Origin of the sequence: Rhizobium sp. Leaf371 (genome assembly GCF_001424045.1) — a bacterium.
GTDB lineage: Bacteria > Pseudomonadota > Alphaproteobacteria > Rhizobiales > Rhizobiaceae > Ferranicluibacter.
In genome coordinates this window covers 343594-455037 of sequence record NZ_LMQB01000023.1, presented here as the reverse complement: position 1 = coordinate 455037, position 111444 = coordinate 343594, and the positions used below count along the sequence as shown (strand labels likewise).

Here is a 111444-nt window from a genome sequence, read left to right as displayed (position 1 = left end):
TCGCATTTTGCCCTGCGACGGCTCTGTTTTTCCTCCGATGTCGCTACATATGGCAGCCTATGCCGCGACGATCGCTGTCATCGCGTGGACGATAGTGTGTCATCAGGGGAGAATTCGCGTGCGTCTCAAGTCTACACTCATCGCGGCGGCAGCCGCTGTCCTGTCATTTTCCGCAGCTCAGGCCCAGGTCGTCGTGTCCTCCAAGATCGACACCGAAGGCGGCGTGCTCGGCAACATCATCCTGTCGGTCCTGAACGCCAACGGCATCAAGACGACAGATCGCGTGCAACTCGGTGCAACGCCGGTCGTGCGCAAGGCGATCACCGCCGGCGAGATCGACATCTATCCGGAATATACGGGCAATGCCGCGTTCTTCTTCGAGAAGGCCGAAGACCCCGCCTGGAAGGATGCCGCCAAGGCTTATGAAGAGGCCAAGAAGCTCGACTACGACGCCAACAAGATCGTCTGGCTGACGCCGTCGCCCGCCAACAACACCTGGGCCGTCGCCATCCGCAAGGATCTGGCCGACCAGTCCAAGGTCAAGACCTTCTCCGACTTCGGCAAATACGTGACCGATGGCGGCACGGTGAAGCTCGCGGCCTCCTCGGAGTTCGTGAACTCGGCCGCCGCCCTGCCGGCCTTCCAGACCACCTACGGCTTTACGCTGAAGCCCGACCAGTTGATCACGCTGTCGGGCGGCGATACCGCAGCCACCATCGCCGCTGCCGCCAACCAGACGAACGGCGCCAATGCCGCCATGGTCTACGGCACCGACGGCGGCATCGCACCCTCCGGCCTCGTGGTCCTGGAAGACGACAAGGGCGTCCAGCCGGTCTACCAGCCGGCGCCGATCATCCGCGAAGCCGTGCTGAAGGAAAATCCGCAGATCGAAACGCTTCTGAAGCCCGTCTTCGAAAAGCTCGATCTCGTCACCCTTCAGGACCTGAACGGTCGCGTGCAGGTCGGCGGCGAGCCGGCCAAGGCCGTGGCCGAAGACTTCCTGAAGAAGAACGGTTTCTTGAAGTAAGCAGACGGGCCGGGAGGCATGCCGCCCGGCCCTTTTCACGTCCGCCATCGACGGTTGCGGCAAACGTCTTCCAGGAGGCTCGCCCCTATCGCCGGCAAGACACCGTCACGTTCCGGCACGCAACGGTCGCGCGGCACGGGGCTTGCCTTCGGAACATCAGGAGAGGCATGCGCATCCGCTTCGACAAGCTCGGCGTCCTGATCGCCATCCTCCTTTGCCTCGGCACGCTTCTGGCGCCGTTCGCGACCTTCCGTGCCAACCGGATCGTCCCCGGCGGTCCGCGTTCCATCCTCGAATCCCTGCCGTCTGGCTACGGGACCGCGCTCCTGATCGCCCTCGGCGTGGCGGCTGTGGTGACCATCCTCAGGACGCCGGCCGCCGCACGGCTGGCGGTTGCCGCGATCGGTCTTCTCGCGCTGATGCTTTTGATCGGCACGGCCGGACGCTTCCTGACGCCGGAGGGCAACACCTATGCGCGGGTCTCCCCGGCATCCGGCTTCTGGACGCTCCTCTTCGCCTTCCTGCTGCTTGCCGCCGATGCCATCACGCGCATGAAGCCGAAGCCTGCCGTCCGGGTGCTGCTGCTCGGCGTGACGCTCGGTGCCCTTGCCGCTATCCTTGCCTCCGGCCGATGGGATTCGCTCTCGCTTCTCAAGGAATATTCCGGCCGGGCGGATGTCTTCTGGACCGAGGCGGGCAAGCATGTGACGCTCGCGATCGGCTCGCTCCTTGCCTCCGTCATCGTCGGCCTGCCGCTCGGCATCCTCTGTCACCGCGTGCGGCCGCTGCGGGCCGGCGTGCTGAACGTTCTCAACCTCATCCAGACGATCCCGTCGATCGCGCTCTTCGGCCTCCTCATCGCGCCGCTCGGCTGGATCGCGGTGAACGTTCCCGGCGCCTCTGCGATCGGCGTGCGCGGCATCGGCGCGGCGCCTGCCTTCGTCGCGCTGTTTCTCTATTCGCTGCTCCCCGTCGTTGCCAACACGGTGGTCGGGCTTGCGGGCGTCCCCCGCGAGGCGAACGAGGCCGCGCGCGGGCTCGGCATGACGGGCGCGCAGCGCCTGCTGCGGGTCGAGTTCCCCCTCGCTCTTCCGGTCATTCTCACCGGCATCCGGATCGTTCTCGTCCAGAACATCGGTCTTGCGACCATTGCGGCGCTGATCGGTGGCGGCGGTTTCGGCGTGTTCGTCTTTCAAGGCATCGGCCAGACCGCCATGGATCTCGTGCTGCTCGGCGCCGTGCCGACCGTGCTTCTGGCCTTCGCCGCGGCCATCATCCTCGACGCCCTCATCGAAATCAACGCGCCGCTCAACCGCGCAGGCAGGACAGCATGATCGAGATCGACGGCATCACCAAGCGCTACGGCGACGACACCGTCGTCGACACTGTCACGATGACCATCCAGCCGCGAACCGTCACCGTCATCGTCGGCACCTCCGGCTCCGGCAAGACGACGCTCCTGCGCATGATCAACCGTCTCGTCGAGCCGACCGCGGGGACGATCCGCCTCGACGGCGAGGACAACCGCTCCGTTCCCGGCTTCGAGCTCCGCCGGCGCATCGGCTACGCCATCCAGGGCCACGGCCTCTTCCCACATCGCACGGTGGCCGAGAATATCGCGACCGTGCCGGTGCTGCTCGGTTGGGACGCGGCGCGCATCAAGGCCAAGGTGGCCGAATTGCTGGCGCTGTTCCAGCTCGATCCCGAAACCTTTGCCGACCGCTTTCCGCATGAACTGTCCGGCGGTCAGCAGCAGCGTGTCGGCGTGGCGCGGGCGCTCGCGGCAGAGCCCAACGTGCTCCTGATGGACGAGCCCTTCGGCGCGCTCGACCCGATCATCCGCGCCAAGGCGCAGGAGGATCTGCTGGCGATCCAGCGACTGCTGGGCACCACGATCATTCTCGTCACGCACGATATGGAGGAAGCCTTCCATCTCGCAGATCGGATCGCCGTCATGGACAAGGGCAAACTCGTGCAGTACGGCCCGCCCGCCGAACTGGTCGAGCGCCCGGCGACCGATTTCGTCGAAACCCTGATCGGCGCGACCGAACGCCCGTTCCGAATGCTGTCGATCGATACCGCGGGCGCCGCCGCAGAGCCCGGCGAAGCGCAAGGCACGGCAATCGCCGCCACGACAACCCAGCGGGACGCGCTGGCCGAACTTCTCTGGAGCGGGCGGGACGCCGCCCCCGTTGCGGACGCCGATGGCCGGCCGATCGGACGCATCACGCTGGATGGGCTCGTTCAGCGTGCCGCGAGGCGCCGATGACCGCGTCTCACGCAACGGCCGGACACACGGCCAAGACCGCCCGGATCAGAGGGTGGATACCGCTGGGTCTGCGGGCTCTGCTGCTCGTCGCCCTTCTCGCCTTCCTGATCGCTCCGATGCTGTTCGAGCCGATCCTGAAGCCGCTGGTGCAGGACAACGCGCCTGCGATCTACAACCAGGGCAGCCTGTTGACGCTGACGCTCCTGCATCTGCGCATCGTCGCCATTGCGACGACGGCCGCCATTCTGGTGGCGGTGACGCTGGCAATTCTCGTGACGCGGCCGTTCGGCGCGGAGTTTCTGCCCTTGTCGCGCAGCCTCGTGAATGTCGGGCAGACCTTCCCGCCTGTGGCCGTTCTCGCCCTTTCCGTGCCGGCACTGGGTTTCGGGGAAAAACCGACGCTGGTGGCGCTTTTCCTCTACGGCCTGCTGCCGATCTTCGAAAACACGCTGACGGCGCTGACCACCCTGCCGCCTGCCGTGATGGAAGCCGCGCGCGGGGCAGGGATGACCGACCGGCAGCGTCTCTTCCGGGTGGAGCTTCCCTTGGCCGCCCCTGTCATCCTTGCGGGGATCAGACTGTCGATCACGGTAAGCCTGGCCACCGCGACCATCGGCTCGACGGTTGCGGCAAGGACGCTCGGAGAGGTGATCATCGCCGGGCTCCAGTCCAACAATCTCGCCTTCATCCTGCAGGGCGGCCTTATCGTCGGAGCGCTTGCCGTTCTGATCTATGACGGACTTTCGGCCCTGGAAGCCCGCCTGCGCCGGCGCGCCGGGATCTGACCGGCAGCCAGGCCCGGACTGCAGACTTGACTGCAGACTTGACTGCAGGCGGGGGGGCGGCGGCTTGAGCGTCGATCAGTGCGCGCGCTGACGCTGAAGGCTGGACTCCGAGAAGACGAGCCCATCGAACGTGCTGTCGTTTTCCTGCAGGACCGAGCGCAAGGCGAGGTCGAGGCAGTGGACGGCATTTCCCAGATTGAGATCGATCGCGTTTTGCCGGGCGAAGACGATCAGGCGGGCGAGGGCCCGGATTTCCTGAGGGTCTCGTTCGGTGTGCGTGAGGTCTACGGGTTCCGCAATCGGGTTGCTGAGTGTCATGTTCCAAGCCATTCGGTTGTCTTGAGGCGAGTGTAGCGACAGCCCCGGAAAACCGCGCGTGACACAGGCGTGACATAGGGTGCGTGACGTATGACGCTTCAGACGGAGGCTCTTCAAAACATTAGAGGTTTCGGATTCTCAACGCTGGATGAGCTCTTCCCAGAGTGTCGTTTGCTGAAAGACCCAACCGGGCTTCTCGCGTGATCGCGCGCTGGAAGAGGCCGCGAGCGCCTGAATCAGCAGGAGGGCGTCTTCCCGTTTCCGGTTGCAGGCATCGGCCTTCAGTTTCGCTTCGAGTGTCCGGCGCGTGTCCTCGTCCGGCAGATCGACCCTCTTCAGGATGCTGCGCCAGGTCCGGTCCTTGAAATGCAGCCCTCGCGCCGCCGCCTCGATCCGGTCGCAGAGATCCGGCGTGAGGCCGGTCCGCAGATCGGGCTGCGCGAGCGTTGCGAGGATATTGACCAGCGGCTCGCTCAGGCTTGCCCATCCAAGCTCCGCCGGCGCATGCAGCTGCGCGACATCGGCGTCATCCACCAGCACGCCATCGGCATAGGACTGCGCGATGGTGCCGATGCCGACCATTCCGAACACACGGCACTCGGCAGCCCGCAGCGCACCCATGCTCGCGGCACCGAACACCGCGACACCCGCGGACAGGGCATAGAGGATCTCCTTGTGCCAGACGGGCGCGGTATATTCGAACCCGCCATCCACCAGCCCGATCGCGGCGGCACCGTCGCGCACCGCGCGATAGACATCGCCCTGGATAGCCGGTGGCCGGATGTCGAGGCCCGCCGCGATCCGGGCCGCATCCGGCAACGTCGGCCCGACGAACAGAACTTTCCGACCGGTATCATCGTTTCCGGGGGACGTCATTGCGTGAGCGCCTGGCGCAGCGCGCGCGTCCCGTATCGCTGCCGACGCTTGCCCTCGGGGTTTTCAAGCGCAGGCGCGAGGACCTTGGCGACGGCGAAGGGAAGGTCCGGCCGGGAAAGCCGCGCCGCGATCATCAGGCCTGCCCCGCCTGCGTGGAGGGCATCGATCAGCGCCGCGCCGGACGAGGCGGGGAGGGTGGACGGGGTCCACGCGCGGGGCTCGGCCAGCATGGCCTGCCGCGTGCTGTCGGCGAGCGGCCTGTCATAGTCCTCGGGAAAAACGTCGTCGCGCGCACCGCTGATATAGGTCAGGCGCGACTGGGCGCTTTCGGTGATGGCCCGGAGGGCCGCCTGCCGCGGGACAGGGTGCGTGCCCGCGCCGAACGTCACGTCCACATGCTTCAGCGCTCCCGCAAGGCGGCTCGCCTCGGGACCGAGATAGGCGGAGAAGCAGGGAATGCCGAGATCGCTCGTGGCGTCGAACAGGCGCAGCACAAGCCCGGCCGCCGCGATCTGCCCTTCGAGCGCGCGGATGACGGGGCAGTCGAAATCGGATGGCGATACGCATGTCGCAAGGCGCGCGCCGAGAGCGCGCAACTGCCAGAGCGCATGGGCGTCGCGCTCCACGCGCTCCATCAGGCCATGAAAGATCGCCTCGTCCAGCGTATTGCCGGAGGCGAGCCCGTCGGAGGACTGCCAGTAGCGGCCATTCCGGATCGTGCGGTCGAGGGTGACGGCCTGCAAGGGCAGGAGGACGGGTTCGCCGGTGAGAAGATCCCGTCCCTCCACCCAGTCCGTCTCGTCGTCCGGGGCAAGCGGCTCGTGGCCCGATGCCACCAGTCCGGACAGCGGATGAAATGCCTGTCCGCGGGCCTTCAACGCCGCCAGGCTTGCGGTGAGCACCGCGACGGCGGGGTCGCACGCGACGGCCCGTTCGAGCGCTTCCATGACGGCCGAAGTCCGCGCGTCCGCGTCGGTTGCGCCCTTGCCCTGCGCCACGACGATGGATCTGGCATTGGGCGTATAGGCGCACCAGACAGGAATGCCGATCCGATCGAGCCCCGTGTGGCGGGCAACACGTGTGATGCCGAAGGCCGGAAGTAGAGGTGCAACGCGGTCGAAGGTCTCGGCCGCGGTGCAGGTCCGGTCGAAGGTCGTAAGGCGCAACGGTGTCAGTCGAAGAGACCGGAGAAAGCCTTGTCGGCCGGCGCGAGGGCGACGGCGAAATCGACGCCGCGAATGAAGGGCGCGCGGCTTGCGCGCAATTCGCCGGCCCGGCCATCGGTGTCTTCGAGCGGCTTCACTGTACCTGCCTCGACATCGGCGACATAGATCTGGCTATCCCCGGGGAAGCCGAAAACGACGGTTTTGGACATGCGATCCTCCTTTATGACAAAAATGACAAGGACAACCTTCTGCGATTTCCGGTTGTGATTGCCGATACGGGTAGGGCAGGTCGCGCAAACGAATCTGCCGCTAATATCCTGCCCGTGAAAGGCCTTCGCGGTAAAGCTCTTTCTGCCATGTTTCGCGGATGGGTAGAACGGCCAGCCAGCGGTCGAGATCGAAATGGGGGTTGGTCTCGCGGTCCTTGCGCCGGTAGCGGCGTGCTGACGCCATGTCGCCGAGCATGGCGAACGCGGCCGCTCTCAGCCGATCGGCCGAGGATTGATTGGTCATTCGGCCGATATAGTCGATGGCATCCTGGTATCGGCCGACGAAGTAGCTCGCACCAGCCGCGCTCCAGAAGTAATCGTCCGGGCTCAAGGGATTGAGGTCGATCGCCCGCTGGATCTTGCGCAGCCCCTCGTCGGGACGCGAGGCATGGACGAGCGAGTCGGCATAGCTGTAGATCGCGTCCGCATAATGGGGGCTCAGGGCCTCCGCACGTGCCAGAGCCTCGAGGCTTTCATCGAGATCGCCGAGATAGAGCTTGGCGACGCCCAGTTCCTTGTAGCCTGCGGCACTGGACGGGTCCTGCTGGATGGCAAGCCGCGCATGCTCTTCGGCCTTGTGCAGAAGGCCCTTGTCGCCGCGCGCCGTCAGCACCCATTCCAGCGAATAGGTGCGCGCCAGCCCGATGAAGCTCGGCGCGAAATCCCGTCTGTACTGAAGCGCCTCGCGAAAGCCGCGTCGTGCGCCGCGAATCGACGGGAGGGAAATGGTCTTCGTCTGGCGCGCGCCGGAGAGATAAGCCCGGTAGGCATCCGGATGATGCTCGTATTCGACCAGCGGATCGTAGTTGCGCTGCAGCTCCGTCGCGATGCTGTCGGCGATGATCTTGGCGATCACCCGCCTGTGCGAGGAAAACGGCGTGTCGAGCGAGAAGCGCTCCGCCCAGATGACCCGATCGAGCGGAACGAAGATGATCTGGACCAGAAGGCCTTCCGCACAAAGCGTGGTATCCACGAGATAGGAGATGGCATGCGTTTCCAGCATGGCGATCCGGTCATTGCTCTCCTGGATGCGCTTGGCGGTGTGCGGCGCGACGATCGAGATATTGCGCAGCGTGCACAGGCTGATGGCGATATCGTCGATCAGGGCTGCAACGGTGCCGGTGAGGGTCCGCGATGCTCCGAGGCGCAGGGCCGGCGGCAGCAGCGCCAGCCGCGGCAGCGACGCCGTCACGGTCAGCGCAAGCGAGGCCCGGGGCACGACCTGCGCATAGACGGGCAGGGGCGGATCGGAAGCAGCGCTCCCGGGCGCGGTCGAACGCCCCCCGGCGAACGGCAGGACCTTCGCCTCGGCGCTCGGGAAGCCCCTCTGCTGCGCCGACGGCGCGTTTTCCTCCAGCAGAGCCCGTACGGGTTCGTCGTGGACATTGCGTTCCAAGAGCAGGAAAGCCGCCTCCCGCAGGATCACGGTGTCCGGCAAGGCGGTGACCTCGCCGGCGACGGCAAACAGCCGCTCCCGCAGGCAGTGATACTGCACATCCATCTGCATCTCGCCCCAGCGCCGCAGGAAGCCGTCCGGCAGCTTGCCGAAGAGAAAGCGCTCCCGCAGCAGGGCCAGCATGGTTTCGAGCGAGGTATCGTCGCGGCGGAAGCAGGCGGCATCCACGACCAGTCGCTGCCCGTCGTCGCCAAGCGTGATGGAGGTCTCGCCGATGTCGAGGATCACGCTGTGATAGGCGAGTTGCGCCTTCCGGATGCGCGACACCATCTTGCGCAGATTGATGTGCTGCGCCTCACGGTCGGCTTCCGGCCAGAGCATGGCGGAGGCCTCGTCCCGCCGAAGCGCGGGGCGTTCGCCCAGGCGCAGGATGCAGACGAGCAGCAGGGCCTTTTGCGGAAAGGCGAGATCCTCGCCACTCCGGGTCTTCAGGGCCAGATTGCCGAATGTCTGCAGCCGCAGCGGACACATCAGGAGGGGTTGGCGGAAGCCTGCGCGACGGAAGCATCCGCCGGCTGCCGGGCGGACGTCTCTTCGCCCTGTGCCAGCGAGGTGACTAGGGCAACCACCGTCTTGCGAATGTCCGGGCTCTTGATGGACGAGAACGCCTTGTTCAGCGAGAGGCCTTCGCGCGTCGAGAGGAAAGCGTTGACGGCATCGAAGTCGGCGGCTTCCGGACGGGTCTGGTCGCTCGGATTGTCCTGGAAGAAGTAGCTGATCGGAACGCTCAGAATGTCGGCGGCGGCCTGCAGCCGGCTCGCGCCCATCCGGTTCACGCCCTTTTCGTACTTCTGGATCTGTTGGAAGGTGATGCCGAGGCGGTCGCCCAGCGCCGTCTGGCTCATCCCGAGGATAAGCCGGCGCGCACGAACACGACCTCCAACGTACACATCGATCGCATGGGGGGCTTTCGCGTTCATAGTCGCTCCTGCAGAAATACCGGCTGAATTCTCGTTGCGCGAGAATGTATGATTTTACAGAAAGAGCAATGAATTTCCTGCCGGATTGCAAGCAGCGGTCTCATGGCGCTTCTGGTTAGCAACCGATAACGTTTTCCAAACGCTTTTGCTACTCCTGTTGCTGAGAAAGAAGATCGTTATGTTCGAGGGTTGACAGTGACTTCGGCGAGCAATGTCAGAACCGTACGAAGCGTTCGGCATCCTCGAGGCGGCGGGACGGCGCTATCGGCGGTCTGGCTTTGGTAAGCGCGAAGGAGGATTTTTAAAAGGGTTAAAATTTGGTCAACTCGACCTGCTTATTTTGACCGGTATGCCCTGACTGCATAGCTGCACTGCAATATGAGAGCTTTCGGTTCTTCCGAAATTGCGTATGATCCTCTCATCGAACAGCGCACCTCCTCCCGCGCTCTTCGAGTTTCAGGGCTCCGATCCTCCTCCCCGGACCCCTGTAGGAATAGCGGCACTCCTCCTCCCAGCCGCTGTTCGGTTCTTTTGGAAAGCCTGCCGCACCTCCTCCCGCGGCAGGCTTTTCAGTTTCTGGAGGAGACGTCCCCGCATCTTTTTGCCGTCCGGAGCGTTGGCTGCCTGTTATCCGTCAGAAGGAGAAGGCAATGTCCAAGCGCGAATTGATCGATACCGGAACCGACAAGCGCTATGTGCGCCGCGATGAGAAGGGCCAGTTCATGGAAAGCGTGGATGTCGGCCGCTCGCTGTCGGCCGACGCCCGTCATGATGCCAAGACGAAAGCGCAACCCGGCGAAGGCGACAAGGGTGACCGGAAAGGTCACTGACGTCCTCCCATGCGGATCGCGACCTATAACGTCAACGGCATCAACGGCCGGCTCGACATTCTGCTTCGCTGGCTGAAGGAGAGCCGGCCCGATATCGTCTGCCTGCAGGAACTGAAGGCGCCGCAGGCGAAGTTTCCGAGAAAAGCGCTGGAGAAGGCGGGCTATGGCGCCGTCTGGCATGGGCAGAAAGCTTGGAACGGTGTTGCGATTCTGGAGCGGGATGCGATGCCAATTCTCACGCGCCGCGGCCTTCCCGGTGTGGAGGACGACGCGAGCCGCTATATCGAAGCCATCGCCGGCGGCATGATCGTCGGTGCGCTCTACGCCCCCAACGGCAATCCCTATCCGGGGCCGAAGTTTGCGCGAAAGCTCGACTGGTTCAAGGCCCTGACCGCCTATGGCGAGACGCTGCTGGCGTTCGGCATGCCCGCAGCCCTCGTCGGCGACTTCAACGTCATGCCGACGGACCTCGACGTCTATAATCCCGCCCGCTGGACCGACGATGCGCTCTTCCGCCCCGAGATCCGCAAAGCCTATCGCACGCTCGTCGATACCGGCTGGACCGACGCCGTCCGCGCGCTGCATCCCGACGAACAGATCTTCACCTTCTGGAAATATCTCCGCAACGCCTTTGCGCGCGACGCCGGCCTGCGCATCGACCATTGCCTCCTCAGTCCCGATCTCACCCCCCATCTCACCGCCTGCGGCGTCGACCGCCATGTCCGGGGATGGGAGAAAACCAGCGATCATGCGCCGGTCTGGATCGAACTGTCGTTGTGAAAAACGCAAGCTGATCGGAACGGAGCCTGCGGGAGAATTGAACTTCAAGGAGATTTGGTGGAGCTAAGCGGGATCGAACCGCTGACCTCTTGCATGCCATGCAAGCGCTCTCCCAGCTGAGCTATAGCCCCATAAAGGGTCCGGCAAGGCCGGTTCCGGGTACCGCCGGGCGCTTCGTCCCGGGCAGGTGCGGCTTATTACGTCCGCTTCCCGGAGATGGCAAGCCATAAAATCGATGGCATCGACATTTTGTTGAATTCGCGATGAAAACGCCTTGGTGGCGGCCAAAGAGCGGGGCGCGCCCAAACGAAAAGGCCTGCCTCTCGCGGGAAAGGCAGGCCTTCAGTAGAGGGAATGCGAAAGCGGATCAGACTTCGTCGTCGTCGTCGTTGACGCCGATCAGGTCGGACAGGCCGTCATTGTCGTCGTCTTCGTCTTCCTCGAGGAAGGTGTCGTCGTCGTCATTGTCGATCTCGACTTCGTCATCGCCCAGATCGGGGATGTCGTCGCCGTTCGCGCCCTCGTCGGCCTCTTCCAGGGAGACGAGTTCGACTTCCGGGTTCTCGGTGTCGACTTCCGCCACATCCTCTTCTTCCGCAGCCTTTTCCATGACCTTGGCGACGGACGTCTCTTCGAAGAAAGAGAGCGGGTAGGACTTGCCGGTGTACGGAGACACGATCGGGTCCTTGTTCAGGTCGTAGAACTTGCGGCCCGTTTCCGGGTCGATGCGCTTGGTTCCGAGTTCCGCTTTTGCCACTGTCGATGCCTCTTGAACGGCCGGACGAACCGGCGTCAGCCGGAATGCCGGCGGTAAACCTAAGATGAATTAGCCGGTCCCCTTAATCGGAAGGGCGCAGACTGTCAAAGCCAAAACGTGTGCGCGGACTGTTTCCCTGTCTGGAAGCGCACTGCCGGGCGCTTCTTGAGAGCCGGCGGATGCTCCGCTGGAAAAATCGTCCCGAAACGCCATCTTGCCAAAATGCAGGTTGTGGGGAATGAGACGTCCACGTCATCGGGAGACGGCATTGCCTGCCGCGATCATCGTGGTATCTCCCGGAGAGACGCATCCGGTGAAGCCTCTTATAGTCTAGGTGAAGCATGACGTTTATTATTGCCATCGACGGACCGGCTGCTGCGGGCAAGGGCACGCTGTCGCGTCGGCTCGCCGAAACCTACGGGTTTCACCACCTGGATACGGGGCTGACCTACCGCGCAACCGCGAAGGCGCTGCTCGATGCCGGTCTGCCCTTCGATGACGAGAGCCTTGCCGAAGCCATGGCGTTGAAGGTCGATCTCGCCGGGCTCGACCGTTCGGTGCTGTCCTCGCATGCGATCGGAGAAGCCGCGTCGAAGATCGCGGTCATGCCGGCGGTCCGGCGCGCGCTGGTTGAGGCGCAGAAGGCATTCTCGGCGCAGGCCCCGGGCACCGTGCTCGACGGGCGCGATATCGGAACGGTCGTCTGCCCGCAGGCCCAGGTGAAGCTATTCGTCACGGCCTCGCCCGAAGTGCGGGCCCGGCGCCGCTTCGACGAGATGACGGCGCACGGCGCACCGGCCGATTATCTCGCCGTCCTCGCCGATATCATCAGGCGGGACGAGCGCGACATGGGCCGCGCCGACAGCCCCTTGCGCCCGGCGTCAGACGCGCACTTGATCGATACCTCGGAAATGGGTATAGAGGCGGCGTTTTCAGCGGCGAAGTCAGTGATCGACGCCGCGTTAGCACACTAGCAGTCCGAACCGACCGTCCCCGCGCCGGAATTGTTCCCGATACGATGCCCTATGGGATCATCGGGAGCGGAGGGTCATCGGATATGATCAACGCAAACCCCCGGCGCCCGTGCCAATGGCACGACCAGGAGTATTCATGTCTGAAGCACAACCCACCCGCGACGATTTCGCAGCGTTGCTGCAGGAATCCTTCGCCCAGCAGGATCTGGCCGAAGGCTACGTCACAAAGGGTGTGATCACGGCCATCGAGAAGGACGTCGCCATCGTCGACGTCGGCCTCAAGGTCGAAGGCCGCGTCGCCCTGAAGGAATTCGGCGCGAAGGCCAAGGACGGCACGCTGAAGGTCGGCGATGAAGTCGAAGTCTATGTCGAGCGCATCGAAAACGCTCTGGGCGAAGCCGTTCTGTCGCGCGAGAAGGCTCGCCGCGAAGAAAGCTGGATGCGCCTGGAAGTGAAGTTCGAAGCCGGCGAACGCGTCGAAGGCGTCATCTTCAACCAGGTCAAGGGCGGTTTCACCGTCGATCTGGATGGTGCCGTTGCCTTCCTGCCGCGCAGCCAGGTCGATATCCGCCCGATCCGCGACGTCACCCCGCTGATGCACAACCCGCAGCCCTTCGAAATCCTCAAGATGGACAAGCGTCGCGGCAACATCGTGGTTTCGCGCCGGACCGTTCTGGAAGAATCCCGTGCCGAACAGCGTTCTGAAATCGTTCAGAACCTCGAAGAAGGCCAGGTCGTTGACGGCGTCGTCAAGAACATCACCGATTACGGTGCGTTCGTCGATCTCGGCGGCATCGACGGTCTGCTGCACGTGACGGACATGGCATGGCGCCGCGTCAACCATCCGTCCGAGATCCTGAACATCGGCCAGCAGGTCAAGGTTCAGATCATCCGCATCAACCAGGAAACCCACCGCATCTCGCTCGGCATGAAGCAGCTCGAGTCGGATCCGTGGGATGGCATCGGTGCGAAGTACCCGGTCGGCAAGAAGATCTCCGGTACCGTCACCAACATCACCGACTACGGTGCATTCGTCGAGCTGGAGCCGGGCATCGAAGGCCTGATCCACATCTCGGAAATGTCCTGGACCAAGAAGAACGTCCATCCCGGCAAGATCCTGTCCACGACGCAGGAAGTCGACGTTGTCGTTCTCGAAGTCGATCCGACCAAGCGCCGCATCTCGCTCGGCCTCAAGCAGACGCTCGAGAACCCGTGGCAGGCCTTCGCGCACAGCCATCCGGCTGGCACGGAAGTTGAAGGCGAAGTCAAGAACAAGACCGAATTCGGCCTGTTCATCGGCCTCGACGGCGACGTCGACGGCATGGTGCACCTGTCGGATCTCGACTGGAACCGTCCGGGCGAGCAGGTCATCGAGGAATACAACAAGGGCGACATGGTCAAGGCCGTCGTTCTCGATGTGGACGTCGACAAGGAGCGCATCTCGCTCGGCATCAAGCAGCTCGGCAAGGACTCGGTCGGCGAAGCCGCGACGTCCGGCGAACTGCGCAAGAACGCCGTCGTCTCGTGCGAAGTCACTGCCGTCAACGACGGTGGCCTCGAAGTTCGTCTCGTCAACCACGAGGACATCACCTCGTTCATCCGTCGTGCCGACCTGTCGCGCGACCGTGACGAGCAGCGTCCTGAGCGTTTCTCGGTCGGCCAGACCGTAGACGCCCGCGTCACGAACTTCTCCAAGAAGGACCGCAAGGTCATGCTTTCGATCAAGGCGCTGGAAATCGCTGAAGAAAAGGAAGCCGTCGCACAGTTCGGTTCGTCCGACTCGGGCGCATCGCTCGGCGACATCCTGGGCGCCGCCCTCAAGAACCGCGGCGGCAACGAGTAATCGTGGTCCGGTTCGACGGTCTGTCGGACAGCGTTTGAAACGAAAAGGCCCGCGGCGAGACATCGCCGCGGGCCTTTTCCTTTGTGGACTGTGTGTACCCTGCTCTGCGTTCGCTTGGTGCAGGATCAGGCGAGATCCGACAGGCGCTGGTAAAGATCGTAGGCATCATGGCGCGCGCCGTCGGCCGCCTCGGTAGTCTCTGGGTGCCCGGCTTCTGCCTGCCCGGCCTCCGCCTGCCCGGCCTCCGCCTGCCCGGCACCTGCTTGCCCGGCACCTGCTTGCAGAGCGGATCGAGGCGAAGCCTCGGCAGGCTCCGCTTCTTCCTCATCCCACGAAGAGCCGTCATCGTTCTCTCGGCTCTCGTCCTCTCCGCTCTGGGCGAAGCCGGCTTCGTCTTGCCCGCGATGGCGGCGCGGTTCGTCGTCTTCGATCTCGGTGCTGCCGGCTTCGGGGGCGTTGAGATAGGGCACGAAGGGGAAGCCGACCGCCTCCCGGAGGATGCTGGCCTCCAGTCCGCGCGGCGGGAGCGGCACGGCAACGACGTCTTCGCTTTGTGTCATCTGTGCAAGACCCAAGGTGGCACGGTCTTCGTCCATGACCGTCAGCAGATCCGCCTCGATGCTCGGGTGGCTTTGCGGGCGGGCGTTGGCAGACTCCGCCGACGGGTTTGCAGGGCCGCGTGCCTCCTGCGGCAGAAGCGCCTCGGATGTCTCGCCGAGGCTTCCCGACAGCATGTAGAACAGCGTCTCCCACTCATCGAGCTGTCCGATGGTATTGGCGACCTCGCGCAGGCCCGATGTCATCAGGGCGATTTCCACCTGGGGCAGAAGCGGCTCGAGCCGGCGCGCAGAGGGCTCCCCACTATCAGGCTCGCGGTGCGCGAGCGCGACGTCGCCCGACCTGCCGGGGCGCTGCGACGGCTGAAGGCCGCGGTCAGCCGGCGATACAGACACCGCATCGAGGGATGAGAGAGGCGCTGCAAGCGGGCGGGCCTGAAAGGTGATCGTCTCGGAAGGAGAGCGGGCGGCTCCCGGAAGCGATTCGCTCCCGGATCGTTCGGGGGCAGCCCGTTCGGGAGAAGATTGCGCGGGCAGGGGCTGAACCAGGGGCGCTGGAGCGCGCGGCGCCGGGGCATGATCGGGTGCTGTCCCCATCGAGGGCCGGCCGGCCAGTCGTCGTTCGGGGTGGTCCTCTTGGGAGAAGAGCGGATCGTTTCTGACGCCGCCGGTCGCCGCTTCGCCACCCGCTGTCGCACGCGTGACAGGGCTTGCAAGGGCGGTGGCGCCAGATCCAACGGAGACCTTGCCAGGCGTGGTCATCGCGGGCGTCCGTTCCGCAGGCCGACGCACGTCGTGCGGTTCGCCATATCGGTCCCCGCGGACGTCCCCCTCTCCTTCGCTCGGACCGCTTGCAACGTGGGCACCGGCCCCGACCCCGTCCCCGGCCCCGTCTGACGCGTCCGTACCGGCGTCTCGCGGCACGACAGGATCTGGTGGACCGTCAGAGAGGGTATCGAGCGCCTGTCCTCTGGCGATGGCCACAGCCTGCGCCAGCGCCTGTGCGTCTGACGCGAGGAAAGCGGTCGCGCTTCGCAAGGTCGGCACAGGGTCTTCCGCGGTCTGTATCGGACGGCCTGTGCTCTCCGGCGCGGGTGCCGCGGCGGCGGAACGTGCATCGGACGCCGGGTCCGGCCTTGCGAGCGGAGGCGTCGTTGCTTCCGGAGAAAAGGCCTGTCCGAGCGCCTGCTGCAGATGCGGCGCATTGGGCGCGACGCCCGGAGCCTGCGAGAAGGCCATGCGGGTCGGAAGCGGCGCCTGGATGGTCGGCTGGCGAAAAGCCGGCCGGTCGTCCTCGTCCGGAAAGAGGGCGGAGACGGCATCGGGATGCCAGAGGCCGTCGCGCGTCAGCGGCATGTCGATCCGCAGATCGATGGTCAGTGCCGGGCGCAGCGTTTCCACCAGCATTTTCAACGCGGCCAGAAGCGGCTGCTGGTTGAGCTGTTTTTCGATCAGCGCCCGCGCGGCAGGCGGCAGGACATCCATGTGGCCGGCCAGGCGGCGGGTGAAGTCGCGCAGGCTCTCCTGCGGCTGCGGCGGAAAATCGACGATCCGGGCCAGGGCTTCCGTCAGGCGGGCCAGCGCGACGCGCGTTGCCGGATCCGCATTCGGCATATCGCGCAGGACGATTTCGATGACGTGCAGGATGGCGTCGAACCGCTTCGTCGCCACCGAGGGAAGCACCTGCCGGTCCTTGGCCGTACCGCCATCGGTCAGCGCGGCTGCGGCACTCCGGGAGATGGCGGTCGATGTCTGCATGGCAGTCTCCGTCCATGTCCGGCCTCGGCCGGGTGCGATTGATGAGAAACGAACGCAGGGAGCGGGTGCCCTGCCGGCCGGCGGGTTCAGGCGCGCCAGGCGAAACCGGCGTCATGATGTCGATGGGCGCGTCATGCGCATGCCCGCCAGAATACACCTGGAGGCAGCATATGCCGGGGAAAGAGCCGGCGAGGCATGAATGTCTCCAGATTAGCGCAATATGGTTACGATATCGTTAGCGAAATGCGGATGCGTATCGCGCGATGGACGGAAGGCTGAACGACATGAACTGGGACAATCTCATCCTCAACACCGACAGCTACAAGCTCAGCCATTTCCTGCAATATCCGCCGGAGACGACGGCGATCTCCTCCTACATCGAGACGCGTGGCGGGACCGATCTCATCGATGTCGTGTTCTTCGGTCTCCAGATTTTCCTGAAGGACGTCCTGAGCCGGCCCGTGACGATGAGCGACGTGGCGGAGGCCGAGGACATCGTAAAGGCCCACGGCCTGCCGTTCGATCGTGCCGGCTGGACGCATATCGTCAACGCGCATGGCGGATACCTGCCGCTGCGGATCGAGGCGCTGCCGGAGGGCACGCTGACGCGCCGCGGCATACCGCTGGTTCAGGTCGTCAACACGGACCCCGCCTGCTGGTGGCTGACATCGCATATCGAAACGGCGCTGCTGCGCGCCGTCTGGTACCCGTCAGCGGTGGCCAGCAACGTCCGCAAGGTCAAGCTGGCTCTGCGCGACGCGTTGGAACGCACCGCCGACGAGCCCGAGCTTCTGCTGCCGTCGCGCCTGCTGGATTACGGCGCGCGCGGCGTCGGCGCCTTCGAGCAGGCCGGCATCGGCGGCGCGGCCCACCTCGTTCATTTCACGGGCACGGATACGCTGTCCGGCGTCCTCACCGCCCGTCGCTGCTATGGCGCTGCCATGGCGGGACGCTCCATGCCTGCCTCCGAGCATTCCACCATGACGGCCTGGGGCGGCGACCGCGAGGCGGATGCCTATGCCAACATGGTCGCCCGCTTCGCACCCTCCGGCGCCTTCGCCGTCGTCTCCGACAGCTACGACATCAACCAGGCGGTCTCGTTCATCTGGGGCAAGCAGCTGCGCGACACGGTCAAGGCAAGCGGCGCGACGGTCTATATCCGCCCCGACAGCGGCGATCCGATCGAGACGCCCGTGCAGGTCGTGCAGCAGCTCGACTATCGCTTCGGCGCCACACAGAACCGCAAGGGCTTCAAGGTTCTCGATCGCTGCGTCCGGGTGATCCAGGGCGACGGCATCACGCTGGCCGATATGAACCAGATCCTCAGCCGGCTGGAAGCCTTCGGCTATTCCGCCGAAAACATCACCTTTGCCATGGGCGGCGGCATCCTGCAGAAGGTGAACCGCGATACCTACGCCTTCGCCATGAAAGCCAATGCGCGCCAGGACACGAGCGGGCGCTGGCACGACGTCTGGAAACGCCCGGCCACGATGAACGTCAAGGCCTCCAAGGCCGGTCGCCAGGCCGTCGTGTCGGGTCTCGCGGGGCTTGAGGCGGCGCGGCTCGATGCGCTCGCCGGGCGCGAAAACCAGCTGCAGCCGGTCTGGCAGGATGGTCGCCTGCTGAAAGACTGGTCGTTCGAGGAGGTTCGCGCACGGGCCCGATAGGGTCGAGGATCAGAGTGGCCCGAGCGCGCCGATCACTTGCAGCCGGATGGCACGCGCCCCAGATTCGAGGGATCGCCCCGATTGTCCGTTTCGTCGGGGCGGCAGAGGAAGGATCTCGCCATGTCTGTCAGGCCGCCACAATCGTTCAGCAATCCCGGCGGCTCACGCCAGACCGGCCTCGACATCCTCGAATATGAATTGATGGCCGAACGCGCGGATGCGCTGGGGCGTCACGGGCTGAGAGTGGAACAGGCGATCGCGGCGCTGCAGGTGCTGGATGACCCGGAGACGACGCCGGCGCGGCGCGAGGACCTGCTGGATACGGCCGCCGACGTTGTCTGGTCGTTCTTCATCCAGCGCGAGATCTGTGGGCTCCGCTCCAACCGCGATGCCATCGAGCGTTACCGCATTCCCAGAGAGGTCGTCGCCCGCCTCGGCGTCGTGCGCAAGAAGGGCCAGACCTGACGGCGCAGTCACTGGCCGGTTCAACTATGCGAAAAAATGTCCGTGTCGTCCCAGCCGAGCAGGTCGAGCTTCGCGCGGGTGGGCAGAAACGAAAAGCAGGCCTCCGCATGGTCGATCCGTCCGTCCCGCATCAGGCGCTGGTTGAGCTTGTCGCGCAGGGCATGCAGGTGCAGGACGTCGGAGGCGGCATAGTCGAGCTGCGCCGGGGTCAGTATGGGGGCTGCCCAGTCGGAGGACTGCTGCTGCTTGGAGATGTCGACCTCCAGCATTTCCTTCAGATTGTCCTTCAGGCCGTGGCGGTCGGTATAGGTGCGCGACAGGCGCGAGGCGATCTTGGTGCAGAACACCGGCGTGGTGGTGACGCCGAAGGTGTGGAAGAGCACGGCGATATCGAAGCGCCCGTAGTGAAAGATCTTCTGTCGGGCAGGGTCGGCAAGCATGTGCACCAGATTGGGGGCCATCGTCTGCCCCGCCGCGATCTGCACGATATCGGCCGTTCCGTCCCCCGGCGACAATTGAACGAGGCACAGGCGATCGCGGCGCGGCACGAGGCCGAGCGTCTCCGTATCCACGGCAATCGCGCCGTTGTAACGCGCAGCGTCGTCCGCGGCGATATCACCTTCGTGAAACCGGATTGTATTCGGCATGGAGATCCCCACATCATCCTTTGACAGGCTGCGCCGGCGGTATAGCGCGGAACCGGTTCCGATGCGATAGGGTCGCTGGGGCTCCAGCGGCGGAACCGGTCAGCGGGCGACGGATGGGCGGAAAAGGGGCGTGAGCCATGGGACGAAAGATCTGCAACTGGGCCATGGCCGCATGCATCGGCATCGTGGCAGCCCTCGGCGCCGCAGCGACTGCGACTGCGGCCGAACCCCGGAAGCCGGCCTTGACCTTCGACAGCCTGCCCGGTGTCAAACCGGAGGATCCGTTGGGCATGACAAGCAATTTGCGCTGCGAACAGGTGCTCATCGATCGCGCGCTCGGCAACATCGTGCCGACGCGGGGCCCGCGATACCATACGGTCAATGTCTGCAGCCGGGATGGAGGCCCCGAATTCGTCTCGCCCCGCCTGCCGCCATCGAACTATCGGCAGCTTCGCGGCCTGAATTATTAACCCCCGCGCCGCGATTTCCCATCCGCTTTTCGTCTGCTACGGAAGAGTGCGTTCAGCCGCAAAGGCTGATGCACCACGCTCTTCGACGACGTGGCACCTGACGATGCGGGAGGAACGCGAATGTCCGAAAACGAAAAGCCGCTGGTGATCAGCGCACCCGAGCCGCGAACGCTCGATCTGATCTTCACAACGGAAGCCCTTGGCGCCCTTCACGACCGTTATCGGATCGTCGAGGTGGCGGCCGATACCGTCGCCAGTCTCGATGGTGATATACTGGGTGCGGCGCGCTACGTCCTCGGCCAGCCGCCGCTCGACGCCGCGACGCTGGCGCGGATGCCCAAACTGCGCTCCATCCTGAATGTGGAAAGCAACCTTATCAACAATATGCCCTATGACGTGCTGTTTGAGCGCGGCATCCATGTCGTCACCACGGGTCAGGTCTTTGCCGAGCCCGTGGCGGAACTGGGTCTCGCCATGGCGCTCGGCATCGCACGCGGCGTCGTCGATGCCGATCTCGATTTTCGCGAGGGGCGGGAGCTCTGGGGCGGAGACGGCAATCGGACGGCGCGGCTTCTCAGTGGCTCGGATGTCGGCATCATCGGCTTTGGCGATCTCGGCAAGGCACTGAACCGGGTCCTTACCGGTTTCCGGACGGTCACGCGGGTGTTCGATCCCTGGTTGCCGGCCTCGATTCTCAAGGACAACGGCGTCGTTCCGGCGGATCTGGACACCGTGTTGTCGGAAAGCGATTTCATTTTCGTCGTGGCCGCGGTGACGAGTGAGAACGAAGGCTTCCTCGACGCGCGCGCGTTCGCAAAGATGAAGAAGGGGGCGGCCTTCATTCTCCTGAGCCGCGCCAATGTCGTGGACTTCAAGGATCTGATGGCCGCCGTCGAGCAGGGTCACATCGTTGCGGCGAGCGACGTCTTCCCCGAAGAGCCCCTGCCGCTCGACCACAAGGTTCGCACCTTGCCCGGCTTTCTGCGCTCGGCGCACAGGGCCGGAGCGCTCGACAGCGCCTTCAAGAAAATGGGCGACATGGTGCTCGAAGACATGGACCTGATGGACCGCGGCCTGCCGCCCATGCGCTGCAAGCGCGCCGAGCGGGAAACCGTATCCCGCATGCGCTCGAAGCCCGTCACCAACAACTAAGGACGCGCGGGACTGGCGTTCTGGAGATCAGGTCTCGTCGGCGGTGATTCTGCGCATCGCCGCCAGCAGTGCCGCCTCGCTGGTATGGCCCGTCTTGTAGAGGCCGAGGAGCACGGTCGCGACATCGCGACCGTCCGCACTGTCGATCGGCGTGCCGATCTCCTGGCACCAGAGATCGAGTGCCCGGTAGACGACATCGATTTCCGTTTGCTCGAGCGCCATATCCGAGATGAACGACATGACGTCCTCCTTCTTCCCTGCAGGGACAGCCGACCTGACCTGGCGTCGATCTGTAAGGGCATCCTGCAGGTCGGGCAATCCCTACATCGACGGGCTTGCGTCATTCCGCATGGAGGAAGAGGCGGAGGCCTCCATCAGCGATGCAGCGATCGCCATGGCCAGAAGCTTGCCCTTCGCGCGAACCGCCCCCGTATTCGCGTCCCGCACCGATACGGCAAGGTCCATGCCTTCCCGCATCAGGATCTGCTGTGCCCGCAGCACAGCCCAATTTTCCACGTTCTCGTAGTTCCCCATCACGACACCCCTTCGCTTGATCATGAAGCTTACATGTCCCCTCCCTTGGAGCGCGAAACAGGCGCACCGCGAATCATCGGAACATGTTCAAGGAAATGCGAAAAGAGGCCGCCTGAGAAGCGTGACTTCTTCAGGATGAAAAGTAAGAGTTTTGCGACAGCGGTTCGGATGGGGGCCCGCGGCTGCATCCGTGGCAGGCCTCATGTTGCGGACTGATCACACCGTTGCCGCTGATGCTGTCGTCATGCGGTGGCTGGCCTGGTCTGACAGACGCCCAAAACGCCAAAAGCCCTGCTTAAGCAGGGCTTTATGGATCATCATCGGGAATTTGGTGCCCAGAAGAGGACTCGAACCTCCACACCCTTTCGGGTACCAGCACCTGAAGCTGGCGCGTCTACCAATTCCGCCATCTGGGCGACGAGCGGGGATGTAAAAGGCCGGGCGTCCGGTGTCAACAGCGTTTTTGAAGATTTCGCGACAGCGGGGATAAATAACGGAAATTCCTCGCTTTTCATTCCGAGGCGCGACCCGTCGTCCCGGCCTGTCCGAATTGGTCCGCCCAGTCACGGATGCGGGCGAGACCGTCGGCCAGCAGGGCCTGTGCCTTCTCCTCGGTGGCGCTTTCCACATAGCAGCGCATTTCCGGGGCGTTGCCGGATGGGCGGAGGTGGACGATGCTGTCGTCCATCAGCGTGATCCGCAGGCCGTCGATATCGCTGACGGCGGCGGGCGCGCCGAGCGGCTTCAGGAACGCGGCGAGTGCTTCAGGCGTGCTGCGCAACGCCGCCATCAGAGCCTGGCTCGTTTCCACCGGAAATCGCTCCAGGCGGTCGCTGAGCGCGACGGGCAGGCGGTAGCCTGCAACGATGGCCGAAAGCGGCTCACGGCGCTCTGCGGCCTGATAAAGCACGGCCAGCACCGGCAGGAAGCAGTCCCGTGTCGGCAGGGCGGCAAACCGGGTGCCGTTGACCGTCACATCGCTCCCCGTCAAGGTTCCGCCATTCGCCTCGAAACCGACCACGCAGGCATGGCCTGACGTGACCGCGTCCTGCATGCCGGCAATGACGAAGGGGGAACCGACGCGGGTCCGGAGCACCTCGGTCGTGCCGCGTCGCTCCAGCCCGGAATTCGAGGTGACGGGGGTGACCGCGACGGTCGCGCCGAGGAATTCGGCCGCGATCAGGCCGAGCAGATCGCCTCGGATCGGCTCGCCGGCTTCGTTGCTGACGAGCGGCCGGTCGCCGTCTCCATCTGCTGAAACGATCGCATCGAGCGCATGCTCGCCCGCCCAGCGGCGAAGAGCCGAAACGGTGTCCGCGGAGACCGCTTCGGTATCGACCGGAATGAAGGTGTCGGACCGGCCGAGCGGAACCACTTCTGCGCCGTAACGCGCGAGCACATCGACGAAGAGGTCGCGAGCGACCGTCGAGTGCTGGTAGACCCCGACTTTGAGGCCGGATAGCGCGCGCTCCGGCAGGAGGGCCATGTTGCGGGCGATGAAGAGGTCGCGCACGGTCGGCTCGATATTTGGCACCTCGGCGGGCGTCGCATCGATCGCGACGAGGCTCGCCTGAAGCGCATCCGCCGCCTGCGTGATCGCCAGTTCGTCGTCCTTCGCGATCTCTCCGTCCGGCCGGTAGAACTTGATACCGTTGCGGTCGGCGGGAATATGCGAGCCGGTGACCATCAGTGCGGCGGAGCGGGTGGTCAGCGCATAGAGCGCAAGCGCCGGCGTCGGTACGGTGCCGCAGTCGCGCACGGTCAGACCGGCGCGCAGGAGCGCACCTGCTGCGATGGCGGCGATCGCCGGACTGGACGCACGGAAGTCTCGCGCGATCAGAACCGTGTCGCCGGGCTTGGCCTGACCGGAGGCAAGCAGCGTGTGCGCGAAGGCGGTGGCATAAAGCGCGGCAGCCGGGCCTTCGAGATCGACGGACAGGCCACGCAGCCCGCTGGTTCCGAATTTCAGGCTCATGGGGATCTGGCTCCTGCGTCTTCCAAAGCGTGCCCGGTGGCGCGCGGCATGTCTGGCAGGAATAACGCAAAGCCGGGCCACGTCAAAGCCGCGGGACGAGCGGGGGCCACGAAAATAAGAAGGAAGTTACCGAAGCCGCCTCAACCGAAAACCCAGACCAGCAGGGCATAGCGGACGGCCTTGCCGATCGTGACATAGAGCACGAAGGCGGGCCACGGCATGCGCAGCAGCCCCGCAGCCAGCGTCAGCGGATCGCCGATGACGGGAAGCCAGGAGAGCAACAGAACCGGCTGCCCATACTTTCGGAAAATCGCCTCCGCCCGCGCGCGGCTCTTCTGCGAGACGGGAAACCACCGCCGTCCCTCGAACCGGAGGAAGAAGCGACCGAGGACGAAATTGACGACGGCACCCGATACGTTGCCAAAGGTGGCGACGATGAAGACGAGACCGCGCGGCAGATCCGGATCCTGAAGCGCCGAGATGACGACAGCTTCCGACAGCCCGAAAAGAAGCGTGGCGGACAAGAATGCCGCGGCGAAGACGCCGACGAGGGCTGCAAGGCTCAAGAGGCGGGCCGATCCGTATGCCCGAGATCGCGCTCCGGCGCGATAAGGTCCCGCACCCGCTGTTTCAGCTCCTTCGGTCCCGGAAACCCGCCATCTGCCTTGCGCTCCCAGATCAGCGTCTCATCGACCCGGATCTCGAACACGCCGCCAGTTCCCGGAACGAGGGCCACTTCGCCAAGCGCGTCTGAAAAGGTCTGAAGCAGCTCCTGCGCCATCCAGCCGGAGCGCAGGAGCCAGTTGCACTGCGTGCAATAGAGAATGCTGATGCGGGGCTTTCCCTGGCTCATGATCCTGCTCCTTCGGCGGTCCAGTCGTGACGGGGCCGGTTACATTGCTCGCGACATCGAAACGGCGACCGGACATGAAAATGGCGGCCGGAGCCGCCATTTCAAACCTTTTATCCGCGCTCGCCTTACAGCGTGCGGGTGATGTGCTCCACGCGGAAGCACTCGATCGTGTCGCCGGCGCGGATGTCTTCGTAGTTCTCGAAGGCCATGCCGCATTCCTGGCCGACTGGCACTTCGGACACTTCGTCCTTGAAGCGCTTGAGGGTCTTGAGCTTGCCTTCGTGGATGACGACGTTGTCGCGCACGAGGCGGACGCCCGCACCACGCTCGACCTTGCCTTCGACCACCCGGCAACCCGCGACCTTGCCGGTCTTGGTGATGTTGAACACTTCCAGGATTTCGGCATTGCCGAGGAAGGTTTCGCGACGCTCCGGCGAGAGCAGACCCGACATCGCCGCCTTCACGTCATCCACCAGGTCGTAGATGATGTTGTAGTAGCGGATCTCGATGCCCGAACGCTCGGACGCCTGACGTGCCTGCGTGTTGGCGCGCACGTTGAAGCCGATGATCGCCGCATCCGACGATTCCGCCAGCGCGATATCGGACTCGGTGATCGCACCGGCACCCGAATGGACGATGCGGGCCCGGACTTCGTCGGTTCCGAGACGATCGAGCGCACCGATGATGGCTTCGACCGAACCCTGCACGTCGCCCTTGATGACCAGCGGGAACTCCTTGAACCCGGTGTTCTGCAGCTTGCTCATCATCTGTTCGAGCGAACCGCGCTGACCGGACTGGCGGGCAACCGCCTTGTCGCGCGTCAGGCGCTGGCGATATTCGGAGATCTCGCGGGCACGGCTTTCGTTCTCGACGACGGCGAAGCGATCGCCGGCAGCGGGCGTTCCCGAAAGGCCGAGAACCTCGACCGGCGTGGCCGGGCCGGCTTCCTTGACATGGTCGCCCTTGTCGGTGACGAGCGCGCGCACGCGGCCCCACTGGTCGCCGGCAACGATGATCTGGCCGGGCTTCAGCGTACCCTTCTGGACGAGCACGGTGGCAACCGAACCGCGACCGCGATCGAGCTGGGCTTCGATGACGATGCCTTCCGCCGTCCGGCTCGGATCGGCCTTGAGGTCGAGGATTTCGGCCTGCAGCAGGATCGCCTCGAGCAGCTTGTCGAGGTTGAGCTTGTTCTTGGCCGAAACTTCGACGTCGAGAACCTCACCGCCGAGCGATTCCACGAACACTTCGTGCTGCAGCAGCTGCTGGCGCACCTTGTCCGGGTTGGCTTCATGCTTGTCGATCTTGTTGATCGCCACGATGATCGGAACGTCGGCAGCCTTGGCGTGGCTGATCGATTCGATCGTCTGCGGCATGACGCTGTCGTCGGCCGCGACCACGAGGATCGCGATGTCGGTGGCCTGCGCACCACGGGCACGCATGGCCGTGAAGGCCGCGTGACCGGGCGTGTCGATGAAGGTGATCTTCTGGCCGTTCTGCTCGACCTGGTAGGCGCCGATATGCTGCGTGATGCCGCCGGCTTCACCCGAGACGACGCTCGTCTGGCGAATGGCGTCGAGCAGCGAGGTCTTGCCGTGGTCGACGTGGCCCATGATGGTCACGACCGGAGGACGCGACACCATTTCGCCGGCATCGTCGGCCTGGTTGAAGATGCCTTCTTCGACGTCGGATTCCGAGACGCGCTTGACCGTGTGACCGAATTCGGCCGCGATGATTTCGGCCAGATCGGCGTCGATGACGTCGCCGGGCTTCATCATCTGGCCATCCTTCATCAGGTACTTGATGACATCGACGGCGCGCTCGGACATGCGCTGCGAAAGTTCCTGAATGGTGATGGTTTCCGGCAGGATAACTTCGCGCATGACCTTTTCGCGCGTTTCCTGCATCTGGCTGCGGCGGAACTTCTCCTGCCGGCGGCGCATGGCGGCAAGCGAGCGGCCACGGGCATTGCCGTCGTCGTCGAGAGCTGCGGTCAGCGTCAGCTTGCCCTTGCGGCGTTCTTCCTCGGTCTTCGGGCGCGCCGGAGCCTTGGCAGGCTCGGGGCGAACGGGCTTGCCGCGAACCGGCACGGCGCCGGGACGGGCAGGGCGGGTTTCCTCGGCCTCATTGGTGCGGCGCGTGCGCACGCCGTTCGCATCCGTCGTGATGATGGGAGCAGGGCGCTCGACGACCGGAGGAGCGGCAGCGGCGGCTGCGGCCGCAGCCTTTTCGGCTTCCGCGGCAGCGGCCAGCGCCACCTTCTCGGCTTCGCGTTCGGCCGCAGGACGGGCAGCTTCTTCCGCTTCGCGGCGTGCGGCTTCCTCGGCTTCGCGCTTCAGACGCTCGGCTTCCTCGATCTTGCGCTTTTCCTCGGCGGCGGCGCGGGCCTTGGCTTCCTCGGCATCGCGGATCTGCGCTTCGGCGAGCGCGCGACGGCGCGCGTCGATTTCACCGGCCGAAAGCTGGTTCAGAACGACGCCGGTGCGCGGACGTGCCGGATCCGGCCGCGGAGCCTGGGGCTGCGGGCGAACCGACGTCTGCTGCATGGGCCGGGTTTCCGGGGGGCGCGGCTGCGGCTGCGGCTGAGGCTGCGGCGCACGGACGGGAGCCGAGGCGATCGGTGTGACCGGCTTCTCGTCCTCGGGCCGTGTGGGGCGGCGTTTGCGGGTTTCGACCACGACAGCCTTCGTGCGGCCGCGGCCCATGTCCTGGCGGACTGTGCCCTGGCTCACGCCGGAGGGGCGCAGCGTCAGAGTCTTCTTGCCGGCTCCGCTCAGGGTCTTGTCGTCGTTGTTATCGGTCATTCCGTTCCGTTCCTAAGATCGAAGCCGGATGCGTATCACCAGACCCCGTCGTTCGATTGTCGTCTTACTGTATTGCGGTCGTCACGGCCGTGGCCGGTGTCCCGCGTCATGATGTCGGCTGGGAAGCGTCGCCGAAGGCACGGGGGGACATTTCGCCCCGGTATCGTTCCAGCATGTTTGCGCGCTTCACTACACCCTCACCCGCCTGCCCTGCAAGCGCTGCGGCATGGATAAAAGAATTACTTCCGAGCAACGTATCCAATTCCTCTCCGGTGAAGAAGCGGAAGGTGGGTATCTGCTCGCCGTCGTCGGTGGCAAAGCTTATGGCCTTGCGCGCCTGGTCAATTTTCCGCACGCCGTCGGGTGCGGCCGTGGAGGCGTGGAAGGTGGCGATGGCTGCCATGCCGCGCACCGCCTGTTCCACTTTCGACGCCCCGGTGATGAACTGCGCGGCCTTGCGCGCCATGTTCATCATGCCGATCAGCTGCTGCACCAGAAGCCTCTCGACCTCGTCCAGAAGCTCGGGGCCGGGCTTGGCCTCCGCCGTCTTCAGCGCCCGCGCAAACAGCTTGCGCTTGATCGCCGTCTCGAGAACCGCCCGCTCGGCGGTGACCCAGCAGCCGCGTCCCGGCAACTGGCGTTTCAGGTCCGCGACCACCCGGCCGTCCGGCCCCGCAACGAAGCGGATCAGGCCGTCGTCGGCCGGACCGCTCGTGCGGGTGACGATGCACATGCGCCCATTGAGCGGCAAGTCGTCGTCCTCCGCTTCGGGGACGTTGATGTCGTCCGGCGCCACAATCGGCTGGTCGGGTACGGAATTCATGAGGATCAGGACGCGGCTTCCGCCTCGTCCTCCTCGCTGCCTTCCACTATCTGGAGTGCCTCGGTCTCGCGTACAAGGTCTTCCTCCGTAATCCAGCCCGCAGCAAGGCGCGCTTCGAGGATCATGGTTTCCGCTTCGGTGCGCGAAACTTCGAGCTTCGAGAACAGGCCTTCGAAACGCTTGGTCTCGCCGTCCTTCCGCTCCGACCAGCCGACGAGATCGTCTGCGGCGCAACCTGCGAAGTCTTCCATCGTCTTGATGCCGTCCTGGCCGAGCGCCACCAGCATCTGGCCCGTCATGCCGTTGATGGAGCGCAATTCGTCGGACACGCCGAGTTCCTTGCGCTTTTCGTCCATCTCGGCTTCCAGCCGGTCGAGATATTCGCGGGCACGCGTCTGGATCTCGCTGGCGGTCTCCTCGTCGAAGCCTTCGATGGACGCGATCTCGTCCAGTTCGGCATAGGCGAGTTCCTCGACCTGCGCGAAGCCTTCGGAGGCCAGCACCTGGCCAACCATCTCGTCCACGTCGAGCGATTCCATGAAGAGGTTCGTGCGCTCGTTGAATTCCTTCTGGCGGCGCTCGGACTCTTCGGCCTCCGTCATGATGTCGATGTCCCAGCCGGTCAGCTGCGATGCCAGACGCACGTTCTGGCCGCGACGGCCGATGGCGAGCGACAGCTGCTCGTCGGGCACGACGACTTCGATGCGCTCCGCATCTTCGTCCAGAACGACCTTGGCGACTTCGGCCGGCTGCAGGGCGTTGACGATGAAGGATGCCGGATCCTGGCTCCACGGAATGATGTCGATCTTCTCGCCCTGAAGCTCGCCGACGACGGCCTGGACGCGGCTACCGCGCATACCGACGCAGGCGCCGACCGGATCGATCGACGAGTCGTTGGAAATGACCGCGATCTTGGCGCGCGAACCCGGGTCGCGGGCGACCGAGCGGATCTGGATGATGCCGTCGTAGATTTCGGGCACTTCCATGGTGAAGAGCTTGACCATGAACTGCGGGTGCGTGCGCGACAGAAAGATCTGCGGGCCGCGCTGTTCGCGGCGCACGTCGTAGACATAGGAGCGGACGCGGTCGCCGTAGCGCATGTTCTCGCGCGGGATCATCTCGTCGCGACGGATGATGCCTTCGCCGCGGCCGAGGTCAACGATGACGTTGCCGTATTCGACGCGCTTGACCGTACCGTTGACGATCTCGCCGATGCGATCCTTGTATTCGTCGAACTGGCGGTCACGCTCGGCTTCGCGAACCTTCTGAACGATGACCTGCTTGGCGGACTGGGCCGCGATGCGGCCGAAATCCATCGGCGGCAGCGGGTCGGCGATGAAGTCGCCGAGCTTTGCGTCCGGGTTGCGGTCGCGCGCCAGTTCCAGCGGGATCTGCGTACCGTAGTCCTCGGCGACCTCGACCACTTCCAGAAGACGCTGCAGGCGGATTTCGCCGGTCTTGGAATTGATGTCGGCGCGGATGTTGCTTTCCGAGCCGTAGCGCGAGCGCGCCGCCTTCTGGATCGCGTCGGCCATGGCGGCCAGCACGATTTCGCGGTCGATCACCTTTTCGCGCGCGACGGCATCCGCGATCTGCAGAAGTTCGAGCCGGTTAGCACTGACTGCCATGGGGTATGTCTCCGTAGGTCGAATAGTCCGGGTGGTGCCTCTCGGTCAGCGCTTCGAAGGCGAAGCACCGCCGGGCGCGTGTCATTCCTGCGAAGGGGTCTCGTCGTCGCCGTCGAGCTCTTCGAAATTCTCGTTGGCCGCTTCGCGGGCGGCCTTGGCCTTCTTGTCGGCCGTCAGGGCATCACGGATCAGGTCGTCGGTCAGGATCAGCTTGGCTTCCGCCAGCGCCGAAAACGGCACGGTGACGGTCGGCGCCTCGTCCGGGCCGGGCTGGTCGCGTTCGATCGTGAAGCCGTCCGCATCCGCGCTCAGGATGACGCCGCGGAAGCGCTTGCGGCTTTCGACCAGAACCGAGGTCTCGCATTTCACGAGATGGCCGGTCCAGCGCACGAAATCGCCCTTGCGCACCATCGGCCGGTCGATACCCGGCGAAGACACTTCGAGATGATACGCCTTGCCGATCGGATCGTCCACGTCGAGCACCGGCGAGATCGCGGTGGAAACGGTTTCGCAGTCTTCGACGGTCATGGTGCCGTCGGTCCGCTCCGCCATGATCTGCAGCGTCGCGCCGTTTTGGGCCGAAAGGCGCACGCGCACCAGCTGGTAGCCCATCGGCATCAGCACGGGTTCGATGATGTCGGCCACGCGGCGGTCGATCCCGGTCTCGGTGATCAGGCGCGGTTCCTGCTGGATGTCTGCCGTGTCGATGTCGGACAAGCACTGTCTCCCGTCATGCATGTTCTGTCATGATGGTAATAAAAAAGAGCGGGTCCTGACGGGCCCACTCTTCATCAACCGATCAAGAATTTGAGCGTCATATACGCCGCATCCGCCGCAATTGCAAGCGCCGCGCCGGCGGCGACCCTCGGGCGGATTTTCACGGGTCGCTGCGGGTTGCCGCGGCAAGCCTCCGGGCTACATTGCGTGACAGGACCTCAGACAGCCTGAAGATGCCGTCGCCCGCATCGCGCTCATACCCCTTCGTGCACAAGCGTGGTGCGCCGGACGGCATCTCCGCGGGGACGCGGGTGAACGAAGGAGATTGCCGTGCCGGATCGATCATCGCCCTTGGCGCCTTTCCGCCACGAGACCTTCCGCATCATCTGGATCGCCAGCCTTGCCTCGAACTTCGGCGGCCTGATCCAGTCCGTCGGCGCCGCCTGGATGATGACGTCCATCTCGACCTCGGTGAACATGGTCGCGCTGGTGCAGGCATCGGTCACGCTGCCGATCATGCTGTTCTCGCTGATCTCGGGGGCGCTCGCCGACAGTTTCGACCGGCGGCGGATCATGTTGGTCGCGCAAGTCTTCATGCTGGCCGTCTCCGCGCTGTTGACGGCGTTTGCCTGGTTCGGGCTGATCACGCCCTGGCTGCTGCTGACGTTCACCTTCCTCATCGGCTGCGGCACTGCGCTGAACAATCCGGCCTGGCAGGCCTCCGTCGGCGACATGGTTCCGCGAGAGGATCTGCCGGGCGCGGTGTCGCTGAACAGCATGGGCTTCAACATGACGCGCAGCGTCGGTCCGGCCATCGGCGGCGTCATCGTGGCGGCGGCCGGTGCGGCTGCGGCCTTCGCGGTCAATACGCTGACCTATTTCGCGCTGATCTATGCGCTTCTCCGCTGGAAGCGGACGCCGGCGCTGAACGCCCTGCCGCGCGAGCCTCTGGCGCGGGCCGTGGGCGCCGGCCTGCGCTATGTGGCGATGTCGCCGAACATCCTCAAGGTCATGCTGCGCGGCTTTCTCTTCGGCCTGTCGGCCAGCGCCATCCTCGCGCTTCTGCCGCTGGTCGCGCGCGACCTCGTGGCCGGCGGGCCTCTGACTTATGGCGTGCTCCTCGGCGCGTTCGGCATCGGGGCGATCGGCGGTGCGCTGCTCAGCGCCCGGATGCGCGAGCGTCTGGCCGGCGAAGCTGTGGTGCGCATCGCCTTTCTCGGCTTCGCCCTGTCCGCCGTCATCGCGGCCGTCAGCCGGTCGGAGATCCTCACCGGCCTTGCCATGCTTTTGTCGGGCGCCGGCTGGGTGCTGGCGCTGTCGCTGTTCAACACGACGGTGCAACTGTCCACGCCACGCTGGGTGGTCGCCCGGGCGCTCTCGCTCTACCAGACCACCACCTTCGGCGGCATGGCGCTCGGCAGCTGGGTCTGGGGCGTGGCCGCGGAAGACTACGGCCCCTCGACGGCCCTTATCGCCTCGGCGGTCGTCATGCTGGTCGGCGCGGCCGTCGGCCTGCGCTTTGCGCTGCCGGAGTTCAAGGCGCTCAACCTCGATCCCCTCGGCAGTTTCACCGAGCCGATGCTGAAGCTCGACTTGAAGCCGAGAAGCGGGCCGATCGTCGTGATGATCGACTACGAGATCGATCCGGCCGATGTCGAGGCGTTCCTGTCGATCATGACCGAGCGCCGCCGCGTCCGCATTCGCGACGGTGCCGGCCAGTGGACGCTGATGCGCGACCTGGAGCGACCGGAGATCTGGACCGAAACCTACCACGTGCCGACCTGGGTGGAGTATGTTCGCCACAACCAGCGGCGCACCAAGGACGATGCGGCGATCCACGAACGGCTCCGCACACTCCATCGCGGCGAAAGCGCGCCCTATGTGCATCGGATGATCGAGCGCCAGACGATCCTGCCGCACGAATACGAGCAGTTCAAACGACAGGTCGATCTCGACCATTGAGGCGATGTCTACCGCAACCTGGCTTTCAGACCGGCATCCGGAAAACAGGTTGCCGCAAGCCCGTTCTTCTCCTGCCACTGGCCGAGCGAGCGCCGGGTCTTGTAGCCGGCGAGACCGTCGGCCTTGCCGATGTCGTAGCCTTGAGCCTCCAGCCGCTTCTGCATGGTCAGTACGTCCGAGCGCAGCATCTTGCCGACATCGCCCCATGCGCCCTCGAACGCCCCGCCATTGCCGCCGATCCGGTCGGCGAGATTGCCGATGAAGAGGGCGTAGAGGTCGGAATTGTTGTATTCCTTGATGACGTAGAAATTCGGCGTCACCAGAAATTCCGGCCCGTGGCGGCCCGCCGGCACCAGCATCATGCCGCTGGCCTTCGCCTCGCTGCGCGGAAACGCCTTGCCGGAGATGCGGGTAATGCCGGTTGCGGCCCATTGCCCGAGCGGCTTTGCGAGATCCGGCCCTTCCTGCGCACAGGAGACGCCGTCCGGGATCGACACCTCGAAGCCCCAGTCGCGCCCGCGCTGCCAGCCTTTCTCAGACAGGTAATGCGCGATGGAGCCGAGCACGTCCGGCACGGAATTCCAGATGTCGCGCCGTCCGTCGCCGTCGAAATCGACGGCATAAGATAGGAAGCTCGACGGCAGGAACTGCGGCTGGCCCATGGCGCCGGCCCAGGAACCGCGCATATCGGCCTCCCGAACGTCGCCGCTCGCCAGAATATGCAATGCCGAGACGAGCTCGCGGGTAAAAAGCTCGCCGCGGGTCGACATGAAGGCCTTGGTGGCGAGCACGTCGAGCACCGGATGCGGGATCTTCGCCCGCCCGAAACCCGATTCGCGGCCCCAGATCGCCAGCACGATCGGGCCGGGCACGCCGTAGGTCTTCTCGATCCGCCGCAGCGTCGCGGCATGCGTGGCGGCAAGGCTCCGACCGGTCGCGGCCAGCCCCTGCAGACGCTTCTCGGAAAAATAGGCGCCGGGGGAAGCGAACTCCGCCTGGCTCTGCTTCTGGTCGCCCTGCGGTTTCGACCCCGGCGGCACGAGGTCCGGCAAGTCCCAGTCGAGCTTGACGGTGGCAAATGCCGTGTCGAACTCTGTCTTCGAAATGCCGCCCTTCTGCGCCTGCGGCCAGAGGTCCGTCTGCAGCCAGCGCCGAAACTGGGCTTCCGTCTCGGCCTTCGAAGCGGCCAGCGCCGGTAGGCCCGTGGAGGCGCAGAGGAGGGCGGCAAACCCGAGGCGGCGCAAATGTCGAAGGCCGAAATGTCTGGAAAATGTCATGTCAGATTGCCGTCCTCGCCCGCAAAGCCGCGGTCAGTGTACCGTCGTCGAGATAATCGAGCTCGCCCCCGACGGGGACGCCATGGGCAAGCCGGGTGATGCGCACGTCCAGCCCGTCGAGCTGGTCGGTGATGTAATGCGCCGTCGTCTGGCCCTCGACGGTGGCGTTGACGGCGATGATCAGCTCGCGCACCTCGCCCTTGACGACGCGGTCGACCAATCCGCGGATGTTGAGATCGTCCGGTCCGACGCCATCGAGCGGCGACAGCGTGCCGCCGAGCACGTGATAGGCCGTGTTCATCGCCCCGGTGCGCTCCAGCGCCCAGAGATCGGCGACGTCTTCCACCACGATGATGCACGTATGGTCGCGCCGCTCGTCGGTGCATACGCTGCAGGGGTCGCTCGTATCCACATTGCCGCAGCAGGAGCAGATGCGGACCTTGCGGTGCGCCTCGCTCATCGCGTCGGCGAGCGGCCCCAGCAGCTGATCCTTCTTCTTGACGAGATGGAGCGCTGCGCGACGAGCCGAGCGCGGTCCGAGGCCCGGCACCTTCGCCAGAAGCTGGATGAGTTTTTCGATTTCGGGGCCGGTGACTCGCTTTGCCATGAGGCGCGTTCTATCCCATATGCCGTCGGAGTGAAAATGCTTTGCACCGCGCAGACCTGCGATGGCGGGCGAAAAGGGTAAGCCATGAAGATTGCCGCCGTCTGCATCGGCCATGCCACCGTCATCGACGGCAAGACCGCAAAGACCGGGATCGTCAAGCACCCCCTCGGCGGTGCCGTCATCGTCGACGCTGCGGGACTGGCGGGCGACGCCGTTTGCAATCGAAAGCATCACGGCGGTCCGGATCAGGCCGTCTACGGTCTCGGTTCGCTGGATCTGGAGGCCTGGTCGGTCGAACTCGGCCATGCGGTCGCGCCCGGCCTGTTCGGCGAAAACCTCGTCGTCTCGGATGTCGACAGCCGGTCGATCGCGGTCGGCGACCGCTTCGAGACGGACACCGTCACGCTGGAGGTCACCTCCACCCGCATCCCCTGTTCGACGCTTGCGCTGCGGCTGGGCGATCCGGGTTTCGCCCGCAGGTTCCGCAGGGTGGCCCGGCCGGGCTTCTACTGCCGTGTGCTGCGCTCAGGCATGATGTGCGCCGGGGAGCGCGTGACCTATCGCGCTTTCGAAGGCCCGCGGATCACGATGCCGGAAATGCTCGCGACCTCGATGAAGTCCCTTTCGGAGGCGGAGCGCGCGCGTTACGGGGCCGCTCCGATCAGCGAGCGGGTGCGCGCCCAGCTCGAGGCGCGCACGCGCTAGACATTCCCGCCCCAACCGTTCCTTCCCGGCTTAACCATTCCTTCCCGCCTTAACCATTCCTTAAGGAACCGCTTCGCGCCGCCGTCCCGCCACGCTATGTCCGACACTTACCAAGGCTGACGGGGAAGAGTGCGATGGCGGGGACGTTGAGAATCAGACGGCTGGCTGCATGCCTCGCGCTCCTGTTCCTCGTCGCGGTTCCCGCAAGCCACAGCCTCGCCCGCACCTGCGCGGCGTCGGGCACCGAGGCGACACGTCTCCAGCGGCAGGTCGCCTCCAACAGTGTGATGGCGCGCAGGCATGGTTGCGATGTCGGAAACGGGGGCTTTGCCTGCCGCGAGGTCGCCGGTCGCATCGCACAGGCCCGCACGGCGCTCGCCGCCCTGCCGTCGGCCTGCAAGTCCGATCTGCGCGCGGTCCGTGAGACGGCGAGCCGGCCGAAGCCGAAGCGCATCGTCCGGCAGCCCGTCAAAGCCGAGGTCGCTGCCACGCGCGCCACCACAAGCCAGGCCACGCTCTGCGTTCGGCTTTCCGATGGCTATTATTTCCCGACACCCAATTCCGGATTTCAGGCGCTGCCCGCCTCGACCGAGAACCTCGCAGCCCAATGCAGGACCATCTGCGACACGGCGGATATGGATGTTTTCCGTCAGCCGAGAGAAAACGGCGAGCCGGCGGACATGATCTCGCTCACGAGCGGCACGCGCTATGGCGATCTCGATGTGGCAGGCCTTTACCGTAAGGCGGCTGAAGCCAGGGCCTGCGACATGAGCCGCATCGCGCCTGCGGCCTCGACGTCCAACGCCGCCGCGCGCACACTGCCGGACCCGATTCTCAAACAGGCGCCGACCGTTCTGGCAACCGCGCTTTTCCAGGACATCGGTCTGCGCGGCACGCGGACGGACATTCCGAAGCTGCCGCGCAAGGTCCGCATGGTCGGCCCGGCATTCCTGCCGGAACTCTAACCGTAACGGCTTTTTCGCGCCGTATCCGACGCCGAAGCGATCCCGCTTCAGCCGGGAATGCTTCTAGAAGGGCAGCTTCATGCCGGGCGGGATCGGCAGGCCGGCCGTCAGCTCGCGCGTCTTTTCCGCAGTAATCGCCTCGGCCTTGTCCTTGCCGTCCTTGTGCGCGGCGACGATCAGATCCTCGAGGATCTCGACATCGTCTTCCTTGAAGAGGGACGGGTCGATCTTGATGCTCTTCAGCGCGCCTTTTCCATCGAGCCGCACGGTGACGAGGCCGCCTCCGGAGGTGCCGTCCACTTCGAGAAGGGCAATCTCCTCCTGAAGCTTCTCCATCTTGGCCTGCATTTCCTTGACCTTGCCCATCATACCCATGATGTCGCGCATCGTCCGTCGTCTCCTCTTCTCAGATCCGGTTGGATCAGTGTTCTATGTCGTCGCCGGGAAGGATGTCACCTTCCTCGGATTCGGCCACGGCGGCGATCTCCGGCGTTTCGTCCGGTTCGACGTCCGTCACCTTGATGCGCACATCAACCATCTTTGCGCCGGGAAAGCGGGCGAGGATGGCGGCGACGTCGGGGTCCTGACGCGCATCGTTGAAGCGCTGCTCCTTGGCTGCCGCTTCGGTCTCCACCATCGTCGGCTGGCCGGGTTCCCGGCTCACGGTCACCATCCAGCGGATGCCGGTCCATTCTTCCAGCCGCCGCTGCAGATCGGTCACCAGCGTCTTCGGCGCGTCGTCCGGAACGTTCATCTCCAGTCGGCCGGGTTCGATCCGCACCAGCCGTACGAAATTGCGCACCAGCGTCTTCAGAAGAATGTCGCGGTTCTTCTGGCAGAGATCGACGATATCGGCGACCGAGCGCAGCGGCACGACCGGCTCGGCCGGCGCCGCTTCCGGCTTCAGATCGACCTGTCCGCGCGCCTGCGCTGCGGGAAGCTCGGCCTCGGGCACGGCGCGCAGCATGGCCGCACCATTGGCCGTCATCCGCGACGGCATCACCGGTTCGCCGGCGCGCGCCTGAATGCCGCCCTGGCTCGATGCATTTGCTTGCGCGGAAACGGCGGACGCCGATGCGCCATTGCTGCTCCCAGCACCACCGTTGCCCGATCCGGCACCGCGCGGTGCGGAGCGCGCGGCATCGCCGCCGGACATTTCGAGGAGCCGGCGTGCGGCCTCCTCCGGGGAGGGGAGGTGGGCCGCATGCGTCAGCCGGATCAGGACCATTTCGGCGGCCCCGGCCGGGCGGGCCGCATTCTCCGTTTCCGGGATGCCCTTGAGCAGCATCTGCCAGATCCGCGACAAGGTGGAGACGGCGACAGCGGTGGAGAACTCCGCGCCGCGCACCCGCTCGACCTCGCTCAGCGACTGGTCGTTGGCGGCCTCCGCCGAAAATTTGAGCTTGGTCACGAGATGCGTGAAATCGGCAAGATCGGTCAGCACGACTGCCGGGCTGGCGCCGGCTTCGTACTGCCAGGAAAATTCCTCCAGCGCCGCTTTCACGTCGCCGCGCACCACATAGCCGAACAGGTCCACGATACGGGCGCGATCGGCAAGGCCGAGCATGCTGCGCACCGCGTCTGCCGCAACGGCACCGCCGCCATGGGCGATCGCCTGGTCGAGCAGCGAAAGGCCGTCACGGGCCGAACCTTCGGCAGCCCGTGCGATCATCGCCAGCGCCTCGGCTTCGGCCGTGATGCCTTCCTTGCCGAGAATGGTGGAGAACAGGCCGACAAGATCGGTGGCGGCGATGCGCCTGAGATCGAACCGCTGGCAACGCGACAGCACGGTGATCGGCACCTTGCGGATTTCGGTCGTCGCGAAGATGAATTTCACATGCTCCGGCGGCTCTTCGAGCGTCTTCAGAAGCCCGTTGAAGGCCTGCGTCGAAAGCATGTGCACTTCGTCGATGATATAGACCTTGTAGCGCGCGGACACGGGCCGGTAGCGCACCTGCTCGATGATCTCGCGGATATCGTCGATACCGGTATGAGATGCGGCATCCATCTCGATCACATCGACATGCCGGCCTTCCATGATCGCCTGGCAGTGCTCGCCCGGCGTACGGAGGTCGATCGTCGGCTTGTCGATGTCGTCGGTCTTGTAATTCAGCGCACGGGCGAGGATGCGGGCCGTCGTCGTCTTGCCGACGCCGCGAACGCCCGTCAGCATGTAGGCCTGCGCGATGCGGCCGGTCTCAAACGCATTGGTCAGCGTGCGAACCATCGGCTCCTGCCCCACCATCAGGTCGGAGAAGTCCTTGGGCCGGTACTTGCGCGCGAGAACCCTGTAGGCCGCCGGCTTCTCCGCCGGGGCGGGCGCTGCGTCAGGAGATGTGGTGGTGATGTCGTTCATGCGCCCCGCCGCTCGTTCCGTCTGTCCGGACGGTCGGCAAGCTTGAGACGCGGCAGCGAGCTTGCGAACGGGCGGCCCTGGTCTGGTGGTTCAGGGACTTCCGTGAAGACCCTGAGGGTGGGAGGCTGGCACGATGACCCGTGCCGGGCTCGTTGGGGCTGCTTCCTTCCGGACCTGACCCGGTTGGCGAGTGGCTCGTCCACCACCAACCTCCCGATCTCCATATCGGCAATATCCAGACGGAATGCAAGTCGGCCCTTGGAAGAATCTGGCATCCCTGTCAGAACAGGACGCGCTCCTGAAGCCTGAAGCCGACCGTTCGAACGTCGACGGCACGGCTGCCGATGGAGACCGACAGGAGAAGCAGGAGGAACCCGTGACCCCGTTCGAACTCGACCCGCGTCTGGCACGCGACAGCGATCTCGTGGCCCGTCTCGATCTTTGCCAGCTGCGGCTGAGCCGGGATGCCCGCTGGCCCTGGCTCATCCTCATCCCCGAGCGGAATGCCGTCAGCGAAACCTTCGAGCTGTCGTCCGCCGAGCAGGCAACGCTGTCGCGCGAGACCAACCGCGTCGCCGAGGCTCTGAAGCGGGTGACCGGTGCGACCAAGATCAACATCGGGGCGCTGGGCAATATCGTCCGCCAGCTCCATGTCCACGTCGTCGCCCGCACCGAGGGGGATGCGAACTGGCCGGGGCCCATCTGGGGTTTCGCCACGGCGGAGGCTTGGGATACGGCAAAACGCGACGATTTCCTCAACAGATTGACGGAATCCCTGACATGACCCACGCCATTTTTGACCGCACGGGGCCGCATCCCGAGCCGAGCTCGCTGGTCGCCTTTGCCGGCAACCACCTCGTGCGCGACAGCGAACACCGAAGCGACGACTGCCTCGACGTGGCTCTGAAGACCGAGGGCGCGCATCTCTTCGCCTTTGCGGAGGGTAAACTGGTGGTCAAGCACGATGAGAACGTCATCGACCCGCTGTTTGCGCCCTACGAGATCGCCGTTCTCGAACCCGATCTGGAGGCCGCGATCCTGCTGGGAAGGCTGCCCTCCGGCGAGCCGCGCATCGCCGTTCCCGTCAATCGGACCGAGGCGACCTTGGAGGAGCCCTTCAAGCTTGCCGATGGCCGCAGCCTCTATCGGCAGGCGATGCTGCCGGACGAGCTTCTCGGACAATTCGCACAGGCCGCAAGCCTGATCGCCTGGAACGCCTCCAACCGATTCTGCGGCAAGTGCGGCAGCCCGATGGAGGCCAGGGGCGGCGGATACCGGCGGGTGTGCACGGCCTGCGGCCACCTGGCATTTCCGCGCACGGACCCCGTCGTCATCATGCTGACGATCGACGTGCAGCGCGATCTCTGCCTGCTCGGCCGCAGCCCGCATTTTCCGGAAGGCATGTATTCCTGTCTTGCGGGCTTTGTGGAGCCGGGCGAGACGATCGAAAATGCTGTGCGGCGCGAGACGATGGAAGAATCCGGCATCCGCACCGGCCGCGTGCGCTACCACGCCTCGCAGCCCTGGCCCATGCCGCACAGCCTGATGATCGGCTGCTTTGCAGAGGCGAAATCGAGCGAGATCCGGATGGACGATCTGGAGCTCGAGGATTGCCGCTGGTTCACCCGCGAGGAAACCCGCGCCATGCTCGCCCGCAATACCGGCCAGGAGGTCGGCCTTCAGACGACACCGCCGAAGGGCGCGATCGCCCACCAGTTGATGCGCGACTGGCTGGACTGGCCGGCCTGACGGAAACGCCGGAGCTGGAAATAGAAGAACCGGCGCGAGGCCGGTTCTTCGTCGCCTGATCGCAGAGAGGGCGTTCGATCAGAAATCGCGCTGGAAGCGGATGGTGCCGCCGAAAGCATCGCCATTGCCGCGCTCGCCGTCGAACTTGGTGTAGTTGAATTCCGGCTGAACCTTGAAGTTGTCGACGATCATGTATTCCATGTTGAGGGCGGTCGCGAGCGTGCCGTCTTCTTCATAGGCGACCTGGCCGTTGATCGAGGTCTTGTCGTTGACGGTCGCGGTGAAGCCGCCCCAGGCAGCCCAATCGCCATTCCACGGGCCGTAATAGTTACGCCGGCGCGTGTCGCCCGGGCCCTTGTCGTTGTCCCAGTCCGACTGGTAGCCGGCCATGATGAAGACCTTGAACACGTCGTTGAAGACGATATCGCCGCGGACCTTTCCGCCGAAGGCCTCGGCATCCGGGTCGTAGCCGCCGATGATGAACAGGCCGCCCCAGTCTTCCTGAATGCGGGCGCCGGCGAGCGGATGGGCGGCCCGGTAGTCTTCGGTCGGACGGCTGGCGAAGCCGGTGTCGTAGGTGCCGCCGCCTTCTTCCAGGCCGATGAAGGCCGAAAAGCCCTTATCGCCACCCCACTGGTAGCTGACCTGGTTGGTCCGGTCGCCGGTGTAGTCGATGACGTCGTCATTGATGATGTTGCCCGCCGAATTCAGGAAGAGATCGTAGCGGGAATCGTTGAAGCCGGCCATGAAGCCGCCGAGCGTGATGAAGGCCGAGTTGATGTAGGTGGGCGTTTCGCCGTCCGCGGCTTCCGCTCGCAATTCGATGAAGGAGCGGAGTTCGCCGTATTCCGTATCGCTGCGGGCATCGAGGGTCACGGTTCCCCGGGTAAACGGCGACCAGTCGAGGTTTTCGCCGCTATAGGCGCTTTCGCCGAGATTGTGGTCGGAGCGGACATAGCCGCCGATCTTCAGGCACGTTTCCGTGCCGGGAATGTAGAAGAAGCCTTCGCCGAAGGCATCGCAGACACGAACATATTCCATGGCTTCCGGCTCGGCGGCAACGATCGCATCGGCAGCCTGTGCACCTGCGGTCATGGAGAGTGCGGCCGTCGAGGCAAGGAGGAGAGTTCTGATGATCATCGTAGGCGTCCTTTGGATGCCGCCGTTGCGCGGCTGTCAAACGAAAGGCACCGGCGGCATTGCCGCAAATCAGTCGCCTCTCCGCCTTACGCAATCACTTTTGCGCCGTGAACTCTACCCCACAAGTCGGGCATGTCCGCCGGTGCGCAAAGGATTTCGGATCGGCGCGACTTTTATAACACGCGCCGCATGGGATGGGCCGGATAGGAGCCGAGAATCCGGACCTTCTCCGAAAAGAACCGAAGCTCTTCCAGCGCCCGCTTGACGTTCGCGTCGTCGGGATGCCCGTCGATGTCCGCATAGAACTGCGTCGCGATGAACTTTCCGCCGATCTGATAGCTCTCCAGCTTCGTCATGTTGATGCCGTTCGTGGCAAAGCCGCCGAGCGCCTTGTAGAGCGCTGCCGGAATGTTGCGGACATTGAAGACGAAGGTGGTCACGAGGTGGTCGGCCTCGGCGCCGCGCCGGATCGGCTTCTCGTCGCGCGAGAGCACGACGAAGCGCGTCACGTTGTTTTCGGTGTCCTCGACATTCTCGGCCACGATATCGAGTTTGTAGAGATCGGCCGCGAGCCGGGGGGCGAGAGCCGCCATCGAGCGGTCCCCCGTTTCCGCCACGAGCTTGGCGGCACCGGCGGTGTCGCCGGCCACGACGGGCTTCCAGCCATTGGCGCGGACGATCTTGCGGCATTGGCCGAGCGCATGGATGTGGCTGTGCACGGTGCGGATCTCGCTGCGCGACACGCCCGGCAGCACCATCAGCTGGAACCGGATCGGCATGAAGTATTCACCGATGATGTGCAGGCGCGATTCCGGCAGCAGATGATGGATGTCGGCGACGCGGCCGGCGATCGTATTCTCGATCGGGATCATCGCGAGATCCGCCTCGCCGTTCTCGACGGCCAGAAAGGCATCCTCGAAGGTCTGGCAGGGAAGCGGGTCCATCGTCGGGAACATGTCGCGCGACGCCATGTCGGAATTCGCGCCATAATCGCCCTGGAACGAGATGCGGTTGGTGACGGGCATCATGATGCAGCTCCGGGGCGCGTCGACAGCAGCCGCCGTGCCGCTTCCAGATCGGCCGGCGTGTCGACACCGAGCGGGATGGAGCTGACGATTTCCACGTCGATGCGCATGCCCGCCTCCAGCGCCCGCAGCTGCTCGAGCGATTCGCGCTTTTCGAGCGTCGAGGGCGGCAAGGCGACGAATCGTTCGAGCGCTGACCGGCGATAGGCGTAGAGGCCGATATGATGGTAGAGCGGCCCCGCACCGTGAGGAGCCGTCGCCCGGGTGAAGTAGAGCGCCCGCAGGCGGCTTTCGGACAGCGGCGCGCCGACCACCTTCACGACGTTCGGGTTGGTTTTCTCCGCCTCGTGCACGATCTCCACCGTCAGCGTCGCAATATCGACGGCGGGATCCTCGAGCGGCCGCAGCGCTGCGCGAATCGTCTCCGGCTCGATCGTCGGCAGATCGCCCTGCACGTTGATCACGGTCTCGATCCGGCCGTCCGGGTCGCAAAGGGTGAGCGCCTCGTAGATGCGGTCGGAGCCGGACTGATGGTCGATACGGGTCATGACGGCTTCGAAGCCGGCAGCCGTCACGGCATCGAACGTGTCCTGGTGATCGACGGCCACGACGATGCGCCCCGCGTCTGCATCGCGCGCCCGCAACGCGACCTGAACGATCATCGGCAGTCCGCAGATGTCGGCCAAAGGCTTGCCGGGAAGCCGCGTGGAGGCCATCCGCGCCGGGATCAGCACGAGTGTTTTTGCCAAATTGTCGCTTTTCATGCCGAGCCCTTCAAAACACCATTAAAAAGTGCCAGAAGTGGTTCGTCCGGCACGGATATCGCTGTTGCAACGCTTGGTCAAAAGACATAGCTTCCGCACGATTTCAAGGTGCCGCGGCAGATTGTTCATACCGGCGGCGCGTGCGTATGCCTGAGGCCGGACGCAAGGGGAGGTGTGTTGATGAACTCGCATGTAAATATGGCCGTGGGAGCCTTTCTCGGAACGGTCTTCGTGCTGATGTCCGTATCGATCGCCTCCGAAGGCATCTTTCATTCCGAAGCCCCGGAAAAGCCGGGCTTTGCGATCATCGCCGAGGAAACGACGGGCGAGGCCGGAGCGGGGGCTGCAGCCGAGGTCGAGGTCGACATCAAGCCGCTGCTGGCCAGCGCCGATGCAAGCGCGGGCGAAGCCGTGTTCAAGAAATGTGCCGCCTGTCACACCATCGAGAAGGGGGGACCGAACAAGGTCGGCCCCAATCTCTGGGGTGTCGTGGAACGCCCGATCGCCTCGCATGAAGGCTTTGCCTATTCGGCCGGCATGAAGACCTTTGCCGAAGCCAACAAGACCTGGACCTACGATCACCTGAGCTATTTCGTCGAGGCGCCGAAGAAGCACGTACCGGGCACGGCTATGGGATTTGCCGGCGTGAAGAAGCCGGATGAGCGTGCAAACCTCATCGCCTGGCTGCGCGGCCAGTCCGATGCGCCTGTCGCCCTTCCCGAGGCATCTGCCTCTGCCGCGCCCGCAGCGGCGCCGGCCGAAGGTGCGGCACCTGCTGCCCCGGCAGCCCCTGCTGCTCCCGTAGCGCCTGCGCCTGCTGCTCCGGCGGCACCCGCCAACTAAGCCGAAGCCTGTCGCTGAACCTGGATCAATCGAAGCCCGGCTTTCGCCGGGCTTTTTCGTGTCCGGGCAACTGGCGGACTTTGCGCTGGGACCGCTGCCCGAGATTGCGGATACGACGCCATGGCAAGGATGGCGGGGGCCACAAGCGTTAGAGAAGCACGTAGGCCCAGGCAGAGACCGTGAAGACGCCGAGGGCCGTGGTCAGCGTGATGGTCGAGGATGCCAGGCCGTGACCCACGTTGAAATGATTGGCGATCAGCCAGGCATTGACGCCTGTCGGCACGGCCGAGGTCAGCACCAGTGCCGCCGTCCAGTGACGATCGAGGCCGAGCAGGTGACTGGCTGCAAACACGCAGGCGGGCAGCACGACGAGCTTGAGCGCGCTGGTAAAGGCGGCAAGGCCGAGATTGCCCGACAGACCATATTTGTCGAGCGCCATCCCGATCGAGATCAGCGCGGCGGGACCGGCCACGGCCGCGGTCTGGTCGATGGCGATCTTGAGCGGTCCCGACAGCGGCAGGTTCGTCGCATGCATCAGGGCGCCGCAGACGAGCCCGATCACGAGAGGGTTGCGCACCAGGTTCCGCAGGATGCCGCGGGCAAGCGCCAGCGGGCTCTGCGCCACGCCGCCATTGGTCTTCCGCTCGGCTCGCTCCATCAGGATCGTGCCCGCGATCATCATCACCGGAAGATGCACGGAAATCAGGATCGACAGGGCCACGACGCCGGCATCGCCGACACTGCGCGAGACGAGCGGCAGGCCGATGAAGATCGTGTTGGCGAAGGCCGAGGACACGCCTGCGAGCACGCCGATGCGGCGGTCGCGCCCGAAGCCGAGCGTGGCGACGAGATGGCCGAGGGTCCAGACGACGGCGACGCCCGAGAAATAGGCGATCCAGAGCGGCCAGGGCGAGCCTTCCGTGAAGTCCGCGGTCGCAATGGTGCGAAACAGCAGAACGGGGACGGAAACCTTGAAGACGAAATCGCCGAGTGCGTCGCCGACCGCCGGTTTCAGATAGCCCGTCCGCACGATCAGCCAGCCGGCAAAGATAAGGACGAAGAGGGGAAGGACATTGATGAGGACGTCGGACATGAGGCTCTCCGTGCCTTTATCGCATAAACTGCTTCGTGCGCTCTCCGCAACCTTTCCGTTTGACACGCAATGTCTACGTAAGTTTCGCCTGTCATAAAGCGAGACGGCTATCGGCAGCGGAGGGATTCGGCATGGCGGTCAGTGACTACGCGGCGATCAATGAAAAATGGTGGCAGCAACCCGTCGTGCTCGAGCTTGGCGGTATCGGAGACTATCGCATCGTCCGCAACACACGGGAAGCGGCCGAAGTTCTACTCGAAAAATGGCCGACGCATGAAGGTGCGGCCTATGGGGCGGCGCTTCGGATGTGCCGCTACGTGCTGAACGGCGAGCAGCCGGCAGATTATGCCCGTGAGGACTTTATCGCCGCAGCGGTCGAGGCGTTCATCCATATCGATGAGGGGCGCCGCCGCTTCTGATTGTCCAGCGCGTGGCAAGCCGGCTCACAACCGAAACGGCGCAGCATGGAACATTCCGGACGGACCTCGCGTTGCAGTGCAGCTAAACGCTGATCCGCGACACGCCTGAACGGGCCCATCCTGTCTGCGGGGAGCGGGCAACAGGGGGCTCTAGCATGCCGATGGACAAGCAGATCTACTGCCGACGCGACGACGAACCCCATCTGCGGGACGACGACCTTGCGGGCAAGGTCTCCCGGTACATCCAGTATGTCGCCCTCGTGGATACAACCCACCTCGATGTCGTCGCCATCGGCAGAACCATCATCCTTTCGGGCTTCGTCGCGAACGAAGCCGAGATCGGCTGTATCGAGCAGGCGGCCGCTTCGGTGATCGGCGTCCATCTGGTGGAAAACAACGTCACCGTCCGACATCACTGAGAGTGTTGAGGTTTTTTGGCGCCGTTAGAACGCGCCGGGAATATGCACCGGCCAACGCCAGGGCCGGACGGCCATGATGTCGTAGCGAATGGACAGGCGGTCCGCATCCGGCTGCCTTTGCAGCCAGAGATCGCTCGCATTGCGGATTCTCGCTTCCGACATCGGGCTTACCGCAAAGATCGCCGCATCCACGCTTCCGCGTGCCTTCACCTCGACGCAGGCGACGAGCGTGCCGCGCTTGGCGATGATGTCGATTTCTCCAAGCTTTGTGCGGTAGCGAAAGGCGACGATGCGATAACCGCGCAGCATGAGAGCGAGCGCGGCGACATATTCCGCGACGGCGCCTTTGCGCACCGCCCGCAAACGTCGCCGGTCGGCCGTTCCCGTCACGGCTGTTCCTTGAGCGTCAGAAGCCGGTCGTACAGCGTTCGGCGGTTGAGGCCCGTTTGTTTCGCCGCTTCCGTTGCGGCCTTGCCGGCCGGCATCGCGGCGGAGAGCCGGGCCAGCAGGGCATCCACATCCTGCGCGTCCGGCGCCGCTTCTTCCGGCGGCGGGGCGATGACCAGCACGATTTCGCCCTTGACGACGACATCGCCACCATAATGATCGGCAAGCTCTCCGAGCGTTCCCCGCCGGAACTCTTCATAGGTCTTGGTCAGTTCGCGACAGACCACGGCCGCCCGCTCCCGGCCGAGCGTTTCCGCAGCGCCGATCAGGGTCGCAGCGATCCGGTGGGGGGACTCAAAGAAGATCAGCGTTGCCGGCACGCGGGCGAGTTCGGCCAACCGGTCGCGTCGCGCCTTGTCCCTGGACGGCAGAAAGCCCGCAAAGAGAAAGGCCTCGTTGGAAAGCCCCGAGCCGACGAGTGCCGCAAGCGGCGCCGAAGGCCCCGGCAGCGGCACCACCCGGTGCCCGGCCTCGATCGCCGTCTGGGCAAGCCGGTAGCCGGGATCGGAGACGAGGGGCGTGCCCGCATCCGACACCAGCGCGACCGATCGGCCTGCATCGAGCGCCGCGATCAGCCGGGGGCCGGCCTCGTTGGCATTGTGCTCGTGATAGGCGTAGGGGCGGTTGGCGATGCCATAGCGATCGAGAAGAACGCGGGTGACGCGGGTGTCCTCGCAGGCCAGCACATCCGCGCCGGCCAGGGTTTCCAGCGCCCGCAGGGTGATGTCGCCGAGATTGCCGATGGGCGTCGCCACCAGATAGAGCGCCGGCTCGATCGGCCGGGCCTCCACGACCGTGTCGTGGAGGCGATAGCTGCGCGACCTTGTGCCGGCATCCGGTGCCGCATCCCGTTCTGTCGTCTTGTCCTTCATGCGGTCTTTATGGGGGAGCCGGCCCCGTGCCGCAAGCCGGTGCACGAAACGATAACGGTGGGTAGTTCGGCATCGGATGGAGCTTGGCCCTTGCACTTCGTCCCGGTGTAGTGCCATTTTGCGCGTCCATATCCACGCCGCCCTTCGGCCGCCCGCGGCCCGGTGGCCGAGGCGTTCAAGAGTTCAAGCCGGGAGGCGTCTTCCGGTCCTGATGGAAAGCGACAGCATCTCATGCGCATTACGATCGAGCGGTCCAATCTCCTCAAATCGCTGAACCATGTCCACCGCGTCGTCGAGCGCCGGAACACCATTCCGATCCTGTCGAACGTTCTGCTGCGGGCCGACGGCGAAAGCCTCGACATGAAGGCGACCGACCTCGATCTCGAAATCACCGAGGCGACGCCCGCCCAGGTCGAGCAGCCGGGCGCGACGACCGTGCCTGCCCATCTGCTCTACGATATCGTCCGCAAGCTGTCGGACGGTTCGGAAGTCCGGCTATCGACCAATGCCGAGGGCACGGCGATGACCGTCGCCTCGGGCCGGTCCAAGTTTTCGCTTCAGTGCCTGCCGCAGTCGGATTTTCCGGATCTGAACGCCGGCACCTTCACGCACAAGTTCACGATGAAGGCGACCGATCTCAAGATGCTGATCGATCGGACGCAGTTCGCGATCTCCACGGAGGAGACGCGCTATTACCTGAACGGCATCTACATCCACACGATCGAAAGCAAGGGCGACCTGAAGCTGCGCGCCGTGGCGACCGACGGCCACCGGCTCGCGCGTGCCGATCTGGAAGCGCCCTCGGGCTCCGAAGGCATGCCGGGCATCATCATTCCCCGCAAGACGGTGGGCGAGTTGCAGAAGCTCGTGGACCAGCCGGATGCAACGGTGACGCTGGAGCTGTCCGACGCCAAGATCCGCATGAGCATTGGCTCGATCGTCATGACGTCGAAGCTGATCGACGGCACGTTTCCGGATTACCAGCGGGTCATTCCGGCCAACAACGAGAAGGAGCTGCGGATCGATTGCCAGTCCTTCGCGCAGGCCGTCGATCGCGTCTCCACGATTTCGTCCGAACGCGGTCGCGCCGTGAAGCTGGCGCTTGCCGACGGACAGCTGACGCTGACCGTCAACAATCCCGACAGCGGTAGTGCGACGGAAGAACTGCCGGTGGGCTACGACAACGACCCGCTCGAAATCGGCTTCAACGCCAAGTATCTGCTCGATATCACGGCCCAGCTTTCGGGCACCGAAGCCGTGTTCATGCTGGCCGATGCCGGCTCGCCGACCCTGGTGCGCGATCTCGCCGGTGAAGACGCGCTGTATGTGCTGATGCCGATGCGGGTTTAGTCCGCGACAGGGATACCGTGCCGCGTCATGTGAGGGGAGATGGAATTCTGTCCCCGCTCATCACCTCTGCCGGATGATCGTGCCGATCGCGTTGGCGACAATGCGCGACGCCGTCAGCGCGGAAAGGCCGGCAATGTCGGCCGGCGGGAAGAGTTCGACCAGATCGAACCCGACGATCGAACCGCGCGCGCCGATGCCGGCGATAATGTCGATGACCTGTGTGTAGGTCAGTCCGCCCGGGGAAGGCGCGGCCACGCCCGGCAGGATGCTTGGGTCTAGCCCGTCGCAATCCACCGTCAGGACGACCTTCGTTCCCTCCGGGATACGCCGAAGAACCGCTGCGGCGCCCTCGGCATGAATCTGCCGTGCTGTCACCAGCCGGCTGCCGAACCGCAGCGCATCGTCGACCTCTTCGCGACGCGCGCTGCCGATCCCGCGCAAGCCGCCTTGAACCATACCCGTGACGTGAGCCATCTCGCTCGCCCGTCGCATCGGGCTCGAATAGCCGTATCGCTCATCGTGCAGGGTATCTCGCCAGTCGATATGCGCATCGATCTGGACGATCCAGATCGGTCCCCTATCGGCAAAGCCCGACAGGAACGGGATTACCACGGAGTCGTCGCCACCCAGAAGAATGGGAACGGCGCCGGTCGCAAGAACCTCCCGTGTCACGGCTTCGATGCGCTCTCGATTGCCGGCATTGTCATCCATCCGTGTCGGCACGTTGCCAAGGTCGATGCAGCAATGTCTCCTTTCATCGAAGAGCGGCCCGCCGAGATCGAAATCCCAATGATCGATCAGGCCGGCGTCCTCGAGGCTTGCTGCCCGAATGGCGTCGGCGGCAGGCACGTAACCGCTGCTATCCTTGCCCGCATAGGTGCTCCCATGCCCGGCACCGAAGACGGCCGCCACGGGCTTGAGGTTCTCCGAAAGCCGGTCCGGAAATCCAAGAAAGGCTGGCATCGCACTCATTCGGGAGCCTTACGCTGTTCCGTTTCGAGGTCTAACACGTATACTGTCCCAGGCGACCTGACGCAGCAAGTCCGCATCAAGGGACAGAAATCAAATGACGCAAAAAGAACGCTTTTTGTCGCTTTGGATTTTTGAATGCGGTATGACAGCGAACGCTCAAGCAGCGAGTCGGAGTGGAGACGGGTATGAATTTGCGTTTGAAAGAGCGTTTCGGTAAAAAATTCGATGAGGAAATCCGGTTCTTCAAGGGCTGGCGCAGCAACATGAAGGCTGTGGGGGCGATCACGCCGACCTCTTCGATCGCCGCGCGGCGGATGGCGAGCGTCATCGATATCGGTTCGGGCCTTCCGGTCCTCGAGCTCGGACCCGGAACGGGCGTCATCACCAAGGCCATCCTCGATCGCGGCGTCGCGCCCGATCAGCTCGTGTCGGTGGAGTATTCGAGCGACTTCTACACCCAGCTCCTGGCGCGCTTTCCCGCGGTCGAGTTCATCAACGGCGATGCCTTCGATCTCGGCACCACGCTCGGCCGCCGTGCCGGCGACCAGTTCGATTGCGTCATTTCGGCTGTCCCGCTTTTGAACATGCCGATGCCGCGCCGTGTCGCGTTGATCGAGGATCTGCTGACCCGGGTGCCTGTCGGTCGCCCCGTGGTGCAGATCTCCTATGGTCCGCGTTCGCCCGTCGCCAACATGCCGGACCGGTTCCGCACCGAACAACTCGATTTCATCATGCGCAATATCCCCCCGGCACGGCTCTGGATCTATCGCAAGACGCATTGATCCCGTCTTCAGCGCACACGGTCACCGTCATGTTCGGTCTCTATATCAGCCATCCCGAGGTCTCGATCGATCCCGACGTGCCGATCCCGCGCTGGGGCCTTTCGGAGCGGGGTCGCGCGCGGGCCGGGAGCGCAGCGCATTCCGGCTGGGCACGGCGTCTCGGTCGGATCGTCTCGTCGGATGAGACGAAGGCGCTGGAGACGGCCGCAATCCTGGCTGCGGCATCGGGCGTAACCGTCGAGGTTCTGGAGAACACCGGCGAGAACGACCGCTCGGCGACCGGTTTCCTGCCGCCGGCAGAGTTCGAGGCGGCGGCCGACAGCTTTTTCGCCCAGCCTGCCGTGAGCTTTCGCGGATGGGAAACGGCAGATGACGCGCAGGCCCGCATCGTCCGCGCCGTCACGGCCGTGCTCGATGCGCACGATCCAAAGGTCCCGATCGCCTTTGTCGGCCATGGCGGCGTCGGCACGCTGCTTTATTGTCACCTCTCCGGCGTGCCCATTTCGCGGGTGCACGATCAGGGTCCCGGCGGTGGCGGCAATCTCTTTGCGTTTCCCCTCGGTCCAGTCCCTGCCAGCGTGAACGATCCCGGAGACATGGTTTTTTCCCTTGCCCGGCATCGCCCGGTGTGCAAGTGGACCCGCATCGAGGACTGGCAGGGGTGGACGGATGGCTGAGGCAGCGCGCGACAGGTTGATCATCGGTCTCGACGTGCCCACGATCGCCGAGGCGCAGGGCATCGTCGATGCCATCGGCGATGAAGGCCGGTTCTACAAGATCGGCTATCAGCTGGTTTTTGCCGGCGGTCTCGATTTTGCGCAAGACCTTGCCGCGTCGGGCAAGAAGATCTTCCTCGACATGAAGCTTCTCGATATCGACAATACGGTCGCCAAGGGCGTCGAGAACATCGCGCGCATGGGCATGACCATGCTGACGCTGCACGCCTATCCGAAGGCCATGGCCGCCGCCGTCGAGGCCGCGAAAGGCTCCAGCCTCTGCCTTTTGGGCGTGACCGTGCTCACTTCGATGGATGCGGACGATCTGAAGGCCGCCGGCTATGCCGACGAGCCGCGCGCGCTCGTGCTGCGCCGCGCCGCCCAGGCAAGGGATGCGGGAATGGGTGGCATCGTGTGTTCGGCCGAAGAGGCTGCGATCGTGCGCGAGGTCGTGGGGCCGGATCTTGCCGTGGTCACGCCCGGCATCCGGCCGGCGGGCGCCGACAAGGGCGACCAGAAACGGGTCATGACCCCCTTCGATGCGATTTCGTCCGGTGCGAGCCATCTCGTCGTCGGTCGCCCGATCGTTCAGGCGGCCGATCCGCGCGCGGCGACGCGTGCCATTCTCGACGACATGCGCCGCGCCAGCTGGCCCAGCAACGACTGACCGCTTCGGCGTGACACATTTCAGAGGAGACCATCATGGCCAAGGGATACTGGATCGCGCGCGTCGATGTTCGCGATGCCGAGCGCTACAAGGATTACGTCGCGGCGGCCAAGCCGGCCTTCGAGACGTATGGCGCCGTCTTCCTCGCGCGCGGCGGGCCGGTGGAAAAGCTCGAGGGCACCATCCGGGCGCGCAACGTGATCATCGAATTCCCCTCGATGGAGGCCGCCACGGCCTGTTACCATTCGCCGGAATACCAGATCGCGGCGGCCATCCGCCAGGAGATCGCCGATGCCGACATGCTGGTGGTCGAAGGCGTCTGAGCGGCGCTGTCCCTCTGCGACATGTTGCACTGCCTGATATCTTTCCGTACGAGGCGGGTTAAGCTATATCGCATGACTGATCATGCCTGAAAAAACACCCCATGCCTGAAAACCACCGGAGCGCCGTTCCATGACCCTGTCCAATCTTCCCCCGCTCGTCACCGTCTTCGGCGGATCGGGCTTCGTCGGGAGGCACGTGGTGCGCGCGCTTGCTCGGCGCGGTTTTCGCATTCGCGTCGCCGTGCGCCGCCCGGATCTGGCAGGCTTCCTGCAGCCGCTCGGCAATGTCGGCCAGATCTCCTTCGTCCAGGCGAACCTGCGCTACCGCCAGTCGGTCGATGCCGCCGTGCAGGGCAGCGATCACGTCGTCAACTGCGTCGGCATCCTGTTCGAGGCCGGCCGGAATACGTTCGATGCGGTGCAGGATTTCGGCGCACGCGCCGTGGCTGAAGCCGCTCGCAGCGTTGGCGCCTCGCTCACCCATATCTCCGCCATCGGCGCCGATGCCGAAAGCGAGTCCGTCTACGCCCAGTCCAAGGCGAAGGCCGAGAAGGCCGTGATGGAGATCAAGCCGGATGCGGTCATCCTGCGTCCCTCGATCGTCTTCGGTCCGGAAGACGGCTTCTTCAACAAGTTCGCCCAGATGTCGCGCTTCTCGCCGGCTTTGCCGCTGGTCGGCGGCGGCAAGACCGCGTTCCAGCCGGTCTATGTCGCGGATCTGGCCGAAGCCGTCGCCAAGGCGGTCGAAGGCAAGGTCGAAAAGGGCCGGATCTACGAGCTCGGCGGTCCGGAAGTGCTGACTTTCCGCCAGTGTCTGGAGATCATGCTGAAGGCGATCGATCGCAAGCGTGCGCTCGTCACGCTGCCCTTCGGTGTCGCCTCCCTGATCGGCAGCGTCTCCTCCCTGATCCCGCTCATCACCCCGCCGCTCACCACCGACCAGGTGACGCTGCTCAAAAGCGACAATGTCGTCTCGCCGGCGGCCGAAGCCGAGGGCCGTACCTTCAAGGCGTTCGGAATCGAGCCGACCTTGGTCGAGGCGATCATCCCGAGCTACCTCGTTCGCTACCGGCCGCAGGGTCAGTATACGCGCTCCGGCAAGGCCGCCTGAGCCTGCATTGAAATGCTGGACCTAATCAGCCGCCGGTGATGAACCGGCGGCTTTTCTCTGTCCGGAAGGACCGGCGTTGCAGTTCTGCCGCACTGCACATTTGCCGTCGGCCTTTACCGGCGATTCAACATGTTGCGTTATTGCTTGTGCCGGTGCTGGAGCATAGACAGCAGCCGCGTGCCTTTGTCAGGATCAGGGCACGCCATTCCGACATCTCGAAAGGCTAGAGAGTAAATGGGTAAGTCGATCGCAATTTTCTTTGCGTGCGCGGCATTGGTCATCGTTGCCGGCTCGTTCGCCGCGCCGAAGACCGTGGCAGGCAGCCACGATAACTGTGCGCCGGCTTATGGCGTCGATCCTTGCACGACGTCGTCGATCGGTCTTGTATCCGGCCGCTGACGTCTGTTGCGGCAACGATGTTTCATCGGCTGCCGATAAGAATTCCAAGGGTATGGCGGGGGCCAGGAAACCGCATGCAGACCGTGATCGGCTGCATGCGGTTTTTTCTTGTCCGGTTCAGCCGTAGACGGTGAGGCCGATGAGGCCGACCGTGCCGACGATGATGCGCCAGATGGCGAACGGGGCAAAGCCGCGGCTGGACACGAAGGCGAGCAGCGAGCGCACGACGACGAGTGCGGAGACGAAGGCGGCAATGAAGCCGACGGCGATCAACGATGCGTCGTTGAAATCGAGCACGTCCCGGTTCTTGTAGAGATCGAGCACCGTGGCGCCGAGCATGGTGGGGATGGCGAGGAAGAACGAGAATTCCGCCGCCGAGCGCTTGTCCGTGCCCATCAGCAGCGAGCCGGCAATGGTCGCACCGGACCGGGACGTTCCGGGAATCATCGCCAGGCACTGGAACAGGCCGATCTTCAGCGCCAGCGCCGGCGTGAAGTCCATCATGTCGTGATAGCGCGGCTTCATCGGCATCCGGTCGATCGCGTAGAGAATGATGCCGCCGACGATCAGCATGATGCAGATCAGCTTCGGCGTTTCGAACAGAACGTTCTTGATGAAATCATGGGCGAGAAACCCGATGATCGCGGCCGGCAGGAACGCGAGCAGAATGAGGAGCACGAAGCGCCGGGCCCGGGGATCGCTGGGCAGGGCGACCAGGATCGACCAGAGACGCTGGAAATAGACGGTGAGGATGGCGAGGATCGCCCCGAGCTGGATGATGATCTCGAAGGTCTTTCCCTTCGACTCGAAGCCCAGGAAGTGGCCGACGAGAAGGATATGCGCGGTGGAGGAGACGGGAATGAACTCGGTCAGGCCCTCGATGAGGCCGAGAAGGAGCGCGCTGAAGATCGAATGTTCGGGCATCAGGTAAAGTTTCCTTTAAGCAAAGGAGTTTAAGGGTTCAGGAACCGGGGGAGGGCCGATTCGCTTGAGTTCGGCAAGGCTTGCTTCTATAGCTGCGACGAGCGCTGTCTTATAGCTGTCTTCCCTCTGCCATGGCCAGACGAAACCGCGCCCCGCGATCCGACCTTGAAAACCTGTTCCGAGACAGACGAAGCGATGCCCACACTCTATCATCACTCCATGTCCACAGCGTCCCGTTTCGTCCGGCTCATTCTGTCGGAATACGGCTATCAGACGGATCTGACGGAAGAGCAGCCCTGGGAAAAGCGGCGCGATTTTCTGGCGCTCAATCCGGCCGGCACGCTGCCGGTCTATGTCGACGACAGCATGCGTGCGCTCTGCGGCGCCGCCGTCATCTCCGAATATCTCGACGAGACCAATGGCGTGCTGAAGCGCGAGCGCCGGCTTCTGGCGGAAGACCCGTTCCAGCGCGCGGAAATTCGCCGCCTGACCGAGTGGTTCCTCCTCAAGATGGAAGCCGACGTGACCCGCCCTCTGGTGCGCGAGCGGATCTTCAAGCTGCAGATGACGGCGGACCAGGGCGGCGGCGCCCCGGACTCGAAAATGCTGCGTCTGTCGCGCGCCAACATCCGCCAGCATATGAAGTACCTGTCGTGGCTCGCGGGCTCGCGCACCTATCTGGCGGGCGACCGCCTGTCCTATGCCGACCTTGCCGCCGCCGCCGCCCTGTCCGTGCTCGACTACATGGGCGAGATCGACTGGACGGAGGCCCCTGCCGCAAAGGACTGGTATCAGCGGCTGAAATCGCGCCCCTCCTTCCGCCCGCTGCTGGCCGAGCGCGTGCGCGGCCTGACACCGGTATCGCATTATGCGGACCTCGACTTCTGATCCGCAAAGCCGCGCGGACGGCGCTCTTGCCCGTCGCCGCGCAGGCCTCACGTCCTTCCTGAAGGCCGAGGCGCGCGACAAGGGCTTCGATGTCTGTCGCATCACGATGCCGGACACCATACCGGATGCGCCGGCCCACCTGGCGGATTTCCTGGACAAGGGCTACCACGGCACCATGGACTGGATGGCCGAGACCGCCGAGCGCCGTGCCGATCCCCGGGCGCTGTGGAGCGAGGTGCGCTCCGTCGTGATGTTCGGCATGAATTACGGCCCGGACCATGACCCCCGCACCGTGCTGGACTTGAGGGATCGTGGCGCGATCTCGGTCTATGCGCAGAACCGGGATTATCACGACGTCATCAAGGGGCGGCTGAAGGAGGTCGCGACGCGGTTTGTCGCGCGCGCCGGCGCCGACGTCAAGGTGTTCGTGGACACGGCGCCGGTGATGGAAAAGCCGCTCGCCGAGCAGGCGGGTCTTGGCTGGCAGGGCAAGCACACCAACCTCGTCAGCCGGACCTACGGCTCCTGGCTGTTTCTCGGCAGCCTGTTTACGACGGAAGATCTCGAGATCGATACGCCCGAGCCGGATCATTGCGGCTCCTGTCGCGCCTGCATCGACGCCTGTCCGACGAATGCCTTCCCGGCGCCCTACAAGATCGACGCGCGCCGCTGCATTTCCTACCTCACGATCGAGCACAAGGGGCCGATCGATCCCGCCCTGCGCCCGGCCATCGGCAACCGCATCTATGGCTGCGACGACTGTCTTTCGGCCTGCCCCTGGAACAAATTCGCGGCCGTGGCGCGCGAGATGAAGCTGAGGGCGCGCGCCGATCTTGCGGCCCCCTCGCTGGCTCTTCTCATCGCGCTCGATGATGCCGGCTTTCGCACGCTGTTCTCCGGCTCCCCGGTCAAGCGCATCGGACGGGATCGCTTCGTGCGCAACTGCCTGATTGCGGCCGGCAATTCCGGCGATCCCGCGCTGGCGGCCCCGTGTCGCGCGCGCCTGACGGATGCTTCGCCTGCGGTGCGGGGAATGGCCGTCTGGGCATTGTCGCGGCTGTTGTCGCCGGACGCATTTCAGACGCTTGCCCGTGAGCGACCTCTGGACGATGACAGCGAGGTCTTGGACGAATGGATACGCGCAGGAGCCGCATGATGGACGTTCTCATTCTGGGTGCGGGTTTCTCCGGCGCCGCCATCGCGCGCCGTCTTCTGACGGAGGCACGCTCGGTCGCAGGCACCACCCGCTCGCCCGAGCGCCAGCAGGGGCTCGCCGATATCGGCCTTGAAGCGCTGATCTACTATGGCGAGACCATCTCTCCCGCGCTTCGCGCCGTGATGGCGCGCACCACGCACCTCGTCCAGTCGATCGCACCCGGCAAGGCCGGCGATCCGCTGATGCGGCCCGGCATGCCGGATGTATCGAGCCTCATGCCGAACCTGCGCTGGGTGGCCTATCTCTCCACGGTCGGCGTCTACGGCGATCATAAGGGCGCCTGGGTGACCGAAGACGCGCCGCTCGACCCGGTATCGACCCGCTCACGAGAACGCGTGGAGGCGGAAGAAGCGTGGCTCGAGACCGGCCGATCAACCGGCATTCCCGTGGCCGTTCTGCGCCTGTCCGGCATTTACGGACCCGGCCGAAACGGCTTCGTCAATCTTGCCAACGGCACGGCACGGCGTCTGGTGAAGCCGGGGCAGGTGTTCAACCGCATCCGCGTCGAGGATATCGCCGGCGCCGTGGCGTTCCTCAGCGAGAAAGGCATGGGCGGGGTCTTCAACGTCACGGACGACGAGCCGGCTCCGCCGCAAGATGTCGTGCTGGAGGCCGCGCGTCTGATGGGCGTGACGCCACCCCCGGAAATCGCCTTCGAGACGGCGGAACTCTCGCCGATGGCGCGAACCTTCTATGGTGAAAACAAGCGCGTCTCGAACGCAAAGCTGCGGGCTGCCGGATATACCTTCCTGCATCCCGACTACCGCCAGTCGCTGCATCAGATGTGGAACGAGGATTGCTGGAAAGTCTGAGCCTGACGGCTCGATATCCTTTGCCGGCGACACAACCTAATCGAGAAATCGTATCGCCGCAGTGACTTACAGATGATGGATTTCTGACGGTTTCAAAATTTTAATCTCATTTTATCTAGCCTGTGGAAAAACCATTCCAGAAAATACCGTATTTCTGAATCGTTTTGATTCCACGCAATTTTTTCCGGTCCAGACCGGTAATTCAAAATTTTAAGAAATTTCAACAAGCGTCAGGGTGAGTAAAACCTAACCGTTGCTTAACGGTTGAAGCTCTTTTTCGCCATTTTTGCCCCGGACAAGCCGTCTCGTTCGCTGAAGAGCAAGACGATACGACGAAGGGGTACCTGGTTGACGAGACGAAAACTTGCGAGTGTCGCACTGTCGGCATGCGTTGCTTTGGGGGCAACTTTTACATCCATCACACCATCACAAGCCGCAGGTGCCGGATGCGGCGGCGCTTCCTGGTACGCACTCTCATCCCGCACCGCTTCCGGCGAGCGGATGAATGCGAAATACCTCACCGCCGCACACCGCAGCTTGAAGTTCGGCACGCGGGTGGAAGTCACGAACAAGCGCAACGGCAAGAGCGTCGTCGTCCGCATCAACGACCGAGGCCCTTTCATCCGGGGACGTGTGCTTGATCTCTCGAAAGCGGCAGCGTCGCAGGTCGGCATGGTCAGCGCCGGTCACGCCAGCATCTGTTATCGCGTCGTCGGTTAAAGCCCGACAGTCGAAAAAGGTTCCGGACGAAATCCGGATCTGACGAAAAACGACCTCCGCGGCATGGGCCTGTGGAGGGAGGAGCAAGGTCGCAAAGGGCCTTCCCGCTTGCTCTTCGCTTTCATCGCCGGTACACGCGCCACGATAGACGATGGGTCTGTGCTGCCGAATGATGGAGTGTGAGCGATGCGACTGGGTGGACGACTTGCCGGTGCGATCGATGTCCTCTCCGACATCGAGACGCGAAAACGCCCGGTTGCGGATGCGCTGAAGGACTGGGGCCTTGCCCATCGGTTTGCCGGCTCCGGCGACCGCGCCGCCATCGGCAACATCGTCTATGATGCGCTCCGCCGCAAACTGTCTCACGCCTATCTGATGGACGACGATAGCGCGACTGCGCTTGGGCATGCCGTCATGCTGCGCCAGTGGGGCGAAACGCCGGAAACGCTGGCGGCAAGCCTGGAGGGCGACCGCTTTGCGCCGCCCCCGCTGCCGGAGGCGGCCCTGGCCGCGTTCCGCAGCCGCAACCTCGAGGATGCTCCCGTTTTTGTTCAGGGCGACATTCCGGAATGGGTCGTACCCTCCTTCCAGCTGGTTTTCGGCGATCGATGGCTGGAAGAAGCCGCGGCACTGGCCGAGCGCCCCGCACTCGACCTGCGCGTCAACACGCTGAAGGCCGATCGCGCGAAAGTGCTGAAAGCGCTCGATGAGGCTGGCGTGCGGCCGACCGAAACCGCGCGTCAGGGCCTTCGTGTCGCGCCCGGCGAAGGTCCGTCCCGTCTCCCCAACGTCACCGCCGAGCTTTCCTTCCAGAAGGGCTGGTTCGAAGTCCAGGACGAAGGCTCGCAGATTGTTGCCGATCTCGTCGGCGCGACCGGTGGCGAGCAGATCCTCGATTATTGCGCCGGCGGCGGCGGCAAGACCCTGGCTCTTTCGGCGACCATGGACAACAAGGGTCAGGTTCATGCCTTCGACACCGACCGCAAGCGCCTGGCGCCGATCATCGAGCGGCTGAAGCGGGCGGGCACCCGCAACGTTCAGGTTCACGACCGGCCGCAGGCGCTCGCCGGTCTGACGGAGCGCTGCGATGCCGTTCTGGTGGACGCGCCCTGCACCGGCACGGGCACATGGCGCCGTCGGCCCGATACCAAGTGGCGCCTGAACGACCGCAACATCGAGGAGCGCCAGGGTCAGCAACGCGAGGCGCTGGCGGAGGCTGCGCGCTACGTCCGGCCCGGCGGTCGCCTCGTTTATGTCACCTGTTCCGTGCTCGCCGAAGAGAACGACCAGCAGGTCGATCGCTTCCTGGCGGAAAACCCGGGCTTCAGCGCCCTGCCGGCGATCGACAGCTGGAACGCGCTGTTCGGCACCTCGGCTCGCCGCCCCGTCACGCGCGACGGGCGCACGCTGACGCTGTCCCCGGCATCCACCGCGACCGATGGCTTCTTCTTCGCCATGCTGCAGCGGCAGGGGTGACAGGTTCAAAGCATTCTAAACTATACACTTTGACACCAGTTTAATTTTCGTTCATGAGGATCGCACGGGGCAGGGGCATGCCGGAAGGCACGTCCGGTCCCGGATCCGTTTCACACGCGCGGTATTCCTGTCCGGCTCTGCGGGCGGGCTCCGCCGAGGAGAGGTCATGACCGTATCATTCCTTCGCGCCGCCGCCTTGGCGCTGGCCACTGCCACCTCCGTGCTGGCGCTTCAGCCGGCCCAGGCCGCCACCGATGCCGCAGCCGTGCTCAAGCATTACTCCGACGTCGCCCATGCCAAGTTCGAGGATGCCCTGACGACCGCGCAGGCGCTCGACAAGGCCGTCGATGCGCTGATCGCGACGCCGAGCGAGGCGACGCTGAAGGCCGCCCGCGAGGCCTGGCTGGCCGCACGCAACCCCTACCAGGAAACCGAGGTCTATCGTTTCGGCAATCCGATCGTCGATGAATGGGAAGGCAAGGTCAACGCCTGGCCGCTCGATGAGGGCCTGATCGACTACGTCGATCCGAGCTATGGCAACGAGAGCGACGAGAATGCGCTCTTTACCGCGAACGTCATCGCCAGCAAGATGATCTCGATCGACGGCAAGGAAATCGACGCCTCCAAGATCACGCCGGAATTCCTGTCGGGCACCCTGCAGGAAGCCGACGGCATCGAGGCGAACGTGGCGACCGGCTATCATGCCATCGAATTCCTGCTCTGGGGGCAGGACCTGAACGGCACCGGCCCGGGCGCCGGAAACCGTCCCTACACCGATTACGACACCAAGGCCTGCACCAACGGCAATTGCGATCGCCGCGCCGCCTATCTCAAGGCTGCGACCGATCTGCTCGTTTCCGACCTGAAGGAAATGGTCGCCAACTGGACGCCGGATGGTGCCGCCACGAAAAATGTCGAGGCTGATCCGAAGGCCGGGCTCACCGCCATTCTGACCGGCATGGGCTCGCTCTCCTATGGCGAGCTTGCCGGCGAGCGCATGAAGCTCGGCCTCCTGCTGCACGATCCGGAAGAGGAGCATGATTGCTTCTCGGATAACACCTACAACTCGCATCTGCATGACGCGATCGGCATCGAACAGGCCTATCTCGGCACCTACACCCGCACCGACGGCACGAAGCTGACCGGCCCCTCCTTGTCGGAACTCGTCGCGGCCAAGGATCCGGCCGTGGATGCGGAGATGAAGGAAAAGCTTGCGGCGACCGTGGCTGCGATGCAGGCCATGGCCAAGCGCGGCCAGACGGTCGAGGCCTACGACCAGATGATCGCGGAAGGCAATACCGAGGGCAACGCCGTCGTCCAGAAGGCGATCGACGGGCTGATCGCCCAGTCGAAGACCGTCGAGCGCGTGCTGACGGCACTCGATCTCGGCAAGATCGAGCTCGAAGGCTCCGACAGCCTCGACAACCCGAACGCCGTCTTCCAGTGAGAAGCGCGCCCGGACGCGCCGACGCCTGATCCGCGATGACCGCCCGGACCCTTCACCGTTTCATCACGCCTGTTGCCGCCGCGAGCCTCGCGGCGGCTTTCGTCGTGGCAGGGGAGGGGATATGGGCCGGCGCGGGGGCAGGCGGGCAGTCCGCCCGCCTGAAGACGCCGGTTTTCGCGTCGGAGCCGGCACTTCCGCTGTCGGGAGATGTCGACGGGCGGAGCGACCTGTCGGAAAAGGACAGGCGCCGCGTTGCCGATGTGACGAGGCCAACGCAAGACCTCTCCCGACCCGAGCCTTTCGAGGCCATGGCCGGTGGCGCGGGAACCTCGACCGCAAGGCCGGACCGGGCTGGGCTCACCCATCCCGCAGCCAATCTGGATGCGGAGGCGGAAGAACGGTTTCGCCTCGGCAGCGCGCTTTTCGAAAAACTCTGGGTGTCCTCGCCCTCCTCGACGCAGGCCTCGGATGGCCTCGGGCCGCTTTACAACGCCCGTTCCTGCGAAACCTGCCATGTCCGCGATGGGCGGGGACGGCCGCCGGCCGGTGGCGCCGGAAGCCCCTCCCTGGTCATGACGTTCGCGTTCCCCGACCCGTCCCGATCCGGTCGGCACGGCGATCCCGTCTACGGTCGTCAGTTGCAGGACAGCGGCGTGCCCGGCCTGCCGGCCGAGGGGCGTCTCGCGCTGCGCTACGACGAACTCTCGGTAACGCTTGCCGGTGGCGAGCGTGTCGGCCTGCGCCGCCCCGTCTGTGGGATCGAAGACCTCGCCTATGGTCCGCTGGACAGTGCCACTCGCCTGTCACCGCGTCTCGCGCCGCCGATGACCGGTCTCGGCCTGCTGGAGGCGATCGATGCGGGCGATATCCTTGCCCATGCGGACCCAAGGGATCGCGACGGCGATGGCATCAGCGGCCGGCCGTCCTGGCTTGCGCAGGGTGCGGACGATGCTCCGGTTCTCGGCCGGTTCGGCTGGAAGGCGCAGGCTCCGACCGTGCGGGCCCAGGCGGCGGATGCCTTTGCGACGGATATCGGGATCTCCACGCCCGACGACATGAGAAGCCATGGCGACTGCACCGCCCGACAGCCGCAATGCCTTGCCCTGCAGGACGGCGTGCAGGCCCGGCTGGGAACGAGCGAGGCGCCCGATCCCGTGCTTGATCTCGTCGCCTTCTACGCCCGCCATCTGGCCGTCCCGGCGCGACGCAACGTCGCGGCGCCAGCGGTGCTCACGGGCAAGCGGATCTTCTCCGAGGTGGGCTGCGCCTCCTGCCACGTTGCGAAATTCGTCACCCGCCGCGATCCGGCAGCGCCATCGACGGCTTTCCAGCTCATCTGGCCCTATTCCGACCTGCTCCTGCACGACATGGGCGAGGGCCTGTCCGACCCCGGCAGCAGGGCTGAACCCGAGGATGGCGCGACGCCGCTGCCGGGGGAATGGCGGACGCCGCCGCTTTGGGGTATCGGTCTTGCGCACACCGTCGATGCGAGGGCGGGCTTCCTGCATGACGGACGGGCGCGGACGCTGACCGAGGCCGTTCTCTGGCATGGCGGCGAAGCGCAGGCCGCGCGCGATCGTTTCGTATCCCTCGACGCCGCGGATCGCCGGGCGTTGCTCGCTTTTCTGGAGTCGCTCTGATGCGTCTATGGACAGCCTTTCTGCTCACCGTGGCGCTCGCCTCGGCCACCCCAGCCTTCGCGCAGGAGGCGGACGAGGATGTCGGATCGGCACCGTCGAGCGGCCTGGTGTCGGAAGCCGTGCCGAAGGTGATGGCGCGCGCCGTCGATGGCTTCATCCGGCCCGGCTACCGCGAACTGGTCGAGCGCACCGGTGCCCTTGCCGACCATCTGCGCCCGCTCTGCCACCGTCCGTCCGAGACATCGCTCGCCCGCGCCAAGCGCGCCTTCTCCGACGTCACCGCTGCCTGGTCCCGCATCGAGATCGTCCGCGTCGGGCCCGTTCTCGATGGCAACCGGTTCGAGCGCGTTCTGTTCTTTCCCGATCGCAAGAGCACGGGTCTGAAGCAGGTCCAGCGCATCCTGGTCGAAAGCGACGAGACCGCGACGATCGCAAGCGCGCTGCGTGGCAAGAGCGTTGCGGTCCAAGGGCTGGGCGCACTGGAATATGTCCTGTTCGGCACCGATGCCGACGAACTGCTCGACGCACCGGACGGGTTCCGGTGCCGCTATGCCCGCGCCATTGCCGACAATCTCACGAGCGTGGCCGCAGAACTGAGCGCCGCCTGGGAAAATCCACGCGGTGTCCAGGCCGCCTGGAAGGCGCCGGGGCCTGACAACCCGCTTTACCGGACGTCGGGCGAGGCGGCAACCGAGCTTCTCGGCATCCTCGTTCACGGGGTGGAAAGCCTGCGCGACCAGCGGCTGCGCCCCGTCTTTGCGGGCGCGATCACGCCTGCGCCGTCGCCCGGCCATCCGAAGCTTGCCGTCTACTGGCGCTCGGGCGAAACGATGGATTCGGTTGCCGGAAATGCGCGGGGTCTCAAAGCCCTCTTCGATGCCTCCGGTATGCGCGCGCTCCTCCCTGCCGACGAGCAGTCGATCGCCGCCTCGATCGATATCGTTTTCAACGAGCTCATCGCCTCGGCCGATGCCGTCGATCAACCGATCGACAAGGCTTTGATGGATACGGGGGAACGCCGGAAACTCCTTCTCGTTTTGCGCAATGCCAACGATCTGTTGCAGCGATTGAACATGGATTTCGGTGCCGCGATCGGGCTCGGTGCCGGCTTCTCCTTTGCCGACGGCGACTGACGGGGCGGCCATGACGCAATCCGCGATCACCCCGCGTCCGGTCCTTGTCGACCGACGCGCTTTCCTCTCGATGGCCGGCGCCGCCTGGGCCGTGTCGCTTTCGCCTGCGGCCGCCGCGGTCCTTTCCCGCACGGACGCCGTCTTCGCCTCCGCCTTCCGGGCGGGCGACGGCGCTTACGGCATTGCCACCGTTTCCGAGGAAGGCGAGGTCATCGACCGGCATGTCCTGCCGGATCGGGCCCATGGACTGGCGCATTCCGCCGTCTCCGGCCACACCGTCGCCTTCGCCCGGCGCCCCGGCACCTTCGCGATGATCCTCGATACCGCCGTGCGCGATGAGCCTGTCGTCATCACCGCCAGCGAGGGGCGACATTTTTTCGGTCACGGCTGCTTCTCGGCAGACGGTCGGCTGCTCTACGCCACGGAGAACGACTTTGCCGGCAATCGCGGCATGATCGGCTTCTATGACGGCACGGACGGCTATCGTCGCATGGGCGAGTTCCCGACCTACGGCATCGGCCCGCACGATATGACGCTGTCGCCGGATGGGCGTCTTCTGGTGGTCGCCAATGGCGGCATCGAGACGCATCCGGATTTCGGACGCACCAAGCTCAATCTCGATCACATGGAGCCCTCGCTCGTCCTCATCGAAACGGCGACCGGCCGGCTGGTCGAGCGTCACGTCATGCCGCCGCATCTGCGGCAACTCTCGACGCGTCACGTGGATATCGATGCCGGCGGCCGCATCTGGTTCGCCTGCCAGTACGAGGGTCCCCGCAATGCCCGTCCGCCGGTTGCCGGTGCCTTCGCACCGGGCGAGGACATAAAATTTCTCGATCTGCCGGAAGAAGCGGCGGCAGCGCTCGCCAATTATGTCGGCGCCATCGCCGTCCACCGGGCGGAGGGGCTGGTCGGCCTCGCCTCGCCGAAAGGCGGCGCCGTGGTCACCGTCGACGCGCGGACCGGCACATTCGTCAAGCTGGAAAGGCTCGCCGACGCCGCCGGCATCGCGCCCGCAAAACGCCCGGGATTTGCAGTGTCATCTTATGACGGGCGCTTTGCGGAACGAACCAGTCCGATCGCCTGGGACCAGCATATCATCCGCACCCGCCCGACGTGAGCGGGCAGCACGCCCTACACGCTCGCTCTGCACAAAAGCCGTCCGTTCTGCCGCTGCCTGTCAAAGGCGCGGCGCCGCCCTAAGTTTCGCTCCCTGCCTCGACCGAATTCGCCCTGATTGGACCCCCATGCGCCCTCCGCTGATCTACGCTCTCTTCATCGTCGCCGTGGTCGCCTGCGGCCTGCTGATCGGGATCAACAATATTCCCGGCGAATGGTACCAGTCGCTTCAGAAGCCGCCGTTCAACCCGCCGAACTGGATCTTTGCGCCCGTCTGGACGACGCTCTACGTGATCATCGGTTTTGTCGGTGCCCGCACCTTCCTGCAGCATCGCCACACACGCGCCATGCGGTTCTGGGGCGCGCAGATGCTGTTCAATTTTGCCTGGTCACCGCTGTTCTTCGGCCTTCACGAGATCGCTCTGGCGCTGATCGTCATCCTCGCATTGCTGATTTCGGTCTACGCTTTCATCGTCACATCCTGGCGGCAGGATCGCCTCTCGGCATGGCTCTTCGTGCCCTATGCCGCCTGGGTCTCGTTCGCGACGCTGCTGAACGGCTCTATTCTGCTCCTCAACTGAACGTGCTAAAGGGCAAGCCCTTGCAGGCGAGGGGACGTGCGTGCCAGTCTCCCGCCGTTCCGAGCGAGAAGCCGGCCGCAGACGTTGTCCGGAGCCGCCGATCCGGTGGCATTGGGGTGTTGGACATGGATGAGACGATCGACCACGACTTTCGCCTCCGTGTCCGCCGGAGTTTCGACCGGCAGGCCTTCATGCGGACGATCGGTGCCGAACTGACGCGCGTCGAGCAGGGCATGGTGGAGATCGAGCTGCCCTTCGACGAGATGATGACGCAGCAACACGGCATTCTCCACGCGGGCATCATTTCCTCTGCACTGGAAACCGCAAGCACCTATGCGGGCTATTCGGTGCTGGAACCGGACGCCGGTCTGCTCACCATCGAGTTCAAGGTCAACCTGCTGTCGCCCGGCCGCGGCGAGCGTTTTCTGTTTCGCGGCGAGATCACCAAGCCGGGCACGACGATCATCGTCTCCGACGGCCGCGCCTATGCGATGTCGCAGGACGCGCCGCCCAAGCTGATCGCCTCGATGACGGCCACAAAGATGGTCGTGCGCGACCGCGAAGGATTTGCAGAGTGAACGAATGGAACGATGACATGCCCGAACTTCTGCTGAAACAGGCGGGCGATCGAGCCGTCCTCTACGTCATGGCGGCAGAGGCGGAATATGGCCCCCACCTGAAGACACGGATGACGCCGTTGATGACGGGCGTCGGCCCGGTGGAGGCTGCGGTTTCTGTCACGCGCGCCCTGCAGCGACTATCCGCCGCAAATCGTCTTCCGGCACTTGTCGTCTCCCTCGGCTCGGCCGGCTCCGCCCGGCTCGAGCAGGCGGAGGTGTACCAGGCGACATCGGTTGCCTATCGCGACATGGATGCATCGCCGCTCGGTTTTGAAAAAGGCGCGACACCTTTCCTCGACCTTCCCGTCACCGTTCCGCTAGCCCTGCGCGTTCCCGGCCTCGCGGAAGCGAGCCTCTCCACCGGCGGCAATATCGTCTCGGGCGCGGCCTATGCCGATATCGCCGCCGACATGGTGGATATGGAAACCTTCGCCGTGCTGCGCGCCTGCCAAGCCTTCGGCGTGCCGCTGCTGGCGCTGCGCGGCATTTCCGATGGCAAGGCCGACCTGCGCCATGTCTCCGACTGGACGGCCTATCTCGACGTTATCGACGAGAAGCTCGCGGCCGTCCTGGACAGGCTCGAAACGGCGTTGGCGGAAGGTGCGCTCGGCCTTTGAGGCAGGCAGACGCGGGTTAGACGTTGCACTTGCCGGCCTGTTTATTTAAAGGCTCGGAATGATCCCGCGCGTGAAAAGGCCAGGCATGACCGAGATAGCCCATCCCGACAGCATCCTCATTATCGATTTCGGCAGCCAGGTGACCCAGCTCATCGCGCGCCGGGTTCGTGAAGCCGGCGTCTACTGCGAGATCCACCCGTTCAACAATGCCGACGAGGCCTTCGCCCGGATGGGTCCGAAAGGCGTCATCTTCTCCGGCGGCCCGGCCTCCGTCACGGCGGACGGCAGCCCACGGGCGCCGCAGGCCGTGTTCGACAGCGGCATTCCGCTGCTCGGCATCTGTTATGGCCAGCAGACGATGTGCACGCAGCTCGGCGGCACCGTCGAAGGTGGCCACGCCGCCGAATTCGGCCGCGCCGATGTCGAGATCAAGGCGGCAAGCCCGCTGTTCGACGGCCTGTGGGAGGTTGGCGGCCGCTATCCCGTCTGGATGAGCCATGGCGACCGCGTGACGCAGCTGCCGCAGGGCTTCGAGGTCATCGCCACGTCCGAAAACGCGCCGTTCGCGATCGCGGCCGATGAGAAGCGCCGCTACTACACCACCATGTTCCACCCGGAAGTGGTGCACACGCCGGATGGCGGCAAGCTCCTCTCCAACTTCGTGCACAAGATCGTCGGGCTGAAGTCCGACTGGACCATGGCCGCCTACCGCGCCGAAATGATCCGCAAGATCCGCGACGACGTGGGCGACGGCCGCGTCATCTGCGGCCTTTCCGGCGGTGTCGACAGCTCGGTTGCCGCCGTGCTGATCCACGAGGCGATCGGCGACCAGCTGACCTGCGTCTTCGTCGATCACGGCATGATGCGTCTTAACGAGGCGGACGAAGTGATCACGATGTTCCGCGACCACTACAATATCCCGCTCGTCCATGTGGATGCGTCGGACCTGTTCCTGACCGAGCTTGCCGGCGAGGTCGATCCCGAGGTCAAGCGCAAGATCATCGGCCGCCTCTTCATCGAGGTGTTCGAGGCGGAAGCCGCGAAGATCGCGGCCGACGGCAAGGGCGCCCCGGCCTTCCTCGCGCAGGGCACGCTCTATCCCGACGTGATCGAAAGCGTGTCCTTCTCGGGCGGCCCGTCCGTCACGATCAAGAGCCACCACAATGTCGGCGGCCTGCCGGCCCGCATGAACATGAAGCTGGTCGAGCCGCTGCGCGAGCTCTTCAAGGACGAAGTCCGCGTGCTCGGACGCGAGCTCGGTTTGCCCGAACGCTTCGTCGGCCGCCATCCCTTCCCGGGCCCGGGCCTTGCCATTCGTTGCCCCGGCGGCGTGACGCGCGAAAAGCTCGACATCCTGCGCAAGGCCGATGCCGTCTATCTCGACGAGATCCGCAAGGCCGGCCTCTACGACGTCATCTGGCAGGCCTTCGCCGTGCTGCTCCCGGTCCAGACCGTCGGCGTCATGGGCGACTACCGCACCTACGACTTCGTCTGCGCCCTGCGCGCCGTCACCTCGGTCGACGGCATGACGGCCGATTTCTACCCCTACGACATGACCTTCCTCGGCCGCACCGCAACCCGCATCATCAACGAAGTCCGCGGCATCAACCGCGTCGTCTACGACATAACGTCGAAGCCGCCAGGCACGATCGAGTGGGAATAAGACCAGGCAAGGAGCCGGTGCGCCACGCGATGTGACGCGCCGGCTTCTTCTCTATCGTCTTTCTCCCTATTCCAGGCTCTGCCAAGGCGTAATCGTTCACTTTTCGTTCTTGAACGATGCGGTGGTTCGGCTATAGAGGCGGAACAGGATGGAGGCCCAAGGTGAAGCAGAGCGCGATCGTCATTCCCGGAGATACGCCGGAGATCAGCTGGCACATTCCGGTCCTCGAATTTTCCGGGCCGCACGCCAACGCGGTACAGAAGGTCTATATTCAGGCCGCCCTGCACGCCAACGAACTCCCGGGTGTCGCTGCGCTTCACCTGCTGTGTGCACGGCTAGGCGAGGCGGAAGCTGCGGGTGCGATCCGGGGCGACATCACCATCGTGCCGCAGGCAAATCCCATCGGTGCGGCACAGGCGCATTTCGGCGAGATGCAAGGCCGCTTCGACCTGGGGTCGCGCGGCAATTACAATCGCGATTTTCCCCTGATCGCCTCGTCCGCACGGCACGAGTTGTTGCTGGGTCTCGATCGGCTCACTGCGCCGGAACGGCTGAAGCGGGAGCTGCTCAACCGCGCGCTCGGCGCGGATCTGGTGCTCGATCTCCACTGCGACGACGAATCGCTGCCCTATGCCTATATCGATAGCGCCTTCTGGCCCGAGGCTTCCGATCTTGCATCGGCCCTGCAGATGGACGCGGTCTTCCTGTCCGACGGAGAAAGCTCGGCCTTCGAGGAGGCCGTTTCCTATGCCTGGAAACAGGAGAGGGGCGGCAAGGACGTCTCGCTGCCGGGTCGTCTCTCGGTGACGGTGGAGTTGCGCGGGCGTCGCGACGTCGGCCCGAACGTGGCGCGTCGCGATGCCGACGGGCTCTGGGCGTTTCTTCAGGCCCGCGGCATCGTGGAGGGCGACGCACCCGCGCTTGAGCCCTATTCCGGCCCGGCCTTCGCTCTCGACACGATTGAAATGATCAAAGCGCCTGTTCCCGGCACCGTTCTCTTTCATCGCGACATCGGCGAACGCGTCGAGGCCGGCGACCTGCTGGCCGTCCTCGTCCCGCGACCCGGCTTTCCGGAGCACGATGTGGAGGTGCGCGCGCCGCAGGCCGGCCTGGTCGTCACGCGGTCGTCCGCCCGCTTCGCCCGCCGCCGCGACGACCTGATGAAGATCGGTTGTGCCGGAAACACCGAAGCCGGCCGCAAATCCGGCGCGTTGGAGGACTGATCATGGTGGCGACCCTTTACGGCATCCGCAACTGCGACACGATGAAGAAAGCCCGGACCTGGCTCGATGGCCGCGGCATCGCCTATCGGTTTCACGACTACAAGGTCGATGATATCGACCGTGAATCCCTCTCGGCTTGGTGCGCCGCGCTGGGCTGGGAGAGCGTCCTGAACAAAGCAGGGACAACGTTCCGCAAGCTTCCGGACGCGGACAAGCAGGATCTCGACGTGGAAAAGGCGATCGCCTTGATGCTGGCCAACCCGTCCATGATCAAGCGCCCGATCCTCGATCGTGAAGGCGCACTGACCGCCGGCTTCCGGCCGGAGGCCTACGAGAGACTTTTCGGAAACTGAGCCCCCAAAGGGAAACAGGCCATGTCGAAAACGACACGTGCAACGCAGGCGCTGGCAAAAGCCGGGATCGCCTTCACCACCCATAGCTATGACTACGACTCTTCCGTCGATCGGATCGGCATGGCGGCGGCCGAAGCCATGGGCGAGGCGCCACATCGCGTGCTGAAGACGCTGATGGCAGAGGTCGATGGCAAGCCGGTCTGCGTGGTCGTGCCATCCGACCGCGAGGTGAACATGAAGACGCTGGCTGCCGCCGCATCGGGCAAGTCCGCGGCCATGATGAAGCCGGCCGCTGCCGAGCGGCTCACCGGCTATCATGTCGGCGGTATCAGCCCGTTCGGGCAGAAAAAATTGGTGCCGACCTTCCTTGAGGAAACGGCACTCGCCGAGCCGCTGGTCTATATCAATGGCGGGCAGCGCGGCCTGCAGGTCCGTCTTGCACCGGCCGATGCGGTTGCGGTGCTTGGTGCTGCAGCCATGCCGCTCGTTACATAAGGGAACGCCGTCAAGGTGTTGGATACGAAGCGTTAACCAAAATCTCCTTACATCAGGGTGACAGAAGGAGAATCGGTGTGAACATGACGACAGGACACGACGCCCGGGGCGCGCAGAGCGGGATCATCGCATTTCCGCTGTCCGGACGGACAAACCTGATCCGCCGGTGCGCGGTCGAGCTCGAAGCCGTTCATGGCGAAGCGGCCGTGACCTACTGGCGCACGGCCTGCCGCAACCTTGCCGACGATCTCGTCACGTTGGGCTGTGACGAAAATGACATTCATCATCAGGTTATGGATTTCCAGACGGAAGTGCAGCTTGAAATGATGCGCCGCTACAGCGAGCGTCTCGAAGCAGGCGCCGATGCGGATCCGGAAGAAGGCCACCGCGCCCGCACCTGACGCTTCATTTCGGTGGAAAACGGGCCGCCGGCTCCCAGGGGCCCCCGGCATAGTGCCAGAGACGAAGTCCGGTGACCGCGAAATCCCACGGAGCGAAGTCTTCGGACAGCGATGCCTGAAGCGCACGTGCGGTGTCCGGGGAGACCTTGTTCTGCACCGTCACATGCGGTCGAAAACCCTGCTGGTCCTGTCGCGTCAGCCACGGGCTCCATCGCTGCACGAGTGCGGCTCGCAAACCCTCAAGGGCAGGGCTCGACAGCGCAAAGGCGACGCCGTTTCCAAGCAAGCGAACGGTCTCGACCGTTGCCGCGATGGGCCGCAACCCGGCCGTGGCCTCGTCAAGATGCTGCTCGATGGCCGCTCTTTCCGCACCCGGCAGAGCATGGAACAACGTGATATGCGCCGATAGCCAGTTTCGCTCCGGGGGGAAATGTCGGGCGCGCAGAAAATCGAAGTGCTCCTGAGCCGTTGCCTCCATCTCGGCTGTGAGGATCAGGGGCCGGTAGGAAACATGCGGCAAACGGCCATCATCGCCGTGTTGCGTCTCGTTGTCAGTCATCGTCTCGTGTCCTGTCATCAGCCGATTTTACGGCCGCGCGCCCGGCCCGGATGTAAAAATCGCTCATCCCGTCATTTTTAGCTTGTAGCTCTAGTCGCTAGAGCCCTTACAACCACGCCTACACGAGAGGGAGTTGATGATGGGTGAGATGCGAAAGACGCGATTTGACGTTTCGGGCATGGACTGCGCTTCATGCGCGTCCAAGATCGACACCGCTGTCCGGCGCGTGGCCGGGGTCTCGGATGTCGCGGTCTCCGTCACGACGCAAGCCATGACCGTTCATCACGACGAGACGACCGACCTGGACGCACTGGCGCGCAAGGTTTCCGGTCTCGGCTACAAGACCGTGCCCGCGAACCGGGCGCCGGCGAATGCGGCACCTGCGCAGGCTTCTGCGTGTTGCAGCGGACACGCCCATCACGATCATGGCGACCATGACCATGACCATGACCATGACCATGACCATGACCATGACCATGACCATGACCGTGAGAAGCACGATCATGATCACGGTAACCATGCCCATTCCCACGATGCACAGCGTCCAACGTCCGAAAGCGCCGCCGCCTCCCTTCCGGCAGGTCTGCACGGCCATGATCATGGGCCCACGTCCGGACCCTGGTGGGCATCGGCCAAGGGCCGGTTGACGCTTCTCTGCGGCGGTGCGCTCGTGCTTGCCTACGCCGTCGGGCATCTGTTTCCCGAGTTTGCGTCCGAAGCCTTTCTCCTTGCGCTGCTGGTCGGCCTCGTGCCCATCGGCCGGCGCGCGATCATGGCGGCGCTGGCGGGAACGCCGTTCTCCATCGAGATGCTGATGACCATTGCCGCCATCGGCGCCGTCATCATCGATGCCGGAGAAGAGGCCGCAGCGGTCGTCTTCCTGTTTCTTGTCGGCGAACTGCTCGAAGGCGTGGCCGCCAGCCGCGCGCGGCGCAGCATCCAGGCCTTGTCGGACCTCGTGCCGAAGACGGCCTTCCTCGAAGACGGCGACGTCACGCGCGAGGTGCAGGCAGACGCGCTGGTGCCCGGCAACATCATTCGCATCCGCCCCGGCGACCGCATTCCTGCCGATGGCGAGATCCTTTCAGGCGAAAGTGCGATCGACGAAGCGCCGGTGACGGGCGAAAGCGTGCCCGTTCGCAAGGTTGCGAGCGAGCCGGTCTTTGCCGGTACCGTCAATGGCGAGGGCGTGCTGCGCGTGACGGTGACCGCGGCAGCGGCTGACAACACGATTGCCCGTGTGGTCCGCCTGGTGGAGGAAGCGCAGGAGGCGAAGGCGCCGACCGAGCGCTTCATCGATCGCTTCTCGCGCTACTACACCCCGGCCGTGGTCGTGGTTGCGGCGCTGGTCGCCATCCTGCCGCCGCTTCTGGCCGGCGGCTCCTGGTCGGAATGGGTCTACAAGGGTCTCGCCATTCTCCTCATCGGCTGCCCCTGCGCCCTGGTCATTTCGACGCCGGCCGCCATCGCGGCGTCCCTGTCGGCCGGCGCCCGTCGGGGGCTGCTGGTCAAGGGCGGTGCTGTTCTGGAAAAGCTCGGCACGGTCGATACCGTGGCCTTCGACAAGACGGGAACGCTCACCGAAGGACGCCCCGTGGTCACCGATATTCTCACCTTCATGGGCGAGGAGCGCGAGATCCTGCGCCTCTCGGCCGCGCTCGATGCCGGATCGAGCCATCCCTTGGCGCTCGCCATTCTCGCCCGGGCGGAGGCTGACGGCATCGCCTATCCCGCAGCCGAAGGTGCATCGGCACAGGGCGGCAAGGGCGTCGCGGGCAAGGTTGGTTCGCAGAGCCTCTTCCTCGGCTCGCCCAGGGCCGCAGGTGACATCGCGCCGCTGACCGCAGATCAGTCGAGCGCCATTCAGGCGCTGAACGACGACGGCAAGACGGTCTCGGTGCTCGTCATCGACGGACAGGCGGCGGGTGCCATCGCCATGCGCGACGAGCCGCGCAAGGACGCGCGGCAGGCGCTGGCCGCGCTCAAGGCGAACGGCATCCGCACGGTCATGCTCACCGGCGACAACCGCCGCGTGGCAGAGGCCGTCGGGCGTGATCTCGGCATCGACGTGCGCGCCGACCTCATGCCGCAGGACAAGCAGACCATCGTGCGTGAGCTGAAGGCGCAGGGCGCGACGGTGGCCAAGGTCGGAGACGGCATCAACGATGCGCCTGCACTCGCGGCGGCCGATATCGGCATCGCCATCGGTGGTGGCACGGATGTGGCGCTCGAAACCGCGGATGCCGCTATTCTTCACGGGCGCATCGCCGATGTCGCAGCGCTGATCGATCTGTCGAAGCGCTGCATGGCGAACATCCGCCAGAACATCGCCGTCGCGCTCGGTCTGAAGGCTATCTTCCTCGTGACGACCGTGGTGGGCATCACCGGCCTCTGGCCGGCGATTTTGGCGGATACCGGCGCAACGGTGCTCGTCACCATCAACGCCCTGCGCCTCCTGCGCGTCCGCGCCTGATCGTTCAACAACGACAAACGCCCGGCATCTCTGCCGGGCGTTTGTCTGCGCGGTCGCGCGGGAGGATCTGCGCGACGTGAGGGAAGCGAACTTACTTGGCGGTGTCGAGGCGATCGATCGCCTTGACGTTGTCGGCCGAGGAGCCGCTCGGATCGAACTCCGAGGCGAGCCAGGTATCGACGATCGCCTTGGCAAGTTCCGGACCGATGACGCGGGCGCCCATGGTGATGATCTGCGCATTGTTCGACTTGGCGGCGCGTTCTGCCGAATAGGTGTCGTGCGTCAGCGCCGCCCGGATGCCGGGCACCTTGTTGGCTGAGATGCTGACGCCGATGCCGGTGCCGCAGAAGAGGATGCCGCGCTCGTTCTCGCCGTCGACGATGGTCTGGGCAAGCTTCTGCGACAGGTCGGCATAAAAGCCCTGCTGGCTGAGATCCGTGACCTCGAGATCGTTGCGGGTCGCCAGATGCTTGGCGATGACGTCGAGAAGCGGCTTGCCGGCGCTGTCGGCTCCGATGGCGATTTTCATGGCTGTTTCCTTTCAGGCTTTTGTTGATTTGGGGCGTCATACGGGATCCGGTTGATCAGACCGGATCCCGTATTCCTTCCATTGAAAATCTGGCTTTCCGGCCAGGGATTTTCGATGGCTCTTGTTTCCGGTTCGCGGAACGCGATCCGCCGGAAACCGTATCAGAGAGCGGCTGAAACGCGGGCGAGGATGTCGAGATAGCCGGCGACATTCCAGGCGGAACGGCCGATGAACAGGCCGTCGATATGCGGCTTGGCGATCAGCTCCGCGCAATTGCCGGGATTGACGCTGCCGCCGTAGAGAACGGGCACGGAAACGCCGAGACAGGCCTTCGCCACCTCGGCAATGCGGGCATGGCGGTCGTCGGCATAGTCGGCGGATGCGGGAATGCCGTTGACGCCGATGGCCCAGACGGGCTCGTAGGCGAGAAGCACCGGCTTCTCCCGATCCACACCGCTCAGGCCGGAAAGCGCGCCTTCGACCTGCCGCTTCAACACGGCATCCGCCTCGCCGGCCTCGCGTTCGGACAGCGTTTCCCCGATGCAGATCAGCGGCGTCAGGCCATGACGAACGGCGGCGGCCGTCTTCAGGCCGACGGTCCGGTCGGTCTCGCCAAAATGCTCGCGTCGCTCGCTATGGCCGAGCTCCACGAGGTCGAGCCCGCAATCGGTGAGCATCGGTGCCGAGATCTCGCCCGTCCAGGCGCCGTCATCGTCCCAGTGCATGTTCTGCGCCCCCACCTTCACGCTGGTGCCGGACAGTCGCTGCTTGACCTCCCGCACGGCGGTAAACGGCGGAATGACGAAGCGCTGGATGCGGGGGCCGCGCGCGCCGTCGCTGGCCGCGAGATCCTCGGCGAAGGCCATGGCCTCGCTCAGCGTCTTGTTCATCTTCCAGCTCGTTCCCACCCAGATGCCGTTCGTCGTCACTGCATGCTCCTCGTTGTAACTGCGGTCGTCAGACCTTGATGATGGAAATCCCGGCGTCGCCCAGTGCGGCCTCGTGGCCGCCGTCGATGCGGTCGCTGGTAATGACGGCGCTGAAGCCGTCCAGTCCTGTCAGGAAATGCAAGGCCGGCTTGCCGAATTTTGCGTGATCCACCATGAGGTAGCTACGGCCTGCCGATCGCATCATCTGCCGCTTGGTCTTCACCACTTCCTGGTCCTGATGATACGCGGCCGCCCCCTGAATGGCGGAGGAAGAGAGAAAGGCGATATCGGCCCGCAGCGACGACAGTGTCTCCTCCGTCACGATGCCGAAGAAACCGTTGAACTTCCGGCTGTACTGGCCCCCGAGCGAGATGACCTCGATGCCGGGGACGGCGGTCAGCTTGACGATGACGGAGAGGTTGTTGGTGATCACCGTCAGCGGCCGGATGGTCGCGAGATGATCGGCAAGGCCGCCCGCCGTCGATCCGTCATCGATGATGATGATCTGCCCCGGTTCCACCAGCGTCGCCGCATGGGACGCGAGCTGCCGCTTTTCCTCGGCCGCCATCTTCTCGCGGTAGCGGAAGTCGCTTTCGAATTGCGCGCTGGACTGGATCGACGCGCCGCCGTGAACTTTTCGAAGAAGCCCGGCCTGCTCGAGGTCATCGAGATCGCGATGGACGGTCATTTTGCTGACGGAGAAGCGCAGGGCCAGATCCTCGACGGAGGCAGAGCCTGCTTCCATCAGGATATCCATGATCTCCTGCCGCCGATCGTCCGGTTTTAAAGCCACCACGGTCTCCATCCTCGATGGCTTTATAAACGTGATCTCAAAAAAATACAACATTTCTTATGAGATTATGTGATGATAGAATGTTATATTTCGGGCGGCTTTGGTGCTCTCCCGATGTTGCAGGCAACTGCACGGCATGGCATGAAGAGGCAGCACGCTGCGCCATCGAGGGCGCGGCACGGGAGGAATGTCCGCAGCGGCCCGGCCGTGGACGCGGATGCGAGGATACGGCATGACGAAGACGGATATTGCGCGGCGCGTCTACGACAATGCCTGGAAGCTCGACCCGGTGGTGCGCAGCCTTCTGGACACGGATTTTTACAAGCTTTTGATGTTGCAGATGATCTGGCGTCTTTACCCGGATGTCGACGCGACGTTCTCGCTGATCAACCGGACCAAGACGGTGCTCCTGACGGAGGAGATCGACGAGCAGGAACTGCGCGAGCAGCTGGATTACGTCCGCACGGTGCGCTTCACCAAGAAGGAGATGATCTGGCTTGCCGGTAACACCTTCTATGGCCGCAAGCAGATCTTCTCGCCGGATTTTCTGGCCTGGCTCGCCGATTTCCAGCTGCCGGATTACGAGCTCTCGCGCCGCCACGGCCAGTACGAGCTGACCTTCCCCGGCAAGTGGACGCATACGAGCATGTGGGAAATCCCCGCTCTCGCCATCGTCAACGAGCTGCGGTCGCGCACGGCGATGAAGGATATGGGGCCCTTCGCCCTCGATGTCCTCTATGCCCGCGCCAAGGCGAAGATGTGGTCGAAGGTGGAGCAGCTGAGGGCGGTTCCCGACCTGCGCATTTCGGACTTCGGCACGCGGCGTCGCCATTCCTTCCTGTGGCAGCGGTGGTGCGTCGAGGCGCTGAAGGAAGGGATCGGCGAGTCCTTTTCCGGCACCAGCAACGTGCTTCTCGCCATGGATACCGATCTCGAAGCGCTCGGCACCAATGCGCACGAACTGCCGATGGTGGCGGCGGCGCTCGCCAATACCGATGCCGAACTGGCGGATGCGCCCTACAAGGTTTTGCAGGACTGGAATCGTCTTTACGGCGGCAATCTGCTGATCGTCCTGCCGGATGCGTTCGGAACGGCGGCCTTCCTCAAGAACGCGCCCGACTGGGTCGCCGACTGGACGGGTTTCCGTCCCGACAGCGCTCCGCCGATCGAGGGCGGCGAGCGCATTCTCGACTGGTGGCGCGCCCATGGCCGCGACCCGAGGGAAAAGCTGCTGATCTTCTCCGACGGGCTCGATGTCGACATGATCATCAAGACCTACCGGCATTTCGAGGGGCGGGTGCGCATGAGCTTCGGCTGGGGCACCAACCTCACCAATGATTTCGCCGATTGCGCCCCGACGGAGGTCGGTGGGTTGAACCCCATCTCCATCGTCTGCAAGGTCATCGACGCCAATGGCCGTCCGGCCGTCAAGCTGTCCGACAATCCCCGCAAGGCCACCGGCGATCCGGCCGAGGTCGAGCGGTACCTGAAATTCTTCGGCACGCAGGATTTCGAGGAGCTCGCCGTTCGCGTCTGACGCGTTTGACGCGGACCGCAAGACGAAAAAACCCGACCGGAGGAGGCCTTCCGGTCGGGTTTTGGTGTGCCCGGGAACAGGGCGTCGCTCGGGCCGGCTCACGCGGAGCGAACCCGGGGATCGGGATGCGATCAGTAGCAGGCAGCGCAGGCGGAGCCCGTGCGCACCGCGAGCGGGTGCACCATCGCAAGCAGGCGCCGCTTCGGGGCGGCCAGAAGCTTGGCCGCATGGGTGCGGGCGCCGCCGGGTTCCGGCTTGGCGTTTTCCAGCGCGTTCGCTGCCGAATAGAGCAAGGTCCTGAATTGCGAGGAGGTCACGCCATCCGCCCGCATCACGGCGCGGATCATCGGATCGGTCAGCACCTCGTTCAGGGTCAGATCGTCATTCGCCATGTTCATGGCCTTCTCCTTCGTGTCGTCCACAGTCGAGGGCAGGCAGGGTTGGGCCTGTCCTTGACCGAAATGCTTTGGTGTGTTACCGGTAAGTAACAAGCCATTTGTTACCGAACGGTCACACCTATGTCAATCGCTGTCGTGAATAAAAACGCCAAACGTGGCTCTACTGTGAAGCCGGAAGCGGAATCGACGTCGGTGCCCAGCCCTTCGTCGGCAAAGGTCGCCCCGCGGGACCGGATCGTGACCACGGCCTGCGAATTGTTTCGCCAGCACGGCATTCGCGGCATCGGTGTCGATGCGATTGCCGAAGCGGCTTCGACCAACAAGATGACACTCTACCGGCATTTCGGCTCCAAGGACGATCTCGTTTGCGAGACCCTTCGCGTCACCTCCGAGAAGAGCGACGCGATGTGGGCAGACATCGAGACGCGGTTTCCCGATGACGCCAGGGCGCAACTTGGTGCCTGGGTGACGGCGCTGTCCGACTGTCTTCAACGCGAGTCTTTCGGCTGCGATATCGCCAACGCCGCGGTTGAGCTGAAGGAAGCCAACCATCCGGCCCACGCCGTCATCGAGAACTTCAAGATCCTGCAACGCGGCAAGCTCACCGGTCTTTGCCGGCGCACGGGCACGAAAGAGCCCGAGACGCTGGCCGACACCTTGTTGCTGCTGTTGGAAGGTGCTCGCGTCAGTCGTCAGGCGTCGGGTCTCGAAGGCCCTGCCCAGTGTTTCCAGCGCGCCTGCCGCAACACGCTCAATGCCTTCGGCATCGGCACGGCCTGACCTCTGGTCGGATCGTACCGCGCATCATCATAAAAAAAGAGCCATCGCGGCGCTGTCGCGATGGCTCTTTTGCTTCGGCATCACGCCGTTTTGAAATTACATCCCGTCGCGCTGCAGGAGCGCACGAACCTCTTCGAAGCGGCGCTTGTTGGCATCGTTGCGCTCATTCGGGCCATAACAGGTGCTGGACACGCAGAAGCGCTGCAGATTGAAGGGCGCCGACGTGTTCTGGAATTCGCATTCGATGGAATCCACCATGTCCTTCTTTTCCACGCCCTCGCGCGTCGAATAGGTCAGGCGCGCGCCCGGCGGCTTCAGTTCCGGAAAGGACTGCACGACGCCGGTCTGAAGCGTGTCGGCGAGAAGCAGGTGCTTTGCAACCTGAACGCAGACATCTTCGATCTTCGGCGTTTGCGCGGCGGCCGGCGACAGGCCGATGAAACCCGATGCAGCGGCAATGGCTAGAACAATCCGTTTTCTCATGACACACTCCGGAAGGCCGCCTCTGGCGGCAGTGACTTGGCGGAGTCTTCGCGTTGGCTGAAAGGGCCGGCGGCAAGACGATCCGTGAGCGCTAGATAGGGCGGTTTCGACCGCCATCCAGTTGCTTCGGCCACGCTTGCGCCGAGCAGTTGCTTTCTTTCGCAAAGTCTCGTCGCTCCTCATTCGGGAAGCGCCGGGAACAGGCAGTATATCGATCCTGCTCTGGAACCAAATCGGCGCTCCTTAATTTGGGAGTGGCGGTAATCCGATCATCAAAGGGAGAAGGCCATGACCGAGAAAGACGAAGACCTGATCAAGAAGCGGGCCTATGCCTTGTGGGAGTCCGAAGGTCGGCCGGAAGGTCGCCATGATGAGCATTGGAGCAAGGCGCATCAGGAACACGCAACGGCCGAGAACACGTCCGTGCTGGGCGAGCCGGACAGCCCTGAAGAGCCGCAGCGCTCTGAAAAGAATGCCGCGCCCGTCGACAAACCTGCAAAAGCCGAGCCGGCGAAGCCTCCGCTGTCCGTCGTGGAGGGTGGCGCTGCGGCAAATCCCGGCGCCAAGCGCAAGCGAAAAACGGTCTGAGACCGCACAGGCGCCGGGTTCGCCCGGTGCCTGATTTCCCCGTGTAACGGCACCCGCCGCCGATCGATCCGCCCGGTGGGTGTCTCTCCTCTCGCACCGCACAAGTTTCTCGCCTGCTCCGCAATATTTGTGCGGACAGGGGGATCGCTTTCCTCCATCATTGGAGCATGAGGGGTTTCGCTTTTCTCCCGACCTCCATTTCAGCCGGCAATCCCTCCGGATTGCCAAGAGGAACGTGGCCTTCGTGAACGTACTGTCTGTAACGTCGGAAATCTTCCCTTTGATCAAGACCGGCGGCCTCGCCGATGTGACAGGGGCTCTGCCGAAAGTGCTGGCCGCACGCGGCTATCGGACCCGAAGCCTAATCCCCGGCTATACCTCCGTTCTCGCCGAGATCAGCGATGCGCGGCCCGTGCATTTCTTTCCCGATCTCTTCGGAAATCCGGCCTGGCTGCTGGAGGCCGAATGCCAGGGTCTCGACCTCCTGGTGCTGAACGTACCGGCGCTCTATGACCGTCCGGGCGGGCCCTATGTCGGCGAGGATGGCATCGACCATCCCGACAATTGGAAGCGCTTCGCCGTGCTGTCATACGTGGCGTCGGCTGTCGCGGGCGGACTTCTGCCGGATTGGACACCCGATCTCGTCCATACGCATGACTGGCAGACGGCGCTGACCTCGGTCTACATGCGCTATTCCACCAATGCGCAGGCGATCCCCTCGGTTCTTACCATTCACAATCTCGCTTTTCAGGGTCAGTATTCGGCCGCGCACCTGAAGGATATCGGCCTCCCGCCCGAAGCCCTGTCGATCGATTGCCTCGAATATTACGGCGATATGAGCTATCTCAAGGGCGGCATCCGCACGGCAAGCGCGATCACCACCGTCAGCCCGACCTATGCCCGCGAAATCGTCTCACCGGAGCTCGGAATGGGCATGGAAGGCGCGCTTCTGTCGCGGCTCGATACGTTTACCGGGATCGTCAACGGCATCGACAGCGAAATCTGGGATCCGGCGACCGATCCCTACCTTCCGGCGCGATACGATGTCCGGCAGATCCGCAATCGCAGTCTCAACCGCACCCGCCTGCTTGAGACCTTCCGGCTCGATCCGACACCGGGACCTGTCTTTGCGGCCGTCACCCGGCTGACCTGGCAGAAGGGCGGCGATATGCTGGCCGAAGTCGCAGAAGAGATCGCGGCGCTGGGTGGAAAGCTGATCGTGCTCGGCAAGGGCTCGAAGGATATCGAAACGCAGCTCCTGCTTGCCGCAGGCCGTCATCCCGGCAGGATCGGCGTTCGGATCGGCTATGACGAGGAAACGGCGCATCTCGTGCATGGCGGCACCGATATCATCATCCAGCCATCCCGCTTCGAGCCTTGCGGCCTGACGCAGCTCTACGCGCTGCGCTACGGTGCCGTGCCGGTCGTGTCGCGCACCGGCGGCCTTTCGGAAACGATCATCGATGCGAATGATGCGGCCATGTCCGCACGCGTGGCCACCGGCTTTCAGTTTCACCCCGCCACGAGCGACAATCTGCGCCTTGCCATCCACCGGGCATTCCATGCCTATCGGGATCCGAAGAAGTGGGCCCGCTTGCAGAACCAGGGCATGAAGGCCAATTTCTCCTGGGAGCGAAGCGCCGAGCAATATGCCGAGCTCTACGGCCGGGTCATCGCCAAGGCGAGAAAAGCGGTCGCCTGATCGCTTTGAGATTGCTTCGTACCACCAATGAAGAAAAGCCGGCCTGACCGCGTGTCAGACCGGCTTTTTCGTGTGGCTATCCCCGCCGGCCCGCAGACGGCGTGCCGGCCGGAACCGGTCAGGCCGGGCGGAAGACCGCGAGGCTGCGGGCCTGCATGTCGAACGGCTCGGCCGCATCGACAGGCTGCGCCTCAACGTCCGGATCGTCCGTCGTCAGTTCGAGGACCCAGTTGCCGCCGGGGCATTCGGGAAGCACGAACGGTACGACGCCGTCATGCGGATTGAAGATCATCAGGATTTGTGACCAGACGCCGTCCTTTTCGACAAGGTCTTCGCGCGAGATCATGGCGCCGATCGTCGTGCCGCCGCCGTCCTGCCACTGCTCCTCGGTCTGCTCGCCGCCGCCAGCATTCAACCAGGTGATGACCATGCCGTCGCGCCAGTTCTCGCGGTGCAGAAGCGGCTGGTTGGCACGCAGCGTCGTCAGCCGGCGAACGAATTCGCGCAGGACCTCTGCGCTGGGCGGCAGGTTCTCCCAGTGGATCCAGCTGATATCGCTGTCCTGGCAGTAGCCATTGTTATTGCCCATCTGGCTGCGGCCGAACTCGTCGCCGCCCAGAATCATCGGCGTGCCGTGCGAGAGCAGCAATGTGGCGAGGAAGTTGCGCTTCTGGCGCTCGCGGGTCGCGTTGATGGTCTCGTCGTCGGTCGGACCTTCGGCGCCATAATTGAAGCTGCGATTGTCGCCGTGGCCGTCCTTGTTGTCCTCGCCATTCGCGTCGTTGTGCTTCTCGTTATAGGAAACGAGGTCGTTGATGGTGAAGCCATCATGCGCTGCGACGAAGTTGACGCTGGACCAGGGGCGGCGACCACGAAGATCGTAGATATCGCCGGAGCCGAAGAAGCGGGCTGCGAAGTCCGGTGCCGTTCCGTCCGTATCCATCCAGTAGTCGCGGACCGTGTCGCGATATTTGTCGTTCCATTCGGCCCAGCCGGGCGGGAAGCCGCCGACCTGATAGCCGCCCGGTCCGATATCCCACGGCTCGCCGACGAGCTTGACCTTGGAGAGGACCGGATCCTGCGTGACGGCGTCGAAGAAGCCGCCGCGCTCATCGAAGCCCTCGGGTTCGCGGCCGAGAATGGTGCCGAGGTCGAAGCGGAAGCCATCGACATGCATGTCCTCGACCCAGTAGCGGAGTGAATCCGTCACCATCTGCAGGACGCGGGGATGCGAGGTGTTGACCGTATTCCCGGTGCCGGTGTCGTTGATGTAATAGCGATGGTTATCCGGCAGGGTGCGATAGTAGGAGAAGTTGTCGATGCCCTTGAAGGAGAGCGTCGGTCCGAGTTCGTTGCCCTCGGCCGTATGGTTGTAGACCACGTCGAGAATGACCTCGATACCGCCATCGTGCAGCGCACGAACCATGTCGCGGAAGCCGTCGAGCGCGCGGGGACCGTAATAGCGCGTTGCCGGCGCGAAGAAACCGAGCGTGTTGTAGCCCCAGTAATTGTGCAGGCCCTTGTCGACCAGCATGCTGTCGTCGGGGAAGAAGTGCGTCGGCAGCAGCTCGACCGAGGTTATGCCAAGACTTTTCAGATAATCGACGGCGGCCTTGTGACCCATGCCGTCGAAGGTGCCGCGCAGGTTTTCCGGAATGGCAGGATGCAGCTTGGTGAAGCCTTTGACGTGCGTTTCGTAGAAGATGGTCTTCGACCATGGGACGATCGGTCCGCGGTCGCCCTTCCAGTCGTAGGTCTTCGGATCGATGACCCGCCCCTTCGGCGTGACAGACGCGCTGTCGAGCGTGTTGAAGGTGAGATCCTTGTCGTCTTCCGCGTCCATGTCATAGGCGAAATGCGCCTTGGACCATTGAACGTCACCCACGAGCTCGCGGGCATAGGGGTCCACCAGAAGCTTGTTCGGGTTGAAGCGATGACCACGCTCCGGATCGTAGGGCCCATGCACACGGTAGCCGTAAAGCGCACCGGGTTTCAGGCCGGGGATGTAGCCGTGCCAGATCTCGTTGGTATATTCCGGAAGTTCGATCCGGGCGACTTCGACGGCGCCGCTGTCGTCGAACAGGCAAAGCTCGATCCGCTCGGCGTGGGCGGAGAAGATCGCGAAATTGACGCCATCCTTGTCGGGCGTCGCTCCCAGCGTGTGCCAGAACCCCGGCTCGACTGCATATTGTTTGACTCTGGCGTCCATGACGGCATCCCCTGTTTCGGCCCGTTCAGAAATTGTGCGGCGCATCATTTTGTTCCCTTGCGCATCGGGAATCTTTTCATGGCATAGCCAATGGTTCCGCTCTTGCCGGGCCTCGCTGATCTACGCATCCGGGCTCTAACGGGCGTGGCCACAACAAGTTCAATCACCGATAAACATTGCGTGTCCGACATCGTCGTCCCTGGATGTGCGGCCGTCGCGACGCATATGCATTCGCAGTGCAGCATTCGCTTGATCGCACCCGGAACCTTTGCCCGGATCCGGTTGTTGAGGGGCGGATAAAAGCCGATGCGGGGCGCACGACGCACCACACCTCCGGGCCAAACCGGAGCCAGAACCGAGACGAGGACAGGATGGACTCCCTGATGACAACCGAGAGTGTTGACCCTTCCGCAAACCAGCAGACCACCGCTTGGGGGCCCGAGCTTCTGGACGGGGGAGGCGCGCGGTTCCGTCTCTGGGCGCCGGGCGAGGATCGGCTGACGCTTCGGCTGGACGGCGCGGATCACGAGATGGGCAAGGCAGGCGAGGGCTGGTTCGAGGCCGTCATTCCCGAGGCAAAACCCGGTGCGACCTATGCCTTCGTGCTGCCGGACGGCAAGGTCGTGCCGGACCCTGCAGCCCGCGCGCTCGCGGAGGACGTTCACGGTCCCGCAGTGCTGGTCGATCCCGACGCCTATGAATGGCGGAACACCGGCTGGAACGGCATGCCCTGGGCCGAAACGATCCTCTATGAACTTCATATCGGAACGTTTACGCCGGAAGGCACATTCCGGGCGGCAATCGACAAGCTTGCCGATCTGGCGGAAACCGGCATCACGGCCGTCGAGATCATGCCCGTCTCGCAGTTCGGCGGCACGCGAGGCTGGGGTTACGACGGTGTCTACCCCTACGCGCCGCACAATGCCTACGGGACGCCGGACGACCTCAAAGCCTTCATCGATGCCGCTCACGGCTTCGGCCTGATGGTCTACATGGATGTCGTCTACAATCACTTCGGCCCCGACGGGAACTACCTGGGTGCCTATGCGCCGGATTTCTTCCGCGAGGGCAAGAAGACGCCCTGGGGCGCGGCCATCGCCTACAGCAAGGATCCGGTGCGTGATTTCTTCGTCGGCAACGCACTGTACTGGCTCCGTGAATTCCGGATCGACGGCCTGCGCTTCGACGCGATCGACATGATCTTCGACGACGCGGAAACGCATGTCCTCATCGAGATCGCACGCCTGGCCCGCTCCGAGTTTCAAGGCCGCCATATCCACCTCGTCACCGAGGACCCCGCCAACCATATCGAACTGCGCCGCAGCGACGACAACGAAGCGCTGCTCTACGATGCCGACTGGAACGACGACTACCACCATGCGGCACATGTCGTCGCCACGGGCGAGAAGACGGGCTACTACGGCAAGTTCATCGACAAGCCGGTCGAGAACCTCGCGCGTGCACTGACCGAAGGCTATATCTTTCCCGGTCAGGAGCCGGTCGAGATGAGCGAGCCGATGCCGATGGAGGCCTTTGTCGGCTTCCTGCAGAACCATGACCAGATCGGCAATCGCGCGTTCGGCGATCGCCTGATCACGCTGACGTCGAAGGAAATGCTCAAGGCCCTGACCGTCGTCACCATGCTCGCGCCCCATATTCCCATGCTGTTCATGGGCGAGGAATATGGCGAGACGCGTCCCTTCCTGTTCTTTACCGATTACGACGGCGAACTCGGCAAGGCCGTGCGCGAGGGCCGGCGCACCGACATGGACAATTTCGGCGGTCTGCCGGAGGGCAAGTCCGTCGAGGATGTCGCAGACCCGAATGCCTTGGACACGATGGAGAACACCCGCCTCGACTGGTCGAAGGCCGAGACCGAGGAGGGGCAGGCTTGGCGTGCGCTCTATCGCGATCTGATCGCCATCCGCAAGCGTGCGATCGTGCCGCTGCTGCTCGCCGCGCCCAACACGCTCTCGGCTGGGACGATCCTCACCGCAGAGAGAAGATTGCTCGCCATCGATTGGCAGCTCGGCGACCGCCGCCTGCAGCTGCGCGCCAATTTCGGTGACATCCCCGCCGATCTGCCCCCGGCGACCGGGGAAACGCTTTACGGCGAGCACAGCACGCAGGGCATGAGGCCAAATTCGGTTCTCTTCGCCCTCGATCGCGCCTAGTCGAAGACGCGTTTCGGCGGCGGATACGGGATTCGCCGCCGGCTTCCGAGGTGTGAACAACGAAACCGGATTGTTCTCGAAATTGAGAACAATCCGTCCTGCATCGATCCTCTATCGCCAGCCGGCCTCCTGCACCATCTTGACCTCATCAGACGCCCGGCAGCCAAACGGCGGCAACACATCCGGGCAGGAAAGGATGAGATCATGATCGACCATATCAAGGGGCTCCATCACGTCACGTCGATGGCGGCCAATGCCCGCGTCAACAATGCGTTCTTCACCGATGTGCTCGGCCTTCGCCGGATCAAGAAGACGGTCAATTTCGACGCGCCCGACGTCTATCACCTCTATTACGGCGACGAGATCGGCACGCCCGGTACGGTCATGACCTACTTCCCGTTCCCGCATATCGCTCGCGGCCGTCCCGGCGCCGGGGAAGTCGGCACGACCGTCTTCGCGGTTCCCAAGGGCTCGCTTCCCTTCTGGGCGGATCGCCTGACCCAGAAAGGCGTGGCCGAGGTGACGCCGAGCGAGACTTTCGGCGAGAAGCGTCTGTCGTTCAAGGGTCCGGATGGCGATGGCTTCGCACTGGTCGAGACGGCCGACGATCCGCGCACGCCTTGGACGAATGGGGGCATCGGTGAGGATCACGCCATTCGCGGCTTCCACTCGGTGGCCATGCGGCTGAGGGATGCAGGCGCGACATCGGAGCTTCTCGGTTTCATGGGCTACGACACGCTGGAGACGCGAGACGGCGTCACGCGCCTTCTGGTGCCGGGCGCAAAGGCAGCGGGTGTCATCGACATCGAGACATTGCCGGACGCAGCCGGCAGCCGTCAGGGTGCAGGCTCGGTCCACCATGTCGCCTTCGCCGTCGACAATCGTGCAGCCCAGCTCGAGGTGCGCAAGGCTCTGATGGACACGGGCTATCAGGTCACCCCGGTGATTGATCGCGATTACTTCTGGGCGATCTACTTCCGCACGCCGGGCGGCGTGCTGTTCGAAATCGCCACCAACGAGCCGGGCTTCGAGCGTGACGAGGAACGGGCGCATCTCGGCGAAGCGCTGAAGCTGCCGCAGCAGCACAAGCACCTGCGGCCGATCCTCGAGCAGCAGCTGGAAAAGCTCGACTAAAGTGTGTCGCGCAAAGTGTGCCGCGGTTTCGCGACAACGGCATGCTTAGAACAGGGACTTGAAGCGCAAAGAGCGAATCGGAAAGATCGCGACGCGCTTCAAGCCACCACCGAAAACGGAACAGTCAGAATCCGGAGCCGTCGCAGACATGCGGTGGCCTCCGGCAGGAGCATTGTCATGACCGATAGGAACTACACGCACCTGATGAAGACGGGCGCACCGGGCGCACCGCTTCTCGTGACGCTGCATGGAACCGGCGGCGACGAAAACCAGTTCTTCACCTTCGCAAGCCAGCTGCGCCCGGACGCGACCATCCTGTCGCCGCGCGGTGACATCTCGGAACACGGTGCCGCCCGCTTCTTCCGCCGCACCGGCGAGGGCGTCTACGACATGGCGGATCTCGCCCGCGGGACGCAGAAGCTGGCCGCCTTTGTGCGCGAAAAGGCCGAAGCGGTCGGAGCATCCGAGATCTTCGGCCTCGGCTTTTCCAATGGCGCCAATATTCTCGCGAATATGCTGGTGGAGGCGCCCGATCTCTTCGACCGGGCCGCACTCCTGCATCCGCTGATCCCGTTTCAGCCGGCGCCGGCACCGGGCCTTGCCGGGCGCCGCATTCTCGTCACGGCAGGCGAGCGCGATCCCATCTGCCCGACGCCGCTGACCATCGCGCTCGCCGACTATTTCACGGCACAGGGTGCGACGACGCAGCTTTCCTGGCACAATGGTGGCCACGATATCCGCGACAACGAGATCGAGGCGATGCGCGCGCTGTTTGCGTGAGCGTTCAATAACCCCGCGCGGCACCCGATGCCGCGCGGCTGTCCATGGCCCCATAGTAGCGGGCGCCGCCTTTCGTTGCCGCTGCTTCCGCCGCCGTCTTGCCGCCGACGAGAATGCCGGCCGCCTGACCCCAGACGGGCCAGTTCTTGTCCGGCCCGATGTCATGGCCCATGCCCTGGAGGATCTTCAGCGTGTCGGCGGAAAGAGCGAAAGGCTCGATGGCCACCGAATCCGGCATCCATTGATGGTGCAGGCGCGGCGCATCGATCGCCTCCTGCAGCGTCATGCCATGGTCGATGACGTTCAGGATGGCCTCGAGCGTGATCGTGATGATGCGGGCGCCGCCCGGACTGCCGATGACCATGAACGGCTTGCCGTCCTTCGTCACGATGGTCGGGCTCATGGAGGACAGTGGGGTCTTCCCCGGCGCAATCGCATTGGCCTCCCCCTGCACGAGGCCATAGAGATTCGGCGCGCCGGGCTTGGACGTGAAGTCGTCCATCTCGTTGTTGAGCAGGATGCCGGTGCCGGGCGCGACGACGCCGGCGCCGAAGGAGCCGTTGAGCGTATAGGTGACGGAGACCGCGTTGCCCTTCTCGTCCATGATCGAGTAATGCGTCGTCTCGTGGCTCTCTCCCAGCCCCTTGGGGGTAAGCTCTGCGGAAACGCCGGCCTTCGCAAGGTCGATCTTGCCCCGGATCTCCTGCGCATAGACCTTGTCGAGCAGCTTCTCGACCGGGTTCTTGACGAAGTCGGGATCGCCGAGCGCCGAATTGCGATCGACATAGGCATAGCGCATGGCCTCGATCATGACATGCGCGGTGGCCGCCGAGCCGGCGCCAAGTTCGCCGAGCGGATAGCCTTCGAGGATGTTCAGGATTTCGCACAGGATGACGCCGCCCGAGCTTGGTGGCGGCGACGAGATGATCTCGTAGCCGCGATAGGTGCAGGTGACCGGCTTCAGTTCGCGAACCGTATAGCGCTGGAAATCCTCTTTCGTCAGGATGCCGCCCTTGTCGGTGCTGGCCTTGACGATATCGTCCGCGATCGCGCCCTTGTAGAACGCATCTGGCCCCGTTTTCGAGATGGCCGCAAGACTGCGCGCGAGGTCCGGCTGCACCAGCGTCGCGCCGATCTTCGGAGCCTGACCCTCAGGCGTCAGAAAGATCGCGGCCGCCGCCGGGTCCCGGCCGAGCTTCTTGACGCTGTTGCCGAGCGAGGCGACGTCGCCGCCATCGAGGGTGAAGCCCTGTTCCGCCAGCTTGATCGCGGGTGCGAGAAGCGCCTCGCGCGACAAGGTGCCGAAGCGGGTGCGCGCAGCCTCGAATCCGGCGACCGATCCGGGCACACCGACGGCGAGATAGCCATCCGTGCTGCGCCCTTTGGCGATCTCGCCCTTGTCGTCGAGATACATCGTCTTGGTGGCAGCCAGCGGCGCCCGCTCGCGAAAATCGAGAAAGCTCGTGCGACCATCGGCAAGGCGCACCGTCATGAAGCCGCCGCCGCCGATGTTTCCCGCCGTGGGATAGACGACCGCCAGTGCGTAGCCGACCGCAACCGCGGCATCCACCGCATTGCCGCCCTGTTTGAGGATTTCGACCCCGACATCCGAGGCCAGATGCTGGGCGGTCACGACCATGCCGTTTTCGCCGGCAACCGGCTGCGGCGAGGCTGCCTGCGCCGGTGAAACGGCAAGGCCGATCACGAGGGCGAGATGCACGAGAGGGGTGCGGATGAGGGTCATGCGTGGGGCTCCTCCGGATATGGCGACCAGGGCCGCAAGCAAAGAGGATAGCCCAAACGCCGATGCGCCGCTTCCGAAAAAATACCCGTTCAGAACACCGGCTCAGGCATCGATCCGCAGGACCCCGTAAGCGCCGAGCAGGATGTTTCCTTCACCGAGACGCTCGGCCTGCAACGCGCCGGCCGCAGCAACGACCATCGTTTCCGCATCGAGCCTGTAGACAGCGGCGTCGGCCGGGATGTCGAGCCCGGAGAGATCGAGCGCCTGCGGGATGGGCGTCAGGTTGACGAGGACGATCGTGTGGCCGGCCTTGCGCTCCACGCGCATTGCAAGAACCTGATCCGGTCGATCCGAGGCAAGAACGCTCGCCCTCGCGCCGGCGAGATCCGCAAGCAGGGCGACAGCATGAAACAAGGGTCGCCGTCCGCCCTTTGCGACGGGCTCGTCAGCGCCGGCGATCAGGCCGAACGGGCCCGTCAGCGCCGAAAGCGTCAGCTGGTCGAGCCCGGCGGGTGCGACGGAAATGGCGTAACCGATGGCATAGGCAGCGGCAAACAGGCCGTTCTGGCGCGGATCGCGGTTTGCCATCGGAATCCGGATGCCGTCCGGATTGTCCATCGTCCGGCTCCCATAGGGGTTTTGCCGCATGGGGAGGGTGGACGGGCCGATGCGATAGCGCCTGTCGCCATAGATTTCGCGCACCGAGCGGGTGATGAAGGGCAGCGCCTCCAGCGTCTGCATGACGCTGCGATCGTCCGCGGCATGCACGATCGGATTGGTGCAATGGCTGATGAAGTCCAGCGTATCGGCAGGCACGCGTTTGCGGTTGAGTTCGGTGAAATAGCTGAGCATGCCGCCGCCGAGCATGCCGGACGGAAAGGCATCCCTGGCCGCGGCATAGACGTCCTCCAGCGGCGGGCAGTCCGGCCAGGCGCTGCCGGGCGGTGTGGACTGCCGATCGACGGCGGGCGAGACCATCACGGCATCCGGTGTGAAGCCCGCAGCGTCCATCGCTGCGGCTATCGCGCGCAGTTCGGCATCGAGAGGCTCCCGGCAGGGCAGCGCGATTTCCAGCGTGGTCGATGTCCGATGCCGGGCCGCAAGAGCCGCAAAGGCAGGAAACGCAGCCGCATCATGGCCGGCGAGCGGATCGAAATGGAAGAGCAGAGCTTGAACCTTCGGGTCGAGGCCGGCGTCCAGCAGGAGAGCCGTTGCGTGAGCGTCCTTTGGCGTGACGATCAGCCCGATGGGCGGCAGCCTCCGTACCGGGCCGGCCTGCATCGTCAGTCGCAGAGGTGCATCGGATGGCGTCGCGCGGGAAGCGGCCTGGCGGGACCGCGTGTCCACGATCTGCAAGGTGACCTGCTGGGCGACATCGGTGCCCGGCTCGATTTGATAGGGCCAGGGGAGCGCGAGCGGCCGGACATAGGTCTTGTAGGAGGCGTCCGACCAGTTGCGCTGGTCTTCCATCTCGAACGTATCGCCCTCCATCCGGCATTCCGCCATCACGCCCGGCCGGGCCTGATGCGTGATGGCCCGCATGTCCTTGAAGGGCTGCCAGGGCTCGATGAGATCCGGCAGGACGGTCGCCTCGATGGTCCCGTCGATATGCTCGACCCGAACCGGCGTCCCCGCGATGCCGACGATCGGGTGAAGCACGCAGAAGCCGCAGCGGTTGGTCTCGAACCCCGTCTCGGACGTCGCCGTGCTGGAAAACCGCAATTGACCGCCGTTCTCACCGTCGATCCGGGCCTTCATATCGAGCCGCGTGCCGTCCGGGCCGTGGCATGTCGCGCGGTAGGATACGGTGAAGCCGTCCGCGCGCTGGTCCACCACGAGATCCTCGATCGCGGGATCGTAGGTGCCCCAGTCGCGATCGCGCACGAGGAAGGAGACGGCGCGAAGCACCTCGACACCGTCATAGCGGATGGTCCGCAAGGCGCCGCCGGACAGCTCGGCGGAAAGACCGCCGGCCGTCAGAACCAGACAGTCCGGCTCGGTCCGGAGCGTGCCGGTCAAGCGAAAGGCGAGCGCGTCCTCCGTCATGCGATCAGCGGGCCGATCGCGACCGGCTGAAGCGTCGCCGCACTTTCATAGGCCGCTTCCACCAGGGCGAAGGTCTTCAGATTGTCCGCCCCGGAAGTCGAGGTTTCCGCGCCCTCTGCCATTTTTTCCGTCCAGTGCTGCTGGATGGCAAGGACGCTCTCCTGGATATTGTGCCAGGGGCGCGATGCCCAGGGGAGGAGGGTCGGCGAGGCGTCGAGCGTATCGGTGCCCGCCGCATGGGTGATCTCCAGCCGATATCCCTGCATCAGCCGCAGCGAGCCTTCCGTTCCATCCAGCTCGATCAGGGTTTCGGGAAAAGTCTCGACGGCGGCCTTGGTGGCGTAGCTGACATCGACGACCGAGGTCGCGCCGGTCTCGTGATCGAGCAGGATCGTCGCCACGTCCTCGCCCTTGATGGCAGGATTGACGCGCTTGGTGCGGGCGGTGAGCGAGGTCACGTCACCCAGGATGTAACGGGCGATATCGAGCGTATGGATGCCCAGGTCTTCAATGATGAAGCGCGCACCTTCGGCCAGATAGGGCTGGCCGGAAAACACGTCATAGCCGGATCGGAAGGAAAAGCGACCCCAGAAGGGCGTGCCGATCTGCGCGGCGTCCAGTGCCTTGCGCACGGCCTGGATCGGCGTCTGCCAGCGAAAATTCTCGTGGATCATCAGCGGGACGCCCGCAGCGTTGCAGGCGGCGACCATGGCCTTGGCGTCGGCGAGTGTCGGCGCGAACGGCTTCTGGCAGATGACGGGCAGGCGGTGGGCGGCGGCCATCTCCACCAGCGCGCGATGGCTGTTGACGGTGGTGGCGATATCGACGAAATCGAAACCGCCATCGGCCATCATTTGCGCGGCATCGCTATAGCGACGCGCGATCCCGAACTGGTCGCCGACGATCCGCAGCCGATCCGGGTCGCGGTCGCAGATGGCGACGATCTCCGCACCCTCCACATCCTGCCAGGCATGCATCTGGTTGACGGCGAAGAAGCCGCAACCGATCAGCGCTCCCTTGAAATTCGGCATCGGCTGTATCCTTGAGAAGGTGTCATTGCGTGTCCGGCGGGCGCTCAGGTGATCCGCCGAATGCTCTCGGCGATTTCCTGCGGCTCGAAGACGTTCTTCCAGTCGTCGCGCATCAGCGCGGGGATGCCGAACTCGATTGCCTTGTTGCAGGCATCCGAGAACACGCCGTCCACTTCCTTGAAGATGACGGCGCCGAGCACGTTCATGTGGCCGAGCAGGAAGTCGCGCGCCGCCTGTTCCGGCACGCCGCGCTTCACGCATTCGTCCAGCGCCTGGCTCATGACGACGAGCAGCGAGGCGCAGACGGTTTCCGACAGGCCGGGCTCGAGGATCGCCATCTGCTCGACCGTCACCCGATGCGACCGCATCACCGGCGCCCAGATGGTTTTTGCCACCTCGGCGGCGATGCCGCCGAAATGATCCTTCTTCGCCGCCATCTCCGTTTCGTCGTTGAAGATCGGGGGATGGCAGGGATGGGTGACGAAATAGGTGATGTCGGCCCGTTCCGGCAGATGGCCGGCAAAGGGGGCGGCGGCATCGAGCACGACGACCATGGTGCCCGGCGCGAGCTTGTCGATGATCCCCGAGGCGACCTTGCCGATGGCCGTGTCGGGGACCGCGAGAACCACGACCTCGGCACCCTCGAGCGCCTCTTCCATGGGAAGGCAGGTGAGCCCGAGATCGGCTTGCAGCCGCGCCTGCCCGGCCTCGCTCACCTCCACGGGGCGGATGTCGAAGCGCGAGCCGATGAGGTTGCGGGCAAGCCGCGTGCCCATTTTGCCGCCGGCGCCGAAAAGTGCGATCGAGGATGTCGAAGCGCGAGCCGATGAGGTTGCGGGCAAGCCGCGTGCCCATTTTGCCGCCGGCGCCGAAAAGTGCGATCGATGTCATGTGTGTTGATCCCGTTTTGTCGGAGCATCTAACGATAACTGGTATAATGAGTCAACCAGTTGATGTCGCATGCCCATCGCGGATCTGGGCAAAATAGCCGTCGCGTCCGACCTGTCCGCCCTTCAAGGCGATCTGCAAGCCGTTGGTCGGGGCGTGGAGACCATGTGCGGTACAGAGCGGCGATCCCGGTGTTTCCGGCAAAGGCAGCAACGTCGTCAGCGCATCGACCTTGAGCGCACCGAGCGCATGGCTCGACGTGTCGCCGCCCGCGATCACGGCACGCCCCAGCCCCTGCGTCTCGATCAGCCGCAGCAGAATCCGGCCAAGCATCTGGCCGAGACGATGCCGGCTGCCGGCCACCCGATCGATTTCGCCACCCCGGTCGGCTTCGGGTCCAAGGGCGGTGTGCAGGATGACGCTGCGGCCGGCAGCAAGGCTTGCCTCGGCAGCCTCCACCGCGCGGCCCATCACATACTCGCCATTCTCCCCGAGAAGTTCAAGAGGGTCGAGCGGCACGCCGTCGAACCCGTCGGCACCTGTCGCCTGCCGGATCTGACGTTCCGTGGTCGGCGAGACGCTGCCGGAGACGACCGCGATCCTGTCCGCTCGGCCTGGTGAGGGAAACGCCCGCACGCCCTCGACAAGCCCTTCGGCCTGCCAGGCCTGAAGGAGCGCGTATTCGATGCCCGACGAGCCCGCCATGAACCGGGACCCGCGCTGGGCCAGCCGGAGAAGCTGTGCGCCCGCAGCCTTCTGTGTCTCCGGCCCGTCCACGTCCAGCATCAATATGCCCTTGCCGGCCATCGTCGCGACCCGCGCGTCCACACCGGCGTCTGTCAGCGCGGTCAGATCGGCCAAGGCGATCGGCAGCGCCGTCTGGCGCCCGAGATGCAGCGTCAGATCGGCCTCGTTCATCGGCGTTACCGGATGCCGGCTCATGACCGGATGGCGGTCGATGCGGAAGATATCCTTCTGGTAGCCGGCAAATAAATGGCCGAAAGCGGTGTATCGTCTCAGTTGCGGCGCGCCGACGACGAGAGGCGCGATGTCCTGCCGAAACACGTCGAGCCCGATCTCGATCGCCCGGCCGATATTGCCGACCGTCGGAGCAGAATCGAAGGTCGAGCAGACCTTGTAGTGGCAGATGGCTGCTTCCCTGGCTTCCAGCCATTCAAAGACCGGCTTCAGTTCATCGTCCATCCATCCCGGCGTCTCGCTGCGGCTGGTGCCGGCAAGGCCGATGGCGCGGCAATGGGCGAAGCGCTGCAACAGCGCGTCATCGGGTATGCGCAGGAAGAGAACGGTCTCTACGCCTCTGGAGGCCAAGGCCTCCATGACGTCGGTCGAGCCGGTGAAGTCGTCGCCGTAGTAGCTGAGAAGCAGGGGTGCGACCACGTCAGGCATCCTTTCCGCCAAAAGTCTTCAGGGATGCGGCAAGCTCGGGATGGTCGAGCGCGTAGGTCTCCAATGGGATATCGGCAACGGCCGCCTCCCAGGCCTGTTGAACGGCATGGACGCCGGCAGCGGGGCCGCCGGGATGGCTGACGATGCCGCCGCCGCAGAGGTAGAGAAGATCGGTCGTGCGTCCGGTGCGCCGGTAGGTCTCGGGCGCCTGCCCGCCCCATTGCCCCGATCCGGCCACGGGAAGCGGGCAATCCGCCGGCGAGAACAGCGGCGTGGACACGGCCTTGAAGGATTCCACGAAGCTCTCGTCCGGCTCCCAGTACTTGACGCCGATCCCGTTGATCTGGAACTGGTCCACGCCGAGCAGCCGCCAGAACTGCTGCCAGACCTTGAAGTCGAAACCGATGCCGGGATGCCGGGTGAGCACGTCCCAGCCATTGCGGTGGGCGTGCAGCACGAGGCCGGAGCGCTTGCGCAGGAAAGCCATGCCGCCCATGCCGATCGAGTTGATGTTGACGACCGCACAGTTGCCCCCGGCCGCCAGCACCATGTCGTGGTTGCGCATCATCTCGTCCGGGTCGGTGTGCGAAATGCCGAAGGCATACATGACCTTCTTGCCGGTCTTTTGCTCGTGATCGAGGATCAGCGGCATGATGGCGGCGACGCGCTCTTTCAGCGGCGAATAGGCCGGGCTCATCAGCTTCTCGTCGTCCTTGATGAAATCGACGCCCGAACCGATCAACTCCCCCACCAGCTCTGCCGTCTCCATCGGCCGAAGGCCGAGTGCCGGCTTGACGATCGTGCCGATGATCGGGCGGCCCTCGACGCCCGTGAGACGCCGGCTGCCCGGCAAGCCGAACTGGGGGCCCGGATAGGCCGCGCCATACTCCGGCGGCAGCTTGAGATCGACGACGCGGAGCCCCGTCATGCCCTTGATCGAGAAGATGCCGCCGATCGCGATCGTCATCAGCGCCGAGAGGTCGGTTCCCACGGCATCGAGAGGAAAGGCAATATCGACATCGGCCCGATGGATCGTCCCGTGGCCGGCCGGTGCCTCCGGCCAGCTCGGCGTTTTCGCGGGCTCGAGCGGCCGGATCGCGGTGACGCGCGCGGCAACGCGGGCCTTCAGCGCCTCGGTTTCACCCGGAACCGGCACGAATGTCCCGGTCGACTGATCGCTTGCGATCTTCGCAGCCATGGCGTCGACGCTGCCCGTCGTCTCGATGCGGTAGGTCACGGTGATCATCGGCTTGTCTTCCCCGGCTCGATCCACGCTTCGCAGGATCCCTGTTGATGAACTGGTATAATGAGTATAACAATCACGCAAGATATCGGGTCGGAGAAATTGGCGGGGATGACCCCCGCTCAATTCGGAACGAACTGCATATCGGGAGAAAGCATCGCGGCGCGCGCGTTCCGCTTTTCCCGGCGCCGTACGCATGCGAAGATGCAAGGGTTGAACAACCGACCGGGATTTCATGAGCCAGCCGACCGAGACCATCACGCGCCGAAAACTGTCCGACGAGGTTTTCTCCCGCCTGCAGGCGATGATCACGTCCGGCGAACTCAATCCCGGCGACGAAATGCCGTCCGAACGGGAGCTGATGGAGCGGTTCGGTGTCGGTCGACCGGCCATCCGCGAAGCGATGCAGGCTCTGGCCAATATGGGCCTCGTCGTCATCTCCCACGGCGAGCGGGCGCGCGTGCTGGAGCTCACGGCCCGCTCGATCCTGCGCCAGGTGGACACGACCGCCCAGATGATGCTGGCGAAATCCTCCGACACGCTGGAGCATCTGAAAAGCGCGCGCATTTTCTTCGAGCGGGGCATGGCGCGGGAGGCCGCAACCCGGGCGACGGACGCCGATATCGTGGATCTCAATCTCATCCTCGACCGCCAGGAAGCGGCACTGGAGGATGCCTCGGCCTTCATCGCTGCCGACATGGAGTTTCACAGCCGCATCGCCCGCATCTCCGGAAATCCGATCTATGTTGCCGTCAGCGAAGCCATGCTGGCCTGGTTGCGGGGCTATCACACGCATATGCTGATCTGGACCGGTAAGGAAACGATCACGCTCGCCGAGCACAGATCCATCATCGACTGTATCGTCGCCCGCGACGCCGATGCCACGGAGCAGGCCATGCTGCGCCACCTCGAACGCTCTCGCGCGCTCTACACGTCGAAGGACGCTTAAAGCCTCGGCGCTCCCTCGATGGTCATCGGCCTTTCCGAATTCGGGCTGAAAACGATTCCGGTTTGACGGAATATGCAGTAGAACCCGGCGCCCTCGGTTCCTTTTTTCGCCGTTCCGTTTCGATCACGAGCGACCGGGAACCGCGGCATCACGACGACGGCTACAGGGAGGGGCGGATATGGACGCAGGCGAAATCGCACGCATCTCCGCATGGTTGACGACACAGGGTCTCAAGGGTTCCGACGAGATGGAGATCATGCGCGGCTTCTGCGAGCATCTCCGCGCCGCCGGGCTGCCGATCGACCGGGGACTGGCGCTCATCGACACGCTTCACCCGGTCTATGAGGGGCGCGCGTTTCAGTGGGACAGTCGCGAGCCCGGCAAGGGCATGTTCGAATACGGCCCGACGAACGAGGGCGTTTCGGAAGAAAACTGGAAGCGGTCGTCCTTCCATCACCTGCGCGAGACCAACGGCAACGAGCTGCGCCGCCGCATCGGCTTCGGCGACCCGACCGATTTCTATGCGCTCGACACGCTGCTGGCGGAAGGTCATCGCGATTACATCGCCATGATCCAGCGCTTCTCGCCGGATAGCCATATCGGCGATATGGATTGCTTCTATTCGCACTGGACGACGGCCGACCAGGACGGCTTCACCGATGAGGGCGTGGAGGCCCTGCGGTCCCTTGTGCCCGTGCTGGCACTGGCCATCAAGGCGGGATCTCTGAACCGCGTCACCCGCACGATCGCGGAGGTCTATCTCGGCGAAGATGCGGCAAGCCACGTGCTGGAGGGGCGCATCACCCGGGGCAAGGCCGAGCGCATCTCGGCCGTGCTCTGGTTTTCCGACCTGCAGAACTATACCCGCATCACCGAGAGCCTCGCCCCGGACGAGATCATCCCGTTCCTCAACGATTACGCCGATGCGGTCATCACCTCCATCCACGAAGCCGGCGGTAACGTGCTGAAGCTGATCGGCGATGGCACGCTCGCGATCTTCAAGGCGGAAGAACGGGAGGATGCCTGCCGCCGGGCGCTCGATGCCGAGCGGCGCCTGCGCGGCAAACTTGCGGATCTCAATGCGCGCCGCACCATGGAAGGGCGCCCGACGACGGAAGTTTATCTCGGGCTGCATATCGGGGATGTGTTCTACGGCAATATCGGCAGCGCGGACCGCCTCGATTTCACGGTCATCGGTCCCGCCGTCAACGAGGTCAGCCGAATTGCGTCGCTCTGCCGCTTCGTCGATCGGACGGTCGTCATGTCCTCGCCCTTCGTCGCTGGCGCCCCGCCGCCGGGCGACAGGGAGGTCGTCTCGATCGGCCGCTACGCGCTGCGTGGCGTCAAGCTGGCGCAGGAACTCTTCACGCTGATGCCGATGCCGCAGGCGCAGGACTAGCAGAGGACGGCAAGCGAGCGTCGGGACGTCAGGCGGGAGAGGCCAAGGCGCCCAAGGCGTCTCGCGATCTTTCAGATCTCCTCCTTGCGCTTTCGGTCCTTGTTGACGCCTGTCATTACCGCACAACCGCTGCACACGTTTGCGCGACAGGCTTCAGGCGGCCTCTCGATCCGGACTGTCATCGAAAGGGTAGAGCAGCCGTCCGATGATGCGAAAGGCCCGCTCCGGTCGCTCGCGGAAGAAGTCGATCGGGTAGTGCCGATAGTAGTCCACATCCTCGGACGTTGCGACGCGCCTGACGGCCGCGGCGACGATCGGCGTGAGAGCATGGCGCCAACCCATCGCCCCGTAAGGGCCTGACAATGGCCATGCCGGCGGCTTCCGACGGGCGAAGGCCGGCGCGACAGGGCGACGGAGATCCCGGATGACGGCCTCCAATGTCGTGGTCGCTCCCGTATCCGGCTCGAAATAGCGTGGGTATAGAAGAAATGCCGCAGCAAAGACCTGCTCGACCGTCAGTTGGCGTGTCCGGCGCCCCACGCTCTGCCGATCGTCCGTCAGGCCCCATCCCGCATAGAAGGGCACGCCCAGGACGCTGACGGGTAACCGCCGCATGACCGCCTCGAATCCGGCGAGGGAGGTGATGGCATAGACATGGTCGATCGTCTCGAAAGCGCGCGACATCGGGATGCGCTCCGTCAGCACCGTACAGATCCGCGCGAGTTCGGACAGGTTTGCGGACGAACGGCGCACGCCGCTGAGGACATCGGGGTGCGGCTTGTAGATGACCTCCGCATCGGGATTCTCGGCCACCGACCGCCGGACCATCTCCTCGTTGGTCACGGGACTGGGGCAGCCGTAGCGGATCGACGCATCGCCATCCACCTGGCCGAGTGCGAGCACCCGGCGCCTGCCCTTGGCGCCATAGGGCAATGCGGCCCGATCGACGGGCGCGTTGTATTTGCTGATCCCCTGTAAGAGCAGCGCCTCCATTCCCCGACGCGCCCGTTCCATCAAAGCAGGGTCGGCGTCGAAGTCATAATGCTGCAGAATGTCTTCGAGGTCGGATGGCGTCCGGCTGTCGAAATAGGCGGTCCGGCTGTCCACGATCAGGGACAGGGGTGGGGTGCGACCGGCATGCGGAACGGCCGAGCGAATGAAGCCATCCTCGACGACATGGATCGGGATCGCATGCCGATGCGCAAATGCCGAAACCGTCTCCGGCAGGTTCAGGCTCCAGACGAAGATCTCGGGCGCAGCGGCAAGATCGATCCGATCGAGCCAATCCCGACGCAGCCGCGTTTCGCTGAGAAAGAAAGGGACGAAGACGAACGTTCTCTCGGGAAAATAGCGGCGCAGCACATCACGCTTCCAGGCGTGCATATGAAATGCGTAGGTCAATGTGGACGTCATGTCGGGTCGATCAGCGGCTCGTTGGTCATGCGGTCGTTTCATTCCGGACGAGGAGGCGTCTCCCGCCCGGCGGTCGTTGAAAAGACCCTATCGGAACGCGCGATCCCGGGGAACAGCAGAATGGACGTGCAAAGGCGGGAGCGTGACGTGTTCGAATTTGGGACGTTCCGCCGGGCTATCCCTCCATCTTCACGGTTTGGTCATAGCTGAAACTTACAACGGAACGTGCGTCTGGCTGCCGAGCGGCCTCGACCAGGCTGCAAGCCTGCCGTCCGGCGGTCGATAGCCGGTCGATGATGGCAGGCTCGACGTCGCCAGGGCGCCGATGGTAAGCCCATGCTGGCCATCGTCAGCCACGGCCGGAACCAAGGAGCAAAGCCGGTTTCATCGGCTTTCTCGATCGAAACGGGAAGGAACCGAACGCTGTCGAAGATGCGCCATCCAAGGCGCGTGCGCTTGACAAGGCCTTAAAATAAAAGGATTCCGTGCCGATCCGTCTGCATGACGATCCGGCTGCGGCCGACCTCAGACACTGTGCTCTTTTTGCAGTGGCCTGTTTGTTTTTCTTTGGTACGGCCTTGAAGTCATTGTTTACGAGTTGGTGTTGAGATAACCAAAACAACACCGCTATTTCGGGGGAGTGGATCAACTTCTCGTGAAGGATCCGCGCTTGAGGGTGCCCATGCCGTTCTTGACCAAGTTTACCAGTGTGTCGCTGGCTGTTATTTGTCTGACCACGACGTCCTGCACGGTCATGCCGAGTTCCGGACCAAGCTCCGCCCAGATTCTCGAAGAAGCCAAGGAAAGCTATTCTCCCTACACGGTGATCCCCGTCACCCCCGGCATCATCTCGCTTCTTTCCAGCGGCATGGAAACGCAGCTTGCCGCCAAGCTCGGCAACGCGCGCAAGCGCAGCTCGTCCATCATCGGTGTCGGCGACACGGTCGTCGTGTCCATCTGGGAAGCGTCGCCCGACGGCCTTTTCTCGGGCGGCTCCGTCAAGGGGGGAACGGAGATACCGGAACAGCCGGTCTCGGAATCCGGGACGATCTCGGTGCCTTACGCCGGCACTGTGCAGGCTGCCAATCGCACGCCGCAGCAGGTCAAGGCCGCGATCGAGAATGCGCTGGCACGTATCGCCATCCAGCCGCAGGTTCTTGTCAGCGTCGTCAAGAATGTATCCAACACCGTCACGGTCACGGGTGAAGTGGCCAGCAGCGGCCGCATCGCCCTGTCTCCGCGCGGCGAAAAGCTGCTCGACGTCATCGCCATGGCCGGCGGCCCCCGCATCGAGTCCCACCAGCTCTCCGTCCAGATCACGCGCGGTCAGCGCACGGAAACCATTCCGATGGAACGGCTGATCTCGGATCCGTCGGAAAACATCTATGTGCAGTCGGACGACGTGATCGCGCTGATCCGCCAGCCGCGGAGCTTCACCGTGTTCGGTGCGGCGACGAGCAATGCGTCCATCCAGTTCGACGAGTCGCAGCTGTTCCTCAACCAGGCACTGGCAAAAGTCGGCGGTCTGAACGACGATCGCGCCAATGCACGCGGCGTCTTCATCTATCGCACGGAACCGACGGCGCTCGTCCAGCGACTGGTGCCGGGCAGGGTCGCATCGGCCGGTCCGACGACCAACGTCATCTACCAGATCGACCTGAAGGACCCGAACGGCTTCTTCCTGCTGAAAAGCTTCAGCCTGCAGAACCGCGACCTGATCTTCATCGCCAATTCGTCGCTGGCAGAGGTGCGCAAGTTTGCAACGCTGGTAAGCTCGACAACGGCGCCGGTCGCACAGGCGGCAACTGTCGGACGAGCGGTCAACACCTTCCGGTAAAAGACGGACGTTGCCTCGTGGACGTCGGCTCGCGGAGGGCCGGCGCTCTGTCGTTTTCCCTTCAAATAGCCCGCATCCTATCCTAACGTCGAACCTCGTTTCCCTGGAGAAAGATGTTCGACATGCCAGTAGCTACACCCCACACGCCGCCAATCGATGCCCGCAAACTTGAGAAGCTGGCCGAAGTGGCGGTCAGGATCGGTCTTGGGCTCGAACGGGGACAGGATCTGGTGATCACGTCGCCGATCGCGGCGCTGCCCTTGGTGCGGCTCATCACCAAGCATGCCTATCTCGCCGGTGCCGGTCTGGTGACGACGTTCTATTCCGACGAGGAAAGCACGCTGGCGCGTTACGAGCACGCGCCGGACGAGAGCTTCGATCGGGCCAGCAACTGGCTCTATGAGGGCATGGCGAAGGCCTATGCGGGCAATGCGGCGCGTCTTGCGATCTCCGGCGACAATCCCATGCTGCTCGCATCCCAGGATCCGGCCAAGGTCGCGCGGGCGAACAAGGCCATGTCGATGGCCTATAAGCCGGCGCTGGAGAAGATTTCGAACTTCGATATCAACTGGAACATCGTCTCCTATCCCAATCCGTCCTGGGCCCGACAGATGTTTCCAGGAGACGCGGAAGACGTGGCCGTGGAGAAGCTGGCCAACGCGATCTTCGCGGCGTCCCGCGTCGATGTCGAGGATCCGGTTGCGGCCTGGAAGGAGCACAATGCCAACCTGCGCAAGCGGTCGACCTGGCTGAACGGCGAGCGCTTCTCGGCGCTCCACTTCACAGGCCCGGGGACCGATCTGACCGTGGGTCTTGCCGATGGCCACGAATGGCACGGCGGCGCCTCAACGGCGAAGAACGGGATCACCTGCAATCCGAACATCCCGACGGAAGAAGTCTTCACCACGCCGCATGCGCTGCGCGTGGAAGGCCATGTTTCCAGCACGAAGCCGCTGTCGCACCAGGGAACACTGATCGATGACATTCAGGTTCGTTTCGAAGGCGGGCGGATCGTCGAGGCCAAGGCGTCGAAGGGTGAAGCTGTGTTGAACAAGGTCCTGGATACGGACGAAGGTGCCCGGCGCCTGGGGGAGGTGGCCCTCGTTCCGCACTCCTCGCCGATCTCAGCCAGCGGCGTCCTGTTCTACAACACGCTGTTCGACGAGAATGCGTCGTGCCACATCGCGCTCGGCCAGTGCTATTCGAAGTGCTTCCTCGATGGCGCGTCGCTCAGTCAGGAACAGATCGCCGCACAGGGCGGCAACGCCAGCCTCATCCATATCGACTGGATGATCGGGTCCGACAAGGTCGATATCGACGGCCTTCGCGAGGATGGGACGAGCGTGCCCGTCATGCGCGGCGGCGAATGGGCCTGATCTCCCCGTGACCGGCCTGAAGGCCGGTCACCCCACATCCAGAAACCCTGGTGTTCAGCAGGCGAGATCCGCGACGACGGCATCGAGGATCAGCATGCCGGAGGGGGTGCAGCGCAGACGGGAATTGCCGATCCGCTCGATAAAGCCGTGCTCGATCAGGAAGCGTTCCTTTTCCGGATCGGGCGCGCGGCCGGACAGGGCCTCCCAGCGCACGAGGTCGATGCCCTCCTTCAGACGCAGCCCCATCAGCAGCAGCTCGTCGGACTGTTCGTCGTAGCCGAGCACCTCCTGGTCGATCATCCCGTGACCATTGGCCTCGACGAGGTCGAGCCAGGTCTCGGGCTTGCGCTCGGTCGCCGTCGCCAGCTTTTCGCGGCCGATCGTCAGGCGTCCATGGGCGCCGGGGCCGATACCGGCATAGTCGCCATAGCGCCAGTAGGTCAGGTTGTGGCGGCTTTCCGCTCCCGGGGCCGCATGGTTGGACACTTCATAGGCCGGCATGCCGATCGAGGCCGTGATGTCCTGCGTCGCCTCGTAGAGAAGCGCCGACTGGTCGCCATCGGGAACGATCAGCTTGCCGGCCTTGTGCAGGCCGAAGAACGGTGTGCCTTCCTCGATGGTCAGCTGATAGAGCGACAGGTGGTCGACGGCATAGGATACGGCCTGCTTAAGCTCCGCTTCCCAGTCCTCGACGGTCTGTTTCGGCCGCGCGTAGATCAGGTCGAACGACATGCGCGGAAAGATGTCGCGCGCAAGCCCGATCGCCTTCAGCGCGTCCTCGACATTGTGAAGGCGTCCGAGGAATTTCAGGTCACGGTCGTTCAGCGCCTGCACGCCGAGGGACACGCGATTGACGCCGGCCGAGCGATAGCCACGGAAGCGCGTTGCCTCCACGCTCGACGGGTTGGCCTCCAGCGTAATCTCGATGCCGTCCGGAACATGCCAGAAGCGCGAAATGCCGTTCATGATGGCATCCACCGTCGCCGGATCCATCAGCGAAGGCGTGCCGCCGCCAAGAAAGATGCTGGTCACGGTGCGCGGGCCCGACAGGCGGCGCGCTTCCTCCATCTCCTTCAGGAAGGCCGCGACATAGCGGGCCTGATCGACGCCCTGGTGGCGGACATGGCTGTTGAAGTCGCAATAGGGGCACTTGGCCGCGCAGAACGGCCAATGCACGTAGACGCCGAAGCCGGGATCGGTCTTGTCGCCGATGAAGGAGAAGTCAGCCATATCCGTCAGGCGCCGAGGCAGGTCTCGGCGAACACCTTGAAGGCGCGGGCGCGATGGGAAAGAGCATGGGCGTCGCCGGGCTTCCAGCCGTGCTTCTCGTCCGCGCTCATTTCGCCGAACGTGCGCTCATGGCCCTCCGGCTGGAAGACCGGATCGTAGCCGAAGCCCTGGCTGCCGCGCGGCGGCCAGACGACGGTGCCTTCCACTTCGCCGCGAAACAGCTCCACATGCCCGTCCGGCCAGGCCAGGCAGAGCACGGAGACGAAGCGCGCGGAGCGTGCCGCTGAAGTCGTTGCGCCGGCCTCCTGCAGGGCCGTCTCCACCTTGTGCATCGCCATGGCGAAGTCGCGCGTCCCGTCGGCCGTCTCCGCCCAGTTCGCGGTGTAGACGCCGGGATCGCCGTTCAGCGCATCCACCACCAGTCCGGAATCGTCGGACAGCGCCGGCAGGCCGGAGGCGCGCGCAGAGGCCAGTGCCTTGATGGTCGCATTTTCCTCGAAGGTCGTGCCCGTTTCGTCCGGCTCGATGAAATTGAGGTCGGCCGCGGATTTGGCGGAAAAGCCGAGCGGGCCGATCAGATCGCGAATTTCACGGATCTTGCCGGCATTGTGGCTGGCGACGATGAGGGTCTTGTCGTCAAGCGTGCGTGTCATGATGGGTCTCGAAAGGTAAACCGGAGGGCGTTGAGACGCCGCGGAGACGTGGGTCGGTAAAACCGGTCATCCGATCGCGCAAACGCAATCGGATGACCCGGCAGGGTGTCGAGGCGAACGGTTCAATCGATGGACCAGAGTCCCGGTTCGGCGCATTCCAGGCTGTTGCCGGCCGGATCGCGAAAATAGAAGGATCGCGAGCCGTTCGGCCAGGTGATCTCACTTTCGATCATCACGCCCGCCGCCGCAAGCCTGTCTCGCAGGAGAGCGAGATTGTCGGCCGACACGCGAAAGCAGGCATGGCCCGGGCCCGTCGTCCCGTGGGTCGGAACCGGCAATGCCGCGTCGGCGGCAGGCTTCAGGGTCTCGGTCGGGTTGAAGATCAGCAGCACGCCCTGTCCGCATCGAAAGAAGAGATGGCGGTCATCGAGTCGGGCAATGCGCTCCAGTCCGAGCACGTCGCCGTAGAAGCGATCGGCAGCGTCCAGATCCGACGCGTAGAGCGCCGTTTCCAGAATGGCTTCGAGTGTCGCCCTGACCATCTCCGTCTCCCGCTTTAGGCGATGATCTGCTTCTGCAGGGTCACGAGCTCCGAGATGCCGTTCTTGGCAAGGCCCATGAGGCTTGCGAATTCGGCTTCGGAGAAGGGCTTGCCTTCGGCCGTGCCCTGGATCTCGACGATGCCGCCGGAGCCGGTCATGACGAAATTGGCATCCGTCTCGGCCGCGCTGTCCTCGAGGTAGTCCAGATCGATCACGGCCTGATCGGCAAAGATGCCGCACGAAATCGCGGCCACATGGTCTTTCAGCACGCGCTCGACTTTCGTCATGTTGCGCGCTTCCATCCACTTCAGGCAGTCGTGCAGCGCGATCCAGGCGCCGGTGATCGACGCCGTGCGGGTGCCGCCATCGGCCTGGATCACATCGCAATCAAGGGAGATCTGGCGTTCGCCGAGCGCCTGCAGATCGACGACCGAGCGTAGCGAACGGCCGATGAGGCGCTGGATTTCCTGCGTGCGGCCGCTCTGCTTGCCGGTTGCAGCCTCGCGCTTCATGCGGTCGCCGGTCGCCCGCGGCAGCATGCCGTATTCCGCCGTCACCCAGCCCTTGCCGCTGTTGCGCAGCCATGGCGGGGTCTTTTCTTCAAGGCTTGCCGTGCAGAGCACATGCGTATCGCCGAACTTGACCAGGCAGGAGCCTTCGGCATGCTTGGACACGTTGCGCTCGAAGGTGACCTTGCGCATCTGATCTGTTTTTCTGCCGGACGGCCGCATCTTGGACTCCTTGGTCTGAAACTTGCGTGCCTTCTAGCCTATGTTGCCGCGCAAAGGAAAGCCGAGCAGCGAAATAGGCCCGTCAAAGACGCGTCGCAGGCCCGGCACGTCAATTTTCCCTTTGTCGATCGCCCGGCCTCTCACTATATTTCGAGCATGGCACAGAACGAACGATCTGCTGACAAGGCGGCGCTGACATCGGCAATGCGCGACAGGCTCTCGGCCCTCGACGAGCGCTCCGGCGAGGTGTTTCGCCGCATCGTCGAAAGCTATCTCGACAGCGGCGAGCCGCTTGGGTCCCGCAGTCTGTCGCGGCTCCTGCCGATGTCGCTGTCGCCGGCTTCGGTCCGCAATGTCATGAGCGATCTGGAAGATCTCGGCCTCATCTATTCTCCCCATGTCAGCGCCGGCCGCCTGCCGACGCAGATCGGGCTGCGGTTTTTCGTGGATGCCTTCATGCAGGTCGGCAATCTCTCGGCCGAAGACCGGGCCTCCATCGACAGGCAGGTCCGGCGGGGCGATCGCGACCGGCCGGTGGAGCAATTGTTCAACGAGGCAAGCCAGGTCCTCTCCGGCATGTCGCGGGGCGCCGGCCTGGTCATCACGGCGAAAAACGATCCGGTTCTCAAGCATGTCGAATTCATGCGCCTCGCCCCCACCAAGGCTTTGGCGGTGCTGGTCGGCGAGCACGATCAGGTTGAGAACCGCATCATCGAGCTTCCGGCAGGCGTCACGAGTTCGCAGTTGACCGAGGCGGCGAATTTTCTGAATGCGCATCTGGCGGGCCAGACGCTCGCGGAGGTTCGCGGACAGCTGCAGAAGGTCAAGGAAACCGTGCGCACGGAACTTGACGTTCTCTCCCAGGATCTGGTCGAGCGCGGCCTTGCCAGCTGGTCCGGCGGCGATGCCGAAGACAAGAACCCGACCCAGCTGATCGTTCGCGGGCGTGCCAATCTTCTCGAAGGTCTGGCCGGCGCCGAGGACATCGACCGGCTTCGCATGCTGTTCGATGATCTGGAAAAGAAGGACAGCATGATCGAACTGCTGAGCCTGGCGGAAACCGGGCCGGGCGTACGGATTTTCATCGGCTCGGAGAACAAGCTGTTCTCGCTGTCCGGCTCGTCCCTCATCGTTGCGCCCTACAGGGATGGAGACGACCGGATCATCGGCGCGGTCGGCGTCATCGGCCCGACGCGGCTGAACTACGCGCGGATCGTGCCGATGGTGGATTATACGGCCCAGCTCATGTCGCGCCTTTCACGTTAGCCAGAACAGATGATGCCCGGCAGCGGGCCGTCGGGCGCGACGACCCTTGATTTTTGGCGCCCGAACCTCGATATCGGCATCAAATCCCGAAACGATCCTGAATGCGGAGACGTCATGACCGACGAAACGACCAAACACGGTGCCGAAGCCAGCAAGCCGGCGGAAGAAATCGTCACGCCGGCCGAGGCTGATGTGCAAGACATGTTTGAGGACGCTGACGAGGCGACGCAGGCCGAATCCGGCGAACTGGAGGCCGCCCGCGCCGAGGCGGCCGACTTCCGGGATCGCTACCTTCGTCTGGCCGCCGACATGGACAATCTGCGCCGCCGCACGGAGCGCGAGGTCAAGGACGCCAAGTCCTATTCCGTCGCAGGCTTTGCACGCGACATGCTCGCCGTATCCGACAATCTTCGCCGCGCGCTCGATGCCATTCCCGCCGACGTGCGGGCCGGGGCCGACGCGGGCCTCAGCACGCTGATCGAAGGCGTCGAGTTGACCGAGCGCTCCATGCTCTCGGCGCTGGAGCGGCATGGCGTCCGCAAGCTCGAGCCGGAAGGGCAGAAGTTCGACCCGAACTTCCACCAGGCCATGTTCGAAGTTCCCAATCCCGACGTGCCGCACAACACGGTCGTCCAGGTCGTCCAGGCCGGCTTCACGATCGGCGAGCGCGTGCTGCGCCCCGCCATGGTCGGCGTTGCCAAGGGCGGGCCGAAGGCCGCGGCCGTCGAAGGCGAAGCCTCGGCCAGCTAAATGCTTCGATGAAGAGCCAAGGGCCGGGAAGAGGGAATCCTCTTCCCGGCCCTTTTTTTGAGACAACGCGCTCCGCGTGACGCAGGTTTTCTTTCGGTCGGACTACCCGAAGAGCTGCCGCAGATGGTCGTTGAGAAAGGCCCCGCCGGGATCGAGCTTCTCCCGCAGGGCGCGGAAGTCTCCGGCGCGGGGGTAAAGGGCCGTCACGTCGTCGCCGGTCAGGAAATGCAGCTTTCCCCAATGCGGCCGCGAGCCGAACGCCCGCAGGATCGCGTCGACATCCGATAGATAGGACCAGTAGTCGGTTCCCGGCTGCCCGGACACCGAGAGGGTGATCGAGTCCTGCTCGAAGAATGGGCTGATCCAGCCGGGATCGCCGGCCGTGAACCGGTATTCGATCGGGTAGATGCAGGTGGGATGCTTGGTGAGCATGAGCTCGCGCACCGCCCGGCAGGCCTCCTTGCCGTATCGCACGGGGACCGCATATTCCAGCTCGTGGAAATTCGGCACATATTCGATCGGGTAGATCTCCGAGGAATAGGCGATCTTTTCGAATCCCGCTTCCATCGGATCTGCGCCCGTGATGTCGATGATTTTCATCTCGCACACGTCGGAAAGGCTCGCGGTCGTGGAGACCGAGGCCGTGTCCGGCAGGCAGTAGCAGTGCCGGCTTTCCGGAACCGGGCACCAGAAGAACCCGAAGTGACGATGCCTGGCCGCAAGTTCGTCGTGTTGCTCCATGCATTCGTCAAAGCTGCAGCGCCAGAGCGTCTCGTGCAGGCGGTAGCTGTCCATCGCCTGCAGAGTGATCTCCGAGATCACGCCCAGCATGCCGATCGAAACGCGTGCGGCGTTCAGGAGGTCCGGATTGCTTTCATCCGCGATCAGGATGCTGCCGTCCGGCTGGACGATCCGCATTCCGACGATTTGCGACGCCATGTTGCCGAGCGTCGCGCCCGTGCCATGCGTCCCCGTGGTCAAGGCGCCGGCGAGTGCCTGACTGTCGATATCGCCCTGGTTGATCAGCGAGAGGCCGTTTTCCTTCAGCACCTTGCCGAGCGCGTTGATGGTCGTTCCCGCCGAGACGGAGACTCGCTTGCGCTCGCGGTCGATGCCCGTCACGCCCTGCATGCCCGACAGCGTCAGGTGCAGGCCACTGGTGAGGGCCACAGGCGTGAAGGAATGCCCGGAGCCGGCGCAACGAACCGCCATGCCTTCGGCGGTTGCCGCACGCACCATCTCTGCCAGCTCCGCCTCGCTGCCGGGGGCACCCCGGGCCCGCACGATGCAGGCCTGGTTTCCCACCCAGTTGCGCCAGAGGCCGCCGGCCTGTCGCGAAGTCCTGCTGTCCATGACGGTTCCTTTCACACGGCCGTAAAGCCATTATCCACAAACAGATGGGTGCCGTTGATGAAGCTCGCCTCGTCGCTGGCCAGAAACAGGGCCGCGCGCGCCACTTCGATCGGTTCACAGAGACGCCCCTGCTGCGCGGCGATGGCCGCGTCCGAGACGTCGATGCCGTATTTGGCCAGGCCCACCAGTTCGCGCTTGCCATGGTCGGTCGCGATGAAACCCGGGCAGACGGCGTTGGAGCGGATGTTACGATCGCGGAATTCCACCGCTATGGCGCGGGCGAACATGTGGCAGGCGCCTTTCGTCGTGTCGTAAAGCACCTCCATCGGCGTCGCGGCGACGGCCGAAATCGAGGAGGTCGAGACGATGCTGCCACCGCCCGCCGCGATCATGCCCGGCAGAACCGCCTTGGTCATCAGGAACATGGAGCGGACGTTGACAGCCATCAGCCGGTCCCATTCGTCCTCATCCGTTTCGAGAAACGGCCCGACGGCGAGAATGCCGGCATGATTGAACAGAACGGTGATGGGCCCGAACGCCGATTGCACGGCTTTGACGGCAGCGGTCACCTCGCCCGAGACAGACACGTCCGCAGGCGCGAACACCGCTTCGCCTCCGGCGGCGCGAATGCCGGCGGCAACCTCTTCGCCCCGGCTCGACGGCAGATCGACGATGCCGACCTTCGCGCCTTCCTGGGCGAAGAGTTCCGACGCGGCAAGGCCGCAGCCGCCGGCACCGCCGCTGATCAGGGCGATCTTGCCCGCCAATCGTCCCGAACCTGGTCCTGCCATGCCGTCTCATCTCCCGTTTGCTGAGCGGGAGTATTCACCGGGCGCCGGGTTCTGTCGATATCAACTTGGGAGGCAGGCGGAAAAGATCCGGTCGAACGGCGTGGCGCGTCACGCCGCGTTGGAGGTCTGGTCGTCGCTGAGGAAGGTATAGATCGCCGAGGCCGACTCGGTGCCGCGCAGGCGGGCGACCATGTCGGGATCGCGCAGCACGCGGGCGATGCGGGAGAGGGCCTTGAGGTGGTCGGCACCGGCCCCTTCCGGCGCGAGCAAAAGGAACACAAGATCGACCGGCTGGTCGTCGAGCGCCTCGAAATCCACGGGCGTTTCCAGCCGCGCGAAAATGCCGACGATGGCGGTCACGCCGGGCAGTTTGCCGTGCGGGATGGCGATGCCATTGCCGACGCCCGTCGAGCCCAGGCGCTCCCGCTGCAGGATGACGTCGAAGATCTCGCGCTCGGGCAGGCCGGTCAGCTTGGAAGCCTTGATGGCCAGTTCCTGAAGCAATTGCTTCTTGGACTGCACCCGAAGGGTCGGAAAAATCGCATCTTGCTGCAGCAGACCTGCCAAAGCCATTTTTTTGTACCTTGTTGACAGGGTCGCGTCGGACGGCACGACGTGCCGGCTCTGCGGCCCATTTCCCTCGATGCTCGCCAGGCTTCATCCCCGCGCCCGACGACCACCGTCTATCAACGAGGCGGCCGCTTGTCGCGCGCCGCCTCGCTTCTCTTGATCAGACACTGCGAAACGAAGGGTTCCGTCAGGCCTGTGTCTGTCTCATACGCCGGCCCGGACCGCCTCGTCGTGACGATCCGAACACGGGCGCTCCGTCCATCTTCGTCAGTTCTTCATGCTGGCCGTGTCGATCCAGCCGATATTTCCGTCCGTCCGGCGATAGACGATGTTCAGTTCCTCGTTGCCGGGGTTGCGGAACATCAGCACCGGATTGTCCGTCATATCGAGGGCCATGACGGCATTCGCCACCGACATGGTCCGGATCTGCTTGGAGCTTTCCGCAACGATCGTCGGTGCGTAATCCTCCGGCAGTTCGTCCTCTTCATCCGGCACGGAGTCCATGACCGTGTAGGCGACTTCCAGGCCTGCATGACCACTGCCGTT

Annotated in this window: 110 protein-coding genes, 2 tRNA genes and 1 other RNA gene (1 of these 113 only partly in view); 58 read left to right on the top strand and 55 right to left on the bottom strand. The window is 64.4% G+C overall.

The features are described from left to right. Window positions 1–118 precede the first annotated feature (118 nt). The 4 genes from ASG39_RS12900 (at window position 119) to ASG39_RS12885 (ending at window position 4081) form a co-directional block, all read left to right on the top strand. On the top strand, window positions 119–1027 hold the full coding sequence (locus ASG39_RS12900; protein ID WP_244481218.1) for an ABC transporter substrate-binding protein: 909 nt from the start codon (window positions 119–121) through the stop codon (window positions 1025–1027). A 167-nt stretch (window positions 1028–1194) separates the two neighbouring features. Then, window positions 1195–2361: an ABC transporter permease gene (locus ASG39_RS12895; RefSeq protein WP_062595369.1), complete on the top strand. Its 1167-nt coding sequence runs from the start codon at window positions 1195–1197 to the stop codon at window positions 2359–2361. After that, window positions 2358–3296: an ABC transporter ATP-binding protein gene (locus tag ASG39_RS12890; protein WP_062595368.1), complete on the top strand. Its 939-nt coding sequence runs from the start codon at window positions 2358–2360 to the stop codon at window positions 3294–3296. The genes ASG39_RS12895 and ASG39_RS12890 overlap by 4 nt, the downstream gene beginning before the upstream one ends. A gap of 44 nt (window positions 3297–3340) precedes the next feature. Then, window positions 3341–4081, top strand: coding sequence for an ABC transporter permease (locus tag ASG39_RS12885; protein ID WP_062595589.1), 741 nt, complete (start codon window positions 3341–3343; stop codon window positions 4079–4081). A 75-nt stretch (window positions 4082–4156) separates the two neighbouring features. Here ASG39_RS12885 and ASG39_RS12880 read toward each other — a convergent pair whose 3' ends face one another. From ASG39_RS12880 to ASG39_RS12855, 6 genes are all read right to left on the bottom strand, one after another. Continuing rightward, window positions 4157–4399 carry a hypothetical protein gene (locus ASG39_RS12880; RefSeq protein WP_156468139.1) on the bottom strand — a complete coding sequence of 81 codons (243 nt, stop codon included), beginning with the start codon at window positions 4397–4399 and terminating at the stop codon, window positions 4157–4159. A gap of 138 nt (window positions 4400–4537) precedes the next feature. Further along, window positions 4538–5275, bottom strand: coding sequence for a TfuA-like protein (locus ASG39_RS12875; protein WP_062595366.1), 738 nt, complete (start codon window positions 5273–5275; stop codon window positions 4538–4540). Continuing rightward, complete coding sequence (locus tag ASG39_RS12870) at window positions 5272–6441, bottom strand: YcaO-like family protein (protein ID WP_082477209.1); 1170 nt, start codon at window positions 6439–6441, stop codon at window positions 5272–5274. The genes ASG39_RS12875 and ASG39_RS12870 overlap by 4 nt, the downstream gene beginning before the upstream one ends. A 5-nt stretch (window positions 6442–6446) precedes the next feature. Continuing rightward, window positions 6447–6650 (bottom strand): hypothetical protein, encoded by a 204-nt coding sequence (locus ASG39_RS12865; RefSeq protein ID WP_062595364.1) that lies wholly within the window; start codon window positions 6648–6650, stop codon window positions 6447–6449. Window positions 6651–6750: 100 nt separating this feature from the next. Continuing rightward, complete coding sequence (locus ASG39_RS12860; protein ID WP_062595363.1) at window positions 6751–8637, bottom strand: hypothetical protein; 1887 nt, start codon at window positions 8635–8637, stop codon at window positions 6751–6753. Then, window positions 8637–9086 (bottom strand): helix-turn-helix transcriptional regulator, encoded by a 450-nt coding sequence (locus tag ASG39_RS12855; protein ID WP_062595362.1) that lies wholly within the window; start codon window positions 9084–9086, stop codon window positions 8637–8639. The genes ASG39_RS12860 and ASG39_RS12855 overlap by 1 nt, the downstream gene beginning before the upstream one ends. Window positions 9087–9736: 650 nt before the next feature. Between ASG39_RS12855 and ASG39_RS12850 the strand changes: the two genes are divergently transcribed. Together ASG39_RS12850 and xth are read left to right on the top strand one after the other, a co-directional pair. Beyond that, window positions 9737–9916 (top strand): hypothetical protein, encoded by a 180-nt coding sequence (locus ASG39_RS12850; protein ID WP_062595361.1) that lies wholly within the window; start codon window positions 9737–9739, stop codon window positions 9914–9916. A gap of 9 nt (window positions 9917–9925) precedes the next feature. Then, window positions 9926–10696, top strand: coding sequence for an exodeoxyribonuclease III (gene xth / locus ASG39_RS12845; RefSeq protein WP_062595360.1), 771 nt, complete (start codon window positions 9926–9928; stop codon window positions 10694–10696). A 55-nt stretch (window positions 10697–10751) separates the two neighbouring features. Here the strand turns inward: xth and ASG39_RS12840 are convergent. Next, window positions 10752–10827, bottom strand: a tRNA-Ala gene (locus tag ASG39_RS12840). 236 nt (window positions 10828–11063) lie between these two features. Then, entirely contained in the window at window positions 11064–11453 is a 390-nt protein-coding gene (locus ASG39_RS12835) for a TIGR02300 family protein (protein WP_062471147.1), read from the bottom strand. A 341-nt stretch (window positions 11454–11794) separates the two neighbouring features. On the opposite strand from ASG39_RS12835, the gene cmk reads away from it, so the two are divergent. After that, on the top strand, window positions 11795–12427 hold the full coding sequence (gene cmk, locus ASG39_RS12830; RefSeq protein ID WP_062595359.1) for a (d)CMP kinase: 633 nt from the start codon (window positions 11795–11797) through the stop codon (window positions 12425–12427). 136 nt (window positions 12428–12563) lie between these two features. After that, window positions 12564–14270 carry a 30S ribosomal protein S1 gene (gene rpsA / locus ASG39_RS12825; RefSeq protein WP_062595358.1) on the top strand — a complete coding sequence of 569 codons (1707 nt, stop codon included), beginning with the start codon at window positions 12564–12566 and terminating at the stop codon, window positions 14268–14270. A gap of 125 nt (window positions 14271–14395) precedes the next feature. Here rpsA and ASG39_RS12820 read toward each other — a convergent pair whose 3' ends face one another. Further along, window positions 14396–16585 carry a hypothetical protein gene (locus ASG39_RS12820; protein ID WP_062595357.1) on the bottom strand — a complete coding sequence of 730 codons (2190 nt, stop codon included), beginning with the start codon at window positions 16583–16585 and terminating at the stop codon, window positions 14396–14398. 263 nt (window positions 16586–16848) lie between these two features. Between ASG39_RS12820 and ASG39_RS12815 the strand changes: the two genes are divergently transcribed. Continuing rightward, entirely contained in the window at window positions 16849–18252 is a 1404-nt protein-coding gene (locus tag ASG39_RS12815) for a nicotinate phosphoribosyltransferase (protein WP_244481217.1), read from the top strand. A 120-nt stretch (window positions 18253–18372) separates the two neighbouring features. Next, a complete protein-coding gene (locus ASG39_RS12810) occupies window positions 18373–18717 on the top strand; it encodes a DUF6665 family protein (protein WP_062595356.1) in 345 nt (114 codons plus the stop codon). 20 nt (window positions 18718–18737) lie between these two features. Here the strand turns inward: ASG39_RS12810 and ASG39_RS12805 are convergent, their stop codons facing one another. Continuing rightward, window positions 18738–19364 carry a ribonuclease D gene (locus ASG39_RS12805; RefSeq protein ID WP_062595355.1) on the bottom strand — a complete coding sequence of 209 codons (627 nt, stop codon included), beginning with the start codon at window positions 19362–19364 and terminating at the stop codon, window positions 18738–18740. Window positions 19365–19654: 290 nt separating this feature from the next. Between ASG39_RS12805 and ASG39_RS23895 the strand changes: the two genes are divergently transcribed. Further along, window positions 19655–19834 carry a hypothetical protein gene (locus ASG39_RS23895; RefSeq protein WP_156468138.1) on the top strand — a complete coding sequence of 60 codons (180 nt, stop codon included), beginning with the start codon at window positions 19655–19657 and terminating at the stop codon, window positions 19832–19834. A gap of 120 nt (window positions 19835–19954) precedes the next feature. Then, window positions 19955–20986 (top strand): hydroxyacid dehydrogenase, encoded by a 1032-nt coding sequence (locus ASG39_RS12795; RefSeq protein ID WP_062595353.1) that lies wholly within the window; start codon window positions 19955–19957, stop codon window positions 20984–20986. Between the two features lie 27 nt (window positions 20987–21013). Here ASG39_RS12795 and ASG39_RS12790 read toward each other — a convergent pair whose 3' ends face one another. From ASG39_RS12790 to rimP, 10 genes are all read right to left on the bottom strand, one after another. Beyond that, window positions 21014–21226 (bottom strand): hypothetical protein, encoded by a 213-nt coding sequence (locus ASG39_RS12790; protein ID WP_062595352.1) that lies wholly within the window; start codon window positions 21224–21226, stop codon window positions 21014–21016. 81 nt (window positions 21227–21307) lie between these two features. Beyond that, on the bottom strand, window positions 21308–21544 hold the full coding sequence (locus ASG39_RS12785) for a hypothetical protein (protein WP_062595351.1): 237 nt from the start codon (window positions 21542–21544) through the stop codon (window positions 21308–21310). Window positions 21545–21849: 305 nt separating this feature from the next. Next, a tRNA-Leu gene (locus ASG39_RS12780) sits at window positions 21850–21936 on the bottom strand. 95 nt (window positions 21937–22031) lie between these two features. Then, window positions 22032–23495, bottom strand: coding sequence for a phosphomannomutase (locus ASG39_RS12775; RefSeq protein ID WP_062595350.1), 1464 nt, complete (start codon window positions 23493–23495; stop codon window positions 22032–22034). A 140-nt stretch (window positions 23496–23635) separates the two neighbouring features. Continuing rightward, entirely contained in the window at window positions 23636–24061 is a 426-nt protein-coding gene (locus ASG39_RS12770) for a YqaA family protein (protein ID WP_082477207.1), read from the bottom strand. Then, window positions 24058–24348, bottom strand: coding sequence for a SelT/SelW/SelH family protein (locus ASG39_RS12765; protein WP_062595349.1), 291 nt, complete (start codon window positions 24346–24348; stop codon window positions 24058–24060). Before ASG39_RS12765 ends, ASG39_RS12770 begins: the two co-directional genes overlap by 4 nt. 125 nt (window positions 24349–24473) lie before the next feature. Then, window positions 24474–27152, bottom strand: a complete 2679-nt coding sequence (gene infB, locus ASG39_RS12760) for a translation initiation factor IF-2 (RefSeq protein ID WP_062595348.1) — start codon at window positions 27150–27152, stop codon at window positions 24474–24476. Between the two features lie 106 nt (window positions 27153–27258). After that, window positions 27259–27948, bottom strand: coding sequence for an RNA-binding protein (locus tag ASG39_RS12755; RefSeq protein WP_277995970.1), 690 nt, complete (start codon window positions 27946–27948; stop codon window positions 27259–27261). A 32-nt stretch (window positions 27949–27980) separates the two neighbouring features. Then, the gene (gene nusA, locus ASG39_RS12750; protein ID WP_062595346.1) at window positions 27981–29603 is read right to left on the bottom strand and encodes a transcription termination factor NusA; all 1623 of its coding nucleotides are present in this window, start codon (window positions 29601–29603) and stop codon (window positions 27981–27983) included. Between the two features lie 81 nt (window positions 29604–29684). After that, a complete protein-coding gene (gene rimP, locus ASG39_RS12745) occupies window positions 29685–30320 on the bottom strand; it encodes a ribosome maturation factor RimP (protein ID WP_062595345.1) in 636 nt (211 codons plus the stop codon). Window positions 30321–30650: 330 nt separating this feature from the next. Here rimP and ASG39_RS12740 point away from each other — a divergent pair, with 330 nt between their 5' ends. Further along, window positions 30651–32282 carry an MFS transporter gene (locus ASG39_RS12740; protein WP_062595344.1) on the top strand — a complete coding sequence of 544 codons (1632 nt, stop codon included), beginning with the start codon at window positions 30651–30653 and terminating at the stop codon, window positions 32280–32282. Between the two features lie 8 nt (window positions 32283–32290). Here the strand turns inward: ASG39_RS12740 and ASG39_RS12735 are convergent, their stop codons facing one another. Further along, window positions 32291–33559: a lytic murein transglycosylase gene (locus ASG39_RS12735; protein WP_062595343.1), complete on the bottom strand. Its 1269-nt coding sequence runs from the start codon at window positions 33557–33559 to the stop codon at window positions 32291–32293. A 1-nt stretch (window position 33560) separates the two neighbouring features. After that, on the bottom strand, window positions 33561–34166 hold the full coding sequence (gene recR, locus ASG39_RS12730) for a recombination mediator RecR (protein ID WP_062595342.1): 606 nt from the start codon (window positions 34164–34166) through the stop codon (window positions 33561–33563). A gap of 84 nt (window positions 34167–34250) precedes the next feature. Between recR and ASG39_RS12725 the strand changes: the two genes are divergently transcribed. Together ASG39_RS12725 and ASG39_RS12720 are read left to right on the top strand one after the other, a co-directional pair. Continuing rightward, complete coding sequence (locus ASG39_RS12725) at window positions 34251–34871, top strand: MOSC domain-containing protein (RefSeq protein ID WP_062595341.1); 621 nt, start codon at window positions 34251–34253, stop codon at window positions 34869–34871. Between the two features lie 146 nt (window positions 34872–35017). Then, entirely contained in the window at window positions 35018–35836 is an 819-nt protein-coding gene (locus ASG39_RS12720) for a DUF2865 domain-containing protein (RefSeq protein WP_162242431.1), read from the top strand. Between the two features lie 63 nt (window positions 35837–35899). Here the strand turns inward: ASG39_RS12720 and ASG39_RS12715 are convergent, their stop codons facing one another. The 3 genes from ASG39_RS12715 to ffs all read right to left on the bottom strand — a co-directional run bounded on the left by ASG39_RS12715 (window position 35900) and on the right by ffs (window position 38406). Then, on the bottom strand, window positions 35900–36223 hold the full coding sequence (locus ASG39_RS12715; RefSeq protein ID WP_062471082.1) for a YbaB/EbfC family nucleoid-associated protein: 324 nt from the start codon (window positions 36221–36223) through the stop codon (window positions 35900–35902). A gap of 34 nt (window positions 36224–36257) precedes the next feature. Continuing rightward, window positions 36258–38192 (bottom strand): DNA polymerase III subunit gamma/tau, encoded by a 1935-nt coding sequence (locus ASG39_RS12710; protein ID WP_062595339.1) that lies wholly within the window; start codon window positions 38190–38192, stop codon window positions 36258–36260. Between the two features lie 117 nt (window positions 38193–38309). After that, window positions 38310–38406: signal recognition particle sRNA small type (gene ffs, locus ASG39_RS12705), an RNA gene on the bottom strand. A 162-nt stretch (window positions 38407–38568) separates the two neighbouring features. On the opposite strand from ffs, the gene ASG39_RS12700 reads away from it, so the two are divergent. Next, on the top strand, window positions 38569–38976 hold the full coding sequence (locus ASG39_RS12700) for an HIT family protein (RefSeq protein ID WP_062595586.1): 408 nt from the start codon (window positions 38569–38571) through the stop codon (window positions 38974–38976). Beyond that, entirely contained in the window at window positions 38973–39941 is a 969-nt protein-coding gene (nudC, locus tag ASG39_RS12695; protein WP_062595338.1) for an NAD(+) diphosphatase, read from the top strand. The genes ASG39_RS12700 and nudC overlap by 4 nt, the downstream gene beginning before the upstream one ends. Before the next feature lie 78 nt (window positions 39942–40019). On the opposite strand, the gene ASG39_RS12690 is transcribed toward nudC, so the two are convergent. The 3 genes from ASG39_RS12690 to ASG39_RS12680 all read right to left on the bottom strand — a co-directional run bounded on the left by ASG39_RS12690 (window position 40020) and on the right by ASG39_RS12680 (window position 42870). Then, window positions 40020–41081, bottom strand: coding sequence for a porin (locus ASG39_RS12690; RefSeq protein WP_062595337.1), 1062 nt, complete (start codon window positions 41079–41081; stop codon window positions 40020–40022). 173 nt (window positions 41082–41254) lie between these two features. Next, entirely contained in the window at window positions 41255–42109 is an 855-nt protein-coding gene (locus ASG39_RS12685; RefSeq protein ID WP_062595336.1) for a prephenate dehydratase, read from the bottom strand. After that, window positions 42106–42870 (bottom strand): 3-deoxy-manno-octulosonate cytidylyltransferase, encoded by a 765-nt coding sequence (locus tag ASG39_RS12680; RefSeq protein ID WP_062595335.1) that lies wholly within the window; start codon window positions 42868–42870, stop codon window positions 42106–42108. Before ASG39_RS12680 ends, ASG39_RS12685 begins: the two co-directional genes overlap by 4 nt. 180 nt (window positions 42871–43050) lie before the next feature. Between ASG39_RS12680 and ASG39_RS12675 the strand changes: the two genes are divergently transcribed. After that, window positions 43051–43713, top strand: a complete 663-nt coding sequence (locus ASG39_RS12675; RefSeq protein ID WP_062595334.1) for a cytochrome c family protein — start codon at window positions 43051–43053, stop codon at window positions 43711–43713. Window positions 43714–43861: 148 nt separating this feature from the next. Here the strand turns inward: ASG39_RS12675 and ASG39_RS12670 are convergent, their stop codons facing one another. Further along, window positions 43862–44806, bottom strand: a complete 945-nt coding sequence (locus ASG39_RS12670; protein WP_062595333.1) for an AEC family transporter — start codon at window positions 44804–44806, stop codon at window positions 43862–43864. A 131-nt stretch (window positions 44807–44937) separates the two neighbouring features. Between ASG39_RS12670 and ASG39_RS12665 the strand changes: the two genes are divergently transcribed. Continuing rightward, the gene (locus ASG39_RS12665) at window positions 44938–45225 is read left to right on the top strand and encodes a DUF982 domain-containing protein (protein WP_062595332.1); all 288 of its coding nucleotides are present in this window, start codon (window positions 44938–44940) and stop codon (window positions 45223–45225) included. Between the two features lie 155 nt (window positions 45226–45380). Continuing rightward, window positions 45381–45644 carry a BON domain-containing protein gene (locus ASG39_RS12660; protein ID WP_062595331.1) on the top strand — a complete coding sequence of 88 codons (264 nt, stop codon included), beginning with the start codon at window positions 45381–45383 and terminating at the stop codon, window positions 45642–45644. A 24-nt stretch (window positions 45645–45668) separates the two neighbouring features. Here ASG39_RS12660 and ASG39_RS12655 read toward each other — a convergent pair whose 3' ends face one another. Together ASG39_RS12655 and rsmI are read right to left on the bottom strand one after the other, a co-directional pair. After that, window positions 45669–46034, bottom strand: a complete 366-nt coding sequence (locus ASG39_RS12655) for a YraN family protein (RefSeq protein ID WP_062595330.1) — start codon at window positions 46032–46034, stop codon at window positions 45669–45671. After that, window positions 46031–46963, bottom strand: coding sequence for a 16S rRNA (cytidine(1402)-2'-O)-methyltransferase (rsmI, locus tag ASG39_RS12650; protein ID WP_062595329.1), 933 nt, complete (start codon window positions 46961–46963; stop codon window positions 46031–46033). Before rsmI ends, ASG39_RS12655 begins: the two co-directional genes overlap by 4 nt. A gap of 231 nt (window positions 46964–47194) precedes the next feature. Here rsmI and dnaN point away from each other — a divergent pair, with 231 nt between their 5' ends. Further along, window positions 47195–48313 (top strand): DNA polymerase III subunit beta, encoded by a 1119-nt coding sequence (gene dnaN / locus ASG39_RS12645; RefSeq protein ID WP_062471044.1) that lies wholly within the window; start codon window positions 47195–47197, stop codon window positions 48311–48313. A gap of 60 nt (window positions 48314–48373) precedes the next feature. Here the strand turns inward: dnaN and ASG39_RS12640 are convergent, their stop codons facing one another. Beyond that, window positions 48374–49285 carry an agmatinase gene (locus ASG39_RS12640; protein ID WP_062595328.1) on the bottom strand — a complete coding sequence of 304 codons (912 nt, stop codon included), beginning with the start codon at window positions 49283–49285 and terminating at the stop codon, window positions 48374–48376. Between the two features lie 185 nt (window positions 49286–49470). Here ASG39_RS12640 and pmtA point away from each other — a divergent pair, with 185 nt between their 5' ends. From pmtA to ASG39_RS24240, 6 genes are all read left to right on the top strand, one after another. Next, window positions 49471–50067: a phospholipid N-methyltransferase PmtA gene (pmtA, locus tag ASG39_RS12635; protein ID WP_062595327.1), complete on the top strand. Its 597-nt coding sequence runs from the start codon at window positions 49471–49473 to the stop codon at window positions 50065–50067. Between the two features lie 29 nt (window positions 50068–50096). Then, window positions 50097–50744 carry a histidine phosphatase family protein gene (locus ASG39_RS12630; RefSeq protein WP_062595326.1) on the top strand — a complete coding sequence of 216 codons (648 nt, stop codon included), beginning with the start codon at window positions 50097–50099 and terminating at the stop codon, window positions 50742–50744. Further along, window positions 50737–51450 (top strand): orotidine-5'-phosphate decarboxylase, encoded by a 714-nt coding sequence (gene pyrF, locus ASG39_RS12625; protein WP_062595325.1) that lies wholly within the window; start codon window positions 50737–50739, stop codon window positions 51448–51450. Before ASG39_RS12630 ends, pyrF begins: the two co-directional genes overlap by 8 nt. Before the next feature lie 35 nt (window positions 51451–51485). Continuing rightward, window positions 51486–51773, top strand: coding sequence for a DUF1330 domain-containing protein (locus ASG39_RS12620; RefSeq protein WP_062595324.1), 288 nt, complete (start codon window positions 51486–51488; stop codon window positions 51771–51773). Between the two features lie 130 nt (window positions 51774–51903). Further along, complete coding sequence (locus tag ASG39_RS12615) at window positions 51904–52884, top strand: complex I NDUFA9 subunit family protein (RefSeq protein WP_062595323.1); 981 nt, start codon at window positions 51904–51906, stop codon at window positions 52882–52884. A gap of 234 nt (window positions 52885–53118) precedes the next feature. After that, window positions 53119–53283, top strand: a complete 165-nt coding sequence (locus ASG39_RS24240) for a hypothetical protein (RefSeq protein WP_092931659.1) — start codon at window positions 53119–53121, stop codon at window positions 53281–53283. Between the two features lie 117 nt (window positions 53284–53400). On the opposite strand, the gene ASG39_RS12610 is transcribed toward ASG39_RS24240, so the two are convergent. Next, window positions 53401–54207, bottom strand: coding sequence for an undecaprenyl-diphosphate phosphatase (locus ASG39_RS12610; protein ID WP_062595322.1), 807 nt, complete (start codon window positions 54205–54207; stop codon window positions 53401–53403). 195 nt (window positions 54208–54402) lie between these two features. Between ASG39_RS12610 and ASG39_RS12605 the strand changes: the two genes are divergently transcribed. The 17 genes from ASG39_RS12605 (at window position 54403) to ASG39_RS12525 (ending at window position 70611) form a co-directional block, all read left to right on the top strand. Next, on the top strand, window positions 54403–55095 hold the full coding sequence (locus ASG39_RS12605) for a glutathione S-transferase family protein (protein WP_062595585.1): 693 nt from the start codon (window positions 54403–54405) through the stop codon (window positions 55093–55095). Next, on the top strand, window positions 55076–56251 hold the full coding sequence (gene queG / locus ASG39_RS12600; RefSeq protein WP_062595321.1) for a tRNA epoxyqueuosine(34) reductase QueG: 1176 nt from the start codon (window positions 55076–55078) through the stop codon (window positions 56249–56251). The genes ASG39_RS12605 and queG overlap by 20 nt, the downstream gene beginning before the upstream one ends. Further along, the gene (locus ASG39_RS12595; RefSeq protein ID WP_062595320.1) at window positions 56251–57123 is read left to right on the top strand and encodes an SDR family oxidoreductase; all 873 of its coding nucleotides are present in this window, start codon (window positions 56251–56253) and stop codon (window positions 57121–57123) included. The genes queG and ASG39_RS12595 overlap by 1 nt, the downstream gene beginning before the upstream one ends. Window positions 57124–57519: 396 nt before the next feature. Continuing rightward, window positions 57520–57843 (top strand): septal ring lytic transglycosylase RlpA family protein, encoded by a 324-nt coding sequence (locus tag ASG39_RS12590; protein WP_244481235.1) that lies wholly within the window; start codon window positions 57520–57522, stop codon window positions 57841–57843. 186 nt (window positions 57844–58029) lie between these two features. Further along, on the top strand, window positions 58030–59319 hold the full coding sequence (locus ASG39_RS12585) for an RsmB/NOP family class I SAM-dependent RNA methyltransferase (RefSeq protein ID WP_062595318.1): 1290 nt from the start codon (window positions 58030–58032) through the stop codon (window positions 59317–59319). 166 nt (window positions 59320–59485) lie between these two features. Next, window positions 59486–60766 carry an imelysin family protein gene (locus ASG39_RS12580; RefSeq protein WP_062595317.1) on the top strand — a complete coding sequence of 427 codons (1281 nt, stop codon included), beginning with the start codon at window positions 59486–59488 and terminating at the stop codon, window positions 60764–60766. A 35-nt stretch (window positions 60767–60801) separates the two neighbouring features. Further along, a complete protein-coding gene (locus ASG39_RS12575) occupies window positions 60802–62406 on the top strand; it encodes a di-heme oxidoredictase family protein (protein WP_062595316.1) in 1605 nt (534 codons plus the stop codon). Then, on the top strand, window positions 62406–63539 hold the full coding sequence (locus ASG39_RS12570) for an imelysin family protein (protein ID WP_062595315.1): 1134 nt from the start codon (window positions 62406–62408) through the stop codon (window positions 63537–63539). Before ASG39_RS12575 ends, ASG39_RS12570 begins: the two co-directional genes overlap by 1 nt. A 10-nt stretch (window positions 63540–63549) precedes the next feature. Next, complete coding sequence (locus ASG39_RS12565) at window positions 63550–64659, top strand: DUF1513 domain-containing protein (protein ID WP_062595314.1); 1110 nt, start codon at window positions 63550–63552, stop codon at window positions 64657–64659. 127 nt (window positions 64660–64786) lie between these two features. Then, on the top strand, window positions 64787–65239 hold the full coding sequence (locus tag ASG39_RS12560) for a TspO/MBR family protein (RefSeq protein WP_062595313.1): 453 nt from the start codon (window positions 64787–64789) through the stop codon (window positions 65237–65239). A 125-nt stretch (window positions 65240–65364) separates the two neighbouring features. Next, window positions 65365–65817 carry a PaaI family thioesterase gene (locus ASG39_RS12555; protein ID WP_062595312.1) on the top strand — a complete coding sequence of 151 codons (453 nt, stop codon included), beginning with the start codon at window positions 65365–65367 and terminating at the stop codon, window positions 65815–65817. A gap of 17 nt (window positions 65818–65834) precedes the next feature. After that, a complete protein-coding gene (locus ASG39_RS12550; RefSeq protein ID WP_062595584.1) occupies window positions 65835–66476 on the top strand; it encodes a 5'-methylthioadenosine/S-adenosylhomocysteine nucleosidase in 642 nt (213 codons plus the stop codon). Between the two features lie 85 nt (window positions 66477–66561). Next, window positions 66562–68139, top strand: coding sequence for a glutamine-hydrolyzing GMP synthase (guaA, locus tag ASG39_RS12545; RefSeq protein ID WP_062595311.1), 1578 nt, complete (start codon window positions 66562–66564; stop codon window positions 68137–68139). 161 nt (window positions 68140–68300) lie between these two features. After that, entirely contained in the window at window positions 68301–69362 is a 1062-nt protein-coding gene (locus ASG39_RS12540) for a succinylglutamate desuccinylase/aspartoacylase family protein (protein ID WP_156468137.1), read from the top strand. Window positions 69363–69364: 2 nt separating this feature from the next. Beyond that, a complete protein-coding gene (locus ASG39_RS12535) occupies window positions 69365–69715 on the top strand; it encodes an ArsC family reductase (RefSeq protein WP_062595309.1) in 351 nt (116 codons plus the stop codon). A 21-nt stretch (window positions 69716–69736) separates the two neighbouring features. After that, window positions 69737–70210, top strand: a complete 474-nt coding sequence (gene ybaK / locus ASG39_RS12530) for a Cys-tRNA(Pro) deacylase (RefSeq protein WP_062595308.1) — start codon at window positions 69737–69739, stop codon at window positions 70208–70210. 83 nt (window positions 70211–70293) lie between these two features. Beyond that, window positions 70294–70611 carry a DUF6074 family protein gene (locus ASG39_RS12525; RefSeq protein WP_200943890.1) on the top strand — a complete coding sequence of 106 codons (318 nt, stop codon included), beginning with the start codon at window positions 70294–70296 and terminating at the stop codon, window positions 70609–70611. A gap of 4 nt (window positions 70612–70615) precedes the next feature. Here ASG39_RS12525 and ASG39_RS12520 read toward each other — a convergent pair whose 3' ends face one another. Beyond that, window positions 70616–71170, bottom strand: a complete 555-nt coding sequence (locus tag ASG39_RS12520) for a 2'-5' RNA ligase family protein (protein ID WP_062595307.1) — start codon at window positions 71168–71170, stop codon at window positions 70616–70618. 139 nt (window positions 71171–71309) lie between these two features. On the opposite strand from ASG39_RS12520, the gene ASG39_RS12515 reads away from it, so the two are divergent. Further along, the gene (locus ASG39_RS12515; RefSeq protein ID WP_062595583.1) at window positions 71310–73643 is read left to right on the top strand and encodes a heavy metal translocating P-type ATPase; all 2334 of its coding nucleotides are present in this window, start codon (window positions 71310–71312) and stop codon (window positions 73641–73643) included. A gap of 91 nt (window positions 73644–73734) precedes the next feature. Here the strand turns inward: ASG39_RS12515 and ASG39_RS12510 are convergent, their stop codons facing one another. The 3 genes from ASG39_RS12510 to ASG39_RS12500 all read right to left on the bottom strand — a co-directional run bounded on the left by ASG39_RS12510 (window position 73735) and on the right by ASG39_RS12500 (window position 75894). Next, window positions 73735–74172, bottom strand: a complete 438-nt coding sequence (locus ASG39_RS12510; protein ID WP_062595306.1) for an RpiB/LacA/LacB family sugar-phosphate isomerase — start codon at window positions 74170–74172, stop codon at window positions 73735–73737. Between the two features lie 161 nt (window positions 74173–74333). Next, complete coding sequence (locus ASG39_RS12505; protein ID WP_062595305.1) at window positions 74334–75101, bottom strand: triose-phosphate isomerase; 768 nt, start codon at window positions 75099–75101, stop codon at window positions 74334–74336. A 28-nt stretch (window positions 75102–75129) separates the two neighbouring features. After that, on the bottom strand, window positions 75130–75894 hold the full coding sequence (locus ASG39_RS12500) for a DeoR/GlpR family DNA-binding transcription regulator (RefSeq protein WP_277995969.1): 765 nt from the start codon (window positions 75892–75894) through the stop codon (window positions 75130–75132). Between the two features lie 232 nt (window positions 75895–76126). Here ASG39_RS12500 and pncB point away from each other — a divergent pair, with 232 nt between their 5' ends. Beyond that, window positions 76127–77431 (top strand): nicotinate phosphoribosyltransferase, encoded by a 1305-nt coding sequence (gene pncB / locus ASG39_RS12495; RefSeq protein ID WP_062595303.1) that lies wholly within the window; start codon window positions 76127–76129, stop codon window positions 77429–77431. Between the two features lie 131 nt (window positions 77432–77562). Here pncB and ASG39_RS12490 read toward each other — a convergent pair whose 3' ends face one another. Then, on the bottom strand, window positions 77563–77829 hold the full coding sequence (locus tag ASG39_RS12490; RefSeq protein WP_132535504.1) for a hypothetical protein: 267 nt from the start codon (window positions 77827–77829) through the stop codon (window positions 77563–77565). Between the two features lie 165 nt (window positions 77830–77994). On the opposite strand from ASG39_RS12490, the gene ASG39_RS12485 reads away from it, so the two are divergent. Next, on the top strand, window positions 77995–78609 hold the full coding sequence (locus tag ASG39_RS12485) for a TetR/AcrR family transcriptional regulator (RefSeq protein WP_062595301.1): 615 nt from the start codon (window positions 77995–77997) through the stop codon (window positions 78607–78609). A 96-nt stretch (window positions 78610–78705) separates the two neighbouring features. Here the strand turns inward: ASG39_RS12485 and ASG39_RS12480 are convergent, their stop codons facing one another. Beyond that, window positions 78706–79092 carry a hypothetical protein gene (locus ASG39_RS12480; RefSeq protein WP_062595300.1) on the bottom strand — a complete coding sequence of 129 codons (387 nt, stop codon included), beginning with the start codon at window positions 79090–79092 and terminating at the stop codon, window positions 78706–78708. Between the two features lie 288 nt (window positions 79093–79380). Between ASG39_RS12480 and ASG39_RS12475 the strand changes: the two genes are divergently transcribed. After that, the gene (locus tag ASG39_RS12475) at window positions 79381–79680 is read left to right on the top strand and encodes a DUF2934 domain-containing protein (protein ID WP_062595299.1); all 300 of its coding nucleotides are present in this window, start codon (window positions 79381–79383) and stop codon (window positions 79678–79680) included. 244 nt (window positions 79681–79924) lie between these two features. Further along, window positions 79925–81382 carry a glycogen synthase GlgA gene (glgA, locus tag ASG39_RS12470; protein ID WP_062595582.1) on the top strand — a complete coding sequence of 486 codons (1458 nt, stop codon included), beginning with the start codon at window positions 79925–79927 and terminating at the stop codon, window positions 81380–81382. 118 nt (window positions 81383–81500) lie between these two features. On the opposite strand, the gene glgX is transcribed toward glgA, so the two are convergent. Further along, window positions 81501–83591 carry a glycogen debranching protein GlgX gene (gene glgX / locus ASG39_RS12465; protein WP_062595581.1) on the bottom strand — a complete coding sequence of 697 codons (2091 nt, stop codon included), beginning with the start codon at window positions 83589–83591 and terminating at the stop codon, window positions 81501–81503. Between the two features lie 383 nt (window positions 83592–83974). Here glgX and treZ point away from each other — a divergent pair, with 383 nt between their 5' ends. The 3 genes from treZ to ASG39_RS12450 all read left to right on the top strand — a co-directional run bounded on the left by treZ (window position 83975) and on the right by ASG39_RS12450 (window position 87679). Beyond that, entirely contained in the window at window positions 83975–85765 is a 1791-nt protein-coding gene (gene treZ / locus ASG39_RS12460) for a malto-oligosyltrehalose trehalohydrolase (RefSeq protein WP_062595580.1), read from the top strand. A gap of 204 nt (window positions 85766–85969) precedes the next feature. Continuing rightward, on the top strand, window positions 85970–86899 hold the full coding sequence (locus tag ASG39_RS12455) for a VOC family protein (protein WP_062595298.1): 930 nt from the start codon (window positions 85970–85972) through the stop codon (window positions 86897–86899). A 177-nt stretch (window positions 86900–87076) separates the two neighbouring features. Continuing rightward, window positions 87077–87679, top strand: coding sequence for an alpha/beta hydrolase (locus tag ASG39_RS12450; protein WP_062595297.1), 603 nt, complete (start codon window positions 87077–87079; stop codon window positions 87677–87679). Between the two features lie 4 nt (window positions 87680–87683). Here ASG39_RS12450 and ggt read toward each other — a convergent pair whose 3' ends face one another. From ggt to oiaX, 6 genes are all read right to left on the bottom strand, one after another. Then, a complete protein-coding gene (gene ggt, locus ASG39_RS12445; protein ID WP_062595296.1) occupies window positions 87684–89423 on the bottom strand; it encodes a gamma-glutamyltransferase in 1740 nt (579 codons plus the stop codon). 102 nt (window positions 89424–89525) lie between these two features. Beyond that, window positions 89526–91469, bottom strand: a complete 1944-nt coding sequence (locus ASG39_RS12440) for a hypothetical protein (protein WP_082477201.1) — start codon at window positions 91467–91469, stop codon at window positions 89526–89528. Beyond that, entirely contained in the window at window positions 91466–92500 is a 1035-nt protein-coding gene (locus tag ASG39_RS12435) for a Gfo/Idh/MocA family oxidoreductase (protein ID WP_062595295.1), read from the bottom strand. The genes ASG39_RS12440 and ASG39_RS12435 overlap by 4 nt, the downstream gene beginning before the upstream one ends. A 44-nt stretch (window positions 92501–92544) precedes the next feature. Continuing rightward, the gene (locus tag ASG39_RS12430; RefSeq protein WP_277995968.1) at window positions 92545–93342 is read right to left on the bottom strand and encodes a phosphogluconate dehydrogenase C-terminal domain-containing protein; all 798 of its coding nucleotides are present in this window, start codon (window positions 93340–93342) and stop codon (window positions 92545–92547) included. A 100-nt stretch (window positions 93343–93442) separates the two neighbouring features. Next, window positions 93443–94786 carry a four-carbon acid sugar kinase family protein gene (locus ASG39_RS12425; protein ID WP_277995967.1) on the bottom strand — a complete coding sequence of 448 codons (1344 nt, stop codon included), beginning with the start codon at window positions 94784–94786 and terminating at the stop codon, window positions 93443–93445. A 1-nt stretch (window position 94787) separates the two neighbouring features. Next, a complete protein-coding gene (gene oiaX / locus ASG39_RS12420) occupies window positions 94788–96041 on the bottom strand; it encodes a 3-oxo-isoapionate-4-phosphate decarboxylase OiaX (protein WP_062595292.1) in 1254 nt (417 codons plus the stop codon). Window positions 96042–96273: 232 nt separating this feature from the next. On the opposite strand from oiaX, the gene ASG39_RS12415 reads away from it, so the two are divergent. Further along, the gene (locus tag ASG39_RS12415; protein ID WP_062595291.1) at window positions 96274–96987 is read left to right on the top strand and encodes a transcriptional regulator NanR; all 714 of its coding nucleotides are present in this window, start codon (window positions 96274–96276) and stop codon (window positions 96985–96987) included. Between the two features lie 178 nt (window positions 96988–97165). Next, window positions 97166–98386: an adenylate/guanylate cyclase domain-containing protein gene (locus ASG39_RS12410; RefSeq protein ID WP_062595290.1), complete on the top strand. Its 1221-nt coding sequence runs from the start codon at window positions 97166–97168 to the stop codon at window positions 98384–98386. A 153-nt stretch (window positions 98387–98539) separates the two neighbouring features. Here ASG39_RS12410 and ASG39_RS12405 read toward each other — a convergent pair whose 3' ends face one another. After that, window positions 98540–99787 carry a capsular polysaccharide biosynthesis protein gene (locus ASG39_RS12405; protein ID WP_244481216.1) on the bottom strand — a complete coding sequence of 416 codons (1248 nt, stop codon included), beginning with the start codon at window positions 99785–99787 and terminating at the stop codon, window positions 98540–98542. Between the two features lie 694 nt (window positions 99788–100481). Here ASG39_RS12405 and ASG39_RS12400 point away from each other — a divergent pair. Then, window positions 100482–101636 carry a polysaccharide biosynthesis/export family protein gene (locus ASG39_RS12400; RefSeq protein ID WP_082477199.1) on the top strand — a complete coding sequence of 385 codons (1155 nt, stop codon included), beginning with the start codon at window positions 100482–100484 and terminating at the stop codon, window positions 101634–101636. Between the two features lie 122 nt (window positions 101637–101758). After that, a complete protein-coding gene (locus ASG39_RS12395; protein ID WP_132534859.1) occupies window positions 101759–103012 on the top strand; it encodes an aminopeptidase in 1254 nt (417 codons plus the stop codon). Between the two features lie 54 nt (window positions 103013–103066). Here ASG39_RS12395 and hemW read toward each other — a convergent pair whose 3' ends face one another. The 4 genes from hemW to rph form a co-directional block, all read right to left on the bottom strand. After that, the gene (gene hemW, locus ASG39_RS12390; protein ID WP_062595286.1) at window positions 103067–104242 is read right to left on the bottom strand and encodes a radical SAM family heme chaperone HemW; all 1176 of its coding nucleotides are present in this window, start codon (window positions 104240–104242) and stop codon (window positions 103067–103069) included. Between the two features lie 5 nt (window positions 104243–104247). Continuing rightward, the gene (rdgB, locus tag ASG39_RS12385; RefSeq protein ID WP_062595285.1) at window positions 104248–104895 is read right to left on the bottom strand and encodes an RdgB/HAM1 family non-canonical purine NTP pyrophosphatase; all 648 of its coding nucleotides are present in this window, start codon (window positions 104893–104895) and stop codon (window positions 104248–104250) included. Between the two features lie 122 nt (window positions 104896–105017). Beyond that, entirely contained in the window at window positions 105018–105437 is a 420-nt protein-coding gene (locus ASG39_RS12380) for a VOC family protein (protein WP_062595284.1), read from the bottom strand. Window positions 105438–105451: 14 nt separating this feature from the next. Beyond that, complete coding sequence (gene rph, locus ASG39_RS12375; protein ID WP_062470909.1) at window positions 105452–106168, bottom strand: ribonuclease PH; 717 nt, start codon at window positions 106166–106168, stop codon at window positions 105452–105454. Window positions 106169–106372: 204 nt separating this feature from the next. On the opposite strand from rph, the gene hrcA reads away from it, so the two are divergent. Next, window positions 106373–107434 carry a heat-inducible transcriptional repressor HrcA gene (hrcA, locus tag ASG39_RS12370; RefSeq protein WP_082477197.1) on the top strand — a complete coding sequence of 354 codons (1062 nt, stop codon included), beginning with the start codon at window positions 106373–106375 and terminating at the stop codon, window positions 107432–107434. A gap of 114 nt (window positions 107435–107548) precedes the next feature. Next, window positions 107549–108184, top strand: coding sequence for a nucleotide exchange factor GrpE (grpE, locus tag ASG39_RS12365; protein ID WP_062595579.1), 636 nt, complete (start codon window positions 107549–107551; stop codon window positions 108182–108184). A gap of 102 nt (window positions 108185–108286) precedes the next feature. Here the strand turns inward: grpE and ASG39_RS12360 are convergent, their stop codons facing one another. From ASG39_RS12360 to raiA, 4 genes are all read right to left on the bottom strand, one after another. Continuing rightward, window positions 108287–109537 (bottom strand): D-arabinono-1,4-lactone oxidase, encoded by a 1251-nt coding sequence (locus tag ASG39_RS12360; protein WP_062595282.1) that lies wholly within the window; start codon window positions 109535–109537, stop codon window positions 108287–108289. 11 nt (window positions 109538–109548) lie between these two features. Next, a complete protein-coding gene (locus ASG39_RS12355; protein WP_062595281.1) occupies window positions 109549–110328 on the bottom strand; it encodes an SDR family oxidoreductase in 780 nt (259 codons plus the stop codon). Between the two features lie 108 nt (window positions 110329–110436). Beyond that, the gene (ptsN, locus tag ASG39_RS12350; protein ID WP_062595280.1) at window positions 110437–110901 is read right to left on the bottom strand and encodes a PTS IIA-like nitrogen regulatory protein PtsN; all 465 of its coding nucleotides are present in this window, start codon (window positions 110899–110901) and stop codon (window positions 110437–110439) included. 264 nt (window positions 110902–111165) lie between these two features. After that, window positions 111166–111444: the final stretch of a ribosome-associated translation inhibitor RaiA gene (gene raiA / locus ASG39_RS12345; RefSeq protein ID WP_062595279.1), read on the bottom strand. It continues 294 nt past the right edge of the window; only the last 279 of its 573 coding nucleotides appear in the window; the start codon falls outside the window, past its right edge — the gene reads right to left on this strand; its stop codon occupies window positions 111166–111168.

What these genes read in the sequence shown, in the direction of transcription:
- ASG39_RS12895 (WP_062595369.1), top strand. Translation starts at nt 1,195, where the DNA reads ATGCGCATCCGCTTCGACAAGCTCGGCGTCCTGATCGCCATCCTCCTT.
- ASG39_RS12890 (WP_062595368.1), top strand. Translation starts at nt 2,358, where the DNA reads ATGATCGAGATCGACGGCATCACCAAGCGCTACGGCGACGACACCGTC.
- ASG39_RS12880 (WP_156468139.1), bottom strand. Translation starts at nt 4,399, where the DNA reads ATGACACTCAGCAACCCGATTGCGGAACCCGTAGACCTCACGCACACC.
- ASG39_RS12875 (WP_062595366.1), bottom strand. Translation starts at nt 5,275, where the DNA reads ATGACGTCCCCCGGAAACGATGATACCGGTCGGAAAGTTCTGTTCGTC.
- ASG39_RS12865 (WP_062595364.1), bottom strand. Translation starts at nt 6,650, where the DNA reads ATGTCCAAAACCGTCGTTTTCGGCTTCCCCGGGGATAGCCAGATCTAT.
- ASG39_RS12860 (WP_062595363.1), bottom strand. Translation starts at nt 8,637, where the DNA reads ATGTGTCCGCTGCGGCTGCAGACATTCGGCAATCTGGCCCTGAAGACC.
- ASG39_RS12855 (WP_062595362.1), bottom strand. Translation starts at nt 9,086, where the DNA reads ATGAACGCGAAAGCCCCCCATGCGATCGATGTGTACGTTGGAGGTCGT.
- ASG39_RS12850 (WP_062595361.1), top strand. Translation starts at nt 9,737, where the DNA reads ATGTCCAAGCGCGAATTGATCGATACCGGAACCGACAAGCGCTATGTG.
- xth (WP_062595360.1), top strand. Translation starts at nt 9,926, where the DNA reads ATGCGGATCGCGACCTATAACGTCAACGGCATCAACGGCCGGCTCGAC.
- cmk (WP_062595359.1), top strand. Translation starts at nt 11,795, where the DNA reads ATGACGTTTATTATTGCCATCGACGGACCGGCTGCTGCGGGCAAGGGC.
- rpsA (WP_062595358.1), top strand. Translation starts at nt 12,564, where the DNA reads ATGTCTGAAGCACAACCCACCCGCGACGATTTCGCAGCGTTGCTGCAG.
- ASG39_RS12820 (WP_062595357.1), bottom strand. Translation starts at nt 16,585, where the DNA reads ATGCAGACATCGACCGCCATCTCCCGGAGTGCCGCAGCCGCGCTGACC.
- ASG39_RS12815 (WP_244481217.1), top strand. Translation starts at nt 16,849, where the DNA reads ATGGACGGAAGGCTGAACGACATGAACTGGGACAATCTCATCCTCAAC.
- ASG39_RS12810 (WP_062595356.1), top strand. Translation starts at nt 18,373, where the DNA reads ATGTCTGTCAGGCCGCCACAATCGTTCAGCAATCCCGGCGGCTCACGC.
- ASG39_RS12805 (WP_062595355.1), bottom strand. Translation starts at nt 19,364, where the DNA reads ATGCCGAATACAATCCGGTTTCACGAAGGTGATATCGCCGCGGACGAC.
- ASG39_RS23895 (WP_156468138.1), top strand. Translation starts at nt 19,655, where the DNA reads ATGACAAGCAATTTGCGCTGCGAACAGGTGCTCATCGATCGCGCGCTC.
- ASG39_RS12795 (WP_062595353.1), top strand. Translation starts at nt 19,955, where the DNA reads ATGTCCGAAAACGAAAAGCCGCTGGTGATCAGCGCACCCGAGCCGCGA.
- ASG39_RS12790 (WP_062595352.1), bottom strand. Translation starts at nt 21,226, where the DNA reads ATGTCGTTCATCTCGGATATGGCGCTCGAGCAAACGGAAATCGATGTC.
- ASG39_RS12785 (WP_062595351.1), bottom strand. Translation starts at nt 21,544, where the DNA reads ATGATCAAGCGAAGGGGTGTCGTGATGGGGAACTACGAGAACGTGGAA.
- ASG39_RS12775 (WP_062595350.1), bottom strand. Translation starts at nt 23,495, where the DNA reads ATGAGCCTGAAATTCGGAACCAGCGGGCTGCGTGGCCTGTCCGTCGAT.
- ASG39_RS12765 (WP_062595349.1), bottom strand. Translation starts at nt 24,348, where the DNA reads ATGAGCCAGGGAAAGCCCCGCATCAGCATTCTCTATTGCACGCAGTGC.
- infB (WP_062595348.1), bottom strand. Translation starts at nt 27,152, where the DNA reads ATGACCGATAACAACGACGACAAGACCCTGAGCGGAGCCGGCAAGAAG.
- nusA (WP_062595346.1), bottom strand. Translation starts at nt 29,603, where the DNA reads ATGGCAGTCAGTGCTAACCGGCTCGAACTTCTGCAGATCGCGGATGCC.
- ASG39_RS12735 (WP_062595343.1), bottom strand. Translation starts at nt 33,559, where the DNA reads ATGACATTTTCCAGACATTTCGGCCTTCGACATTTGCGCCGCCTCGGG.
- recR (WP_062595342.1), bottom strand. Translation starts at nt 34,166, where the DNA reads ATGGCAAAGCGAGTCACCGGCCCCGAAATCGAAAAACTCATCCAGCTT.
- ASG39_RS12725 (WP_062595341.1), top strand. Translation starts at nt 34,251, where the DNA reads ATGAAGATTGCCGCCGTCTGCATCGGCCATGCCACCGTCATCGACGGC.
- ASG39_RS12715 (WP_062471082.1), bottom strand. Translation starts at nt 36,223, where the DNA reads ATGCGCGACATCATGGGTATGATGGGCAAGGTCAAGGAAATGCAGGCC.
- ASG39_RS12710 (WP_062595339.1), bottom strand. Translation starts at nt 38,192, where the DNA reads ATGAACGACATCACCACCACATCTCCTGACGCAGCGCCCGCCCCGGCG.
- nudC (WP_062595338.1), top strand. Translation starts at nt 38,973, where the DNA reads ATGACCCACGCCATTTTTGACCGCACGGGGCCGCATCCCGAGCCGAGC.
- ASG39_RS12690 (WP_062595337.1), bottom strand. Translation starts at nt 41,081, where the DNA reads ATGATCATCAGAACTCTCCTCCTTGCCTCGACGGCCGCACTCTCCATG.
- ASG39_RS12685 (WP_062595336.1), bottom strand. Translation starts at nt 42,109, where the DNA reads ATGATGCCCGTCACCAACCGCATCTCGTTCCAGGGCGATTATGGCGCG.
- ASG39_RS12680 (WP_062595335.1), bottom strand. Translation starts at nt 42,870, where the DNA reads ATGAAAAGCGACAATTTGGCAAAAACACTCGTGCTGATCCCGGCGCGG.
- ASG39_RS12675 (WP_062595334.1), top strand. Translation starts at nt 43,051, where the DNA reads ATGAACTCGCATGTAAATATGGCCGTGGGAGCCTTTCTCGGAACGGTC.
- ASG39_RS12670 (WP_062595333.1), bottom strand. Translation starts at nt 44,806, where the DNA reads ATGTCCGACGTCCTCATCAATGTCCTTCCCCTCTTCGTCCTTATCTTT.
- ASG39_RS12665 (WP_062595332.1), top strand. Translation starts at nt 44,938, where the DNA reads ATGGCGGTCAGTGACTACGCGGCGATCAATGAAAAATGGTGGCAGCAA.
- ASG39_RS12660 (WP_062595331.1), top strand. Translation starts at nt 45,381, where the DNA reads ATGCCGATGGACAAGCAGATCTACTGCCGACGCGACGACGAACCCCAT.
- rsmI (WP_062595329.1), bottom strand. Translation starts at nt 46,963, where the DNA reads ATGAAGGACAAGACGACAGAACGGGATGCGGCACCGGATGCCGGCACA.
- dnaN (WP_062471044.1), top strand. Translation starts at nt 47,195, where the DNA reads ATGCGCATTACGATCGAGCGGTCCAATCTCCTCAAATCGCTGAACCAT.
- ASG39_RS12640 (WP_062595328.1), bottom strand. Translation starts at nt 49,285, where the DNA reads ATGAGTGCGATGCCAGCCTTTCTTGGATTTCCGGACCGGCTTTCGGAG.
- pmtA (WP_062595327.1), top strand. Translation starts at nt 49,471, where the DNA reads ATGAATTTGCGTTTGAAAGAGCGTTTCGGTAAAAAATTCGATGAGGAA.
- ASG39_RS12630 (WP_062595326.1), top strand. Translation starts at nt 50,097, where the DNA reads ATGTTCGGTCTCTATATCAGCCATCCCGAGGTCTCGATCGATCCCGAC.
- pyrF (WP_062595325.1), top strand. Translation starts at nt 50,737, where the DNA reads ATGGCTGAGGCAGCGCGCGACAGGTTGATCATCGGTCTCGACGTGCCC.
- ASG39_RS12620 (WP_062595324.1), top strand. Translation starts at nt 51,486, where the DNA reads ATGGCCAAGGGATACTGGATCGCGCGCGTCGATGTTCGCGATGCCGAG.
- ASG39_RS12615 (WP_062595323.1), top strand. Translation starts at nt 51,904, where the DNA reads ATGACCCTGTCCAATCTTCCCCCGCTCGTCACCGTCTTCGGCGGATCG.
- ASG39_RS24240 (WP_092931659.1), top strand. Translation starts at nt 53,119, where the DNA reads ATGGGTAAGTCGATCGCAATTTTCTTTGCGTGCGCGGCATTGGTCATC.
- ASG39_RS12610 (WP_062595322.1), bottom strand. Translation starts at nt 54,207, where the DNA reads ATGCCCGAACATTCGATCTTCAGCGCGCTCCTTCTCGGCCTCATCGAG.
- ASG39_RS12605 (WP_062595585.1), top strand. Translation starts at nt 54,403, where the DNA reads ATGCCCACACTCTATCATCACTCCATGTCCACAGCGTCCCGTTTCGTC.
- queG (WP_062595321.1), top strand. Translation starts at nt 55,076, where the DNA reads ATGCGGACCTCGACTTCTGATCCGCAAAGCCGCGCGGACGGCGCTCTT.
- ASG39_RS12595 (WP_062595320.1), top strand. Translation starts at nt 56,251, where the DNA reads ATGGACGTTCTCATTCTGGGTGCGGGTTTCTCCGGCGCCGCCATCGCG.
- ASG39_RS12585 (WP_062595318.1), top strand. Translation starts at nt 58,030, where the DNA reads ATGCGACTGGGTGGACGACTTGCCGGTGCGATCGATGTCCTCTCCGAC.
- ASG39_RS12580 (WP_062595317.1), top strand. Translation starts at nt 59,486, where the DNA reads ATGACCGTATCATTCCTTCGCGCCGCCGCCTTGGCGCTGGCCACTGCC.
- ASG39_RS12575 (WP_062595316.1), top strand. Translation starts at nt 60,802, where the DNA reads ATGACCGCCCGGACCCTTCACCGTTTCATCACGCCTGTTGCCGCCGCG.
- ASG39_RS12570 (WP_062595315.1), top strand. Translation starts at nt 62,406, where the DNA reads ATGCGTCTATGGACAGCCTTTCTGCTCACCGTGGCGCTCGCCTCGGCC.
- ASG39_RS12565 (WP_062595314.1), top strand. Translation starts at nt 63,550, where the DNA reads ATGACGCAATCCGCGATCACCCCGCGTCCGGTCCTTGTCGACCGACGC.
- ASG39_RS12560 (WP_062595313.1), top strand. Translation starts at nt 64,787, where the DNA reads ATGCGCCCTCCGCTGATCTACGCTCTCTTCATCGTCGCCGTGGTCGCC.
- ASG39_RS12555 (WP_062595312.1), top strand. Translation starts at nt 65,365, where the DNA reads ATGGATGAGACGATCGACCACGACTTTCGCCTCCGTGTCCGCCGGAGT.
- ASG39_RS12550 (WP_062595584.1), top strand. Translation starts at nt 65,835, where the DNA reads ATGCCCGAACTTCTGCTGAAACAGGCGGGCGATCGAGCCGTCCTCTAC.
- guaA (WP_062595311.1), top strand. Translation starts at nt 66,562, where the DNA reads ATGACCGAGATAGCCCATCCCGACAGCATCCTCATTATCGATTTCGGC.
- ASG39_RS12535 (WP_062595309.1), top strand. Translation starts at nt 69,365, where the DNA reads ATGGTGGCGACCCTTTACGGCATCCGCAACTGCGACACGATGAAGAAA.
- ybaK (WP_062595308.1), top strand. Translation starts at nt 69,737, where the DNA reads ATGTCGAAAACGACACGTGCAACGCAGGCGCTGGCAAAAGCCGGGATC.
- ASG39_RS12525 (WP_200943890.1), top strand. Translation starts at nt 70,294, where the DNA reads ATGACGACAGGACACGACGCCCGGGGCGCGCAGAGCGGGATCATCGCA.
- ASG39_RS12520 (WP_062595307.1), bottom strand. Translation starts at nt 71,170, where the DNA reads ATGACTGACAACGAGACGCAACACGGCGATGATGGCCGTTTGCCGCAT.
- ASG39_RS12515 (WP_062595583.1), top strand. Translation starts at nt 71,310, where the DNA reads ATGGGTGAGATGCGAAAGACGCGATTTGACGTTTCGGGCATGGACTGC.
- ASG39_RS12510 (WP_062595306.1), bottom strand. Translation starts at nt 74,172, where the DNA reads ATGAAAATCGCCATCGGAGCCGACAGCGCCGGCAAGCCGCTTCTCGAC.
- pncB (WP_062595303.1), top strand. Translation starts at nt 76,127, where the DNA reads ATGACGAAGACGGATATTGCGCGGCGCGTCTACGACAATGCCTGGAAG.
- ASG39_RS12490 (WP_132535504.1), bottom strand. Translation starts at nt 77,829, where the DNA reads ATGAACATGGCGAATGACGATCTGACCCTGAACGAGGTGCTGACCGAT.
- ASG39_RS12480 (WP_062595300.1), bottom strand. Translation starts at nt 79,092, where the DNA reads ATGAGAAAACGGATTGTTCTAGCCATTGCCGCTGCATCGGGTTTCATC.
- ASG39_RS12475 (WP_062595299.1), top strand. Translation starts at nt 79,381, where the DNA reads ATGACCGAGAAAGACGAAGACCTGATCAAGAAGCGGGCCTATGCCTTG.
- glgX (WP_062595581.1), bottom strand. Translation starts at nt 83,591, where the DNA reads ATGGACGCCAGAGTCAAACAATATGCAGTCGAGCCGGGGTTCTGGCAC.
- treZ (WP_062595580.1), top strand. Translation starts at nt 83,975, where the DNA reads ATGACAACCGAGAGTGTTGACCCTTCCGCAAACCAGCAGACCACCGCT.
- ASG39_RS12455 (WP_062595298.1), top strand. Translation starts at nt 85,970, where the DNA reads ATGATCGACCATATCAAGGGGCTCCATCACGTCACGTCGATGGCGGCC.
- ASG39_RS12450 (WP_062595297.1), top strand. Translation starts at nt 87,077, where the DNA reads ATGACCGATAGGAACTACACGCACCTGATGAAGACGGGCGCACCGGGC.
- ggt (WP_062595296.1), bottom strand. Translation starts at nt 89,423, where the DNA reads ATGACCCTCATCCGCACCCCTCTCGTGCATCTCGCCCTCGTGATCGGC.
- ASG39_RS12440 (WP_082477201.1), bottom strand. Translation starts at nt 91,469, where the DNA reads ATGACGGAGGACGCGCTCGCCTTTCGCTTGACCGGCACGCTCCGGACC.
- ASG39_RS12435 (WP_062595295.1), bottom strand. Translation starts at nt 92,500, where the DNA reads ATGCCGAATTTCAAGGGAGCGCTGATCGGTTGCGGCTTCTTCGCCGTC.
- oiaX (WP_062595292.1), bottom strand. Translation starts at nt 96,041, where the DNA reads ATGATCACCGTGACCTACCGCATCGAGACGACGGGCAGCGTCGACGCC.
- ASG39_RS12415 (WP_062595291.1), top strand. Translation starts at nt 96,274, where the DNA reads ATGAGCCAGCCGACCGAGACCATCACGCGCCGAAAACTGTCCGACGAG.
- ASG39_RS12410 (WP_062595290.1), top strand. Translation starts at nt 97,166, where the DNA reads ATGGACGCAGGCGAAATCGCACGCATCTCCGCATGGTTGACGACACAG.
- ASG39_RS12400 (WP_082477199.1), top strand. Translation starts at nt 100,482, where the DNA reads ATGCCGTTCTTGACCAAGTTTACCAGTGTGTCGCTGGCTGTTATTTGT.
- ASG39_RS12395 (WP_132534859.1), top strand. Translation starts at nt 101,759, where the DNA reads ATGCCAGTAGCTACACCCCACACGCCGCCAATCGATGCCCGCAAACTT.
- hemW (WP_062595286.1), bottom strand. Translation starts at nt 104,242, where the DNA reads ATGGCTGACTTCTCCTTCATCGGCGACAAGACCGATCCCGGCTTCGGC.
- rdgB (WP_062595285.1), bottom strand. Translation starts at nt 104,895, where the DNA reads ATGACACGCACGCTTGACGACAAGACCCTCATCGTCGCCAGCCACAAT.
- ASG39_RS12380 (WP_062595284.1), bottom strand. Translation starts at nt 105,437, where the DNA reads ATGGTCAGGGCGACACTCGAAGCCATTCTGGAAACGGCGCTCTACGCG.
- rph (WP_062470909.1), bottom strand. Translation starts at nt 106,168, where the DNA reads ATGCGGCCGTCCGGCAGAAAAACAGATCAGATGCGCAAGGTCACCTTC.
- hrcA (WP_082477197.1), top strand. Translation starts at nt 106,373, where the DNA reads ATGCGCGACAGGCTCTCGGCCCTCGACGAGCGCTCCGGCGAGGTGTTT.
- grpE (WP_062595579.1), top strand. Translation starts at nt 107,549, where the DNA reads ATGACCGACGAAACGACCAAACACGGTGCCGAAGCCAGCAAGCCGGCG.
- ASG39_RS12360 (WP_062595282.1), bottom strand. Translation starts at nt 109,537, where the DNA reads ATGGACAGCAGGACTTCGCGACAGGCCGGCGGCCTCTGGCGCAACTGG.
- ASG39_RS12355 (WP_062595281.1), bottom strand. Translation starts at nt 110,328, where the DNA reads ATGGCAGGACCAGGTTCGGGACGATTGGCGGGCAAGATCGCCCTGATC.
- ptsN (WP_062595280.1), bottom strand. Translation starts at nt 110,901, where the DNA reads ATGGCTTTGGCAGGTCTGCTGCAGCAAGATGCGATTTTTCCGACCCTT.